The following is an 81876-nucleotide window of genomic DNA, read 5'->3' as shown; positions in this document are numbered from 1 at the left end:
CGATTGATTCTCCCCATTATACCTTTCCGTCCGCCCAATAAAAAACACCCCCAGCCGTTAGGTTGGGGGTGTTCTAGATTTAAAAGCTGGCGATGACTTACTCTCACATGGCAAGTGCCACACTACCATCAGCGCTAAGAGGTTTCACTTCTGAGTTCGGGAAGGGATCAGGTGGTTCACACTTGCTATTGTCGCCAGCAAACTGTTGTGGTGCTTTCGGGTCTTAATCACGATGTATTCATCGTATGCCTTACTTACGGTCCAAAGAGTTATTAACGGATTAGATTATTGAGTCGGTATTGTAACTAGTTTATTCACTAAATCAAGTTATGTATTGAATTTATCTTGAATACAACAACTGTTTGGGTGTTGTATAGTCAAGCCTCACGAGCAATTAGTATTGGTCAGCTTCACACGTCACCGTGCTTCCACACCCAACCTATCAACGTCCTAGTCTCGAACGGCTCTTTAGAGGAATAAATTCCTAGGGAAATCTTATCTTGAGGTAGGCTTCCCGCTTAGATGCTTTCAGCGGTTATCCCTTCCGAACATAGCTACCCGGCGATGCGACTGGCGTCACAACCGGTACACCAGAGGTTCGTCCACTCTGGTCCTCTCGTACTAGGAGCAGATCCTCTCAAATTTCCAGCGCCCACGGTAGATAGGGACCGAACTGTCTCACGACGTTCTAAACCCAGCTCGCGTACCTCTTTAAATGGCGAACAGCCATACCCTTGGGACCTGCTTCAGCCCCAGGATGAGATGAGCCGACATCGAGGTGCCAAACACCGCCGTCGATATGAACTCTTGGGCGGTATCAGCCTGTTATCCCCAGAGTACCTTTTATCCGTTGAGCGATGGCCCTTCCATACAGAACCACCGGATCACTAAGACCTACTTTCGTACCTGCTCGACTTGTGGGTCTCGCAGTTAAGCGCGCTTTTGCCTTTATACTCTACGCGTGATTTCCGACCACGCTGAGCGCACCTTCGTACTCCTCCGTTACTCTTTAGGAGGAGACCGCCCCAGTCAAACTACCCACCAGACATGGTCCTCGTCCCGGATAACGGGACAGAGTTAGAACCTCAACATTACCAGGGTGGTATTTCAAGGACGGCTCCATTGGAACTGGCGTTCCAACTTCAAAGCCTCCCACCTATCCTACACAAGTAAGGTCAAAGTTCAATGTCAAGCTGCAGTAAAGGTTCACGGGGTCTTTCCGTCTAGCCGCGGGTACACTGCATCTTCACAGCGATTTCGATTTCACTGAGCCTCTGCTGGAGACAGCGCCGCCATCATTATGCCATTCGTGCAGGTCGGAACTTACCCGACAAGGAATTTCGCTACCTTAGGACCGTTATAGTTACGGCCGCCGTTTACTGGGGCTTCGATCAAGAGCTTCGCTTACGCTAACCCCATCAATTAACCTTCCAGCACCGGGCAGGCATCACACCCTATACGTCCACTTTCGTGTTTGCAGAGTGCTATGTTTTTAATAAACAGTTGCAGCGGCCTGGTTTCTGTGGCTGCCAATAGCTCAGGGAGCAAGTCCCATCACCGTCAGCAGCGTACCTTCTCCCGAAGTTACGGTACCATTTTGCCTAGTTCCTTCAGCAGAGTTCTCTCAAGCGCTTTGGTCTACTCGACCTGACCACCTGTGTCGGTTTCGGGTACGATTCCTGTGTAACTGAAGCTTAGAGACTTTTCCTGGAAGCATGGTATCAGCCACTTCACTGTACAAGTACAGCTTGCTATCAGTTCTCAGCATAGAGTACCCCGGATTTGCCTAAGATACATGCCTACAACCTTCCACCTGGACAACCAACGCCAGGCTGACTTAACCTTCTCCGTCCTCTCATCGCATTACACAGAAGTATTGGAATATTAACCAATTTCCCATCGACTACGCCTCTCGGCCTCGCCTTAGGGGTCGACTCACCCAGCCCCGATTAACGTTGGACTGGAACCCTTGGTCTTTCAGCGAACGGGTTTTTCACCCGTTTTGTCGTTACTCACGTCAGCATTCGCACTTCTGATACCTCCAGCATACTTCTCAATACACCTTCATCGGCTTACAGAACGCTCCCCTACCACTTGACTAATGTCAAATCCGCAGCTTCGGCACATAGTTTTAGCCCCGTTACATCTTCCGCGCAGGCCGACTCGACTAGTGAGCTATTACGCTTTCTTTAAAGGGTGGCTGCTTCTAAGCCAACCTCCTAGCTGTCTATGCCTTCCCACATCGTTTCCCACTTAACTATGATTTTGGGGCCTTAGCTGGCGGTCTGGATTGTTTTCCTCTTGACTACGGACGTTAGCACCCGCAGTCTGTCTCCCGGATAGTACTCATTGGTATTCGGAGTTTGCATCGGTTTGGTAAGTCGGGATGACCCCCTAGCCGAAACAGTGCTCTACCCCCAATGGTATTCGTCCGAGGCGCTACCTAAATAGCTTTCGGGGAGAACCAGCTATCACCAGGCTTGATTAGCCTTTCCCCCCTATCCACAAGTCATCCCCTGGCTTTTCAACGACAGTGGGTTCGGTCCTCCAGTTAGTGTTACCCAACCTTCAACCTGCTCATGGATAGATCGCCTGGTTTCGGGTCTATACCCAGCAACTAAACGCCCTATTAAGACTCGATTTCTCTACGGCTCCCCTATTCGGTTAACCTTGCTACTGAATATAAGTCGCTGACCCATTATACAAAAGGTACGCAGTCACCGAACAAGTCGGCTCCCACTGCTTGTATGCATGCGGTTTCAGGATCTATTTCACTCCCCTCACAGGGGTTCTTTTCGCCTTTCCCTCACGGTACTGGTTCACTATCGGTCAGTCAGGAGTATTTAGCCTTGGAGGATGGTCCCCCCATATTCAGACAAGGTTTCACGTGCCTCGCCCTACTCGTCATCATTGTGTGTGCCCTTTCGTGTACGGGAATATCACCCTCTACGTTCGCACTTCCCAGAGCGTTCCACTAGAACACACACAACTTAATGGGCTGCTCCCCGTTCGCTCGCCGCTACTAAGGGAATCTCAATTGATTTCTTTTCCTAAGGGTACTGAGATGTTTCACTTCCCCTCGTTCGCTTCATAAGCCTATGTATTCAGCTTATGATACCCGCCTTATAGCGGGTGGGTTCCCCCATTCAGAAATCTCCGGATCAAAGGATATTTGCCGCCTCCCCGGAGCTTTTCGCAGGCTATCACGTCTTTCATCGCCTCTGACTGCCAAGGCATCCACCACATGCACTTAATTACTTGACTATACAACCCCAAACAGTCGTTAACACATACAAGTGAGTGTTATCGTTGCAAACTTAATTGCTACTATTCGTTGTCTGTGAACTTAATCACCATACAGCTTCAATCTAAATTCATATACCAAAACGCTTGATTCAGTGTTTTTGCTAGTTCTCAATCTCATTCTTTCGAATGAATTGAGTGAACAATTTATTTCAGACTCAATTTTCTAATCTGTTAATGATTAACTACCACCTCGTCGGTGAGTAGTAAACTGTGATAAATCACAGAAGTTAATAAGCTAACTGCTTACTAAATTCTGTAATCTTTAGCTCGTACTCCGTAAAGTACATGGTGGAGACTAGGAGAGTCGAACTCCTGACCTCCTGCGTGCAAAGCAGGCGCTCTACCAACTAAGCTAAGTCCCCAGCTTATCACTTAATGAACGACATATCTTTCAATCCAAGCTACTGCAATCAGATTTGGTGGGTCTGACAAGACTTGAACTTGTGACCCCACGCTTATCAAGCGTGTGCTCTAACCAACTGAGCTACAGACCCTCAGATACATCTTCGAAGAACAACTTGTTGTGGATTCTTACCAGTCACCAATCTTTCGTTAAGGAGGTGATCCAGCCGCAGGTTCCCCTACGGCTACCTTGTTACGACTTCACCCCAGTCATCGGCCACACCGTGGTAAGCGTCCTCCTTGCGGTTAGACTACCTACTTCTGGTGCAACAAACTCCCATGGTGTGACGGGCGGTGTGTACAAGGCCCGGGAACGTATTCACCGCGGCATTCTGATCCGCGATTACTAGCGATTCCGACTTCATGGAGTCGAGTTGCAGACTCCAATCCGGACTACGATCGGCTTTTTGAGATTAGCATCCTATCGCTAGGTAGCAACCCTTTGTACCGACCATTGTAGCACGTGTGTAGCCCTGGTCGTAAGGGCCATGATGACTTGACGTCGTCCCCGCCTTCCTCCAGTTTGTCACTGGCAGTATCCTTAAAGTTCCCGGCTTAACCCGCTGGCAAATAAGGAAAAGGGTTGCGCTCGTTGCGGGACTTAACCCAACATCTCACGACACGAGCTGACGACAGCCATGCAGCACCTGTATGTAAGTTCCCGAAGGCACCAATCCATCTCTGGAAAGTTCTTACTATGTCAAGACCAGGTAAGGTTCTTCGCGTTGCATCGAATTAAACCACATGCTCCACCGCTTGTGCGGGCCCCCGTCAATTCATTTGAGTTTTAGTCTTGCGACCGTACTCCCCAGGCGGTCTACTTATCGCGTTAGCTGCGCCACTAAAGCCTCAAAGGCCCCAACGGCTAGTAGACATCGTTTACGGCATGGACTACCAGGGTATCTAATCCTGTTTGCTCCCCATGCTTTCGTACCTCAGCGTCAGTATTAGGCCAGATGGCTGCCTTCGCCATCGGTATTCCTCCAGATCTCTACGCATTTCACCGCTACACCTGGAATTCTACCATCCTCTCCCATACTCTAGCTGACCAGTATCGAATGCAATTCCTAAGTTAAGCTCAGGGATTTCACATCCGACTTAATCAGCCGCCTACGCACGCTTTACGCCCAGTAAATCCGATTAACGCTCGCACCCTCTGTATTACCGCGGCTGCTGGCACAGAGTTAGCCGGTGCTTATTCTGCGAGTAACGTCCACTATCCAGTAGTATTAGTACTAGTAGCCTCCTCCTCGCTTAAAGTGCTTTACAACCAAAAGGCCTTCTTCACACACGCGGCATGGCTGGATCAGGCTTTCGCCCATTGTCCAATATTCCCCACTGCTGCCTCCCGTAGGAGTCTGGGCCGTGTCTCAGTCCCAGTGTGGCGGATCATCCTCTCAGACCCGCTACAGATCGTCGCCTTGGTAGGCCTTTACCCCACCAACTAGCTAATCCGACTTAGGCTCATCATTTAGCGCAAGGTCCGAAGATCCCCTGCTTTCTCCCGTAGGACGTATGCGGTATTAGCATTCCTTTCGGAATGTTGTCCCCCACTAAATGGCAGATTCCTAAGCATTACTCACCCGTCCGCCGCTAAGTGATAGTGCAAGCACCATCACTCCGCTCGACTTGCATGTGTTAAGCCTGCCGCCAGCGTTCAATCTGAGCCATGATCAAACTCTTCAGTTTAAAATCATTAGTAGCTTATGGCTACAAATCTTGGCTCATCAATTTTCTGACTAAAAATTCGCTCAAATAAACTTCGAGAAATTTTTACCATTCAATCAATGAAATATTTTCGATCGATCAACCAGTAAAAATCCACACAAGTTGTTCTTCTATTCTCTTAATGATCTTCTCGATGATTCGTCATCATCAAGCTAGGTCGGCTATATTACTCTCAATTTCTTAAAAGTCAACAGGTAATTTAGATATTTAGCAAACTTATCAATCAACCCAAGAATCCAACCTTTTTAGCCAAATCCTTGTTTCTCAACAAGTTTTTATCTGCATCACCGCCGATGGATGTGCATTCTACAGCATTTCACATCCAACACAACCCCATTTTCATTCTTTTTTATTCAAGTGAACATTTTTAAACCAAAATCACAATTTTTCTTATATTTTTCGATCGAATTTGTTTTAATAATAGGAGAACAACTAAACTATATGCTCATCTTTATGTTGCGCGTTCTATGACGCAATCATTTTAATGGCTGTATTATTTCGCTCTAACAGCGATTAAGGACTTATATGCATTACTCAAATTTTATCTTGCTTGGGTTGTTAACTGCTGGAGCATGTTCATCAGTAGTCGCACAAGACACTCCCAGCGATTCAGCCAATCAAGCTAATGCTGTAACAAGCCAAGTCACTGCTGAGCAAAAAACCTCTACAATTCAAGCCATCAAAGATTTAAAACATCTGACCAAAGATGACTTAAAAGTAAATGCGAATGCAGCACAACCTGATTCTGTTAAAGACCCTTTACAACCATTGAATCGCCAAGTCTATGCATTCAATGACATGTTAGACCGTAACTTATTAAAGCCTATTGCAATTCAATATGTTGCTAAAGTGCCAGAACCTGTGCGTAGTCCCTATCGCCAATTTCGCAAAAACCTAGGTGAACCTTGGAATGCAGTTAACCAGTTAATGCAAGGTCGCCCAACGCGCGCCGCAAAAACTTTAGGCCGTTTTACAGTGAATACTTTAACGACTTTGGGTTTTGCTGATCCAGCACGTCGTTTGGGTTTAAGCACTGAAGAGGAAAGTTTTGGTGTGACTCTAGGCTATTATGGTGTTCCATCTGGTCCTTATGTGATGTTGCCTTTCTTTGGCCCAAGTACATTCCGTGATGGTTTTGGTTTAGCCGCCGATAGCTATGGTCGTCCACAAAAATACTTACTAGATGATCATGAAGGTATTTATTGGTCAACCAATGTATTACAGGCAGTTGATGCACGTTCTCAAATTCTTGATATTGAAGAAAGTCTAAAAGGTGACAAGTACGCAATGATTCGTGATTTCTATTTACAACGTAAAGCTTTCCAGATCGCAGAAAAGCGTGGCGACTCAAATGATGTTTCTTTTATTAGCGATGAAGATGACATTGATGACAGCTCTTCCCATGAAAAATGATTAATTTAAAATAATGTTTTACAAACTTATGTATTGCCAGAGAATTTAAACTCTGGCAATACTATATCCAAGGTCATCTTTCATCTATGATGAATTTTAAATGATCATACAAAGGATTGGCTATTCATCTATGTATTTCATACAACCCACGCGTTCCGTACCTTGTTTAGATCAAGCTTTAACTGAGTTACCGAGTTTGCAGATCATTCAAATTGATGACTTGGATTTGTATGATCAAACCATCATTGCAATTGCCGATGTACAAGACTTTTTAAAATATCAGTGGAAACTCCCAACAATTGTACTTGCATTTGAACATGAAGGCACAGCGTTAGCACAAGCTTGGGAACAAGGTGCATTAGCAGGTTGGATTTGGGATAGTTTGCCAAAAAATCCGATTCATTCTTTGTTTAAAATAGATGCTCAATACAAACGTAATCAAGATAGTCGAGATTTGCCCTCTGCTGCCGAATTACAAAAACGTCTTTTACCGAATCCAATCGAATTACCAAACTATCAGTTTGAATCCCTTTTTCAACCATCTGCTTATTTATCTGGGGATTGGTATGATTATTGGCGTTTAAATGATGAAGAAGTATTGTTCTATCTGGCTGATGTTTCAGGACATGGCGTCACCAGTAGCTTATTAACCTCGTGGATGGCAGCCTTTCATGGCCGTTCAAAAACACCAAGTCAATTGATTCAAAAGCTGAATGCAATGTTGGTACAAGAGAATATTGAAAAACACATTACCATGGTTGCTGGGATCTTAAATTTAGTCACCCATGAAGTGCGTTGGTCAAGTGCAGGACATTACCCTCCCCCCATTATTTTTGAACCGAATCAACCTCCTCAGATTCTAACGACCAGCAGCTTTCCACTTGGCCTGACTGAAGAGCTTGAAGTCGAAGAACACCACTGTAAATTAAGTCGTCATGCGCGGTTCATTTTATGCTCTGATGGTGCCTTGGAACCATTTGATGGTGGTCTGAACGATCAGTTTAATCAATTGGTCGAACATCTTCAAAATGACTCATTCAAAGCCCCTGAACATGTAGCAGATGACATTGCAATTTTGAGCATATGCCGAATGAATTAACATTAAAATCAATATCTTAATTAAATCACACCCTCCAACCACTTGTGTCTCCAATATCACTATGGGATAATTTCATATCCTTTCTCTGAAAATGGCATTTATATGTCAACAGGTCATGTTGAATATGCAAGTTTGAACGGAACGCATATTTTCAAGCTTATTGGCGAAGTGCGTGCTCACTCTTGTATAAGTCTAGACAAACTACTCAATCGAATTGAACAACAGCAAAATGTTGTTGGTGCAATCGTTGACTTAACCGAAACCACGTTTATTGACAGTACTGTTTTAGGTATATTGGCAAAACTAGGTTTAAAGCTTAAGCAAGTTCATCACATACAAGCCGTTATGCTCTCGACAAATCCAGATATTACGACCTTGGCCAATAGCATGGGGCTTGGGCAAGTATTTGTGATTTTAAACTACTGTGGCGATCCAAGTGTATGTACATTGGAGCTTACAGAAGAGCAAGTAACGCACAGCGCAATGCTCAACACTGTGCTCGATGCACACAAAACACTGATGCACTTGAACGAAAACAACCAAAATATGTTTGAACCATTGGTTAAGCAATTGCAAAAAGAGCAAGATTGCTTAAATCTCGACGTACAAAAACAAAACGCTTGATCGTTAAACTCAGTATCGTGATCTCCCTATGACCTTACTTTCTGTTGCACAGATGAATTCTCAAAATGACATTGAAGCAAACTTCGATGTCATCGAATCATTACTTCAACAAAGTAAGGCTCAAGGTGCTGAGCTGATTGTTTTCCCCGAGAATTTTGTTTGCTTTGCTGCGGGTAAGCAACGCGAAACCGCAGCACAATTCGAAGCAATTCAAGCACGTCTAGAACAATTAGCACATCGTTATCAAATCTGGATTGTTGCAGGTACACTCCCATGCCCTTTCCGTCCAGATGGCTCAGTCATTCAAGATGGTCGTGTTCGCACGGTCAGCTTATGTATTAGTCCTGAAGGAACTGAAGCACGTTATGACAAAATCCACTTGTTTGATGTACAAGTCGGTGATGCTGTAGGCGGTTATCAGGAATCCAAATTCTTTGAACCTGGCGATCAAGTGGTTGTCGCAAAAACACCTTTTGGCAATATCGGCCTGATGGTTTGCTATGACTTACGCTTCCCTGAACTTGCCTTAAGCTTACGTCAACAAGGTGCAGACATTCTTACTGCCCCAGCTGCATTTACCTATACGACAGGCCAGCTCCATTGGCAATTATTGCTACAAGCACGCGCCATGGACAGCCAGTGTTATGTCTTAGGTGCTGCACAACAAGGTTGGCATGGTGAACAACGTCAAACTTGGGGACATGCAGGTATTGCAGATAGCCGCGGCCAATTGCTGCAAAGCATTGAAACTGAAGGACACGGCCTAATCACTAGTGAATTTGATCTTGAGACACAAAACAAACTTCGTCTTGCAATGCCATTAATGCAGCATCGTAAGATTATTGCCTATTAACTCCCTCTTCATCTTTACACCACTTTCAACACACTGCTGTACAAAATACAAGCACACAAGATCAATCTGACTGCAATGATCAACTTTTATAAATGCCTGATCTATAGAATCATGATTTAATACAAATTATTGATCATAGTAGAACAAAGTCAGCCAATTTTGGTCTAGCTATGATGTAACATCATCCGTTAATTCTTATTAAGCTTTATTCATGTTTAGATTTATTGTGATTTTCTTTTTTTTGGGGACCGCTGTACAACTTCACGCGACATCTGTGGATGTAGATGGTGATGAATCAACTCAATCATCTCGGGTTTTGTCTACGCCACAAAACTTATCGCTGAATGCTTTTGGGCAATGGATCATTGGCTGGGGAACAGGTGCTGAAGGTGCAAGGCAGAGATTAGACAATATTCAACGTGAAGACGTTATGGTCATTAAACAAAAAGGCACAACCTTAGAAATGATCAAAGCATGGCAGCAACATTTTGAACTTGAAGCTCAGAATAATCTCAATAACCCCACCGCACGCTACCGAGCAAGATTGATGAAAAAAATTGCTGAGCTTTGGTAATTGGCAATTTAAGTAAGCGATAGAAAGCATAAGTTTTTACAGCTTGTGCTTTTTTCATTTGAATTGATACTGAAACTACTTAGGTAATCGATTAGACCAAGATATACTGCATCTATTCAATTATTATTTGAGGGCTGCATGGGCGAAGAGCATCCGCAACTGTTATTAGACAATCAGTTATGTTTTATGATTTATTCGACCAATCTCGCATTGAATCAGGTTTATCGCCAATTACTCGCACCACTTGGCTTAACCTATCCACAATATCTGGTGATGCTAGTGTTATGGGAAAAAGATCAACTGACAGTTTCAGATATCGGTGAGCGGTTATTTCTAGAATCATCTACACTTACGCCATTACTAAAAAAACTTGAAGCAGCTGATTTAATTACTCGTCAACGCTCAAGTAAAGATGAACGACAAGTGATTATTACCCTGACCCCACAAGGGCAAGCTTTACAATTACAAGCGATTGATATTCCAAATCAATTAGCTCAAGCCGCATCCTGTTCACCAACAGCATTATTGGCACTAAAAGATCAGCTTTCAGAACTTCGCACACATCTAAACAAATAAGTTTAAAATTTACACAACAGCAACTTGTTTTTTAATTTATATCGTGTACGATTTAATTGTATTCAATATTATTTAGGAATAATAATCATGTCTTTAGAAAAAGTGGTTTATCGTGCGAAAGCAAAAGCAACAGGTGGTCGTGATGGTCGTGCAACGTCCTCTGACGGTGTTTTAGATGTGCAATTAGGGGTGCCAAAAGAAATGGGCGGTGCAGGTGGCGCAGTCACTAATCCAGAACAATTGTTTGCTGCTGGCTATTCTGCATGTTTCTTAGGTGCAATGAAGTTTGTAGCGAATCGCGATAAATTTAAAATTAGCAAAGATGCCTATGTTGAAGGTGAAGTCGGCATTGGTCCGATTCCAAATGGTTTTGGTATTGAAGTGACCTTGAATGTGTATTTAATTGGAATGGAACAAGCAGAAGCAGAGCAATTGGTTGCGGCTGCACATATCGTTTGCCCTTATTCAAATGCAACACGTAACAATATCGACGTTACTTTCAATATCGTGACGACTGCATAATCCGAATACTCAAACAAAAACAGCATGGTTAGACCATGCTGTTTTTTATTCGTGAATCGATTTATTCTTCCGCAGCTTCATTGGTGACACGAAGTACTTCTTCTAATGTGGTTTTTCCAGCCAATACTTTAAGTAAACCATCATCACGAATCGATGCAGCATGACGACGTGCATAATTTTCCAATTCATACTCAGCGGCATTGCCATGAATCAAACGGCGCATCGATTCATCGACTGGTACAATTTCATAAATTGCGGTTCGCCCACTAAACCCAACGTGTGAACATTTTTCACAACCATGTGGTTCCGGCAATTCCATATGTTCATCAACTTTGAGATGCTGAAATACTTGTCGCTCGAAATCATCAGCCTTACGCCAAGTCACACAATGCGGACATAAAGTACGAACCAGACGCTGCGCAATCACCCCAATCAGTGAACTAGCAAGTAAGAATGGTTCAATTCCCATATCTTTAAGACGCGTTACCGCACCAATTGCCGTATTAGTATGCAGTGTGGATAACACCAAGTGACCCGTTAAAGAGGCTTGTACTGCAATTTCCGCAGTTTCCAAATCACGAATCTCTCCGACCATCACCACATCTGGATCTTGACGCAACATCGCTTTTAACGCACGCGCAAAGGTCATATCCACTTTGGTATTGACCTGTGTTTGGCCAATACCTTCCAATTGATATTCAATCGGATCTTCGGCAGTCAAAATATTACGCGTATGGTCATTCAAATCTGACAATGCTGCATACAAGGTGGTGGTTTTACCTGAACCCGTTGGACCTGTCACCAAGATAATGCCATGTGGTCGATGAACAAGTTGCGTTAAACGATCATAGTCATTTTGCATCAAGCCTAAATGCGTCATGTTCAAGCGTCCGGCTTGCTTGTCCAGCAAACGCATAACCACACGTTCGCCATGCGAAGACGGTAAAGTTGAGACACGCACATCCACTTCACGCCCTGCGAGACGCAATGAAATACGACCATCTTGTGGAACACGCTTTTCCGCAATATCCAGTTTCGCCATGACTTTGATACGCGACACCAATAGTGGTGCTAATTCACGGCGTGGCTGGACAATTTCACGTAGTTGACCATCGACGCGTAATCGTACAGAAAGCTTTTTCTCAAAAGCTTCGATATGAATATCAGAGGCACTGACACGAATCGCTTCAGACAGTAAGGCATTGATTAGACGCACGATCGGTGCATCATCCTCCTGATCCATCAAGTCTTCAGCTTCAGGTACTTGATCCGCCAAACTCAATAAATCTGGATGGTCTTCTAGGCCTGCCGCAACTTGTTGCGACTCGCCAGTATCCCCTGCATAGCTAGAACTCAGTAAGGCATGAAACTCTTGATCGGTACACAATTGATCGTGAGCTGTTTTCCCCAAAATTCGACGAGCTTCCTGTAAAGCAATACGCGCGGTGTCCTTGCGTCGTACAATAAAAACTTGATCGCCTTCATAACGTAACAAAACGCCATGTCGTTTAGCGAAACTATAAGGAATTTGTATTTGTTTAAGTATTTGCATCACACAAATAATGATAAAAGAAAGCAGTGAGTGTACTCTAAGCAGATTACAGCGTGAAGTCTGTTTAGCATACTCACACAGGAATTTTGCATCTTGTCTCAAAATAATCAATATCAAGCTCCCCATTCTGACGCTCTGAAATGGTGGGGCGAACAACAATTCGAAATTCAACAGGCCAAAGCGTGGCAATTCGGTTCATTGCTCTTTCGTCTCACCCGCGGCATCAAAGAATGGCGTTTGGAATATCATCGCCCTCAATTTCAGTATGACTATGAGCAGCAGTGGCGAATATTGAATGATATTGAATTTGCCATGCCGCCTCCGGCAAAAATCGAACGCTATATGTTCCACAAGACCAATGGCAGCTTTCATTTGATGCCTCGGTTGGCGGATCGCTCAGTGGTGATTCGACCTGTTGACCCGATTTATATTCCTGCGGGTCAGCGTGGCACCCTGTATATCAGTACCCCCTTGTGGATTGCGGGTTTGGTTGACGGTCTTTCTGAACCTCTATTTGATATTCCCGTGATTCAACCGAAAGATACTTGGTTTGGTAAAGACCCACAAAATGGTGAGATTTGCTACGCGACCTCTGTAGATGGTCGTATTGATTTGAATCTCCTCAAACCGCGTGCTTTCCGTGCGGTGACCCCGATTGAATTCCACAACACCAGTCACCATCAACTGCGTTTTGATCGCATGAATGTACCCGTCCCTGCACTGCCATTATTTTATAGCGAAAGTACAGGCCGTTTATGGACCTCACAAATCAAAGTCTATTATGAGGGTACTGATCATCCAGCGCGTATTCGTATTGAAAATAAGACCCCAACCCAAGCGGGTGAAGTCACCTATGTGCATCCCCCTCGTGCACCAGGCAGTACTTTATTCAATATGTTTGATTCATTTTTTTAAGGGGTCGCGATGCCAAATTCGAATATTCCCAAAGATGTTGCCGGCAGCCTAACCAGTGTTTTCACCAACATTAACTTTGAGCGACTCAGTGAAATCGTGGTCGCCATTATTTTATGTTTTATCGGCTTCCTGATTGCACGTTTGGTTTCAAATGCCTTTATTCGCACGGTAGGTAGCCGCTTTAATGCGCATCAACGCCTGTTATGGCGCCGAGGCATCTTTTATTTCATCTTCTTGCTGTTCATTATGACCAGCCTGAGAGAAGCAGGCTTTAAGCTCAGTGTGTTTTTGGGTGCAGCCGGGATCTTAACCGTTGCCTTAGGTTTTGCCTCACAAACCTCTGCCAGCAACTTGATCAGTGGTTTATTCTTGATTGGTGAAGGCTCATTTGAAGTCGGTGATACCATTCAAATTACCTTAATTCGAGGTCAAACCATCGAAGGTGAAGTGATTTCAATTGATTTACTCTCGGTGAAACTGCTCACACTGGACAATGTTTATATTCGTTTGCCGAATGAACAACTGATCCGAACCCCCGTGATGAACTTATCCAAATATCCGATACGGCGTATTCCAATCACTTTGGCGATTAACTTCCACGAAGACATTATTAAAGTGCGACATGTTCTATTAGACGTGGCAGCCAAATATCCGTTGGTGATGGATGACCCTAAAGCCACGGTCACAGTGACGGCGTTTAGAGAATCATCCATTGAGCTTCTATTCGCGGTATGGTGTCGTCAGGAAAACTCACTCAAAGTACGCGATGAAATGCAGGAACGCATTCGTAATGGCTTCTTGGAAAATGAGATTGAGATTCCTGTACCGAAGATGGGCCTGATTGACCGACCTCTCCCCTTAGAGAATGACGAAGTCGATCAATATGCCAATCAGAAAGAACTCAAAAAAGAACAGAAAGAGAGTTAACTCTCTTTCTGATTTTCTTCTATCGCAGGGGGTAACGGCGCTAGATAAGCAATCACCAGCATGATCGCACCAGAACCAATAAATGAAATCACACGAGTTAAAGTGCCACTTTGTGATAGATCCAATAACAACAGTTTCGCTACCACAATGGCTAACAAGGCCGCACCAACAAACCAGATTTGTCGGATATGACGGCGACTGGAAAAGGTCATCAGAATAAAGGCCAAAATCACCCACAATAGTGTCAAACTGAGTTGTACATCGCCATTCGACCAGATTGCTGTCCCCCAGAATGGTGTGCCCAGATAATGATGCATAGCACGTACCACCACACTACTCAGCACCAATAGGCCAATCAAAATGGTGGTGACTTTAAAGCCCCACTCCATTGATCGCTCTACACTAAAGTCATGCTGATATATCATCCAGATCAATCCCGCAAACACCAACAAAGACAAAAGATCGGTAGGATTGAATAGCGGTAAAGCATAATACTGTTCAGCCGAATACGGATCTAGACTAATCAGCAATAACCAGAACAGGCTTAAGCCCCATACAGGTAATTGATGTAATAACTGTGTTTTATGCAATCGTAATAACCAAACAGCATACATCACAGGGATCAACGCAAGCGCTGCAATCGGCATGATTGGGAAAATGGCCAAACCGATACTGGCAAGACTCAACCACAGCAAGGTCGCCCAAATCACCGTATAGACGCTAGACTTGCTCAAATTCAAGCTGATCAGCAGTAAGGACAATAAGCTCGCAGCGACAGCAAAGCCAACCTGATTTAAGGTGCTCGGCCAATGTCCTGTCGAGTAAACCTCTACAGCAAAAGTTTCCCCGTACAGTAGGAATAACAACACCGCCACCAAAATCAGCTGTAGATTGCCCCACTGCAAACGTGATTTAACATGCACAGCCAGATTAAACAATGCCAATAATATTGTAGCAACGGCGAGATAAGGACTCAGTCCATGCTGCTGCCATTGCATCAACTCAGCTCCTGCAATCGCACCTGAATACAACCCAAGTGCCAGAAAAACCCCACTCAACATGCGTGCACTGAAATACTTCTCGACCTCTTGATAATGCAATAAGTAAAAAGCAGAAATAAATTGAGCAAGCGCAAAAATCGCGGTACTCAAAATTGGGAAATGATCATTTGACCAAACTTGGAAGAGTAATGCCACTGAACTTAATAATACCAGTGCCACGCCAACATAACGGCTTAAACGATATCGTTCAGTAACGCCCCAGACAATCAAGGCAGTTCCCTGAATCACCCAACCTGTTGAGGTCCAATGTGCCCCTTTGGCCAATGGGAAAATCAAGGCAACAAACACAACGGCAAGAATAAAGAAACTTTTTGCCAAAATTGATAATTGTGGATGCTGGCGTTTAATCCAAATATTTAAACTGATATAGACAATCGCGAGTGCAACCGCTCCCCAAGTGAGTGCTGAGGTCGAGTTATGCATTAAATAGGCATGTAGCGAAAAGCCCAGTACAGGCACACTAAAAATTAGGCCTACATCTAAAATAGGTTGTAAACGCTCAGATGTCTGAGCTGTTTGTTGCTGCTCATTCTGAGCTCGCAACATCAATTGGCTATAACGAATACTGAGCCAGATAAATAAAGCAATATGCAACCATAGGATCATATCCAAGGTATCAAACTGTGTAGTTTTTGCATAAATCCCGATAGTCGAACCACCGATGAACATGGTGGCAAAGAAGGCAATTTGATGCAGAATTTTCCAGGGTTGAATAAAATTCAACGCTGCCACGGCTAAGTTAATGACAAAATAATAACTAAATAAGAAAATCACATCAGGATGATTTTGTGGAATCACCAAGGGCGCTAGATAAGCCATGGTTAAAGCCAACATCGCCAAATACAAGGCTTGTTGCTTTAGACTCAGATAGACTGTCGCCAGTAATAGCATCACAAATAAAATACTGGCGGTACTTAAGCTGGCAATAACGGCGAAATGATGCGAGAAGATCAGGGTTAAAAAAACCACCGCTAAACCGACACCTTGTAAGGCCACTGCAAATAGCTGATTTTTCTTTTGCAGCACATAACCTGTAACCGTAATGATCACGCCTGCACTGGCAATAAAACTCAATTTCACGCCTAGACTGAGTTGCCAATGTTCACTAGCAAAACGCAATAACAACACCACCCCAACCATAAGTACCGCGACGGCGACACGTAAAATTGGATTGCCATGTATCATCCAATCCAATGCTGGCTGCCACCAAGCAGGTTGTTTGGATTCAGAAGAATGAACAGCGGAAGTAGCGTTCTGAAGTATTGGACTTTGAACTGATTCAGGTCGAGCCTGCATCCAAGCTGGCTGCTGCTGTTCCACAATTGCAGAGTTTGAAGCTGTCGTTTCATCCCATTCAGCAGATTGAGCAATATTTGGCGTCTGTTGTTGTGGCTGAATTAAAATATCTGGATTGAGTGATTGTGTTGCAACCTGCTCTAAATGCAGCAATCGGGTTTGAAAAGCACTGATGGTTTGGATCAAACACAACAACAATACCAATAAAGCGCCACCTGCGAGCCAGATCCAAGTATTGGCATAGGCAAATAAGGCGACGAGTGCCGCGGCATATATCACAATTTTTTGTACGCCAATACCAGCCCCTAATGCAGAATAGCTCGGTGCAGCTTGCTCTAGTTGCAGCAAACGCTGATGAATTTCAGACAGAACGTGCACAATAACAACGGTCAATCCAATCCCAGCAGCAACAATTGTCCCTTGCCACTTCAATACAATTGCAGCCGCAAGCAATACAGCCAAGGCAATTAATACAACGATGAGTCCCTGTTTGTCTTTTTTATACATAGACTTATATCAATTATGACAGCTTCATTGCGGCTATCTTACTTGATCACTAGATAGGCAGGTATTGTTACATACAAAATACTGCAAATTTTAAACGACATAAGCAGCCGCTCTCCGTCCAGTTCAGATAAGACAGCCACCACTTTTTCACGTAAAATACCGAGTAATTTATAATTAGGATTTGCGCAATGCCACCTTTTGTCTTGGTAGACGGGTCTTATTTCTTATTTCGTGCTTTTCACGCCTTACCCCCATTAACCACGTCGACTGGCTTACATACCAATGCCATTCGAGGTGCAATATCAGCGATCCAAAAACTGATGCGCCGCACTCAACCGACGCATATGGCTGTGATTTTTGATACGCCAGAGCCGACTTTCCGTCATAAATTATCGCCAATCTACAAAGGCGACCGTCCAAGCATGCCTGAGGAATTATCTCAACAGATTCCTTATTTACATGCGTTGATCAAAGCGCAAGGCATTCCTCTGTATTTTCTCGCAGGTGCGGAAGCGGATGACATTATTGGTACGCTAACTAAACGTGCCTTGGCAGAAGGTCATCATGTCCTCATCTCGACGGGCGACAAAGACATGGCGCAGTTGGTCAATGAACATGTCAAACTGGAAGACAGTTTTAAAGAACGTGTTTTAGATGAAGCCGGTGTGTTTGAAAAGTTCGGGGTACATCCACATCAAATTATTGATTATCTTACCCTAATGGGTGATGCATCTGACGGTATCATGGGCGTTCCGGGTGTTGGCGCAAAAACAGCGGCAAAGCTGCTGAATGAATACGGCACATTAAACAATATTATTGCCAATGCTGATCAGCTTAAAGGCAAACTCAGCCAGAATATTAAAGATAATGTAGACAACATCAAAGTTGACCATCAACTTGCCAGCATTGTCTGTGATCTTGATCTTGCCTTAGATTGGCATGACCTCAAACTCGCCAATCCTAATGTGGATCAACTCCGTGAGCTCTATACTGAATTAGAATTTCGTAACCAATTACAATCCTTAGACCATCCCAACAATCCCAATAGTTCTGCTTATCAACAAACCTCGCAAAGTATTGCCAAAGCTGAACTAAAAGCAGAACCCGTGGTGGCTGAAGATCATGCCAATCTATCAAGTCAAGATGATCAACTCGGTAATGCGACTTATCATACGGTATTGAGCCAACAAGATTGGGATGCCTTATTGCAGCGTATGCAGCAAGCCAATCATTTTGCGATTGATACTGAAACGACTAATCTGGATTATCGCTTTGCCGAACTGGTCGGTTTCTCGGTCGCGTTTGATGCCAAAGATGCCTATTACGTTCCTGTGGCACATGATTATGAAGGTGCCCCTGAACAACTGAATCGTGAACTGGTTCTGGCTCAGATCAAACCGATCCTTGAAAATGAACAAGTCAAGAAAATTGGTCATCATTTAAAATATGATGCGCATATCTTTGCCAATCATGGTATCACCATTCAAGGTTGGTATTTCGATACCATGCTTGCTTCATATGTATTGAATGCCGCGGCAACGCGACATGGTATGGATGATGTTGCTCGTCTTTATCTCAGCCATTTGACCACGACGTTTGAACAAATCGCAGGTAAAGGCGCAAAGCAAAAAACCTTTAATCAGATTGAGCTTGAAGTCGCAGCGCATTATGCCGCCGAAGATGCGCATGTTACCTATCGTTTATATGAAGTACTCGCAGCAAAACTGAAAGCCCATCCAGAACTGGTCAATATTCTACATAATATTGAAATGCCTGTTGCTCGTGTCCTCACGGGAATGGAAGAAGATGGCATTAAACTCGACCATCAATTCCTCGATCAACTCAGTGTCGAGTTTTCAGAAACCATTCAAACGCTCGAAGCTCAAGCAGCAGAACTGGCAGGTGAAGCCTTTAATGTTGCCTCACCAAAGCAAGTCGGTGAAGTCCTGTTTGAAAAGCTAGGACTAAAAGGTGGTAAGAAAACTGCAACAGGTCAATACAGTACCAGTGAAAGTATTTTAGAGAAAATCGAACATCCATTGGCTGAAGTCATTTTGGAACATCGTGGCTTGGCAAAACTCAAAAATACCTACACCGATCGCCTGATTGAACAATCACATGACACAACCCATCGTGTACATACCAGCTATCATCAAGCCTTAACTGCAACAGGCCGTTTGTCTTCAACTGATCCAAACCTGCAAAACATTCCAATTCGTACTCCGATTGGGCGTCAAATTCGTAAAGCTTTTATTGCACCTGAGGGTCGTGTGTTACTCGCTGCCGATTATTCGCAAATCGAACTGCGTTTGATGGCACATTTCTCTCAAGATGATGCATTAGTCCATGCCTTCCAACAAGGTCAGGACGTGCATCGCCGTACCGCATCTGAAGTGCTTGGCATTGCCATTGAAGATGTCACTAATGACCAACGCCGCCAAGCCAAAGCAGTTAACTTTGGTCTGCTCTATGGTATGTCTGAATTTGGTCTCACCCGTCAGCTTGGCTTTAGCCGTGAAGAGTCACGTAGCTATATCGCACGTTACTTCCAACGATATCCGGGCGTATTAGATTATATGGAACGTACGCGTCAGATTGCGCGTGAACAAGGCTTTGTTGAAACCATTTTAGGCCGTCGTCTATATACGCCAGACATTATGGCAAGCAATAAAATGATCAAACAAGCTGCTGAACGTGCGGCAATCAATGCGCCACTACAAGGCAGTGCGGCTGATATTATTAAACTTGCCATGATTGCAGTCGATAAAATGCTACCTAAAGATCAAGCTAAGCTATTATTACAAGTGCACGATGAACTTGTGTTTGAAGCGGATGCTGCGATTGCGGATGAACTGTCCAAGCAAATTGCTGAAGTGATGCAATCGGTATTGGAAATTTCAGTGCCGTTTGTGGTTGAAGTTGGACAAGGTCCAAACTGGGATGCTGCCCACTAAGCCATCTACATACCCGAAAAACAAAATGTTTCTTGCAGACAGGGGATAAACTCCCCTGCGCTACAAGAAAACTGAAAATAAAGAATATCTGATAAAAATTAATTCGTATAGGAGAAAGGAATGCAATATGTCCTTTAATCAAGTCCAATTTAAGCGCTTTCACTCTATTGATTCATTACGCTGTATTTCAATCTTTTTGGTTTTACTGCATCACTTCAATATCCCTTATAAGCTGTTTGACACCTCGATCAATTTTCAGGTTTTGGGTGAAAACATCACCACACTTTTAGCCCGCAATGGTAATTATGGTGTCACCATGTTCTTTGTGATCTCGGGCTATCTCATCACCTCACATACCATCAAACGCTGGGGTGCATTACATCAGATCAATACGCGCGACTTTTATATTTCACGATTCGCTCGCATCATACCGACCTTGATTCTGCTGATCTGTCTGGTCAATCTCTTCGGTGCATTTGAGCTTAAACCTTTTATGACTCAGGCCCCAAACGGCATTGTTGTCGCTCAGTCAACAGTTAACCTAGCAGCATTGACCTTTTGGATGAACATCCTGATTATTGAAAATGGTTGGGTCAACTATGCGCTTGGCGTGTTATGGTCTTTATCTGTGGAAGAAGTGTTTTATCTACTATTCCCACTAACAGCACTGCTATTTAAGAAGAAGCCCTACTTTCTATTTATCTGTGTTGCCATAATTCTATTTGCACCCTATTTTAGATATTTACATTATGGTGAGGAAAGTGGTGCGTACCTCTACCATTACTTCTCTAGTTTTGATGGAATTGCCTTTGGCTGTATTGCAGCGCTGATCGCACCGCAACTGAAACTGCAAGCCCAAACCTGGTTAGGGTTGAAATACCTTGCCATTGCGACCATGTTCATCATCTATTTTTCTGCACCGATTAAACAAAACTGTATTTGGGGCGTTAGCCTGTTTGCACTTGCGACAGCGATCGTGATTGTTGCGAATGCGGCAAATGAACACACTACGACGCAGACACAGCGGTTTAAGTGGTTACAAGAGATTGGCAAGAACAGTTATGAAATTTATTTATTCCACCTGATTATTTTAGGTTTTTTTAAACTGTTTTATACGCCAGCAGTCACAGAAGGCAACATTAAACTGGTCTTATTATTGGTCTATTTTGTCCTTGCGATTGGGTTAGGTGCTTTCATTGCACGCTATTTCTCCAATCCATTAAATCGAGCCATACGGCAACGTTTGATCAAGAAATAAAAAATGGGCATAACGCCCATTTTTTATTGAATCAGATTTGCTTAAAGACCAGTTAATAGCACTTTAGCTGCTTCATTCATCAGAATCTCAGCGACGTACAAAGCCAAGAAAGCCAAAATTGGAGACAGGTCGATCATCCCCATATTCGGTAATAAACGGCGGAATGGTGCAAGCAATGGTTCAGCCAATTCTTGAATCACTTCAATATAAGGTGAGCGTGTCTGCGTAAACATCACCACCCAACTTAAAATGATCGTTGCAAAAATCAAGTAACGACAGAAACGAATCAAATCCTGAATCATGGTCACAAATGTCGTGATCACCAGATATACCGCACTATGTGGCATCTGCCCAGACAAATACATCAGACCAAACATTTTCAATAAATACAGCACCACCAACAAAGCAACTGCCGCTAAATTGACACGGCCTTTACCAATCGTCGGGAAAATGCGGCTAAACACATCCACAATCTTGGTGGCTTTCACGGTTGAAAGCACCACAGGATTGTATGGACTGACTGCTGCCAATTGCATTAAAAAACGGAAAAAGACCAATAAAATTGCAACATTGATCAAAACACCAAAAATTAGCGCAGAACTTGCACCCATAATTGTCTTATCCTACTTAAACCGATTTAGTCTTGTCACTCAACTCTTGCGCTAGCTCTTGGCTACGCTTCTGAGCTGCTGCAAGCGCTGCTTGAATATTTTGTGAAATCTGCGCACGATCAAACACCTCTAAAGCTGCTTGCGTTGTACCATTTGGAGAGGTCACATTTTTACGTAATTCTGCTGGAGAATTTGAGCTGGTAATCGCCATTTGTGCCGCACCCAAAGCTGTTTGCAAGGTCAATGCCGTCGCCACTTTTTCATCGAGTCCCAAGTTTTTGCCAGCACGAATCATACTTTCCATTAAATAGAAGAAGTATGCTGGGCCAGAACCAGAGACTGCGGTTACTGCATCAATTTGAGCTTCAGTTTCCACCCAAATGGTTAAACCTGTCGCCGCTAAAATTTGACTGGTTAACTCACGATCTTGAGCATTTACCGCTTCAGATGCATAAATGCCATGTGCACCTGTTTGTACCAATGCTGGCGTATTCGGCATGACACGAACAATACGTTGACTACCACCAATTAAATCTGAAATCGTTTGAATTTCAGCACCCGCAATAATTGAGATCACGAGTTTATCTGACAATAAACCTTTTAATGGTTGTAATACCGTTGCCAAAACTTGGGGTTTGACCGCCAATACCACAACGTCCGCATTTTTAATTGCGTCCACATTGTCTGTTGTGGTTTGAATATTTTTTTCTTCTAAGATGTGACGAATTTGTTCTACAGGATCAGAAACTGTAATGCGCGTTGTGGGTAAACCACGAGATAGCAACCCACCAATCAAGGCCTGTGCCATGTTACCGCCGCCAATAAAACAAATATTTTGGTTCAATGTTGTCGCCATGTCCTACTCATCATACGAAAAAGACTGCTGAAAAACGTCATTACAGTCAGAAATTAAACTTGGTTGCCAACCGCCCTGCTCTAAATAATCAGATTGCGCCAACCAAAAACCCTTTGGGCTAAAAACCCCAAGCATAACATTATCTACGACTAATATTTGAATTGTATGACGTAACCAAGGCAAAATCTGTAGCTCTTGGATGGCTTTTTTCAGAGGCCAATGTCCAACACGACCATAAAGATGAATTTTTTCACCCCCCTGTCGTTTAAGCAACCTTAACTCTCGCCCTAAAAGCCGAGATGAAAGACCAATTTTTTGAGTTTTAATCTTAAATTGTCCAGCCGCAACATTGATGGTTTCACCTATATCAAACTGTTGTGACAACGTATCAGGAAAGGAAAATAATTTTTCTGCGTACAGCTCATCGTGGGTTAAACGATATAACGTTTTCTGATAGCGAACGAAATAATGTTGATTGATATGTAAAGTTGCCTGCGCATCTGGCTTTGCAAGAATGACCTCATGCTGCAATCGCTGCACCATATCATAACTTGGTCGATATTGATCCACCCCCTTCATCCAAGTCGATAACAATTGACGTTGCCGTGCAGCCGAGAGTTGCTGCAACTTGATCAGATCAAGTACACGATCGGTCGCACAGTGTTGCCAATCCGTCTGCAACACGTCATCCAGTATTTCCGCAGCATCCTGCATCAAAGAACTAGTCCGTGCTACAGCTGCCTGCATTTTGGGGAAGCGTTTTTGTAAGACATCCCATAATTCTTCTCGACACCACGCCCGATCGTAGTGCGTATCATGATTAGTTGGGTCTGTCACATAGGCAAAACCAAGTTGCTGCGACCATTGTTCAATTTGCTCGCGACTCACATCTAAAAATGGTCGCCAAATGGTCATGTCTTGACGAATATCAAGTTGCTGCATCGCAGCTAATCCATGCACGCCTGCTCCAGAAAACAAGCGTAATAATAGCGTCTCAGCCTGATCCTGCTGATGATGGGCCAAAACTAAAATTTCATTGGATTGTAAATGCTGTTGATAGGCTTGATAACGCGCTTGACGCGCTTGCTGTTCCAAATTGCCTGTCGCAACGTCTACTTGCTGGATAATACACGGGATATTTAAGGCATCTGACTGCTGCTTTACAACACGACCCCATTCGGCACTCATTGCTTGTAGTTGATGATCAACATAAATCGCACGGGTTTGAGTCGGAAAAAGTTCAGACATTAGAAACAGCAACAGCATGGAATCCATGCCGCCGCTACACCCAATCAAGAATTGAGTTTGTTCAGAAAAATGCTGTGTTTGTGCTAAGACGCGATGCCTAAATTGCTGCTGCCAAACTTCATTAAACGTTGATAACGTGCGTCGCATCGTTCTTGTGCATCCATCGGTTGCAATTCATCTAAAGCTTGTTTTAACACATCTTTCAAATCATGCATGACTTTTTCAGGCTGCAAGTGTGCACCATCACCTTCATCCACAACATATTCAACAATGCCTAAAGCTTGAAGTTTATCTGCAGTTAAAGAAAGTGCTTCACTCGCTTGTGCTGCTTTATCTGCGGTTTTCCATAGAATAGACGCACAACCTTCAGGTGAAATCACCGAATAAATACTGTGTGACAGCATAATCACACGATCGGCTACACCAATACCGAGAGCACCACCTGAACCGCCTTCACCAAGAATCGTCGCAATCACAGGCACTTTTAAACTTGAAAGTTGTGCCAAGCTGGTTGCAATCGCTTCTGCTTGACCACGTTCTTCAGCCCCTACACCAGGATATGCACCCATGGTATCGACGAAGGTAAACACAGGTAAATTAAAACGCTCAGCCATATCGAGTAAACGTTGTGATTTACGATATCCTTCTGGATTACACATCCCAAAGTTATGCTGTAGTTTTTCACGTGTGCTGCGACCACGATGTTGACCAACCACCATCACAGGTTGTCCGTCAAAACGTGCCAAACCACCGATCATGGCACCATCATCACCAAATAAACGGTCGCCGTGAAGTGCATCAAATTCAGTAAAAATTTCACTGACATAATCTAGAAATTGCGGACGCTCAGGGTGTCGTGCAATTTGAACCGTAGCCCAAGCCTTGGACTGAGTCGCTTTATTTTTCATAAGTCAAGAATGGTCCATAATAATATGGTTAATCAACAAATTTGTCTGACTGAATATTTAACTCAATGTCCCAGTGCTTAAATTGCACCTGCTCATCATGCAGGTCTGCAACCAATAAAGGCCATTGTTTAGCATCGCCAGAAACGCTGAGTTGCCATTGTTGATCATTTACAACACTCAGTTCAATGGCAGGAAGCATCTGATCACTACGACTATGGTTCAGTAAAACTGCAAGACGAAGTAATAAGCAAAGGTAGATTAAATGACTACCACCGACCTTTAAAACGTCATTTTTTGCATCTGCACGTAACTTACGACGATGGTGTGAAACCAAGTGTGAAAGATGATTTTGATCAATTTGTGAGAAACCCGGAATATCCGAATGTTGCAATAAATATGCCCCATGACGGTGATAACCACCATGGCTAATCGCTAAACCGATTTCATGCAGATAAGCTGCACGACGTAGTAAGTCACTGTCTTCAGTCGTTAAATTTAACGCATCGGCAACACCATCAAACAACTCTTGTGCCGTATTGACCACCCGTTCAGCTTGTTTGGGATCTGCGTTATAACGTCCCATAAGTGCTTGCACACTGCGGTCACGAATATCTTCATGCTTAAAACGACCGAGCAAGTCATACATCACGCCTTCACGTAATGCACCGTCAGAATATGCCAATTTGTCGATATCTAAGACTTCAAAAATGGCATACAAAATCGCAAGGCCGGCTGGCAAAACTGCTCGACGGTCTTCACGTAGACCTTCAAAATCAATTTCAGAAATATGTTTAAATTTGAGCAAACGATCTTTTAATTTATATAAACCATCACGGGTCAAGTTTTCTTGCTCATCACTTAAACCGAGATTAACCGCGATCTGACGGCAGGCTTTAATGGTTCCGCTTGATCCGACGACAGTATCCCAACCCACAGATTTATAAGTATTGGCTATGGCGGACATTTCTTTGCGTGCAGCAACCACGGCTTTATCAAATGCTTTGCTGGTAATTTCACCATCAGGGAAATAGGTTTTACTATAGGCCACACAGCCCATTTGTAAGGATTCGGTATGCAGCGGCTCAAATTCCTCACCGATGATAAACTCGGTTGAACCACCACCAATATCCACGACTAAACGTCGACCACCATTGGCCATGGTATGTGAAACGCCCAGATAAATCAGACGTGCTTCTTCACGACCCGCAATAATTTCAATCGGTTTCGGTAAAATTTCGGCTGCTTTTTGGATAAATTCGTGACCATTTTTTGCTTGTCTTAACGCATTGGTTGCCACGATACGTAAACGATTCGGTTGTACTGAGCTCAAACGCCCAACAAAACGGGCTAAACATGCCAGTCCACGCTGTTGCGCAGCTTCGGTTAAATTCTTATTTTCATCAAGCCCAGCTGCTAACTGTACTTTTTCTGACATTGAAGCAACTTTCTTAACTTCACCGTGATCAACACGAGCGATTGCCAGATGGAAACTATTCGATCCCATATCAATCGCAGCAAGTAATTCTTCATCAATCAGAAAATCAGACATTATTCATATAAACCCATGCTCAATTCACGCATTAGAGTAATTCACATGCTTACAATTTTAAAGTCATTTTAAGCAATAAAAGTACTGTATTTGCGCTTTTACTTAATAAATGATTGTAGAAGTCGATGATCAACATCGTGAGCATCCATTAGACTTTTCGGTTTCAAACTTGAATAATCAGAACAAACCCTTACATTGAGTAAAGTAGCAATGTAATATTCATCGTGATGATGATTAAATTCGCACTTTATTTCTTAAATTTGGAGCAACCTCATGTCTGCGACTATTGTTAATACAACTGATGCAAACTTCCAAGCAGATGTTTTAGATGCTGAAACTCCTGTACTTGTTGATTTCTGGGCTGGCTGGTGTGCACCTTGTAAAGCAATTGCACCTGTTCTTGAAGATCTATCAACTGAATATGCAGGAAAAGTAAAAATCGTTAAAGTTGACGTGACTGCATGTGAAGATACTGCTGTAAAATATAACATTCGTAATATCCCAGCATTATTGATGTTTAAAAATGGCGAAGTTGTTGCTCAACAAGTTGGCGCAGCGCCGCGTTCAAAACTTGCAGCATTCATTGACCAAAACATCTAATTCGATTGTCACACGGTCAATACAAGAAATACGCGATTGATTGAATCGCGTATTTCTTAGTAAAAATTGACAATTTACTTGATTTCCTCTATATTTCTGGATCAAGAAGCTTTGAATGGAATCTACTTCATTGCGCTTCTTACAAGACAAAACATAAGATCGCCGCTCGGCAATAACAATTGTTTTCACATTTCTCTCTGAAACAATGAACCAGACTACTGAATCGTGGTTGTGTAAATACAATTACCTCAGCATGTATGTATGCGGTCGATTTTTTATTCTTTCCCTAACGTAGTCCTCCACTTATTCCATTCTGTCTGACCACTTATGAACTTAACTGAACTCAAGAAAAAACCCATTGGCGAACTCATTAAAATTGCGGAGTTTATGGGCCTTGAAGGCATGGCACGTAACCGTAAACAAGATATTATTTTTGCCATTTTAAAACGCCACGCCATGAACGGCGAAGAAATCTTTGGTGATGGTGTTCTCGAAATTCTTTCTGATGGTTTTGGCTTCTTACGCTCTGCTGCTGGCTCATATCTAGCAGGACCAGATGACATTTATGTCAGCCCATCACAAATTCGCCGCTTTAATTTACGTACCGGTGATACGATTACTGGCACAATTCGTCCACCGAAAGAAGGTGAACGTTATTTTGCTTTATTAAAAGTAAACCAAATTAACTACGATACGCCTGAAAACTCACGTAATAAAATTCTATTTGAAAACCTTACCCCATTATTCCCAACTGAACAGTTGGTGATGGAATTGGGTAACGGTACAACAGAAGACTTAACCTCTCGTGTTGTCGATCTTGTCGCGCCAATTGGTAAAGGTCAACGTTCTATTATTGTTGCGCCGCCAAAAGCGGGTAAAACAATGTTATTACAAACCATTGCGCAATCGATTGTCCGTAATAATCCAGAAGTTTTCTTAATTGTACTTCTAATTGACGAACGTCCTGAAGAAGTCACCGAAATGGAACGTACTGTTCGTGGTGAAGTGATTGCATCTACATTTGATGAAGCACCTGCCCGTCACGTTCAAGTTGCTGAAATGGTGATCGAGAAAGCGAAACGTCTAGTTGAACACAAAAAAGATGTTGTGATTCTCCTTGACTCGATTACCCGTCTTGCACGTGCTTACAACACTGTAGTGCCTTCATCAGGCAAGGTATTGACTGGTGGTGTAGACGCACATGCTCTAGAACGTCCAAAACGTTTCTTCGGTGCTGCACGTAATATTGAAGAAGGTGGTTCACTCACCATTATTTCTACTGCTTTGATTGAAACTGGCAGTAAAATGGATGATGTGATCTATGAAGAGTTTAAAGGTACAGGTAACCAAGAAATTACCCTTGATCGTCGTATTGCAGAGAAACGTGTATTCCCTGCAATGAATATCAAAAAATCTGGTACTCGTCGTGAAGAACGCCTCATGAGCGAAGAGAATCTTCGTAAAGTTTGGATTCTACGCAAGTTATTACATCCGATGGATGAGCTTGCGGCGATGGAATTCTTATTAGATCGTATGAAAGAAACCAAAACCAATGATGACTTCTTCGATCAAATGAAACGAAAGGCATCGACTTAAAGTCCAAAGAAAAAGCTACCTTAATGGTAGCTTTTTTTATTTGGTTGACACGCTTACAGAATATTTACACATTCTTCTAAAAATCATGAAAATAACCAATCTATTGATTTATAAGTTTATATTTTAAAATTGATATTATTTTTTTTCAATTTACCGATTCAAATCATATAACTCATAGTTATTTTCTATCAAAAAATAGCCAAATTCTGCCCATTTTTGTCGTTTTGTTGGACAGAACAGTAGTAATTCATGAATTGCTTTGATAGGATAGCTACAGACCAGTTAGGCTGCTCCCTGCGTTGTTACCTAAAGCGTTTAGGAATAATAAAAGCACAAACAGACTAGCTCAGGTTTTTTTTAATCTCACAATTTTATGAGAGTGATGCCATGTTATTCAAAAAATTCGCTGTTGTTGCTGCTATTGCTACTACTTTAGCTTTCGTTGGTTGCTCTAAGAAAGAAGAAGCGCCAGCTACTGACGCTACTGCTGCTGCATCTGAAGCTGTAGAAGCTGCTTCTGAAGCTGTAGAAGCTGTTGATGCTGCTGCTTCTGAAGCTGTTGCTACTACTGAAGCTGCTGCTTCTGACGTTGCTGCTGCTGCTTCTGACGTTGCTGCTACTGAAGCTGCTCCTGCTGAAGCTTCTGCTGCTCAATAATCTAGTTTTAGATTATCGAAAAAAAGAGAACCTTACGGTTCTCTTTTTTTATGCCTAACATTTCTATAAATAAAAGATTGGCATAAAAAAAGCAGATCAATCGATCTGCTCATTCCCAACGCGCTGTCTAAATTTCTGACCCGCTCTGAACGTGACCACTCGACGTGCAGAAATTGGAATTTCCTCACCTGTCTTTGGATTACGTCCTGGACGTTCACGCTTATCACGTAACTCGAAATTACCGAAGCCAGAAAGTTTGACTTGTTCGCCAGCAATTAATGCTTGGCTAATTTCGTCAAAAAATAACTCGACCATTTGTTTTGCTTCGCGGCGATTTAAGCTAGTAAGCTCACTTAAATGGTCCGCCATATCTGCTTTTGTTAATGCTGTCATGAGGCCCTCAATGTCGCTTGGTAAGTGTCTTCCAACACTTGAATAATGTTATCCATACCAGATTTAATTTCAGCATCTTCAAGCGTACGAGTTGGATGTTGCCATAACACTGCAAAAGCTAAAGAGCGCTTGCCTTGTTCAACCCCTTGGCCCGTATACACATCGAACAACCATGCTGAGTCGAGTAACTCACCACCAGTCTGCTCAATTAACCGCTGAATATCTCTTACCTCAATATTATCAGAGATTAAAAGCGCAATATCACGTCTAACCGATGGAAAACGTGATAATTCTGTAAAATTAGATACATAAGATTGCAAAACTGCCTGTTGATCCAGCTCTGCGACCCAAGTTATACCCAAATCGAGTTCATTTTCCAATGATGGATGTAGACGACCTAAATAACCAATCGATTGTCCATCCACCAAAATTTCTGCCGATTGGCCAGGATGCAACCATGCACGCTCTGTACGAACAAAGTCAGCACCAATACGACCAGCAGCTAAAATCTCTTCAATCTCACCTTTGAAATCAAAGAAATCCATTGATTGAGGTTTTGCATGCCACGATTCTGGTACACGAGCACCAACCGCAATCAATGCTAAAGTTGGGATCTGTTTTAGATCATGAATATTTTGCGCATCCTGATAATCAAAACGTAGGCCCAACTCAAAGAAACGTACACGCTGCTGTTGACGGTTTAAGTTGTACTGTACACACGGAATTAAGCTAGACAACAAAGTACTACGCATTGCAGCCAAATCACTTGAAATAGGATTGGCAAGCATCAGTGGCTGTACATCTGGATTTAATTGCTTCTCAAGTTTTGCATCGGCAAAGCTAAAGCTAATTGCTTCTTGATAGCCCAATGTCACCGCAGTTTGACGTAATTGTGCAATTTCAAAACGGTCTTGGTACTTTTCCAGTTTTACATCAATTTTTGGCAAACTGATTTGAATATTGTCATAACCGTGAATACGGGCAACTTCTTCAATTAAATCTTGATAGATTGCCATATCATAGCGATGCGATGGTGGAACAACACGCCACTCACCTTCAGCTTTACTTTCAACCACACAGCCCAAACGCGTCAAAGCATCGGCAATAAAATCACCAGCCACAGCATAACCGAGTAATTGATCAACTTGTGCTTGCTTCAATACAATTGCTTCGCGCTTTGGAAGCAGTTCTGCCTGTTCAGCAACAGTCACTGGACCAAACTCACCACCAGCAAAGGCTTGAATAAGCTCAGAAGCACGGTGCATAGCAATCATTGGCAATTCAAAATCCACACCGCGTTCATAACGTTGTGATGAATCCGTATGTAAACCAAAACGACGCGCACGACCTGCAATCGCTAAAGGTGCAAAGAATGCACTTTCAAGGAAGATGTCTTGGGTATCATCAGTTACCGATGAATCTAGCCCCCCCATAATTCCCGCAATCGCTAAAACTTTTTGATCATCTGCAATGACCATCATGTCATCTTGCAATTCAACTTCTTGATCATTGAGTAACGTCAACTTTTCTTGTGACTGCGCTTGGCGGACTTGAATCGAACCTTCAATTTTTGCCAAGTCAAAGGCATGCATGGGTTGACCCAATTCAAGCAACACATAGTTAGTAATATCCACCAAAATGCTATGGGTACGAATACCTGAACGTGCAAGAGCTTGCTCCATCCACTCAGGAGTTGCCGCTTTGACATTCACATTTTTGATAATACGCCCTAAATAACGTGGTGTACCTTCAGTGCTAATCGTTACTGCTTTCTCATCAGTAATTGATGCAGGAACAGCCTGAATCTTTGGTTCATTTACTTCAAGCTGGTTAATCACCGCGATTTCACGGGCAATACCACGAATACTAAAGCAGTCACCACGGTTGGGTGTGATACTAATATCAATGACATTGTCATCAAGCTTTAAATATTCACGAATATTCATACCCACTGGTGCATCAGCCGGTAATTCCAACAAACCATCAATTTTGTCTTCTAAATCAATTTCAGAGGCACCACACAGCATGCCTTGTGATTCCACACCACGCAGCTTGCCTTTTTTAATTTTGAAATCGCCTGGCAATACCGCACCGATCGTTGCAACAGGTGCTTTCATGCCCACACGAACATTTGGCGCACCACAGACAATCTGTAAGGCGTCACCTGAACCAATATTAATCGTGGTCACACGTAAACGATCTGCATCTGGATGTTGTTCAACCGTAAGGACTTCACCAATAACCACACCAGTAAACGGTTTTGCAACAGGTGCTAACTCATCGACTTCCAAACCCAACATGGTCAATTGATCAGACAATGTATCGCTATCAATCGCTGGATTTACCCAGCTGCGTAACCAATTTTCACTAATTTTCATTTGTATAAACCTTCTTTAATCCTGAAAAAATGTTTAGGCAAACTGGCGTAAAAAACGCACATCATTTTGGTAGAACATACGCAAATCATTGATGCCATAACGCAACATTGCAAAACGCTCTACCCCTAAACCAAAAGCAAAGCCTTTGTATTTATCAGGATCAATCCCTGCAGCACGCAGTACATTTGGGTGCACCATGCCACAACCTAAAACTTCTAACCAACGACCACGCTCATCCATAATATCTACTTCAGCGCTTGGCTCAGTAAATGGGAAATAAGATGGACGGAAACGTACTTTCAAATCTTTTTCAAAGAATTCATTTAACAGGTTAATCAATAAACCTTTTAATTCAGCAAAGCTGGTATTTTCTGCAACGTATAAGCCTTCGATCTGATGGAACATTGGCGAATGCGTTTGATCCGAGTCACAACGATATACACGACCTGGACACACGATGCGAATTGGCGGCTGACTGGTTTCCATGGTACGAATTTGTACACCCGAGGTATGGGTACGAAGCAAATGCGTTGCATCAAAATAGAAGGTGTCATGCATAGCACGAGCTGGATGATGACCCGGAATGTTTAAGGCTTCAAAGTTATGATAATCATCTTCAACTTCAGGACCATACGCAATTTGGAAACCAGCTTTGGTAAAGAACTGGCAAATACGCTCTTGTACCTGAGTTACAGGATGAATACTTCCCATACGCTGACCGCGACCAGGTAAAGTAATATCAATGGTTTCACTTGCCAATTTTTTTGCAAGCTCAGCTTGTTGTAATGTTTGTTGACGCTCAGTCAAAGCTGTATTGATTGCTTCACGAACAGCATGAATCGCAGCACCTTGTACTTTGCGTTCTTCAGGATCCATTTTTCCAAGTGCTTTCGACTGCTCTGCAAGCTGGCTTTTTTTCCCTGTAAATTGCACACGGACTTGATCGAGTGCAGCAAGGTCTTGAGCCGCTGCAATGGCAGCAAGCGCTTCAGTGGTCAGGGCTTCCAGTGACATAGTAACTCTCAAAGCAACAAAATATAGAAATATAATAAAACGCTATAGTTTATCAGCTTTTTACCTATTTAATGAAGATAAACGACTGTTTAAATAGAGTACTTTTTCAGTTTTAATTTAAAGATAAAACAACAAGAATATGAAGCAGATGGCTTAAATTTTCGTAAAAATTAATCAATAATTAAATAAAATGTATAAGATACTAGGGTCTATTGACATTTCAACCATGCATTGCGTTATCAGCTAAAACGACATAAACAAGGCATGAAACGCAGACAATCGCAAACCCCTTGTCAAGTTTCATAACACAGTTTAGGGAGGTTTTAGCCATAACCTGAGTAAGATCAAAGCACTGCTTTGATCGCAGCGCAAGGACAGATGCGTTATCTCTTATTTATTTAGAATGGCTAAATTACATAAGACATGCCTTGTAGCATCAAAAAAATGTCCGCTGTCGCAATGAGAGCTTTAGCTCGCAAGGTGAAATATCAATAAACCCTAATTCGTCAATGAGAAAGAATAACGATGGCGCTTGATCAAATCTGGAAACAACAGCTTACACTTGTGACTTATGGCAATGAGTTTCTTGCAGGTGAACTCAATTTTAGTCGTTGGATTGAACATCCGATTTTCAATCAAAATCGACTGATCTTTAGGGATTTACTCTCCCAGCACCTGTTGGCACAACATTTCCAGATTTGGCTTGAAGGCTTAAAAAAACAAGGGGTTAAAAAACTCAGCCTACATTTATCCAGCGTACTCAATGATGAGCAAAATCCAAATGCCAATGTAGAGCTGCTTCCCTTCGCACATTTTATTGTGAGCCACCAAGGCAATAAAAAAACCGCATGGATTTGTGGACATGAACTGGCTGAATGGGATAACAGTGATCAAGCCTTTGATATACCGATACCCCAACAAACAACACTCCGCCAAGAAGTGTTTTGGCGTTATGAGTTGAATGATAAATTCGCTAAAAAAATTGATACTGACTTACAAAAAGTGAATTGGAATCAGGTGGCCATTTTCTTGGAAAAAGAACTGTTCGATAGTAAATATGCAGAACATTTTTCTGAGCCAGAACAACAGGACCTCCCTTTCTATGGCTATGAATTTGATTCGATCAGTACACCAAACCAGCAACTCGCATTGATTCCAACTGATTATCCCGCTGATTGTGCACATCGCCTGTTATATCGTACTCAAGCTTTGGCTGATTATTTGGAGCAACAAAGACAACATCCTTATCATGCGACAGGTGAATTGATCAGTCCTGAAGAACAAATCAATTTGCGTAATTTCGCCCAGAAGACCGATGATTTATTTGCAAAATTAATTGTGAAAACAGCAAATCATTACCAAACGGCCCAATTCACAGCAGAAGAGCCTGAAATTATTGATCGAACGATGGAAATCCCACATCAACTAGATAAAGCCCAACAGCATAAAGTTGGCACATCAGGTGTTATCAAACTGATTATCCTAACTGTAATTATCTGTCTGCTTGCTTATTATTTTGGTCTGTAACAACACCATGCATAAAAAAACCTAGATCACACCATCTAGGTTTTTCTTTTATCGTTTTAGAAGGTGGGGCGAATTCTGATAATCACTTTATGCCCGCCATCATGCTGATTAACAATGTGATGCACATTTTCAATTTCACCTTCAACTTCAGCATCTGGCCCATAAAAAATTCGGATGGTTTCACCCTTTCTAGGCACAATACTCAGTTCTGTTTCAAATGCACCTTGCTGTAACCCTTCTACACTCACTAACATATTTTTATCCTGATGCTGTTTTCTTTACTGTAAAAAGATTTCAGCGTAAAAGTCTAATCGAACATGTTTGGGTTATGTAATCATTAAATAAATCAATAGATTATCTTACTCATCATAATCTAAATCATCTTCATCCATATTGAGGAAATCAGGTTCAGGGGTTTGTTCAAATTGCACGGCGAGAATATCTGTGTATTGAAGTAAACTGGCTTTAGCGACGCGATGCATTCCATCCATCACACGCCCTTGTGCACATAAGATAATTGGATAACTCAGATCAGCATCTTGAATCAGTTGAAAGTGCTCAATGATTTGTTGTGTTGTTGGATATTGATCTGGAAACCAATAGGCTTCGTTTAGCTCTTGAATATCAGCCAGTAAAATTTTCTTAGGCATCAAGTTTTTCGTCAACTCAAGTAAATGATGAACATCCCAGATATAGAGATCTTGTCCAATATTGCGAAAATGGTATTGTTTTCTCATTACTTTTTGATCACTCTATCTCTAATTCAAAATGATTATAATAGGAAGAAGAGTGTATCTCCATTTACCAAGAATTTACCGTCAAATCGCATTAGTCAGTTATGGAAATGAATTTTTAACTGGCGGCGTAGATTCCGAGCTTTTAGACCGCCACCCTTTACTCTTCACCCACTTTCCTATTTTACGAAATATTGAGCAAGGTAATTTACTGGCAGGCTCTGCTTCACATTTTTTAAGTTTTCTGAAATCACAAGGTCTAGAAAAAATCAGTTTACATTCGGCATCCAATCTCTCAAATTATTTGAACGAATCGAAACTTTTTAATTTCACCCAAAGTGATAGTGACTTTTGTATTGTCTGCCATTTTCCTCAACAACAGTTAAAAGCACTGATCCATTGTGAAGAAAAATCACTTTGGCAAAGCTATGATAACGATGGATACCCATTATACTCAGACTATAACAATTACCATGACAGCGTTGAAAACTATGTGTTGATCGATCTTCCTGTCGTGGCTATTTCCAGTATTGCTGAAGATTTAAAACCTATCTCTTGGCAAAGCTTTTTCAATGAATACCAAGAAAAAATCTATCATTTTGCAGTGGCTCGACGCTTTGGAAGTTACCCTATTCCGTTGACTGATAATAATTGCTATGAAGGCGATATGTATCAAATTGAAGAACAGTTCCCTGTACTCCCCTATAATCTGAAAAAGAATTATGCCAGTATTTTAATGCTCAATGCTGCTCGCTTAAAAAGTCAGTTTGATAATGAATCTCATATCAAAAATGACAATGGTGATTACTGGCACATGTCTGAAACTGAAAAACTAGAATTTGATACTGCACGTAATACACTCGAAGAATTCCACGTCCTTATCTTTAAATATACGGCCAACCAATATCAGAACTCAAATATCAGTGACTACCATGATCAACACAATGCTTTTAAATTTCATCCTAAATCTATAGATTCTATCGATTTTTCAAAAAACACTCTCCCATTAGCAGAGCATGAAACTTTTTCATTCACAGAACCTCAACCCCACTTTCATTGGTCAGGAATCATAAAATTTCTATGGTCCATGCTATGGTGTTATTGCGCGTTATGGACCTTAGCTTATTTCGCAGTTGATTGGGGTAATCTTTTTATTCTGGTTCTTGCTTTTATCTATGCCATATATAAAGTACTTAAAAAATTAGCCAATGAAAAAGACCACTAAAAAGCGGTCTTTTTCATTTTGTGCCTATAGCAACTGAGCACGCACCTGCATAAGTGCAAAACCAAGTAAATTTAATCCCTGCCATTGGCTCGGGTCTTGGATATGCTGGTGATCTTGTGCCATACCAATCCCCCAAATCTTATCAACCGGCGATGCTTCAACCAAAATACGATCATGCGTGGCAATCAAGAAATCTCTTAATTCAGGATGCTGTGAAAATTTGGCAAAGTTTGCCTGTACCACAATATCAAAACGTTTTTCTTGCCAAATCTGCTCGTCATAGTTGTGCACTTTGCGTCCTAACTGCTTTGCATCATTGGGATGCTTAACTTTTAAGATTTGTGCAAAAACATCTTCATCGTTAAAGAGTTTTGCTTTTTGCGCCATCATATAATGTTCCGCTGTGAGATATTCAACACCCTCCTGTTTGAATGGCGATGGAAACCACTGGCTAAAACAGCTTTTGTCTACATGGTTGGTTTGCTTTGGGGTATGTCCCCAGAAATATAAATATTTAAATGGGCAACCTTGTTGGACTTGTTGAATTAAATCATTTAAAAATTGTTCATCTCGCATTATCTATCTCTGATTATTATCTATTATTGAAAATCCAATTCACTAAAAATAAAAAAGACCGCTAAAAAGCGGCCTTCTTTGAATCTCTAAGCTTATGCAGCTAATGCGCCTTTAGCTTTTTCAGCTAAAGCAGCAAATGCAACTGCATCATGCATAGCGATGTCAGCTAATACGCGACGGTCGATGATCACTTGAGCTTTTTTCAAGCCATCGATCATACGGCTGTATGACAAACCGTTAAGACGAGCACCAGCATTGATACGCGCAATCCATAAAGCACGGAATTGACGTTTCTTTTGACGGCGGTCACGGTAAGCGTATTGACCAGCTTTGATTACCGCTTGGAACGCTACGCGATAAACGCGTGAACGAGCACCATAGTAACCTTTAGCGCGAGCAAGAATTTTTTTGTGACGACGATGAGCCACTACACCACGTTTTACACGAGCCATTTATAATCTCCTTAGATGTATGGGCACATAGCACGAACTGATGCAACGTCACTTACGTGAACCATTACACAGCCGCGCAATTGACGGATACGCTTAGCAGATTTTTTGGTCAAAATGTGGCGTTTGAACGCTTGTTTACGCTTAAAGCCGTTTGCAGTCGCTTTGAAGCGTTTAGCTGCACCACGGCGAGTTTTCATCTTAGGCATAACAACCTCTTTTGAACACCTGTTCGGAACGTTTGCACCATTGCAAAAACGACCTGCAGGTAAGGGAGCCAGTATTCTAAAGCATAGCAAGCTAAAACGAAAGTAAAATGCTCATTTTTTGATAGTAAATCGTCTCTTTTCTATAAACGTTATTTTCTATAACCAATTCTCAAATTACGAGAAACATCCATAAAATTAACACCTATAATAAATACAAGCTCTTAAATTCAAAAGAATATGACTATACAAAATGATGCTTTCGCTGCATTACGGTACCGAGATTTCTCTATTGTGACCGTTAATCAATTCTGCTTAACACTGGCAATTTTGATTCAGGAAATTATCGTCGCCTATTCACTTTATCAAATCACCCGTGATCCACTCACCTTGGGTTTCATTGGTCTGGCAGAAGCGATTCCATTTATCACGCTGTCTTTATGGGGCGGTTATTTCGCCGACAAATTGAATAAACAGACCATTATGAAAATCTGCTTATTCTTTTCGATTCCATTACCTTTAATTCTCTGGACACTGTTTCATTTACACGGCTTAGAAAAAATTGGTATCAGCACGCTGTCTTGGGGTATCTATGCCGTGATTTTTGCTTTAGGGACCATTCGAGGTTTTTATAATCCATCGGCAACCTCACTTAAACCTTTTCTAATTCCGCGTGAACTGTATGCCAATGGTGCAACATGGACCACAATTGGATGGCAAAGTGGTGTGATCATCGGTCCTATGCTCGGTGGTTTTATGCTGGCATTTCTGGGACGTGAAACCAGCTTATTTGCTGTTACGGCTTTATTGGCCACCTGCTTCATCTTAATTACGCGTTTACAAAATCGTACTTTCCCTAAAATGGAAACGGAGAATGTACTACAAAGCCTGACTGATGGTTTCCGCTTTATCTGGAAAACTAAAATCGTTTTATGGGCAATCTCACTTGATCTAGTATCGGTTCTATTTGGTGGTGTGATTGCGTTATTGCCAATTTTCGCTGAGGAAATCCTAAAAGTCGGCCCTGAAGGTCTTGGCTATTTACGTGCCGCTCCATCTATTGGTGCTCTCATCACCATGATTGCACTCACCAAATTTCCTCCGATGCAACATGCATGGCGAAATATGTTATTAGCGGTAGCAGGTTTTGGTATTTTTACCATTCTGTTCGCCTTCTCAAATCATATGTGGCTTTCATTATTTGCCTTAGCCATGACCGGTGCTTGTGACAGTGTTTCAGTCGTGGTTCGTCAAACCATCTTGCAAATTTTCCCGCCTGAAAATATGCGCGGTCGTGTCGCGGCAGTGAATGGGATGTTTGTTTCTTCAAGTAATGAACTGGGGGCTTTTGAATCAGGTCTCGCAGCCAAATACCTCGGCACAATCACGGCAACTATTCTTGGCGGTTGTATGACCCTTGCTGTAGTAAGTTACTGCTGGTTTAAAACCAATGACTTATTCAAAGTCGATATTACGAAAGGTTCGGATCACTAAATAAAAGGGAAAGAGCCCATCTTTCCCTTCCTCATTAAAAGAGCCCGATATATAAAGCATATAACGTTAAATAACGCCCACCTTTGGCGATGGTGACAATCAATAAAAATCGCCAAAAGTTCTCTTTCATCAACCCAGCAATCAAGGTAATGGGATCACCAATCACAGGAGTCCAACTTAGTAGTAAGGAATAAAAGCCATATTTATGATAAATCTGCTGTGCTTGTAACAACCGTTGTTCTGAAACAGGAAACCATTTCTTATCTTTAAAATGCTCAATTTTTAATCCAAGCCACCAATTCACACAGGAACCCAAGACATTGCCAATGGTCGCAACCAAGATGAGATAAAAAGGATTGGATAAACCTTGTATCAGCAAGGTCATTAATACCGCTTCAGACTGTAAAGGCAATAAGGTGGCAGCACCAAAGGCTGAGAGAAACAATAACAAATAAGACATCAAAACAAGGTTCTCTTAAACTCGGAGCCACACATCATCAAGAGCAGACCATATAACGTGAACGCTATGGATTCAAGGTTAATTTTGCCCAAGTCGCTTCAAGCATCTCCTGCGAAATATCAATCCGAAAGACTGTTTTAATCACATCCTCAAATTCATCCAAGGTGTTTAACTCTTTCTTGTCAGAGCTTTCTTTGCCATGTGTTCTTAAAACACGATCTTTTAAGGTTATTCGCATTTCTGCATTGGCAGTAGATAACATTAAATACTGGGTAAATAAGGATTCAGGCGAAGTCGAAATGTACCAGTTTGCAACTACAGCATCTGCATCTGCAATTTGTTGGTTGGGGTTAATCGAATAGACATTGATCCATTGATTATGAATACAGACTTGCAACATATAAGTCATTTCTGTCAGTACAGTCGTATCCAAACCACTCTGGGCAACTTCAACAAATCTAAACGGTTCGAGTGGTGTTTGCTGTGTTTCACCGATCTTATCAAAAGATAAAACCGTGGTCGGCGTCATCCCTCCAAATCCAGGATCATACAAAAATAATTGCTGATCAATACGTACCAGTGTGACCAAATGAGTTCTCACCGGAGTACTGACAGGCGAACTTTGATAATACACTCGACCGAGTACGTTATATGCTTCATAACCCAGTTCAGTTAAAACAATTCTGGTTAGGGTACTGTGTTCTAGACAATAGCCTTCACGATTTTCAATCAATAATTTTTGCGCAAGTGGGTCTGACGCTAATGCAACCTCTTCTCCTAAAAAAGAGGATAAGTTACCAAAAGGAATAGCTTGCACATGAAGACTTAATAGGCTTTTTAAATTGGCCAAAGTTGGAGAGAAATCTCCTTTAAAACCAAGCTTTTTTAAATAAAGGGCTGATATTTTTGCTTGCATGAGGCTTTATCTTTGATGAACTTAAATCATCGTAGCTTGAACATGTATCGACTAGATGAAAAATTACACAATTATAAAATAGTCAGGCTTACATGCCCGAAATCATGGCTTTTGCAAAGATTAATTTTTAGTTTTCGCTTTTTTAGATCGAATAAAAAAATACATAACTGAAAAAATGAATGGAAAAACAAATAACAGCCAAAATGTAAGATCAGATCTAATAATTTTTTGGTACAGGCTAAGTTGCATTTCCCCCGCAGAAACCGCAGCCCAATCAATAGAGACCGTATGATCAAGATAGCTACATAACACTAAGGATAAACTTAAAAAGCCAGCAAAAAACCAGCTACTCCAATATGAATTTTTGGTTTCTAGCTGTAGCCAAGCAAAGAGTGTAGAAAATAAGAGCCCTAAAACAGTAATAAAAGCAAATACCAAAACCGCTAAATGACTCTCTGAATAGAGCTTTTGCAACTGAGCACAAAGGATTGCTGTAAGCAACAACAATCCCATCGCAATCGCCCAATGCTTTAAGTAGCAGTGTCGTCCAATACCTTGATTCATCCAACTTTGATCGACAAGGCTTTTTGTATTGCAGGGCGAGCTGTTAAGCGTTCAATATAATCTTGCACATACGGATAGTCTTTAAGTTGAATGCCCTGCCATTCGTAACGCAATGCCCAAGGTAAGATCGCCATATCCGCAATCGAGTATTCGCCTGCTACAAACTTTTGACCAATCAACTGTTTGTTTAAGACACTATACAAACGCTTGGTTTCATTGACATAACGATCAATCGCATAAGGAATACGTTCAGAGGCAAACTTATTGAAGTGGTGATTTTGCCCAAGCATTGGACCAAATCCCCCCATTTGCCACATCAACCATTGTTCAACCTCGACTCGCTCTTGCTCATCGGTCGGATAGAACAAACCTGTTTTTCGACCTAAATATTGTAGGATCGCACCCGACTCAAATACTGAAATCGGTTCACCTCTTGGACCATTTTGATCGACAATTGCTGGAATTTTATTATTGGGAGAGATTTTTAAAAAATCAGGCTGGAACTGATCATTTTCCAAAATATTGATTGGAAAAATCTGATATTCGAGCCCCATTTCTTCTAAGGCGATTGTTATTTTATGGCCATTGGGTGTACCCCAATAATATAAGTCAATCATTTTATATTGTCCTATTCATCGTTATCTTGACTGTTGTTGCGTTATAGCACACTTCCTACTTATTGATCAGTAGACAAGCACGAAAAGAAACAATAAAGCGGTGTTTTCAAAGACAATGTTGCAAAGATTTAAGCTTGATTATCCAAGAATTCTTTGGCTTTCTCTCCAACGAATTTACGACCAGCATTACTGCCATTGATCCACTCTTCCACAGAGAACAAATCAAACATCCCGACTTTAAATAAGGTGGGCACCGCTAAAATGAGCTCCTCTTCAACCGTACCTCGAACGCCTGCATTATATAAATTAATATTGTGCAGCATGGTCGCGACGGTACCGGTTTGTACTCGACTACCATCTTTCAATGTGACTTGTGGTAAAACCTCGCCTTCTTGCACCACTTTTTGATTAATTTCAGAGAGTTGTTGAGTACCAGTAATTGTAGACATATCTTATTCCTATTTTTAAATAGTGTAATTATCAACAAACCCTATCATAGCTTGTTTTCATCTGTTCCAATGATGCTGAGAATTTTTTTAACAGATTTATCTCGAATTAGGTTATACATTTTTAGGCATAAAAAAGCACCGCTGAGAGCGGTGCTTTTTTATAAGAAAAATTACTTTTTCTTTTTCGGACCAATTAACATGCCCATTTGACGACCTTCCATCTTCGGCGCTTGTTCAATCACGCCAAATTCAGCAACGTCTGCTTCAATTTTTTGCAATTGAGCCAAACCAAGCTGTTGATGTGCCATCTCACGACCACGGAATCGCAAAGTGATTTTTACCTTATTTCCTTCTTCAAGGAAACGTAAAATTGCACGCAATTTAATTTGGTAATCACCTACATCCGTTGCAGGACGTAATTTGATTTCTTTCACTTGCACTTGATGCTGTTTTTTCTTCGCATCTTTTTGCTTTTGCTTTAAGTCAAATAAGTGCTTGTTGTAGTCCATGATTTTACAAACAGGTGGTTCTGCATTCGCCACAATCTCAACAAGGTCAAGATTAGCTTCTTCTGCAGCACGCAATGCTTCATTTAATGAAACAACACCTTTTTGTTCTCCATCTGCAGCGACGAGGCGTACTTCTTTCGCACGGATCTCATCGTTAATTGCAGGACGGTTACTTTTAGCACCTTGTTGTTGGTTACGGTCAGGCTGTTTAATCTTTATTACTCCACGATATACCGGCCACGTTCGGCAACGGCAGATTTCACTAAGTCAATAAATGCATCTACTGACATAGTACCTAAATTTTTTCCTGAGCGAGTACGCACATTGACTGTACCTTCTTCAACTTCTCGATCACCGAGAACAAGAAGGTAAGGAATACGCTCTAGGGTACGCTCACGAATCTTAAATCCGATCTTTTCATTTCTCAAGTCAGAAATAGCACGAAGACCATTTTCTTTGAGTTTTGCGACCACTTGCTCACTTGCTTCCGCTTGTGAATCCGTAATATTCATGACACAAGCTTGGATTGGTGTAAGCCATGGTGGCATGAAGCCCGCATAGTGTTCAATTAGTATACCAATAAAACGCTCGAAACTGCCAAGAATTGCACGATGAAGCATGACTGGTTGATCACGATCATTATCTTCAGTGACATAAGATGCATCTAAACGGATTGGTAAGTTGAAGTCACACTGGATTGTACCGCATTGCCAGATACGGCCTAAGCAGTCTTTCAATGAGAATTCAATTTTCGGACCGTAGAATGCGCCTTCACCTGGTTGCAAGTCCCAAGCCAAGCCAGCATCATCCAAAGCATCTGCCAAAGATTTTTCAGCCAAGTCCCAAAGTGCATCATCACCCACACGCTTTTCTGGACGTGTAGACAATTTCATTTGCACGTCTTCAAAACCGAAGTCTTTATATACATCCAAAGTCAGCTTAATAAAGTCTGCAACTTCTTTACCAATCTGTTCTTTGGTACAGAAGATATGTGCATCATCTTGAGTAAAACCACGAACACGCATAATGCCGTGCAAAGAACCTGATGGCTCATTACGATGACAAGAACCAAATTCAGCTAGGCGAATTGGTAAATCACGATAAGATTTTAAACCTTGGTTAAAGACCTGTACGTGACATGGGCAGTTCATTGGCTTAACTGCATAGTTACGACTTTCAGAATGCGTCGTAAACATATTTTCAGCATAGTTTGCCGCATGCCCAGACTTTTCCCAAAGCGTAAAGTCTACGATTTGCGGTGTCTTAATTTCTTGGTAACCATTGTCTTGCTGAACTTTACGCATGTATTGTTCAAGCACTTGGTAAATCGTCCAGCCGTTCGGATGCCAGAACACCATGCCCGGTGCTTCTTCTTGCATATGGAACAAGTCTAATGCCTTACCAATTTTACGATGGTCACGCTTTTCAGCTTCTTCAATACGTTTGATATAAGCAGCTAACTGTTTTTTATCAGCCCAAGCAGTACCATAAATACGTTGTAGCTGTTCATTCTTCGCATCACCACGCCAGTAAGCACCAGAGATTTTAGTGAGTTTGAATGATTTTAAGAATTTAGTATTAGGTACGTGTGGACCACGGCACATATCTAAATAATCTTGATGGTAGTACAAGCCCATTTGAGTTTCATTCGGCATGTCTGCAATCAAGCGTAACTTGTATTCTTCACCGCGTGCTGTGAATTCGGCGATCACTTCTTCACGTGGTGTCATCTTTTTGATGACGTCATAGTCTTGGTCGATGAGCTTTTTCATGCGCTCTTCAACTGCAGCCATATCATCCAAAGTAAATGGACGTGGCATCCAGATGTCGTAGTAGAAACCTTCTTCGATCACAGGACCGATCACCATTTTCGCTTCTGGAAACAATTGCTTAACAGCATGTCCTACCAAGTGCGCACATGAGTGACGAATGATTTCTAAACCTTCTTCATCTTTAGGGGTAATAATCTGAACTGTCGCATCTTCTGTGATTAAATCACAAGCATCCACCAAGCGATCATTGATACGGCCAGCAACAGTATTCTTTGCAAGACCTGGACCAATGCTCTGAGCAAGTTCCATCACAGAAATCGGATGATCAAACTGTTTCTGATCACCATTTGGTAAAGTAATGATTGGCATAATAAAATCCTTAAGGAGTGATGCCCTATACGAAGGAGCATATCACCGCGAGATTATGTATTGAGGCAAGCCTCAAAAAATAAAAAACGGCGGATAAAAAAGTATCGAAGATTTTACACGGGTTTAGCTATGGATGAAACCTCTGAACCAGAAAAACCCGAGATCAGTTCAGATTGATCTCCGACTAAAGCCTAAATGATTTAGACTTAATGACAGTCTAGGTTAATACCAATAAATGAAAAGAACGGAAATGGAGCAAGACACATGGTAAGTGCATATGACGAACTACCCAGAAATCCAGCAAATTTTGTTGCTTTATCACCCTTACGCTACTTGGAACGGGCTGCTTATATTTATCCCAATCAAGCTGCAATTATCCATGGCCAACGCCAAATCACATGGCAGCAGACTTATCAGCGCTGCCGTCAGTTTGCACATCAGCTCCGTCATTTAGGTATCCAAAAGAACGATACTGTTTCAGTGCTATTGCCCAATATCCCTGCCATGATTGAAGCACATTTTGCCGTGCCGATGGCTGGCGCAGTTCTGAATACCTTGAATACCCGTCTCGATGCCAAGACCATTGCCTTTATGCTGGAACATGCTGAAGCTAAAGTGCTATTGGTCGATCCTGAATTTCGTCAGGTTGCTGAAGAAGCACTTCAGCTTGTTCCACAGGACATTATTGTTATTGATGTCTTTGATACTGAGTTTGATGGTGAACACATTGCAATTGGTCAATTTGAATATGAAGCATGGATAGCACAAGGTGATCCTGCCTTTGAATGGTTACTGCCTCAAGATGAATGGGATGCAATTAGTCTGAGTTATACCTCAGGTACCACAGGCAATCCTAAAGGTGTGGTCTATCATCATCGTGGTGCTTATCTGAATGCCGCAAGTAATATTTTGGCCTGCGGTATGAAACCTCGTGCAGTATACCTTTGGACCTTACCTCTGTTTCATTGCAATGGCTGGTGCTTTGCTTGGTCAATTGCAGCCAGTGGCGGTACTAATATTTGTCTGCGTCGTGTCGATCCGGCATTAATTTTCAAATACATTGCAGCATACAAAGTAGATTATTTCTGTGGCGCACCAATTGTATTGTCCATGCTCATCAACACGCCAAGCGAACAGAAAACGGCTTTTGAGCATGATGTTGAAGTTATGGTGGCAGGTGCTGCTCCACCTGTAGCAATCATTGAGGGGATGCGCAATATTGGTATTAACGTCAATCATGTCTATGGTTTGACTGAAACCTACGGTCCTTCTGCCTTATGTGCTTCACAGGCTGGCTGGAGCGATTTATCCATTCAGGAGCAAGCGCAACTCCACTCTCGTCAAGGCGTCCCTTATCCTTTGCAAGACAGCATGCGTGTGCTTGATCCAGACACCATGCAACCGGTGCCCAATGATGGACAAACCATGGGTGAAATCATGTTCCGTGGCAATATCGTGATGAAAGGTTATTTGAAAAATGCCCAAGCCACAGAAGACGCATTTAAAGGTGGCTGGTTTCACACAGGTGATTTAGCTGTGAGTCATCCTGATGGTTATGCCAAAATTACGGATCGCTCGAAAGATATTATTATTTCAGGTGGAGAAAACATTTCCTCGCTCGAAGTTGAAGATGTGCTTTATCGCCACCCTGCTGTGCTTACTGCCGCAGTGGTAGCCAAACCTGATCAACGCTGGCAAGAAGTGCCATGTGCTTTTATTGAACTCAAACAAGGAGCATCCGCATCGGCTGAGGAGATCATTGCCCATTGTCAAAAAGAACTCGCTCGATTTAAAGTCCCAAAAGATGTGGTGATTACTGAGATCCCCAAAACTTCGACAGGGAAATTACAGAAATTTATTTTAAGAGAATGGGCAAAGGAGCGCGCGGCAGATAGCTCAGCAAACTCATAATCAAAAAAAGAAGTTTCCTTGGAAACTTCTTTTTTAGTTTTAACCTTGTTCAGATAACAAGGCAACTTGTTGTACGTAATTCACAAATTTAAGCTTAGAAGCAGCAAGGTCTTCTTCACTCACCTGTTGTTTCATATCACGGTGAATGCGCAATACATGCTGGCGTAAGGTATGGCGTTCAGATGCATTAAACACCTTACTAAACTCATTGATCACTGGATCACCTTGGTCAATCATACGATCAACCCAACGCATTAATTGCATTTGTTTTTTAGCACCTTGCTGCGGTGTTAAATAAGATAAAATGATGGTTTCATCTTCATTTCGCAATAATTTACCGATACGTAAAAATTGACGACGGCGTGCTTCATGCGCACTAATATTTTGTATTTCAAGTAAAGCATCAATGAGACGCTCATCAACTGGAAGTTTCTGAATCTGTTTTTTATTCAGTTGAGCCAATTGCTCACCCAAAGCTGCCATTCGCTGCACAGCTTTTTTTTGCTCAGTTCTACTCGCACGTCCTTCTAATGACTCAAAATCTTCATCGGTATAACGTTGGGTACCACGTGCCACTATTACTCTGCCTCGTAAAATTTTGCTGCGAACAGCGTTTGAATTTCTTCCAGTGCCTTATCTTCATCAGCACCTTCAATCACCAATCTTAATGTGGTGCCTTTACCCGCACCTAACATCAACAATGACATAATATTTTTTGCATCAACTAATTTATCGCCTTTACCAATTTGGATAGAAGAACGAAACTTGGTCGTCACTTCAATTAGTTTACCAGATGCGCGAGCATGTAAGCCGAGTTTATTAATTACATCAATTGTTGTGTCTATCATGACCAGTGCTTCATTTCTCTATGTAAGATTTGGACAGCCCATTTTGCCTCAAGGGCTTGTTTGAGTCTATCTACGATATAAACCGAACGATGTTGCCCGCCTGTACATCCCACAGAAATGGTCATGTAATGGCGATGCCCTTCTGCAAAAGCAGGCAACCACTTGTCTAGAAAAGTATAAATATCTTCAAACATCTCATTGGTTTGTTGACTACCTTCTAAAAAGCGGCGTACAGGCTCATCTAAACCTGAAAAACGGCGTAATTCTAAATCCCAATGCGGATTTGGTAAATGTCGTACGTCAAAAACATAATCTGCGTCTAACGGAATACCATGCTTATAACCAAAGGACTGTAAAATGACGATTAAATTATCTGACTGTCCAAGCTTAGACAATAAAATATGTTTTAAATCATGAACACTTTTATCCGTTGTATCAATATGCACCGTGGAACGGAATTGTATCGGAATGAGCAATTGCTTCTCTTCCTGAATACATTGCAACAGACTATTAAAGCGACTGGCCAGAGGATGTGGTCGACGTGATGCACTAAAGCGCGCAATCAAGTCCTGATCCTGTGTGGTTAGATAAATAATATCAACCGTGCCGTGCCGTTGTAACTGCTGAAACACATGATCAAACTCTTGCATATCCGCACGGGTACTTCGGATATCGACGCCTAATGCGAGTTGCTCCAGATTATTTTCATGATCAAGTTTTGCCACAATTTCAGGCAATAACGCCAAAGGTAAATTATCTATACAATAATAGCCCAAGTCTTCAAGCACTTGCAGTGCAGATGATTTTCCTGAACCGGATTGACCTGTAACGATAAGAATACGCTTCATGGCGTTTTGCCCTTCATTTTTTATGTTTTAAAGTCGATTTGTAGGTTATCAATCAACCGTGTTGAACCAAGCTTGGCTGCAATAAATAACACCAAGTTTTGGTCAAATTGTTGAATAGGTTGCAAGTTGGTTTGTCGAGCTTCCACATAATCCACAACAAAACCCACTTGTGTCAATTGAGCAGAGATATTTTCTAACACTTGTGACAAAGCTTGTCCTTCATGCAATTGCTGTTCGGCTTGTTTGAGCAATTGGTAAATCGTCGGTGCAACAACACGTTGCTGTTCAGTCAAATACCCATTACGCGAGCTTAAAGCCAAACCATCTTCAGCACGGACAATCGGCACACCAATGACTTCTAATGGCATATTCAGGTCTTGTACCAACTGGCGAATCACCGCCAATTGCTGATAGTCCTTTTGACCAAAGAAAGCAAAATCAGGTTGGACGATATTGAACAGTTTGGTGACCACAACTGCAACGCCGTCAAAGTGACCTGGACGTGATTTCCCACACAGGTCATCGGTAATTTGACCCACAGTAATATTGGTCAAACGTGGTTGAGTGCCATACATTTGCTCAACCGTTGGGGCAAAAATAATATCGCAACCAACATCTGCCAATAAACGGCTATCTTGCTCTAAAGTACGTGGATAGCTATCAAAATCCTCGCCTGCACCAAATTGAATTGGATTGACGAAAATACTCACCACCACCACATCACACAGTTTTTTTGCTTCACGCACCAAGGTCAAATGACCTTCGTGCAAGTTCCCCATAGTTGGCACAAAACCAATCAATTTTTTTGAACTGCGCGCAGGCGCAAGTGATGCAGTTAAGCCTTGTATTGTTGTTTCAGTTTTCATGAATTAAAGCTCAACTTGGAAAGTATGTTCCTTGGCTGGAAACGACTGGTCTTGCACTGCGGCATGGTACGATTTAAACGCATCAACAATCGCGGTTTCACCCGCTTGTTCTTTCATAAAGTTGCGCACAAAACGTGCTACGCGACCAAAGGTCAAACCGAGCATATCTTGTACCACCAAAACCTGACCATCAGTTTCATTGCCCGCGCCAATTCCGATCACTGGCGTATTCGGGAATAATTCAGCAATTTCTTTACCGAGTTGAGCTGGGACACATTCAAGCAATAAAACCGCCGCGCCCGCATCAACCACCGCTTGGCAATCAGCAATCAATTGATCCGCGGCTTCGCGTGTTCTTGCTTGAAGCTTATAGCCGCCAAACACGTGCACAGATTGTGGTGTTAGACCTAAATGGACACAGACAGGGATACCATTACGGGTTAATACCGTCACCAACTCGCTAAGCCAAGCCCCACCTTCAATCTTGACCATTTGTGCACCGACTTGCATTACAGTCTTGGCATTTTTCAAGCCATCTTCAAGCGTTGCATAGCTCATAAATGGTAGATCAGTCATGATTAAGGCATGCGCATTACCACGACGTACAGCTGCGGTATGGTAAGCCATATCTTCGACAGTGACAGGAAGTGTAGAGTCTCTGCCTTGAATCGCCATTCCTAGAGAGTCACCGATTAAAATCGTATCAATTTCAGCCAATTCCATAGCTTTAGCCATACTTGCATCATAGCAAGTAAGACATGAGAACTTGCGTCCTTCGGCTTTAAACTTTCTTAAGTCACTTAGACTAATCATGATGATGTCCTCTACAGGCGTTTCCAGAACGAAACAGTCTTAAGCAGTTGCCCAAGACTGGTCTGCTATTACAGTCAAGTTTGCTTGCTGCACCAGTTCTAAATCTTTTAATGAATGTCCATTTAATTGTAAATGAGCATCTAAATCTAATAAGGGAATAATCACAAAATCACGTTGCAAGAGCCCCATGTGCGGCACGGTCAAACGGTCATTTTGGATCTGCGCTTGACCGTAGATTAATAAATCCAGATCAAGGGTCCGCTCTCCCCAACGTCGTAACCGGACACGTCCCGACTCTTGCTCAAATTGTTGTAATTGATCAAGTAAAGCAAGTGGTGCTAGCGTGGTGTCCAGTTGAACAACGGCATTCAAATAGTGGGGTTGATCTTGTGGTCCCATCGGCGGACTTTGATACAGTCGCGATACCTGTACAGCTCCCAAGGTCGCGAGCTTCGCAACAGCTTCACGCAAAATCTGCTGCGAATCGCCTAAGTTACTGCCTAGACCAATATAAGTACGAATGGTCATTGCGTTGGCCCAAAAACCACTTGGCTAAGATCACGTTGTACACGTTTACGCTTGAGGATCGGGTGATCGGCATTGATTTGACCTGAAGTCGAAGATGCTTTCTCAATAAAACGACTGGCCGATTCATCAGCTCTAACACGCTCTTTTTTGCCTCGACGACTTCTCGGCTCAGGTACATTGACCAAAGGCTCAATTTCAGTAGTCTTCGGCTCATCCACCTCAGCTGCTTTACGACGTGTCTTACTACGTTGACGGTTGTATTGACGAATCACAGCTTCTTTTTGGTCTGTGGTCATTTCTTGGTAGGCTTCCCACCAAACGCCCATACCTTCAGTACTGCTATCACCTGATTTTTCCCGCAACAGTAGGAAGTCAAAGCCTGCACGGAAACGCGCATGTCCAGCCAGTGCTTCGATTTGTTGTGGTTTTGGATTGAGCAAACGGGTTTGCATTTCCCAAACTTCACGAATAAAGGTTTCAGCAAAACGCGGAATGATGGTGCGCGTCGCTTGGCGCTTCAACACATCCAAACCAGCTTGTGCACGCGCTTCCGCAGGCACAACCCCTTTACTTAGATAGGCATCACAACGCTCTAGAAAGGGTTTCCACAACAATACAGCATAGAAAAATGCTGGATTAATGGTTTTACCAACTTGAATTCGCTGATCGGTATTCCGTGCTGCACGCTCAATAAAAGCGGTAAGATTCGGTGGAATTTCAGCAAACAGCTGTTTCCAAACACCAAACTCAATCAACATCGGTAGAACACGGGTCAGATGTCCCATAGTGAATAGTTTTTGAGACTCATCATATAAACGATGTGGCGAGACATCACGCAACAATTGCGTCATCTCAGCATCAAAAACATCAAGAATGGATTGATCAATTTTAAAATTCAATTTTGCGGCAAAGCGCAAAGCACGCAACATACGCACAGGATCTTCTTCAAAACGCTGTGCAGGTTCACCAAGAAAACGTAAGGTCCGCGTATTGATATCATCTACTGCATGGCAGAAATCAAGTACAACCCCTTTTCGTGGCTGGTAGTACAAGGTATTGATCGAAAAGTCTCGACGAGCAAAGTCTTGCTCAATCGTCCCCCAGTTATTATCACGAAGAATCATCCCAGATGCACTGGTGACTGCTTTTTTCGGCGGAGCACGGAATGTCGCGACTTCAATCAGCTCGCGACCAGAATAGACATGTGCTAACTCAAAACGTCGTCCGATAATCCGGCAACGTCGACCAAAAACCTCTTTGACTTGGGCTGGTGTAGCATTAGTAACCGCGTCAAAATCCTTTGGATTAAGACCTAACATCATGTCTCGAACACCACCACCCACAATATATGCCTCGTAGCCTGCTTTTGTCAGGCTATCAATCACATCTAGAATTGAGGAAGGGAGTTGAGTTGTGGACAAACCACATTTTGACGCACGCAAAGTTTGCAAAAGACACTGTCTCCTACGTCAGGACGTAAATAACAATTTGTCGCTAATCATAGCTCTAACACACACAAAGGGCAATTTATTCTGTTGGAAGTTTCAACAGTTCAGTCTGCCTAATCAATCCGATTTCGACAGTTCTAAGTTCATAACATGAGCCTTGCTCTGTTTTTTTCAAGTAATTTTGGCCCAATACCTTTGATATTCATTAACTCATCAACTTGTTTAAAGCCACCATTTTTTTGCCGATACTCCATAATGGCTTGCGCCTTTTTCTCGCCAACACCATTTAACAGCTGTAATTGCTGTAAACTTGCTTGGTTCAAGCTGATTTTATCGCGCTGCAGATTTATAGATGATGGAATTTGCTTTGAAGTGTGCTGCTGTGTTGGTCGAGATAAATAATAATTATTGTCTGACTGCTTCGCCAATTGCTGATCACGCGCTTGCTGCTGTGCTTTCCATTGCTGATAAGATTGGTCAAACTGCTGTGCGTGGAGGTGTGAAGCACCTCCCAAGCAAAGAATAAAACCTATAAAAAAATTAAGTTTGCTGCGGAGATGCGGCAACTTCATTGTCTTTCTCCTGAGATTTTAACTGTTGTTTAGCTTGCTCCCAGAGTTCGTCCATTTCAGCCAAACTCATTGCTTGCAAGTCTTTCTGTTGTTGTTGAGCTTGTTGTTCAATAAAAGCAAAACGGCTTCTAAATTTATGGATTGTTGCCAGTAGTGCGGTCTCACTCGACACCCCCAACTTTCGCCCCACATTGATTAAAGAAAATAAACAATCACCGAACTCTTCTTGAATATGATCAACATCTTGGCTTGTTATCGCCTGTTGTAACTCTTCTAACTCTTCATCTAATTTGGCATAGGCATCATCCACACTTTCAAAATCAAAGCCTAACTGAGCGGCTTTACTCTGAATTTCATGTGACTGAACCAAGGCTGGCGCATGTTTAATCTCATCTAACCTTGACTGTATTTTACCTTGTTTTTCTTGTTGTTTGATTTGTTTCCACAACTTGCCGACCTGCTCGGAATCCAAATTTTGATATTTTTCAGCCTGAAATACATGCGGATGGCGACGAATTAATTTCTCACTAATGGCCTCCACCACATCTTGAAAGTTAAATAATCCTTTTTCATCAAACATTTGAGATTGAAACACCACTTGCAATAATAAATCACCGAGTTCATTGCGGATTTCATCCACTTCACCAGAGCGAATTGCAGCCTCAACTTCATATGCCTCCTCAATGGCATATCGTGTCAAACTTTCTGGGGTTTGTTGTTGATCCCACGGGCATTTTTGTCTTAACTCTTGCATGATTGCCAATAATTTTTCCATGATGATCTCCACACCCAAATAAGCAAATTGTTGCAGCACCAAGCTGCATATGCGTAATATACACGCACGCAAAAATTATCAATATAAAGCAAGGGAAAGTCATGCCATATAGTGTTTTTATTAGTGGGGCCGCACAAGGAATTGGTGCTGAAATCGCACGTTTATTTCACAAAAAAGGTTTCAAAGTTGGCATCTATGATATCAACGAAGAACAAGCTCAAGTCTTAGCTGAACAACTTGGAGAGAATGCCAAGGCAGGTTATCTCGATGTCAGTAATCATCGTCAATGGCAGATCGCACTACAAGAATTTAAAAGCTGGGCCGGTGAACTGAATATCTTGATCAATAATGCAGGAATTCTCTATTCAGGTGCGTTTGAAAACACCTCCATTCAATCACATCACCGCACCATTGATATTAATGTCAAAGGCGTTTTGAATGGTTGTCATGCAGCCTTGCCCCATCTGCAACAAGCCCACTATGCACGTGTGATTAACCTTTCTTCAGCATCCGCGATTTATGGTCAAGCTGATTTAGCATCTTACTCTGCCAGCAAATTTGCAGTTCGCGGTTTAACGGAAGCCTTGGATGTCGAATGGCAAAAGTATAATATTCGCGTCTTAGACGTTATGCCGCTATTTGTACAAACCAATATGGTGAAAGACATGGATGCGGGCAGTATTCAAAATATTGGTGTGGATTTAACCCCTGCTGATGTGGCGAAACAGGTATTGCATTTAGCACAACAAAAAGACCATGCCCTAATCCCAACCCACACACCTGTTGGGATAAAAACCAAATTGATGTATCAGCTCTCCAGTATTAGCCCACAGTTTTTAAACCGACTCACCAATATCTTTTTAGCGAAACGTTAGATATAAAAAAGCTGCATCGAAATGCAGCTTTTTTATTTTATTGTCTAGCTTCCTTGAACCAAACGTCTGGCACTGATAATCCCTGGTTGCTGCTCTAAACGAGCCAACAAACGTGACAGTTGTGCCAAACCTTTCACTTCAATCAACAACTTCATATTGGCGATACCATCCGCCTCAGAAATGGTATTAACCTGACGAATATTGATTTGGTCTGAGAAAATCACTTGTGTCAGATCTTTCAGTAAACCACGGCGATCATAAGCTTCCACCACGATCTGAACGCTCTGACCACGGGTCGGCTGCATTTCCCAATCGGCTTCAACAGCACGTTCAGGTTCTTGGGTGGTCATACGTAAGTAGTCTGGACACGCAATCTTGTGAATACTGACCCCACGATTCAAGGTGATATAGCCGCCAATCGACTCGCCATGTACCGGCTGACAACATTGTGCAATATGCAATTCAACATTATCCAAACCATCAATTAGAATCCCATGTGCCGATAATGTATGACTAGCACGTGGGTTTAATGCAGGTTTTAACACCAGTTCTGGCTCGTCTTGATCCAAGTGCATCTGGCGATTCACTTGATTCATCAAGGCATGCAAACTGATATCACCACTAACCAATGCCACCAGAATATCATCACCAGATTTCAGGTTGAAATGTGATGAATAATCTTTGAGATCAATACTTTTCGGGTGAATCGCTAAACGGGCCAACTCTTTATTGAGTAACTCACGCCCAACTTCAACATTCTTACTGCGATCTTGTTGTCTAAACCAATGACGTAGCTTGTCACGTGCACGTGCGGTTTTGATATAACCCAGCGAGTTCACCAACCAATCACGGTTCGGTTCACGATCTTTCTTGGTTAAAATCTCAACCTGCTCACCGGTCTTTAAGGTGTAGGTTAAAGGCACATAACGCTGGTTCACACGGGCGGCATAGCACTTATTGCCGACTTCGGTATGCACATGGTACGCAAAGTCTAGAACAGTTGAACCACGTGGTAACTCTTTAATGTCCCCATCACGGCTAAACACATAGATCTTTTCAAAATTCTCAAAATCTTGAATTTGATCAATGCCATTCGACTCGTCATCTTCACCATGTGGGGTGGTTTCAGTACGCTCTTGATAATGCTCAAGCACAGCACGTAATGAATGCAAACGATCATTAAAGGAATGATCGGTATTCTTGGCACCTTCTTTATAGTTAAAGTGCGAGCACACCCCAAGCTCTGCTTCGTTATGCATCTCAAAGGTACGGATTTGTACTTCTAAAGACTTATTCTCAGCAATCACCGCGGTATGCAATGAGCGATAACCATTGGCTTTCGGATTGGTGACATAGTCATCAAACTGGTTGGGAATATGACGCCATATCTGATGTACGATACCCAAAGCGTGATAACAATCTGGGACACTTTTCACCAATACACGCACTGCACGGATATCATAAAGCTGATCGAAGCTCAGATTTTTGCTTTTCATTTTTCGATAAATCGAATAAATGTGCTTCACACGCCCTGTGATTTCGGCCTGAATATCATAAGCCGCCAATTCAGTTTTGAGTTTATCAATCACGAACTGAATATATTGCTCACGCTCCAAACGCTTTTCATTCAATAAAGATGCAATTTCTTTATAACGTTCTGGCGCTAAATAACGAAAGGCAAGATCTTCCAATTCCCACTTGAGCTGGGCAATCCCTAAACGGTGTGCCAATGGAGAATAAATGGTGAGAATTTCGCGTGCCACACGCTCTTGACGCTCTTTGCTTGCTGTCGCCAGCTCACGTAAAGCATAGGTCCGCTCTGCCAGTTTGATCAGGACAACACGAACATCTTCCGTCACTGAAATCAGCATTTTATAAATGCCATTTAAATGTTCGCGCTGGTTATTATTAAAATGATCTTCTAGACGTTTATTCTTTTCAATCAACTCAGACAGTTTACCCATTGCAAGTGTGCCTTGGACCAAAGCCAAAACTTGCTCGCCAAACTGTTGTTGAATATCCTCTAAGGTAATCAACCCTTCACGTACACTACGATACAACACCGCCGCTGAAAGCGTGTCTTCATCGACATGTAAATGGGCCAGAATATCCGCCATGCCAATACCAGTACTAAAGGTATTGATCCGATGATTTCCCGTTGCTTGTAACTCTTTTGCTAAGGTCAGCTCCGCAACCTGTTGAAGTTGCTTCAGCTCTGCCCCATCCAAAATACCACGCACTCGATCTAGCCAAGAGACTAGACTACTTTGCGCTTCAGCGGCATGTTCTACAGTCGCTTCCTCAGACAGCTCTTGGAGCCGTCCAGGTAACTGCTCACGTACTGTGACCATACCTTTCTCCTCTGGATATGTAACTCATTTTTTAATCGTTTATCTCTTCGATTTTTTCAAGCCGTTCAATTTTTTCAAACAGGGCAATCGATTCAACATGTTCAGTATGCGTAAACATGTCCATGACTGCTGCTTTCTTCAATTGATAGCCATATTGTGCCAGTACACCTGCATCCCTTGCCAGTGTTGATGGGTTACATGAAACATAAACGATTCTTTTCGCTCCAAAATTAGGTACATATTGCATAACTTCAAATGCGCCCGATCGTGGAGGATCAATTAATAATGCATCAAATCCCTGTTTCGCCCAAGAATGATGCGAAAAGTCTTTTGTTAAATCTTGTGAAAAGAACGCCGCCTGAGACAAATGATTTGCTTGCGCATTCTCAGTTGCTCTGTTGACCATCTCATCACTCGCCTCAACGCCGACCACTTGACCTGCCTCACCCACACAACGTGCAATCGGTAGAGAAAAATTACCTAACCCACAGAATAGGTCCAGTACTCTTTCCCCTTTCTGTAATTGAAGCAATTCACATGCCAACTGAATCATTTGTGCATTTACACCACTGTTGACCTGCGTAAAATCTAACGGTGAAAATGCAAATTTGACTGCAAAATCATCCAAACTGTAATGCAAACGCATTTCTGCCTGTGAATCATCTACGCGATGTAAACTATCCGCCCCTTTTGGCTGCAAATACAACTGCCATCCTTTGAGTAACGTAAATTGACGTAATTGGTTGACATCCGACACATTTAATTCATCTAAGTGGCGAATTAATAATGCAACCTCAGAGTCTCCCATCGCCAATTCTATATGACCAATATGCGCTTTGCCTGTAAGACTTTCGAGTAGTTTCTTAAGTTCTGGTAAACATTCAGATAAGGTTTGATCAAGTACCTTACACTGCTGAATTTCAGTTAAATGATTACTATGATGCTCACGAAAACCCATCACCAAACGATTTTGCTTGGCAATATAGCGCACCCCGATTCGGGCACGGCGACGATAATCTGCTTTAACCGAACGAATCGGGTCTAACCATTGTTCAGGCTGTAAGCCTGCAAAATGTTGTAAGTGAGATTTTAAAACATTCTGCTTTAACAAAATCTGTTCATCAGGATGAATGTGCTGCAAGCTGCAGCCGCCACACACCCCAAAATGTGGACACATTGGATCGACTCGACTTTCAGCCGCGTCACTTTCCAATATGATCATGTCCGCCTCTTCTAGACGCGAAGTTTGATTGGTAATTTTTGCCTGCACCGTTTCCCCGACAAGGGCATAACGGATAAAAACTTTCTTGCCGTGTTTTTCTTTAGGATGATCTGGATGTGTCCCATAATGCGCAATACCACGCCCCTCATGAGAAAAAGCTTCAATCTGAAAGGTGTGTGTTGGATATTGAGCTGGACGTTGTTTAGCTTTGTGTTTCAAAAGATGAACCTAATTTTTTGGCGCAAAAGTATCTGCGGTGAATACAGTATATTGCGATGTTTGCTGCCATACCTGTAAAAATTCTGTTTGTTGCGTTTGCGTTTGTAAATAAGCAATCGTTGATTGCAGTAACTGCTGGTGATCTGGTTGATTCAATTGGCCTTTTAACAATAACCAACGAATATAAAGCAACCATGTATTCAATACATCGCCTTCACAATAACTGGTCAATTCTAACCATTGTTTATTACGTACATATTCAGGCACGTGATAGCCAGTTTCACCGCGTTTCCCAGGGAAACCGAGTAAACAAGCCATATCATCCAATTTTTGGAAATTACGGCCATTAAACATTGCCATCACATCCATCAGGTCAACATGACGATGGTGGTAACGGTTCTGATAATTATTAAAGCGCTTTTGATGATCAATTTCACCTTGATCAAACAGGCTCGGTGCAGACAAGCCATGGTACATAGCGCGAAATAGAATCACAGGCAAATCAAATTGCGAACCATTCCAACTAACTAATGTGGGTTGTTTCTTGTCAAAGATCGATAAGAATTTTGCCAACATTTCAGCTTCGCTATGCTGCTCCTGACTAAATGAAAACAGGCGAAAGCCTTTTTCATCGATCCACAACCCTGAAATACAAACGATTTCATGTAATGGTAAGCGTTGAAAATCCATCCCCGACTCTTGACGACGAATTTTGGTCAGTGCCTGTTCAACATCTGCTTCGGGTAAATCAAGATGATAAAGATGTGCACCTGCCTTTAAATCGGTCAGTGTCTCAATATCAAAAACTAAAATCGGAAAACGTAAATTCATCTTAGAATTCCCTTACAGAACTGCATTACAGCTCTCTTCAATAAAGGGGGAGCTGTAATTATAACAGTGTAAGGCCAGATGTTAATCTTCATCTTGTACTGAGAATAATCCCGTTGATAAATAACGATCACCGCGGTCACAGATAATACAGACAATCACCGCATCAGGATATTCTTCAGCAATCTTGATCGAAGCCCAAACTGCACCACCAGAAGATGTTCCTGCACTGATGCCTTCAGTACGTGCCAGCTTACGCATGGTTTTTTCCGCTTCAATCTGTGGAATATCAATGATGCGATCAACACGACTGCGATCAAAGATGGTTGGCAAATATTCTTCCGGCCAACGGCGAATCCCTGCAATGCTTGAACCGTCTGATGGTTGTAAACCCACAATTTGAATATCAGGGTTCTGCTCTTTGAGATATTTAGAGACACCCATGATGGTTCCCGTTGTCCCCATTGAGCTAACAAAATGGGTAATCTTCCCATCCGTTTGCTTCCAGATTTCTGGACCTGTGGTCAGGTAATGCGCTTCGACGTTATCTGGATTACCAAACTGGTTTAGCACAAAGCCTTTGCCCTCTGCCTGCATTTGCAAAGCAAGGTCGCGTGCACCTTCCATGCCTTGCTGCTGCGTGACTTCAATTAGCTCTGCCCCGTAAGCCAACATCGCATCTTTACGCTCTTGGCTCATATTGTTCGGCATGATCAGCTTCATTTTATAGCCGCGCATAGCCGCAACCATCGCCAAAGCAATCCCAGTGTTGCCACTGGTTGCTTCGATCAGGGTATCCCCTGGCTGAATCTGTCCACGTTTTTCCGCTTGAACAATCATGTTATAAGCAGGGCGATCTTTGACTGAACCTGCTGGATTATTACCTTCTAATTTTGCTAATACCGTGGCTTGGGTATGACACGCTAAACGTTGCAAACGTACTAAAGGGGTTTTACCGACATAATCGTCCAGTAAAAATTCATCTGCTAAAAAATCAGTTTGCGTATTCGTCATGATCGACACCGATATCAAGGTGGCGCCTATTGTATGAAAAAAATAGAGATACTGCACCTTTTCACTATGCTTTTTATTGGCAAGCAGATGTCCTTGATTTTCACAAAGCGTGCTAAGATGTTGCGCAGAATGATAAATCTGACCGTACTATGTCAAATTTCAATAAGACCATATCGAAACGCTTACGCCTCAATCATGCTTATGGGCAATTGATTGCACTGATTTTGGTGCCGATTGCCATTTTGACAGGTGTTGGTATTCTTTGGGTTTTATCCGAAACGACCAGCTCCGCAAAATCACAACAACGCTCTGATGCTTCAGCCATTTTGGCGCGCTACCATCAAACCGCGAATGATTTATTAAAATTGGTTCAAGAACAACCCGATCAGTATGATCGTGCTCAAAACATCATGCAGAAGATGTTTGATGAAAAAAACCTACAGCGCGCAGTACTGATTGATAATCGTGGTCAGACTTATTTAAGCGTTGGCTATCAAAACAATCGCTTTTGGCCGAACTTTCCAGAAAACAGCAACTTCTTTGGTCCAATTGCACATAATCACAACAGCATTTATGGTTCGAAGCTCGACAGTGGCGACCCTAATTCTGTTTGGCTCATGATTGAATTAGACAACCAACCCCTCGAATTGGCTCGCTATAAAATTCTACTGTCCTTGGTCGTGACTGGGCTGATCACCATACTGATTCTACTGTTCTGTTTAAACGTGTTCTCTCGTCGTTGGCTCGCACCACTGTATGAAATTCGCATGCAAATGCAACGCCTCAACGCCGACACTCTTGATCAGCATATTGTGGTGAACAGTACTGGTGAACTGCGTTTGCTACAGCGTGATATTGCCAATGTAGTGAAACGCCTGCACTTTAGTTTCTTAGAATTAAAAGAACATACCGAACAAACCGAAGAAGATTTACGTCGAACACTGGACACCTTAGAAGTCCAGAACATTACTTACCGCCAAGCACGTGACCAAGCGATTTCATCGAATCAATCCAAGTCGGTGTTTTTGGCCAATATCAGCCATGAACTCAGAACACCGCTGAACAGTATTGATGGTTTTATTCACTTATTACTACGTCAGCAAAACCTGAGCAATGAACAAAATCTCTATCTGCAAACCATCCGAAAATCATCGGCACATCTATTGGCACTGATCAATGACGTGTTGGATTTCTCTAAAATTGATGCAGGTAAACTCGAACTCGAAACCGCACCCTTTGACCTTGAAGAAGCTATTTTTGATGTGATGGATATGCTCTCGCCATTGGCTGCGCAAAAGCATATCAATATGGCCTTCTACTATGCTGAGAATATTCCAAAGCATGTGGTCGGTGATGCGCTACGCTTTAAGCAGATCCTGACCAATCTGATTTCCAATGCGATCAAGTTCACCCCTGACGGTGAAATCATTGTCCGTGTGCGTATGGAAGATGATGAAATCGGACAATGCCTACTGCATTTTAGTGTACAAGACAGCGGTATTGGCTTGAGCGGTACAGATCGTAAAAAGTTATTTGAATCATTCTCTCAGGGCGATGCCTCGGTAACACGTCAATTCGGTGGCACAGGGCTTGGTCTGGCCATTTCCAAACAGCTGGTGCATTTGATGCATGGTCAGATTGGCTTTGAGGACAACCAAGAACGTGCCCCAACCGAAAAAGGCTCAACCTTCTGGTTCACGGCTTCATTTAAAGTTGAAGAGCAAGATGAGTTTGTCGAACATCCACGTTTCGACCATTTGCAAGTGGTGTCTTATCTCGCCCACCCTGCAACGGCCAGCGTACTGCGCTCATACCTCGAAAACTATCATGTTTCACATATTGAGACCCAATCGATTCTGGATCTATTCAGCCGCTTAAATCATCTGAATCAACAAGAAAATACGTGGCTGATTGTCGATCATAGCGGTGATACTGAAGCCTTACTCAAAGAAATTCGTCAGCGTTATCACGGTAACTTGGCTGTTTATGGTTATCAGATGAGCCTTGAGCCAAATATGCTCAATGAATACCGTGCACGACCACTGTATCAACCGCTGAGTCGTCGTGAGTTGGTACAACTCCTCGGCAATCAACCTGTTTTCGAGCAAGAGCCTGAAGACTTTAACGGTCAGGGTTTGCATGTGTTGGCGGTGGATGATCACTTGCCTAATTTGATTGTACTTGAAGCCTTACTCGGTGAGCTCAATGTCACCACCACCAAAGCATTGAGTGGACAAAAGGCCATCGACATTATTCAAGAGCGCATCGAACAAAAATCGCCGCCGTTTGATTTAGTATTTATGGACATTCAAATGCCGGTGATGTCGGGGATTGATACCACTCGCGCCATTCGCTCATTGGAATCAACACTTGATAATGGCATGCAACTGCCAATTATTGCACTTACAGCACATGCACTGGCCGATGAAAAGCAGAAACTGCTCAAAGTTGGTATGAATGATTATGTAACCAAGCCGATTCAGATGGAGCAAATCATTCAGATTCTGACCCATTGGACCAAAAATAACTTCAGTGCCCAACCTGCGAGCATTGAACCCAAGCGGCCAATTGAATCAATTGATCCTCAAATCCTGAATTGGCAACAAAGCGTGCAGCTTGCAGCCAACAAAGAAGATCTGGCGCAAGATTTATTAAATATGCTGGTAGATAGTTTCGATACCGAACTGGCGGAAATGCAGCAATTGATTGAGATGGAAGATTTTCCACAACTGGAACATGTCCTACATCGCCTCTATGGCGCGACCCGCTATGTCGGTACGCCAAACTTACAGCAAGTCTCAGGTGAATTTGAACAATTTGTATCGACCTTACGTAAAGAACGCCGTAAAGCAGATGATGTGTTTATTCGTGAAACCACGCATCGTTTCAATGAACTCAGTACAGCGATTGAACAAGTGAGACAAGCCGCCAACTTAATCCTACATGCCCATGACTCATAAGACTGTACGTTGGAATATTGGATAATCAATGATTAAAATACAGGCAGTCCTTTTTGTGACTGCCCTGTCATGTTTCAACCTAAAGACTCGTGCTATGCTGCCTCATCAAACACAATAAGAGTAAGGCAGATGGCACTTTTACGCGTTGAAAAGAACAATGGAATCGCAACAGTTTCCCTAAACCGACCTGACAAACGTAATGCAATGAGCTTTGCCTTACTCAAAGAGCTGGTGGCAACTGCTAAAAAAATTGAAAAAGATCGTTCAATCCGCTGTGTCATTCTCACGGGTGAAGCACAAGTCTTTAGTGCAGGCATCGACCTTTCTGATTTAAACAATCCTAAAAATACCGCATTTGCCGCATGGGAACTGATCAAACCAGGGCAAAGTCTGTTTCAAAAAGCGTTCCTGATCTGGCAGAACCTGCCGATCCCTGTGATTGCCGCAATCGAAGGCTATTGCTTTGGTGCAGGCATGCAACTCGCACTTGCAGCGGATATTCGTATTGCGACGCCAAGCACGCAAATGTCAATTATGGAAAGTCGTTGGGGCCTTGTACCCGATATGGGACTCACTCGTTCACTGAAAGGACTGATTGGCGTTGATTTAGCGAAAGAGTTGACCTTAACTGCACGTATCTTTGATGCGGAATACGCCAAACAAATTGGTCTAGTCACCCATTTAGACAATGATCCATTAGTGAAAGCAAATCTCATTGCCGAAGAAATTTTACAACGCTCACCAGATGCCATTATGGCAGCGAAGCGTGTGTTAGATGCAATGGAGCACCAACCTGAAAAAGCATTACGTTTGGAAAAACTTTGGCAGCTCAAACTACTTTTAGGTAAAAACAGTAGTTTGGCACGCAAAAAAGACAAGAACCCAGAAGTTCAATTTCTGCCGCGCCAATACAAATAATCCCGACTGGAGAATATTCACATGCATGCGAATCAAAAAACACCAATCGCTTTCTTGGGGATGGGTTTAATGGGCACACGTATGGCCAGTCGACTCTTACAAGCAGGTTATCCTGTCGCGGTCTGGAACCGTAGCCCACTTGCATGTGAACCTCTACAGCAGCAAGGTGCATTACACTTAAAGCTAAATGACATCGGAAGCTATCCTGTTATTTTGACCTGTTTAGCCGATGATCAAGCGGTGCAAAATGTTTTCGCCCAAATTCAACCCTATTTAAAAGCTGAGCAGATCATCGTTGATTTCTCCAGCTTATCGGTCTCTGCGACTCAAAAATTGGCTCAGTCTGCTCAACAACAACAGGTCACATGGATTGACTCTCCTGTATCAGGTGGCACCATGGGAGCTGAACAAGGTACATTGGTTATTTTTGCAGGTGGTGATGCGAAGACGATCGAACAGCTCACCCCAATTTACAATGTACTCTCACAGCGTGTCACCCGTATGGGAACATCGGGTACAGGACAAGCGACTAAAATTTGTAATCAATTAATTGTTGCCGCCAATAGTACCCTGATTGCCGAAGCAGTCGCCCTTGCCGATCAAGCAGGTGTCGACACGGCATTACTTGCACCTGCACTCGCTGGCGGCTTTGCCGACTCAAAACCCTTTCAAATCCTTGCGCCGCGTATGGCAACACATACTTTTGAGCCAGTACAATGGAAGGTGCAAACCCTATCAAAAGATTTAAACAATGCGTTACTTCTGGCGCAAAGTTTTAACTTAAAGATACCTGTGGCACAAAAAGCTCTATTACAGTTACAAGCTCACCAAGAAAATGGCTTTGCTGATAAGGATTTAGCGACTATCATCAAAATTACAGAACAATAATTATTGATTCAGGGAGTCTGAAAATGAGCCATCTTGCAGTCAATTTATCCATGATTTTTACTGAAGTCCCTTTAATTGAGCGCTTTGCTTTAGCGCACGCCCATGGTTTTCAGCATGTAGAAATTCAATTTCCCTATGAACTCGACGTGATTGATATTCGAACTCAACTTGAACAACACAATCTTTCCCTCTGCCTGATTAATGTCCCTGCGGGTGACTTGATGCAAGGCGGCAATGGGCTTGCAGGTGTGCCGGGACGAGAAATTGAATTCCATCAAGCGCTTGAGCTGGCAATTCGTTACGCCACTGCACTGGATGTGCCACGTGTGAATATTCTCGCTGGTAAACAACCGCTGGATGCCGATCTGCTGCCTTGTCTCAACACGCTTGCAAGTAATTTAAAACTAGCGTGTCACATGCTCACGGAACAAGGTATTGAACCCGTTTTTGAAATGATCAATGGCACTGATATGCCACGCTTCTTGGTTCAGAATATTGCCCAAGCTCAAGAAATGCTGGAAGCCATCAACCATCCCGCCCTAAAAATGCAATATGACTGTTATCACATGGCGATGATGGGTGAAGATGTATTAACAGGATTACAGGAAAATATCGATCAGATTGGGCACATCCAATTTGCCGATTGCCCAGATCGCCATGAACCCGATACGGGAAATATCCCCTATAAACAGATCTTTGACTGGTTGCTACAAAGTGACTACCGAGGTCTAATTGCAGCAGAATACAGACCAAAAACACAATCAGATCAATCTTTTGCATGGAAAAACAAGTATTTTTCCAATGATGTGAATACATAAACTGTTACTGCTAAAATTTGAACTTTTTAGAGAAAAACGGTATATTTGACAATGAGCAATTGTCAGGAAAATATACCCTCTATGAATTTAGAACCATCGCCCAGCGCTTCTAATTCTCACGACCTAAAAATCAAAACAGCGAACAAAGATGTACAAGCGTGCCTAAACGTTGTACATGAAGCTCTCACTGATGTAAAAGCCAAAGATATTCTTGAACTTGACGTAAGTACGATCAGTAATGTTGCCGATGCAATTGTGATTGCAAGCGGTACATCGACTCGTCATGTTAAAGCCCTTGCAGACAATGTTGCTGATGAAGCACGTAAAGCAGGTTTCCGCCCAATCGGTGTCGAAGGTGAACGCGATGCTGAGTGGATCTTAATCGACCTCGGTTTTGTTGTGGTACATGTGATGTTACCAACCGCGCGTAAGTTCTATGACTTAGAAAGCTTATGGCGTGCACCCGAATCTGTAGCGTAAAGCTCTCAAAAAAAGCGACCGAATCGGTCGCTTTTTTTATACGACATACATCAATCAAAAGAGATCTAAACACAAGCAAGCATAAGCCGACTCAATCCTTACCCCTGTTGCTCGTTGTAAAATTTAATAGCAATGCTAGTATTAAATCCTCTGCTTAATCACAGCTAAAATAAGATGAAAGATTCAAGTGAATGGATTGAAACACTCAATAAGATTACAGGACTCGCGCAATCAGGTTTGTACTACAGCAAAGATGTGTACGATAAAGAGCGTTATGAACAACTACTTGATCACGTCCGTACCCTGATTGAATTAAAAGAAATTGATACCTCTCATTTTATCCCAAACGTACTACAAGATATTGGCTATGCAACACCCAAAATCGATGTGCGCGCTATTGTCTTTAAGGACAATAAACTGCTATTAGCCAAAGAGACACAGGACGGCTTATGGTCTATTCCAGGAGGCTGGGCAGACGTTGGATATTCCGCTGCCGAAAATGCTGAAAAAGAAGTCCTTGAAGAAACTGGGTTAGAGGTGAAGGCAGTTAGACTCCTCGCACTCACAGATCGTAGAAAGCACCCTCACCCCGCCATGTTCTTGCACGTATATAAAGCCTTTTTTTGGTGTGAACTGATTGGTGGCGAACTCAAACCAAGCATCGAAACCTCTGAGGTGGGTTTCTTTGCTAAGGATGAATTACCACCGATTTCGACAGCACGTGTCACAGAAGCACAAATCCATCATTTTTTTGAGTTACTACAAGAATTACCCGAAAATACTTATTTCGACTAACGTTCAATTCTGAAACCCATCAAAAAACATAATCCCCAAAAACAACATCTTTGCTATCTAAGGACTAGCAAATACCAATCATCTCCCACCTTTAAATTTGACATGACAAATTGTCAAAATTGAAGCACTATACAAATTCTTGCAATCCCACCAATAAATAGCATAACTGGAGTACAGGAAGTGAAAATACTGATTACAGGTGCCAATACAGGCATTGGTTTTGCCACAGCAGAACAGCTGGTTAAACAAGGGCAACACGTGATTCTGGCCTGCCGAAACCCGCAGAAAGCACAACAAGCACAAAACAAATTACGGGCACTCGATCAAGGGCAAGTCGATCTCATCTCCCTCGACCTCAACAGCCTTGAACTCACTCGAAAAGCAGCTGATGACATCGCAGATCGCTATGGCAATCTGGATGTGCTGATCAACAATGCGGGATTATTTGCTAAAACCAAACAACTGACTGTTGATGGTTTTGAGCAACAATTTGGTGTCAATTATCTGGGTCATTTTTTATTGACTCAAAAATTGCTTCCCGTTTTAAAACAATCCCCACAAGCACGTATTGTCCATTTGGCTTCAATTGCACATTGGGTAGGCTCAATCAAACCCAACAAATTCCGCGCAGAGGGTTTTTATAATCCGCTATTTTATTATGGACAATCCAAGCTCGCAAATTTACTGTTCAGCAATGCATTAGCAGAACAACTAGCAGATAGCTCAATTACCAATAATGCGTTACACCCAGGGGGCGTCGCTTCGGATATTTATCGAGACTTGCCTAAACCCGTCTATGCGGCGATGAAACTAGGTTTAGTACCAACCTCTGTTCCTGCAAATTTGATTAGCAGAATGGCGATTGGCGATGACTGGAAAAATCGTAATGGAGAATATGTCAGCGCACACATGCCTGACTGGAAATCTTCACATGCCAAAAATCAGCAATTGGCACGTAACCTCTATCAACAATCCATGCAACTGGTCGAAAAGTTTCTTTAAAAAATAAGCCAAATAAAAAGCCACCCGAGGGTGGCTTTTACAATCCTGATTGAGGCAGATTAGTGACCGCCACCATTGATTGCTTTAGAATTTTAATCATTAATTCTATATTTTTCAATTACAGCCTGTTCTAACTCACGAGTTACACTACCTGTAGTTCTATAAATATCTTCATGCTCCATAAAATGCAAATTCCAATATCCCAACTCTTTATCGTCTTTGTCGTACTCTTTATGGGATTCAGGAGGAGGTAGATCAAAATTAGCAATTCGATAAAAATACAAGTTTCCATTTCTGTCGAAATGATTGGTTCTACCGCCCTTTAGATCATATTCATCTACATCTCTAGCCATCAATACAAATTGATTATTGATTAAAATATAATAATCCACGGTGAAACCAACGCTATTCTTTACTTCTTGACCCGAATACTGCTCAGTATAAGCCACTAAGTTATATTTTTCTCCAGCGTAGAGAGAGGTGGTGATAACTCGATTTAAACGATTAATTATGCTTATTTCTTCATAGATAAAATTATTATCTTTATCTAAGCAGGTAATTTTGGAAGACACCCAAATAGATCGTTCCATACCAACATCTAAATCATTCAATATAATCTTTTTTATTGGATAATCTTCGTGTGCTTCTTGAACTGTGACTTCAATCATGATGCAAAGATATGCATGAATGCATTATTATCAGTATTTTTAGTCTATAAGATATTTTTATTTTTTCAAGCAATAAAAATCTTACCCCTATTAATCTAAATCAATTCAGAGTAATCGCATCACTTTATTCTTAGATAAATTCAACATTACGACAACATAATATCTTTATAAAAAAGCCACCCGAGGGTGGCTTTTACAATCTTGATTGAGGTCAGATTAGTGACCACCACCATTGATTGCTTTGGTCATGTCTTCTACAACTTTCTTGGCATCACCAAAGATCATCATGGTTTTTTCATTGTAGAACAAGTCATTGTCTAAGCCAGCATAACCCGTCGCCATAGAGCGCTTGATCACCATAATGGTACGTGCTTTATGCGCTTCAAGAATCGGCATACCATAAATCGGTGAAGTCGGATCGTCTTTCGCCGCAGGGTTCACAACGTCGTTTGCACCAATGACAAGTACTACATCTGTTGCAGGGAAATCTGAGTTGATCTCATCCATTTCCAAGATGTCTTCATAAGCAACATCTGCTTCAGCGAGTAAGACGTTCATGTGACCAGGCATACGACCAGCAACTGGGTGAATCGCGAAGCGAACTTTTACGCCCTGCTCTTTCAAGATTTCACACAATTCTTTCACTGCATTCTGTGCACGACCTTGCGCCATACCATAACCCGGTACAATCACAACGCTGTCTGCATTTGACATCAGGAAGCCGGCGTCATCTGCTGAACCAGAACGGTGGTTACGTTGAACTTGCTCGCCTTTATCTGCTGATGCGACTGCTGCACCGCCCATTGCACCACCAAACAAAACATTGATGATTGAACGGTTCATCGCCTTACACATGATGTAAGAAAGAATCGCACCAGATGAACCTACAAGCGAACCAGCAACGATCAACATATTGTTTTCAAGTGTGAAACCAATACCTGCTGCAGCCCAACCAGAGAATGAGTTCAAAAGTGACACCACAACTGGCATATCACCACCACCGACTGGTGCAATCCATACCCAGCCAAATGCAAGTGCAAGTGCTGTCATTGCCCAGAATGCAGTCATGTTACCCGTAGTGAAGAAGTAGAAACCACATGCAAGCATCGCAATAAAGATGGTTGCTTGAACTGGTTTAACCCATGCACCAGAAATTGTTTTTGCCCATTTCTTCGCAGCCAATTTACCGTAAGCAAATACAGATGCAGTAAATGTGATCGCACCAACGAAGCAGCCAACAAACAATTCAAATAAATGAACTGAACTCATATGTGCATGTTGAACACCAGCAGCCGTCAATGCCGCCTCGTTTTGTTCAAATAATGCAGTAAGTTGGTTGTTGTGCAGAATCGCCGCAATTGCAATCAATACCGCAGCCAAACCGACAAGAGAGTGCATCAACGCAACCGTCTCAGGCATTTGTGTCATTGGCACTGTTTTCGCACGTGCGATACCAACTACAGCACCCAATACCATTGCACCACCGATCATCCAAACAACAGGATGTTCAGCAACAAAGAAGGTCGTTACTACTGCAATCGCCATTGCGATCATACCGTAGCGATTACCTGCAATTGCAGTCTTAGGACCAGACAAGCCACGTAAAGTTAAGATAAAGAGGACAGCACCAATCAGGTAGAACCAATCCGCATAGTCTCGAATGAATTCCATTGCTTAGCCCTCTTTTTTCTTTTGCTTCGGCTTGAACATTTCAAGCATACGAGCAGTTACAGCAAAGCCACCGAAGATGTTGATACTTGCCAAGAACACAGCAATCGCACCAAGGATACTCACCACGTTTACACTTTGGAATGCAACGTTAGCATCTACACCAATCGCAGGCATACCCACTGTTTGGATCATCGCGCCAACCACAATAATGGAAGACAACGCATTGGTTACCGCCATTAATGGTGTATGTAACGCAGGCGTTACCCCCCACACCACGTAATAACCAACGAAGATGGCAAGGACGAAAATTGTAATCGTTTCAACCATGAGAACTCTCCTTAACCGCGCTTGAGCAGTACTTGACCGCCATGAGTCACGAGTAACGCTTTTTGGATTTCATCTTCTTGATTGATCGCAAAGGCTTTGTCTTTGTCGAATAATGTCTCAAGGAAGTTAAAAACGTTACGTGCATACAGTGCAGATGCTTCAGTCGCAACTGTGCCTGGAATATTTGGAATACCCAAAATCTTCACACCATTTTCAGTTGTGACTGTTTCGCCTTCTTTAGAACCTTCCACGTTGCCGCCAGTTTCAACAGCCATATCTAAAATGACAGAACCTGGTTTCATTTTGGCAACGGTTTCAGCTTTAATTAAACGCGGAGCATTACGACCTGGAATCAATGCAGTGGTGATTACGATGTCAGCATTTGATACAGCTTTATCTACAATCGCAGCTTGATCTTTGATGTATTGCTCACCCGGCTGCCAACCATAACCGCTTTTCGCAGCTTCAGCAGCACGTTGTTTTTCTTCATCGGACATTGGCACATCTAGCCATTTGCCGCCTAGAGATTCAACTTGCTCTTTTGCGGTCGGACGTAAGTCTGTTGCTTCCACAACCGCACCTAAACGTTTCGCAGTCGCAATCGCCTGAAGACCAGCAACACCAACACCCATAATCACAACACGTGCAGGTTTTACAGTACCTGCAGCTGTCATTAACATTGGGAACATACGTTGATATTCAGCCGCAGCTAACAATACAGACTTATAACCCGCCAAGTTTGCTTGAGAAGAAAGTACGTCCATGTTTTGTGCGCGTGATAGCGTACGTGGCAGTAATTCCAATGCAAAAGCAGACACTTGCTGAGTTGCAAACTGGTCTAATTCTGGATTGCGGTAAGGGTCAAACATTGCAATTACAGTCGTATTCGCCGCAAGCTTTTGAATTTCGTCACCTTTAGGGGCACGTACCTTCAAAATAATTTGGCTGCCTGTATATGCATCGTCCGTAATGGTTGCGCCAACTTGTTCATAAGCACTGTCAATATACGCTGCTTTAACTCCAGCACCACGTTGAATGACAATACTATGACCTGCGTTAATCAACTTCTTCACTGTTTCTGGTGTTGCCGCTACACGACTTTCACCTGCAACAGTTTCGGTTGGGATTCCGATCTGCATGAGCGTTCCTCAAGCTAGTTTTTCTTAAGTAAACATCGCCAAGAGCAATGTTTCCCCCAGGAGTATTCTTTGTAGAAATTTGGATTCTAATGGAACTTTTTTAAATTTCCACCCAATATTTATTTAATAAATACCTATATTTTGAACTGATGATTCACATTTATATTTAGAGCTTGTATGATCCGCAGGTTTGCCTTTTGATCGAACAACGCAGATCGTCCATCTCTTCTTCACATACAAATCTGACCGCTTACGCACTGAATCGGTTCATTTCTATACTGTGCCCTTCCTGATTTGGACGATCACAGCGGTATCTATTCAACATCTCTACCTCTCATCCTGATCATCAGGAGCGTTTAACCAAATCCATTTTCATCGACATTGGTTATTTCTTTGACGCTCTACCGATGTATTGGCTGAATCGGCATCATAATCATGCAGTTGTGGCGAGGGATTGGCTTGTCTGAACTTTTATTGGTCTTTTCGGCGAGTTTGAACTAACAATTTATAACAAGCCATCAAAGAGTGAGAATGAAAGACGATTTTTGCTTATCAGTAAATCTGAATTAGATGAAGTTAGTTGCTCAGAAAAATTTAAAAGAATGGAAAAAACTTAAATAGGCATTTTTTCAAGTGATATTTGTATGGTTTTGTCTAGCAAAAGCTGCTTTATTGCACAATATTGGTGCAAATATTAAACACCCACTCAATCCGTCTCTTCAATTTAATTTTTTAAAAACCAAAATACTGAGAAATCACTCATTTATTCGGACTTTTGCTGGCTTTAGGCTCAAAATATTCTTGACCTCAAGTTAGATTGAGCTTTGATACTGAGTCATCTCCATCTTCCATATGATGTGTCACGATGAAATCGACATTTAAAATGATCAATCCCAGTGAACTTTATGATCCACGCAGTAATGGCTATAGTCATGTGAGCATTGTTCCACCCAATATGCGTACTATTCATATTGCAGGTCAGGGTGGTGAAAATAAAAATGGTGAGCTCTCTAAAGATTTTGACCAACAGGTACAACAAGTCTTCTATAATATCCAACACGCTTTAACTTCAGCACAAGCACAACTATCAGATATTGCCGTTTTACGTATGCTCGTGGTTGATCACAATGCGGAGAAACTTCAAATCTTGGCTAAAACCATACAACACTTATGGCCGCAGCATGCCTTTCCTGTCTGCACCCTTATTCCTGTATCACACTTGGCATTAACAGAGATGCAAATTGAAGTTGAAGCAACCGCTTATACCGCATAAACCAGTAATAGAGAAAATTATGTCTGCCCCTCAAGATATTAGTCAAAATAAAACCTTACTTTGGTTTATGGCTGCAGCATGTGGTTTGTGTGCGGGTGCCAACTATTATAGTCAGCCTTTAATTCACTCGATTCAGCAGTATTTTGCAGTGACCGAAGGTCAAGCAGCGCTCACGGTAACCTTTGCTCAAGTCTCTTATGCATTGGGCCTGCTGTTTATTGTCCCAATGGGCGATGTGGTGAACAAAACCAAATTCATTCCTTTACTCATGGTATTTTGTGCTGTGGGCTTATTCATCAGTGCTTTCTCGGTCAACTTACCGATGCTTTGGCTCGGTACGGTCATGGCTGGACTATTCTCAGTTGCTGCACAGGTATTGATTCCGCTTGCAACCATGACCGTAAAACCAGAAAAAACAGGTGAAGTGATTGGCTTCTTGATGAGTGGATTGCTAGTCGGTATTTTACTTTCAACCAGTCTGGCAGGTTTATTTTCGAATTTATTCCACTGGAAAGTGATTTATGTGGTCAGTGGCATACTGATGCTGATCTTGGCCTATGCACTGAAAAGCCGCTTACCTTATGCCATGCGCATGAAAATGAATTATGGGCAAGTCTTTGTTTCCATGGCGCAATTACTCAAGCAAGAGAAACGCTTAGTCTTACGTGCGCTTGCAGGCGGTTTTGCTTTCGCTGCAGTCAGTATTCTATATTCAACCATTGCACTACTGTTGACCTCGGCACACCATCTGCAAGATCTGTTGATTGGTATGGTGCCTTTGGTCGGGATCTTTGGTGCGCTCTCTACGCAATATATCGGTAAATATGCAGATCAAGGCTATACCAGCCAATTAACTTGGATGGGTTGTGCTTTATTTATCTTGAGTTGGATCTGCTTCTATTTTGGGCAAACCGTGTTACTCAGTTATATCCTCGGCTTTGCATTGATTCAGTTGGCATTGGCCTTAGTGCATACCAGCAATCAGAGTGTGATTTTCCGATTACGTCCTGATGCAAAATCCCGTATCAATGCCATTTATATGACTGCCTACTTTACTGGTGGAGCCTGTGGTTCGGCACTCGGCATTTTTGCATGGAATCACGGCGGCTGGAGCATGACCTGTTTGGCTGGAATCAGTCTGGTCTTTGCCTGTATGTTGTTTAGTTTCTTCGACCATCTTTTGACGAAGAAAAACAATATGCTCACCTCCTAGATATTCATCCGCATAGTGAAAATTGAAGTGACGGGGATCAGCATTGGTGAATTGATCACAAAACTCGTATAATGCTGCCCTTTCTTTGCTTGTCCACATCCGAGAACCGTTTATGCAACCACTTGAATCATTAAAGCCACGTATTTCCGTCGCCCCGATGATGGATTGGACATATTAAAAAAATAAAACGATACTAATCAAAAAGATAAATCAAAAAACAGAAACCGTGGTGTATATTTGGAGTAATTTTTTATTTTATGTATCCAAACATAACCACTACTGCATACCCGTTGCTGATACTACCTATATCATGCCTCTCCTATCGAAAGATTTAAAAGTTAAGCTTTGAGCCAGATGTTGCTTCCATTCAATTGAGCCTACTCTGTCACTTTCTCAGCCTGATGAACAGGTAGTTTCAGCGTACCAAGCAAGGTGATAAAAACTAAAGCAGTTAAAATTATTAATAAGATATTGATTCCCCACTTTTCAAGAATAAACGCAGAGATGAGAGGTCCGAAAGCCAAAGCAATCATGATAGGCCGCCCCAATAAACCCATTCTAATTGCATACCCCTCCTGCCCAAATAGTGCTAGAGGTAATGTGCCTCGAATAATTGTAAGAATACCATTCCCTGCGCCGTATAAAGCTGCACCAAGCAAAGCTAAGACATATCCATCCGCGAACAAAAAAAAGAGACCAAAGAAGCTAATCAATACACCCAAACGACTCGACCAACTAGGATGTAAGTTTCTAAACAAAGAAAACTCCAGCAATCTCGCTATGATCTGCGCGGGACCAATCATCATCCCAATCGCAAGGGCTGTTGATACACTAAAGCCAATTGTTTTTAGCATCGATAATAGATGGACTGAAATTGTCGCCACTACAAAAGATTGTACCGTCAAAATAGCGGCCACCAACATAAATAGTCGATTATCTTCTTTGTGTACCGTGGTTTGGTTATTGAGCTCTTTACCATGAGTTTCCGTGCCTTGCTCTTCTCTAGGAAGTAAAAAGTAATGCAACGGTAGACCTAGAAGTAGATGAAACAATGCCAGAATAAAACAACTGATTCTCCAACCGTATAAGCCTTCTAAAAATACAATTAGCGCCCAACCGATGGTACTGGCTAAACCGCCTAATAATGTCACACCAACAATCGCCGTTTTTGCATCGTTACCAAGTAATCGACCCAATGTTGAAAATGCGGCATCATACAGGCCAAATGCCATACCAATACCGAGCATTGTCCACGCAAAATAATAAATAAGTAGATGAGTAGAAAGCCCTAAACATATCAGCCCGACAGCAAAGAATATTGAACCAATAGACAGTGCTTTTCTTCCACCAAATTGCTCGATAAACCGCCCAACTTTTGGAGAACAAATACCTGTAACTATAAATCCCCAAGACAACCCAGCAATCACTAAAGTTAGAGACCATCCTGTGTCTTTGGCAATAAGATTAGCTAGTACTGCGGGTAAATAAAAAGTGGAACTCCACGCAAGAATCTGCGTGAAGCCCATGACAGCAATGAGTTTGTATTTTTTTGAATGAAGTAGCATCACAATAAAGAAATATCCATAAAGTATTGAGGGGCAATGCAAACCTTTCTATACACTGCCTTAAAATGCATAGCTCTTAAACATTAGCCAAATAAGCATCTATTTCATCTACCGTTGCTCTTGCTGTTCTAGAAACCCCAATTAATGTTGCAGATGCCATGCCTGTCCATTCCCCATAGCCAACCAACCAAAGGTTATTTACTTTTATTGAGCGTCCATCATTCACAGCAACTGTCTGATCAGGTTCTACTACATCAAGACTTCTTAAGTGATTCAATGAAGCTTTAAACCCTGTACACCAAATCACAGCATCTACAGCTTGTGTTGAACCATCAGCCCATATAACTGAATTCTCTTCAAATGCAGTAAAAGGTTCTCGGCTATGCAATACGCCACGTTCGCGTGCCTCTTTTACACTGTCAATCATGACAATATCACCTAGACCACCAACGGGCTGATCAATCACACGACCTTCCTGTTGGGCTTTTAAACGTTCAGTTGCCCGAAGAAATAAAACACGCCCATCAACATCATCAGATAAAAATTGAGGTGCTGTTACTGTGACCCAAGTGGTATCTGCAACTTTTGAGACTTCGGCAAGAATTTGTGCCCCTGAGTTACCACCACCAACTACGATCACTTTTTTATTAATAAAAGGCTCTGCATTTACATAGTGTGCTGAATGCGTTTGTAATCCTTCAAATCGTTCATGTCCTTCATAATGCGGAATATAAGGCTGACTCCATGTCCCAGTAGCACTGATCACCGCTTTTGCTCGCCAATATTGATCACCAGCATAAACATCTAAGTAACCAGCTTTTTGTTCGATATGATCGACATGAACTGGTCGAATAATCGTAAATTGATAGCGTTGCTCATATGCCGACAAGTAGTCAATCACTTCATTTCGCGTTGGGTAGGTTTGTTCAGTTGTTGGCATCATCCAACCTGACAACGAGCTCCAAGTATTTGGAGAAAAAAGACGAAGCGATTCCCAAGCATGTGACCACGCACCGCCCGCCTGAGATTGATCATCTAAAATAATAAATGGAATTTTCTTACGTTTGAGGAAATAAGCTGTAGCAAGTGCTGCCTGACCACCACCAATAATGACTACATCGACTTCAGCTTGTAATTGAGTCAAAGCATCTCTCCTATTATTTATTGTCATAATCAAAATTGAACGCCCAGTCTGCAACAGACTGGGCGTATTTCATACAATTTTCAAACATTTAAATGAGTCTTTCAATTACTCAATTGATCAAGATACTTTTCAGCATCCAAAGCAGCCATACAGCCTGAGCCTGCCGAGGTAATTGCTTGACGATAAATGCTATCAGCAACGTCACCCGCAGCAAATACACCTGCCACAGAGGTTGCTGTTGCATTTCCTGAAGTGCCACTTTGTACTTGAATGTAGCCATCACGTAGGTTAAGTTGACCGTCAAACATGCCTGTATTCGGTTTGTGACCAATAGCAACAAATAAGCCCTGAACTTCAACATCTTGTGTGCTTCCGTCCGAAGTTGACTTCAAGCGAACTGAAGTAACACCAGTGTTGTCACCTAAAACCTCATCAACTTGATTGTTCCAAAGAATACTAATTTTGCCTTCTTTTTCTTTGGCAAAAAGATGATCTTGTAGAATTTTCTCTGAACGTAAACTGTCTCTACGATGAACTAAGGTGACATGTTCAGCAATATTAGAAAGATAAAGCGCTTCTTCAACTGCGGTGTTACCACCACCCACGACCATAACTTTTTGGTTCTTATAGAAAAAACCATCACAAGTCGCACAAGCACTGACACCTTGACCCATGAATTTAGCTTCTGATTCAAGCCCCAAGTATTGTGCTGTCGCACCTGTAGCAATAATCAGTGCATCACAAGTGAATTCTTCCATGTCGCCTTTAAGCACAAATGGACGGACACTTAAATCAACTTCATTGATGTGGTCATACACAATCTCTGTGCCAAAGCGTTCAGCATGGGCTTGCATTCGCTCCATAAGTACAGGACCAGTTAAACCTTCTGAGTCACCCGGCCAGTTATCTACCTCAGTGGTCGTTGTTAATTGACCACCAAGTTGTATACCCGCAATCAATGTGGGTTTTAAGTTTGCGCGTGCTGCATATACAGCAGCACTATAACCCGCAGGTCCTGAACCTAAGATCACTAATTTAGAATGTCTCTTTTGCATTTCTAATCACCTAAAGTTTATAAGCTACGTTGATTGACACGCTTAGATAATTCTTCTGCCGACTCTTTTCGCTCTGAATAACGATCTGTGAGGTACTGACTTTGTCCACGAGTGAGCAAGGTGAACTTATATAGTTCTTCCATTACATCGACAATTCGATCATAGAAGGATGAAGGTTTCATCCTTCCATCTTCTTCAAACTCTAAAAAAGCTTTTGGAATAGATGATTGGTTAGGAATGGTGATCATGCGCATCCAACGGCCTAAAATACGCATCTGGTTTAAGCTGTTGAAGGACTGCGAACCGCCACTAACCTGCATCAATGCCAAAGTTTTTCCTTGCGTTGCTCGAATTGCACCGCCTGCTAATGGTATCCAGTCAATTTGTGATTTAAAAATCGAACTCATTGAGCCATGACGTTCAGGTGAGCACCACACCATCCCTTCTGCCCAAGCGAGTAAATCATGTAACTCTTTCACCTTTGGATGCTCAGTGTCCGCATCTTCAGGTAAGGGCAAACCTTTCGGATGAAAAATTTTTACTTCAGCACCAAACTGCTCCAAGATACGCCCTGCTTCCATCACCGCCAATCGGCTGTATGAACGTTCGCGGTTAGAGCCATACAGCAGCAAAATACGTGGTGGATGATCCAGCTCTTTAGCTTGCACTTTTTCTAAAGTAGGTTGATCCAAAAGATTCATATCTACATTCGGGAGAGTCATAGAAATTACACCTCTTCTTTAAAAAACTTTTTTCTGAGCCATAAAGACACGCTAACTAAAGCAATCAATACTGGCACTTCAACCAACGGACCAATCACTGTGGTAAATGCCACAGGTGAAGCTAAACCAAAGGTTGCAATCGCTACAGCCAGCGCTAACTCAAAGTTATTTCCAGCAGCAGTAAACGAAATTGCTGTTGTTTTAGGGTAGTCATTCCCCATCCATTTGCTCATAAAGAAGCTAATGAAGAACATCACGATAAAGTAAATCGTCAATGGAATGGCAATACGCAAGACATCTAGTGGCAAGCTCACTACATCGTTCCCTTTGAGGCTAAACATCGCCACAATCGTGAATAATAAAGCCAACAAACTCAGTGGACTGATCTTAGGTAAAAAGACATTTTGATACCAATCAAGACCTTTAGCTTTCACTAGAGTGAATCGTGTAATAAAGCCAAGGAAAAATGGAATTCCCAAATACACTAATACCGCATGGGTAATCGTCCAGAAATCGACATTGATCACTTGCCCTGCAACACCAAAATATGGCGGTAAGAAAGTCAGAAATAACCAAGCATAGGTACTAAAAAACAAAATCTGGAAAATACTATTGAATGCCACCAATGCAGCTACATATTGGTTATCACCACAGGCTAAACCATTCCACACCAAAACCATCGCAATACAGCGAGCTAAACCGATCAAGATCAAGCCTGTCATGTACTCTGGATAGCTATGCAAAAAAATAATGGCTAATGCAAACATCAGTACTGGTGCAATCACCCAGTTCTGTACCAAAGACAAAGTTAAAGTTTTTTTATCTTTAAACACTTGTGGTAGCGCTGCATAATCCACTTTGGCTAACGGTGGATACATCATCAGAATCAAACCAATCGCTATTGGAATATTGACAGAATCAATACTCATTTTATCCAAAGCGACGGAGGCTTGCGGAAAGAACACACCTATCGCAATCCCCAATGCCATGGCGATAAAAATCCATAGAGTGAGGTTACGATCTAGAAAGGATAATCTTTGTTGAGCCATGATGTTCTCATTCAATATGCGAAATTTGATTGATTGCTGCAATCAAATCTGGGCGAGACATATGAGTTGTATCTATTGCCAATAAAGCGTCTAAGCGGCGGTTGATATGATCAACAGTAACTTGGAATGCTTTTAATTTTTCTTCTTTCGGCAAATCTAAATGTGAAGGATCAGCCAAGCCCCAATGGGCCTTAATCGCTCCACCTAAATAAAGTGGACACGCTTCTTGAGCTGCTGAATCGCAAACAGTAATCACCACGTCAGGTTGATATTGTTCACAATCATCAATGGTTTTGCTCCACAAACCATCTGTTGAAAGACCAAGATTCTCTAAAGTTTCTATGGTCAATGGATGTACTTGCCCTGATGGCTTACTACCTGCACTGTAAGCTATCCACCCTTCAGGCGCGCGGCTGTTAAAAAGAACTTCTGACAGGATGCTACGGCAACTATTTCCAGTACACAAAAAAAGAAATTTCATACTCTGTTACTCACAATAACTATTTATTTGGATATTTTGGGAAGCTTTATTCGCTATGGTTTGACTGCTTACCAAAAGATTCAGAACGTCATGGCACCACATTGGTAATTGCGGATTAATGCTGTAATACACCCATTGGCTTTGTCTTCTGTCCTGTAAGAGACCAGAAGAACGCAATAACGCTAAATGCCTAGAAATCTTTGGCTGACTCAGTTGCAACTTTTCAGTCAAATCACAAACACATAATTCTTTATTCTCAGCGACTAAAGTCACGATATTTAGTCGAGTTTCATCTGATAAGCATTTAAAAAAATTAACTTGGTCCATTCTTAACTCCCATTCACTTATTTGGATATGCGGATAATCACATACAAAAAGTAAAATTTTTAATTCACTCGTTGACCATTTTCATCAATCACTTTTTCACCATCCTCTTTCGTAAAGGCACCCTTCTGAGGTAATGGTAGAATATCTAAGACAACTTCAGAAGGACGGCTTAAGCGAGTGCCTAATTCAGTAACAACAAATGGTCGATTAATCAATATTGGATGATCAAGCATAAAACTAAGTAACTGCTCATCACTCAAATCACTACGATCAAGGTCTAAATCCCGATAAGGATCTACATTCTGGCGAATGGCCTCTCTTACTGTTAATTTTGCATCCTGAATCAATTTAACTAATTCGTCATGACTAGGTGGTGTAATGAGATATTCAATCACAGTTGGCTCAATCCCTGTATTACGGATCAAAGCCAAAGCGTTGCGAGATGTCCCACAAGCTGGGTTGTGATAAATCGTCACAGTTGATGAAGTTGTCATCGAATTGAGCTCTTTTGATAATTTATAATATCTTTATATTCGAATTACCATATATATGCAATACCATATATTAATTTTTTAATAATGTCTTAGAAAATAAATAAACACCATCAAAAAATGCTTATCACTATCAATTGAATGGCAATCATACAACTAAATTAAAAGCCTCTTTAGAAGGAGGCTATTGATTTATGTCAATAGCCTCCTTCTAAATTAAAATCGACTTATGACTTGATAAGTTATAAAAGAGAATAGGTAAGCCAACGAAAATAGATAAACAGCCATTACGACTGGTTGTTTCCAACTCCCTGTTTCTCTTCGAATAGTTGCTAGTGTTGCTAAACAATGCGGGGCAAAGATAAACCAAACCAACAATGACATACCTGTCGCTAGCCCCCATCCATCTGGTCCAGATATTTGAGATAATAAGGTCTGGGTAACTGCATCTTCATCACCAGACATTGCATAAATCACTCCTAATGCAGCAATAATCACTTCACGAGCTGCCATTGCAGGAATCAAAGC

75 protein-coding genes, 2 tRNA genes, 3 rRNA genes and 1 pseudogene are annotated in these 81876 nt (G+C 42.1%); 28 read left to right on the top strand and 53 right to left on the bottom strand.

Going from position 1 to position 81876, the window contains the following annotated elements; all coding sequences use genetic code 11:
* Window positions 1-84: 84 nt before the first annotated feature.
* From rrf to F902_RS21580, 5 genes are all read right to left on the bottom strand, one after another.
* A 5S ribosomal RNA gene (rrf, locus tag F902_RS21600) occupies window positions 85-199 on the bottom strand.
* Window positions 200-373: 174 nt separating this feature from the next.
* Window positions 374-3264 (bottom strand): 23S ribosomal RNA (locus F902_RS21595).
* Window positions 3265-3592: 328 nt separating this feature from the next.
* A tRNA-Ala gene (locus F902_RS21590) sits at window positions 3593-3668 on the bottom strand.
* Window positions 3669-3723: 55 nt separating this feature from the next.
* Window positions 3724-3800: transfer RNA gene (locus F902_RS21585), tRNA-Ile, on the bottom strand.
* A 59-nt stretch (window positions 3801-3859) separates the two neighbouring features.
* Window positions 3860-5397 (bottom strand): 16S ribosomal RNA (locus tag F902_RS21580).
* Together the 16S, 23S and 5S rRNA genes with 2 tRNA genes alongside form the textbook arrangement of a ribosomal RNA operon.
* Window positions 5398-5961: 564 nt before the next feature.
* Here F902_RS21580 and F902_RS21575 point away from each other — a divergent pair.
* From F902_RS21575 to F902_RS21545, 7 genes are all read left to right on the top strand, one after another.
* Window positions 5962-6849, top strand: coding sequence for an MlaA family lipoprotein (locus F902_RS21575; RefSeq protein WP_004804518.1), 888 nt, complete (start codon window positions 5962-5964; stop codon window positions 6847-6849).
* Between the two features lie 130 nt (window positions 6850-6979).
* Window positions 6980-7948, top strand: coding sequence for an RsbU family protein phosphatase GigA (gigA, locus tag F902_RS21570; protein ID WP_005207100.1), 969 nt, complete (start codon window positions 6980-6982; stop codon window positions 7946-7948).
* Window positions 7949-8050: 102 nt separating this feature from the next.
* Window positions 8051-8572 carry an anti-anti-sigma factor GigB gene (gigB, locus tag F902_RS21565; RefSeq protein ID WP_005207099.1) on the top strand — a complete coding sequence of 174 codons (522 nt, stop codon included), beginning with the start codon at window positions 8051-8053 and terminating at the stop codon, window positions 8570-8572.
* Between the two features lie 28 nt (window positions 8573-8600).
* Entirely contained in the window at window positions 8601-9425 is an 825-nt protein-coding gene (locus F902_RS21560) for a carbon-nitrogen hydrolase family protein (protein WP_005207098.1), read from the top strand.
* Between the two features lie 211 nt (window positions 9426-9636).
* Window positions 9637-9999 carry a DUF4951 domain-containing protein gene (locus tag F902_RS21555; RefSeq protein ID WP_005207097.1) on the top strand — a complete coding sequence of 121 codons (363 nt, stop codon included), beginning with the start codon at window positions 9637-9639 and terminating at the stop codon, window positions 9997-9999.
* Window positions 10000-10137: 138 nt separating this feature from the next.
* Complete coding sequence (locus F902_RS21550) at window positions 10138-10575, top strand: MarR family winged helix-turn-helix transcriptional regulator (RefSeq protein ID WP_005207096.1); 438 nt, start codon at window positions 10138-10140, stop codon at window positions 10573-10575.
* A gap of 87 nt (window positions 10576-10662) precedes the next feature.
* Window positions 10663-11097, top strand: a complete 435-nt coding sequence (locus F902_RS21545; protein WP_005207095.1) for an organic hydroperoxide resistance protein — start codon at window positions 10663-10665, stop codon at window positions 11095-11097.
* 61 nt (window positions 11098-11158) lie between these two features.
* Here F902_RS21545 and gspE read toward each other — a convergent pair whose 3' ends face one another.
* The gene (gene gspE, locus F902_RS21540; protein ID WP_005207094.1) at window positions 11159-12649 is read right to left on the bottom strand and encodes a type II secretion system ATPase GspE; all 1491 of its coding nucleotides are present in this window, start codon (window positions 12647-12649) and stop codon (window positions 11159-11161) included.
* 93 nt (window positions 12650-12742) lie between these two features.
* On the opposite strand from gspE, the gene F902_RS21535 reads away from it, so the two are divergent.
* Together F902_RS21535 and F902_RS21530 are read left to right on the top strand one after the other, a co-directional pair.
* A complete protein-coding gene (locus F902_RS21535; protein WP_005207093.1) occupies window positions 12743-13564 on the top strand; it encodes a hypothetical protein in 822 nt (273 codons plus the stop codon).
* Between the two features lie 9 nt (window positions 13565-13573).
* Window positions 13574-14491, top strand: coding sequence for a mechanosensitive ion channel family protein (locus tag F902_RS21530; protein ID WP_004804508.1), 918 nt, complete (start codon window positions 13574-13576; stop codon window positions 14489-14491).
* On the opposite strand, the gene F902_RS21525 is transcribed toward F902_RS21530, so the two are convergent.
* Window positions 14488-17355 (bottom strand): DUF2339 domain-containing protein, encoded by a 2868-nt coding sequence (locus F902_RS21525; protein WP_005207091.1) that lies wholly within the window; start codon window positions 17353-17355, stop codon window positions 14488-14490. The genes F902_RS21530 and F902_RS21525 overlap by 4 nt on opposite strands.
* 188 nt (window positions 17356-17543) lie before the next feature.
* Between F902_RS21525 and polA the strand changes: the two genes are divergently transcribed.
* Window positions 17544-20309 (top strand): DNA polymerase I, encoded by a 2766-nt coding sequence (gene polA, locus F902_RS21520; RefSeq protein ID WP_005207089.1) that lies wholly within the window; start codon window positions 17544-17546, stop codon window positions 20307-20309.
* Between the two features lie 127 nt (window positions 20310-20436).
* Entirely contained in the window at window positions 20437-21567 is a 1131-nt protein-coding gene (locus F902_RS21515; protein ID WP_005207088.1) for an acyltransferase family protein, read from the top strand.
* Window positions 21568-21608: 41 nt separating this feature from the next.
* On the opposite strand, the gene F902_RS21510 is transcribed toward F902_RS21515, so the two are convergent.
* The 5 genes from F902_RS21510 to ppx are packed head-to-tail and all read right to left on the bottom strand — an operon-like array spanning window position 21609 to window position 26739.
* Entirely contained in the window at window positions 21609-22178 is a 570-nt protein-coding gene (locus F902_RS21510) for a YggT family protein (RefSeq protein ID WP_004804504.1), read from the bottom strand.
* 16 nt (window positions 22179-22194) lie between these two features.
* Window positions 22195-23034, bottom strand: coding sequence for a pyrroline-5-carboxylate reductase (gene proC / locus F902_RS21505; RefSeq protein ID WP_005207087.1), 840 nt, complete (start codon window positions 23032-23034; stop codon window positions 22195-22197).
* A gap of 3 nt (window positions 23035-23037) precedes the next feature.
* Complete coding sequence (gene tilS, locus F902_RS21500) at window positions 23038-24429, bottom strand: tRNA lysidine(34) synthetase TilS (RefSeq protein ID WP_081400804.1); 1392 nt, start codon at window positions 24427-24429, stop codon at window positions 23038-23040.
* Window positions 24366-25190, bottom strand: coding sequence for an acetyl-CoA carboxylase carboxyltransferase subunit alpha (locus tag F902_RS21495; protein ID WP_005146510.1), 825 nt, complete (start codon window positions 25188-25190; stop codon window positions 24366-24368). The genes tilS and F902_RS21495 overlap by 64 nt, the downstream gene beginning before the upstream one ends.
* A gap of 28 nt (window positions 25191-25218) precedes the next feature.
* Window positions 25219-26739 (bottom strand): exopolyphosphatase, encoded by a 1521-nt coding sequence (gene ppx, locus F902_RS21490; RefSeq protein ID WP_004804500.1) that lies wholly within the window; start codon window positions 26737-26739, stop codon window positions 25219-25221.
* Window positions 26740-27012: 273 nt separating this feature from the next.
* Between ppx and trxA the strand changes: the two genes are divergently transcribed.
* The 3 genes from trxA to F902_RS21475 all read left to right on the top strand — a co-directional run bounded on the left by trxA (window position 27013) and on the right by F902_RS21475 (window position 29592).
* Window positions 27013-27339, top strand: a complete 327-nt coding sequence (trxA, locus tag F902_RS21485) for a thioredoxin (RefSeq protein WP_004804498.1) — start codon at window positions 27013-27015, stop codon at window positions 27337-27339.
* 327 nt (window positions 27340-27666) lie between these two features.
* On the top strand, window positions 27667-28935 hold the full coding sequence (gene rho / locus F902_RS21480) for a transcription termination factor Rho (protein ID WP_004804496.1): 1269 nt from the start codon (window positions 27667-27669) through the stop codon (window positions 28933-28935).
* 387 nt (window positions 28936-29322) lie between these two features.
* Window positions 29323-29592 carry a hypothetical protein gene (locus tag F902_RS21475; RefSeq protein ID WP_005207085.1) on the top strand — a complete coding sequence of 90 codons (270 nt, stop codon included), beginning with the start codon at window positions 29323-29325 and terminating at the stop codon, window positions 29590-29592.
* 96 nt (window positions 29593-29688) lie between these two features.
* Here F902_RS21475 and F902_RS21470 read toward each other — a convergent pair whose 3' ends face one another.
* Genes F902_RS21470 through pheS form a run of 3 tightly spaced genes read right to left on the bottom strand, consistent with a single transcriptional unit; the run spans window position 29689 to window position 33377 of the window.
* Window positions 29689-29985: an integration host factor subunit alpha gene (locus F902_RS21470; RefSeq protein WP_000126166.1), complete on the bottom strand. Its 297-nt coding sequence runs from the start codon at window positions 29983-29985 to the stop codon at window positions 29689-29691.
* A complete protein-coding gene (gene pheT / locus F902_RS21465) occupies window positions 29982-32363 on the bottom strand; it encodes a phenylalanine--tRNA ligase subunit beta (RefSeq protein ID WP_005207084.1) in 2382 nt (793 codons plus the stop codon). Before pheT ends, F902_RS21470 begins: the two co-directional genes overlap by 4 nt.
* A gap of 33 nt (window positions 32364-32396) precedes the next feature.
* Complete coding sequence (gene pheS / locus F902_RS21460) at window positions 32397-33377, bottom strand: phenylalanine--tRNA ligase subunit alpha (protein ID WP_005146537.1); 981 nt, start codon at window positions 33375-33377, stop codon at window positions 32397-32399.
* Between the two features lie 525 nt (window positions 33378-33902).
* Between pheS and F902_RS21455 the strand changes: the two genes are divergently transcribed.
* The gene (locus tag F902_RS21455; protein WP_005207083.1) at window positions 33903-34904 is read left to right on the top strand and encodes a hypothetical protein; all 1002 of its coding nucleotides are present in this window, start codon (window positions 33903-33905) and stop codon (window positions 34902-34904) included.
* 56 nt (window positions 34905-34960) lie between these two features.
* Here the strand turns inward: F902_RS21455 and F902_RS21450 are convergent, their stop codons facing one another.
* Both F902_RS21450 and F902_RS21445 read right to left on the bottom strand, forming a co-directional pair.
* Window positions 34961-35158, bottom strand: coding sequence for a hypothetical protein (locus tag F902_RS21450; protein WP_004655648.1), 198 nt, complete (start codon window positions 35156-35158; stop codon window positions 34961-34963).
* Between the two features lie 105 nt (window positions 35159-35263).
* On the bottom strand, window positions 35264-35641 hold the full coding sequence (locus F902_RS21445; RefSeq protein WP_005207082.1) for a hypothetical protein: 378 nt from the start codon (window positions 35639-35641) through the stop codon (window positions 35264-35266).
* Between the two features lie 52 nt (window positions 35642-35693).
* Between F902_RS21445 and F902_RS21440 the strand changes: the two genes are divergently transcribed.
* On the top strand, window positions 35694-36863 hold the full coding sequence (locus F902_RS21440; protein WP_005207080.1) for a hypothetical protein: 1170 nt from the start codon (window positions 35694-35696) through the stop codon (window positions 36861-36863).
* A gap of 24 nt (window positions 36864-36887) precedes the next feature.
* Here the strand turns inward: F902_RS21440 and F902_RS21435 are convergent, their stop codons facing one another.
* The 3 genes from F902_RS21435 to rpmI form a co-directional block, all read right to left on the bottom strand.
* The gene (locus F902_RS21435) at window positions 36888-37439 is read right to left on the bottom strand and encodes an NADAR family protein (protein ID WP_005207078.1); all 552 of its coding nucleotides are present in this window, start codon (window positions 37437-37439) and stop codon (window positions 36888-36890) included.
* A gap of 92 nt (window positions 37440-37531) precedes the next feature.
* Window positions 37532-37891 (bottom strand): 50S ribosomal protein L20, encoded by a 360-nt coding sequence (gene rplT / locus F902_RS21430; RefSeq protein ID WP_004664213.1) that lies wholly within the window; start codon window positions 37889-37891, stop codon window positions 37532-37534.
* A gap of 11 nt (window positions 37892-37902) precedes the next feature.
* Window positions 37903-38097 carry a 50S ribosomal protein L35 gene (rpmI, locus tag F902_RS21425; protein WP_004804484.1) on the bottom strand — a complete coding sequence of 65 codons (195 nt, stop codon included), beginning with the start codon at window positions 38095-38097 and terminating at the stop codon, window positions 37903-37905.
* Between the two features lie 237 nt (window positions 38098-38334).
* Here rpmI and F902_RS21420 point away from each other — a divergent pair, with 237 nt between their 5' ends.
* The gene (locus F902_RS21420) at window positions 38335-39588 is read left to right on the top strand and encodes an MFS transporter (RefSeq protein ID WP_005207075.1); all 1254 of its coding nucleotides are present in this window, start codon (window positions 38335-38337) and stop codon (window positions 39586-39588) included.
* Between the two features lie 34 nt (window positions 39589-39622).
* Here the strand turns inward: F902_RS21420 and F902_RS21415 are convergent, their stop codons facing one another.
* From F902_RS21415 to thrS, 7 genes are all read right to left on the bottom strand, one after another.
* Window positions 39623-40048 carry a YqaA family protein gene (locus F902_RS21415; RefSeq protein ID WP_005207073.1) on the bottom strand — a complete coding sequence of 142 codons (426 nt, stop codon included), beginning with the start codon at window positions 40046-40048 and terminating at the stop codon, window positions 39623-39625.
* A gap of 64 nt (window positions 40049-40112) precedes the next feature.
* Window positions 40113-40964, bottom strand: coding sequence for an arylamine N-acetyltransferase family protein (locus F902_RS21410; RefSeq protein WP_005207071.1), 852 nt, complete (start codon window positions 40962-40964; stop codon window positions 40113-40115).
* Between the two features lie 120 nt (window positions 40965-41084).
* Window positions 41085-41528, bottom strand: coding sequence for a hypothetical protein (locus tag F902_RS21405; protein ID WP_005207069.1), 444 nt, complete (start codon window positions 41526-41528; stop codon window positions 41085-41087).
* The gene (locus F902_RS21400) at window positions 41525-42145 is read right to left on the bottom strand and encodes a glutathione S-transferase N-terminal domain-containing protein (RefSeq protein ID WP_005207067.1); all 621 of its coding nucleotides are present in this window, start codon (window positions 42143-42145) and stop codon (window positions 41525-41527) included. The genes F902_RS21405 and F902_RS21400 overlap by 4 nt, the downstream gene beginning before the upstream one ends.
* 128 nt (window positions 42146-42273) lie before the next feature.
* Window positions 42274-42594 (bottom strand): DUF7709 family protein, encoded by a 321-nt coding sequence (locus F902_RS21395; RefSeq protein WP_005207065.1) that lies wholly within the window; start codon window positions 42592-42594, stop codon window positions 42274-42276.
* 170 nt (window positions 42595-42764) lie between these two features.
* Complete coding sequence (gene infC, locus F902_RS21390; RefSeq protein WP_081400781.1) at window positions 42765-43316, bottom strand: translation initiation factor IF-3; 552 nt, start codon at window positions 43314-43316, stop codon at window positions 42765-42767.
* A gap of 5 nt (window positions 43317-43321) precedes the next feature.
* Window positions 43322-45244, bottom strand: coding sequence for a threonine--tRNA ligase (thrS, locus tag F902_RS21385; RefSeq protein WP_004804472.1), 1923 nt, complete (start codon window positions 45242-45244; stop codon window positions 43322-43324).
* Between the two features lie 264 nt (window positions 45245-45508).
* On the opposite strand from thrS, the gene F902_RS21380 reads away from it, so the two are divergent.
* Window positions 45509-47155 (top strand): acyl-CoA synthetase, encoded by a 1647-nt coding sequence (locus tag F902_RS21380; protein WP_005207063.1) that lies wholly within the window; start codon window positions 45509-45511, stop codon window positions 47153-47155.
* 39 nt (window positions 47156-47194) lie between these two features.
* On the opposite strand, the gene yjgA is transcribed toward F902_RS21380, so the two are convergent.
* The 9 genes from yjgA to mazG form a co-directional block, all read right to left on the bottom strand.
* Window positions 47195-47731, bottom strand: coding sequence for a ribosome biogenesis factor YjgA (gene yjgA / locus F902_RS21375; RefSeq protein WP_005207061.1), 537 nt, complete (start codon window positions 47729-47731; stop codon window positions 47195-47197).
* A 2-nt stretch (window positions 47732-47733) separates the two neighbouring features.
* On the bottom strand, window positions 47734-48003 hold the full coding sequence (locus F902_RS21370; protein ID WP_004804467.1) for an HPr family phosphocarrier protein: 270 nt from the start codon (window positions 48001-48003) through the stop codon (window positions 47734-47736).
* Window positions 48000-48851: an RNase adapter RapZ gene (gene rapZ, locus F902_RS21365; protein ID WP_004804464.1), complete on the bottom strand. Its 852-nt coding sequence runs from the start codon at window positions 48849-48851 to the stop codon at window positions 48000-48002. Before rapZ ends, F902_RS21370 begins: the two co-directional genes overlap by 4 nt.
* Window positions 48852-48871: 20 nt before the next feature.
* Window positions 48872-49717: a pantoate--beta-alanine ligase gene (gene panC, locus F902_RS21360; RefSeq protein ID WP_005207059.1), complete on the bottom strand. Its 846-nt coding sequence runs from the start codon at window positions 49715-49717 to the stop codon at window positions 48872-48874.
* Between the two features lie 3 nt (window positions 49718-49720).
* Window positions 49721-50530, bottom strand: a complete 810-nt coding sequence (panB, locus tag F902_RS21355) for a 3-methyl-2-oxobutanoate hydroxymethyltransferase (protein WP_004655682.1) — start codon at window positions 50528-50530, stop codon at window positions 49721-49723.
* A gap of 39 nt (window positions 50531-50569) precedes the next feature.
* The gene (gene folK / locus F902_RS21350; protein ID WP_005207056.1) at window positions 50570-51058 is read right to left on the bottom strand and encodes a 2-amino-4-hydroxy-6-hydroxymethyldihydropteridine diphosphokinase; all 489 of its coding nucleotides are present in this window, start codon (window positions 51056-51058) and stop codon (window positions 50570-50572) included.
* The gene (pcnB, locus tag F902_RS21345; RefSeq protein WP_005207055.1) at window positions 51055-52509 is read right to left on the bottom strand and encodes a polynucleotide adenylyltransferase PcnB; all 1455 of its coding nucleotides are present in this window, start codon (window positions 52507-52509) and stop codon (window positions 51055-51057) included. Before pcnB ends, folK begins: the two co-directional genes overlap by 4 nt.
* Before the next feature lie 140 nt (window positions 52510-52649).
* Window positions 52650-53078: a ComEA family DNA-binding protein gene (locus F902_RS21340; protein WP_005207054.1), complete on the bottom strand. Its 429-nt coding sequence runs from the start codon at window positions 53076-53078 to the stop codon at window positions 52650-52652.
* On the bottom strand, window positions 53047-53853 hold the full coding sequence (mazG, locus tag F902_RS21335; RefSeq protein WP_005207052.1) for a nucleoside triphosphate pyrophosphohydrolase: 807 nt from the start codon (window positions 53851-53853) through the stop codon (window positions 53047-53049). The genes F902_RS21340 and mazG overlap by 32 nt, the downstream gene beginning before the upstream one ends.
* A 101-nt stretch (window positions 53854-53954) precedes the next feature.
* On the opposite strand from mazG, the gene F902_RS21330 reads away from it, so the two are divergent.
* Window positions 53955-54728 carry an SDR family oxidoreductase gene (locus tag F902_RS21330; RefSeq protein WP_005207049.1) on the top strand — a complete coding sequence of 258 codons (774 nt, stop codon included), beginning with the start codon at window positions 53955-53957 and terminating at the stop codon, window positions 54726-54728.
* Between the two features lie 44 nt (window positions 54729-54772).
* Here F902_RS21330 and F902_RS21325 read toward each other — a convergent pair whose 3' ends face one another.
* The 4 genes from F902_RS21325 to cysM all read right to left on the bottom strand — a co-directional run bounded on the left by F902_RS21325 (window position 54773) and on the right by cysM (window position 60362).
* Window positions 54773-57079 (bottom strand): RelA/SpoT family protein, encoded by a 2307-nt coding sequence (locus F902_RS21325; protein ID WP_004804453.1) that lies wholly within the window; start codon window positions 57077-57079, stop codon window positions 54773-54775.
* 31 nt (window positions 57080-57110) lie between these two features.
* On the bottom strand, window positions 57111-58520 hold the full coding sequence (gene rlmD / locus F902_RS21320; protein WP_005207048.1) for a 23S rRNA (uracil(1939)-C(5))-methyltransferase RlmD: 1410 nt from the start codon (window positions 58518-58520) through the stop codon (window positions 57111-57113).
* Between the two features lie 9 nt (window positions 58521-58529).
* Window positions 58530-59351, bottom strand: coding sequence for a 3'-5' exonuclease (locus F902_RS21315; RefSeq protein WP_005207046.1), 822 nt, complete (start codon window positions 59349-59351; stop codon window positions 58530-58532).
* A gap of 81 nt (window positions 59352-59432) precedes the next feature.
* Window positions 59433-60362, bottom strand: coding sequence for a cysteine synthase CysM (gene cysM, locus F902_RS21310; protein ID WP_005207044.1), 930 nt, complete (start codon window positions 60360-60362; stop codon window positions 59433-59435).
* 149 nt (window positions 60363-60511) lie between these two features.
* Between cysM and F902_RS21305 the strand changes: the two genes are divergently transcribed.
* The 7 genes from F902_RS21305 to F902_RS21275 all read left to right on the top strand — a co-directional run bounded on the left by F902_RS21305 (window position 60512) and on the right by F902_RS21275 (window position 68223).
* Window positions 60512-63322, top strand: a complete 2811-nt coding sequence (locus F902_RS21305) for a GacS-like sensor histidine kinase (protein ID WP_005207029.1) — start codon at window positions 60512-60514, stop codon at window positions 63320-63322.
* A gap of 129 nt (window positions 63323-63451) precedes the next feature.
* Window positions 63452-64240, top strand: a complete 789-nt coding sequence (locus F902_RS21300; protein WP_005207027.1) for a crotonase/enoyl-CoA hydratase family protein — start codon at window positions 63452-63454, stop codon at window positions 64238-64240.
* A 21-nt stretch (window positions 64241-64261) separates the two neighbouring features.
* Window positions 64262-65128: an NAD(P)-dependent oxidoreductase gene (locus tag F902_RS21295; RefSeq protein WP_005207026.1), complete on the top strand. Its 867-nt coding sequence runs from the start codon at window positions 64262-64264 to the stop codon at window positions 65126-65128.
* Window positions 65129-65151: 23 nt separating this feature from the next.
* Window positions 65152-65946, top strand: coding sequence for a hydroxypyruvate isomerase family protein (locus tag F902_RS21290; RefSeq protein WP_005207024.1), 795 nt, complete (start codon window positions 65152-65154; stop codon window positions 65944-65946).
* Window positions 65947-66027: 81 nt separating this feature from the next.
* Window positions 66028-66426 (top strand): ribosome silencing factor, encoded by a 399-nt coding sequence (rsfS, locus tag F902_RS21285; protein WP_004655709.1) that lies wholly within the window; start codon window positions 66028-66030, stop codon window positions 66424-66426.
* A 174-nt stretch (window positions 66427-66600) separates the two neighbouring features.
* Window positions 66601-67221, top strand: a complete 621-nt coding sequence (locus F902_RS21280; protein WP_005207019.1) for an NUDIX hydrolase — start codon at window positions 66601-66603, stop codon at window positions 67219-67221.
* Between the two features lie 180 nt (window positions 67222-67401).
* A complete protein-coding gene (locus F902_RS21275) occupies window positions 67402-68223 on the top strand; it encodes an SDR family NAD(P)-dependent oxidoreductase (RefSeq protein WP_005207017.1) in 822 nt (273 codons plus the stop codon).
* A 92-nt stretch (window positions 68224-68315) separates the two neighbouring features.
* On the opposite strand, the gene F902_RS21270 is transcribed toward F902_RS21275, so the two are convergent.
* The 4 genes from F902_RS21270 to F902_RS21255 all read right to left on the bottom strand — a co-directional run bounded on the left by F902_RS21270 (window position 68316) and on the right by F902_RS21255 (window position 72028).
* Entirely contained in the window at window positions 68316-68891 is a 576-nt protein-coding gene (locus tag F902_RS21270) for a hypothetical protein (RefSeq protein WP_005207015.1), read from the bottom strand.
* Between the two features lie 216 nt (window positions 68892-69107).
* Window positions 69108-70562 carry an NAD(P)(+) transhydrogenase (Re/Si-specific) subunit beta gene (locus F902_RS21265; protein WP_004655715.1) on the bottom strand — a complete coding sequence of 485 codons (1455 nt, stop codon included), beginning with the start codon at window positions 70560-70562 and terminating at the stop codon, window positions 69108-69110.
* A gap of 3 nt (window positions 70563-70565) precedes the next feature.
* Complete coding sequence (locus tag F902_RS21260) at window positions 70566-70889, bottom strand: proton-translocating transhydrogenase family protein (protein ID WP_004655717.1); 324 nt, start codon at window positions 70887-70889, stop codon at window positions 70566-70568.
* 11 nt (window positions 70890-70900) lie between these two features.
* Window positions 70901-72028: a Re/Si-specific NAD(P)(+) transhydrogenase subunit alpha gene (locus F902_RS21255; protein ID WP_004655720.1), complete on the bottom strand. Its 1128-nt coding sequence runs from the start codon at window positions 72026-72028 to the stop codon at window positions 70901-70903.
* A gap of 865 nt (window positions 72029-72893) precedes the next feature.
* Between F902_RS21255 and F902_RS21250 the strand changes: the two genes are divergently transcribed.
* Both F902_RS21250 and F902_RS21245 read left to right on the top strand, forming a co-directional pair.
* Entirely contained in the window at window positions 72894-73301 is a 408-nt protein-coding gene (locus F902_RS21250; protein WP_005207014.1) for a RidA family protein, read from the top strand.
* Between the two features lie 19 nt (window positions 73302-73320).
* The gene (locus F902_RS21245) at window positions 73321-74514 is read left to right on the top strand and encodes an MFS transporter (protein WP_005207013.1); all 1194 of its coding nucleotides are present in this window, start codon (window positions 73321-73323) and stop codon (window positions 74512-74514) included.
* 377 nt (window positions 74515-74891) lie between these two features.
* Here F902_RS21245 and F902_RS21240 read toward each other — a convergent pair whose 3' ends face one another.
* The 9 genes and pseudogenes from F902_RS21240 to F902_RS21200 form a co-directional block, all read right to left on the bottom strand.
* On the bottom strand, window positions 74892-76079 hold the full coding sequence (locus F902_RS21240; protein ID WP_017401913.1) for an MFS transporter: 1188 nt from the start codon (window positions 76077-76079) through the stop codon (window positions 74892-74894).
* 76 nt (window positions 76080-76155) lie between these two features.
* Entirely contained in the window at window positions 76156-77223 is a 1068-nt protein-coding gene (locus F902_RS21235) for an ArsO family NAD(P)H-dependent flavin-containing monooxygenase (protein WP_005207010.1), read from the bottom strand.
* 101 nt (window positions 77224-77324) lie between these two features.
* Window positions 77325-78278: a thioredoxin-disulfide reductase gene (trxB, locus tag F902_RS21230; protein WP_005206995.1), complete on the bottom strand. Its 954-nt coding sequence runs from the start codon at window positions 78276-78278 to the stop codon at window positions 77325-77327.
* A gap of 17 nt (window positions 78279-78295) precedes the next feature.
* Entirely contained in the window at window positions 78296-79000 is a 705-nt protein-coding gene (gene arsH, locus F902_RS21225) for an arsenical resistance protein ArsH (RefSeq protein ID WP_000174605.1), read from the bottom strand.
* Between the two features lie 5 nt (window positions 79001-79005).
* Window positions 79006-80049, bottom strand: coding sequence for an ACR3 family arsenite efflux transporter (arsB, locus tag F902_RS21220; protein WP_005206994.1), 1044 nt, complete (start codon window positions 80047-80049; stop codon window positions 79006-79008).
* Between the two features lie 7 nt (window positions 80050-80056).
* Window positions 80057-80530, bottom strand: coding sequence for an arsenate reductase ArsC (locus F902_RS21215; RefSeq protein WP_005206993.1), 474 nt, complete (start codon window positions 80528-80530; stop codon window positions 80057-80059).
* A 6-nt stretch (window positions 80531-80536) separates the two neighbouring features.
* Entirely contained in the window at window positions 80537-80857 is a 321-nt protein-coding gene (locus F902_RS21210) for a metalloregulator ArsR/SmtB family transcription factor (protein WP_005206992.1), read from the bottom strand.
* 59 nt (window positions 80858-80916) lie between these two features.
* Window positions 80917-81351 (bottom strand): arsenate reductase (glutaredoxin), encoded by a 435-nt coding sequence (arsC, locus tag F902_RS21205; protein ID WP_005206991.1) that lies wholly within the window; start codon window positions 81349-81351, stop codon window positions 80917-80919.
* Window positions 81352-81564: 213 nt separating this feature from the next.
* Window positions 81565-81876: pseudogene (locus F902_RS21200) on the bottom strand (nucleoside recognition domain-containing protein); the annotation flags it as partial.

This window comes from Acinetobacter higginsii (assembly GCF_000369525.1).
Taxonomy (GTDB): domain Bacteria; phylum Pseudomonadota; class Gammaproteobacteria; order Pseudomonadales; family Moraxellaceae; genus Acinetobacter; species Acinetobacter higginsii.
The sequence above is the reverse complement of the archived record's forward strand: the minus strand, read 5'-3'. Positions and strand labels throughout refer to the sequence as shown.

Bases quoted from the DNA above. Each gene is read 5' to 3' on its own strand.
- F902_RS21575 (WP_004804518.1), top strand. From the start codon at position 5,962: ATGCATTACTCAAATTTTATCTTGCTTGGGTTGTTAACTGCTGGAGCA.
- gigA (WP_005207100.1), top strand. From the start codon at position 6,980: ATGTATTTCATACAACCCACGCGTTCCGTACCTTGTTTAGATCAAGCT.
- gigB (WP_005207099.1), top strand. From the start codon at position 8,051: ATGTCAACAGGTCATGTTGAATATGCAAGTTTGAACGGAACGCATATT.
- F902_RS21560 (WP_005207098.1), top strand. From the start codon at position 8,601: ATGACCTTACTTTCTGTTGCACAGATGAATTCTCAAAATGACATTGAA.
- F902_RS21555 (WP_005207097.1), top strand. From the start codon at position 9,637: ATGTTTAGATTTATTGTGATTTTCTTTTTTTTGGGGACCGCTGTACAA.
- F902_RS21550 (WP_005207096.1), top strand. From the start codon at position 10,138: ATGGGCGAAGAGCATCCGCAACTGTTATTAGACAATCAGTTATGTTTT.
- F902_RS21545 (WP_005207095.1), top strand. From the start codon at position 10,663: ATGTCTTTAGAAAAAGTGGTTTATCGTGCGAAAGCAAAAGCAACAGGT.
- gspE (WP_005207094.1), bottom strand. From the start codon at position 12,649: ATGCAAATACTTAAACAAATACAAATTCCTTATAGTTTCGCTAAACGA.
- F902_RS21530 (WP_004804508.1), top strand. From the start codon at position 13,574: ATGCCAAATTCGAATATTCCCAAAGATGTTGCCGGCAGCCTAACCAGT.
- F902_RS21525 (WP_005207091.1), bottom strand. From the start codon at position 17,355: ATGTATAAAAAAGACAAACAGGGACTCATCGTTGTATTAATTGCCTTG.
- polA (WP_005207089.1), top strand. From the start codon at position 17,544: ATGCCACCTTTTGTCTTGGTAGACGGGTCTTATTTCTTATTTCGTGCT.
- F902_RS21515 (WP_005207088.1), top strand. From the start codon at position 20,437: ATGTCCTTTAATCAAGTCCAATTTAAGCGCTTTCACTCTATTGATTCA.
- F902_RS21510 (WP_004804504.1), bottom strand. From the start codon at position 22,178: ATGGGTGCAAGTTCTGCGCTAATTTTTGGTGTTTTGATCAATGTTGCA.
- proC (WP_005207087.1), bottom strand. From the start codon at position 23,034: ATGGCGACAACATTGAACCAAAATATTTGTTTTATTGGCGGCGGTAAC.
- tilS (WP_081400804.1), bottom strand. From the start codon at position 24,429: ATGCGACGCACGTTATCAACGTTTAATGAAGTTTGGCAGCAGCAATTT.
- F902_RS21495 (WP_005146510.1), bottom strand. From the start codon at position 25,190: ATGAAAAATAAAGCGACTCAGTCCAAGGCTTGGGCTACGGTTCAAATT.
- ppx (WP_004804500.1), bottom strand. From the start codon at position 26,739: ATGTCTGATTTTCTGATTGATGAAGAATTACTTGCTGCGATTGATATG.
- trxA (WP_004804498.1), top strand. From the start codon at position 27,013: ATGTCTGCGACTATTGTTAATACAACTGATGCAAACTTCCAAGCAGAT.
- rho (WP_004804496.1), top strand. From the start codon at position 27,667: ATGAACTTAACTGAACTCAAGAAAAAACCCATTGGCGAACTCATTAAA.
- F902_RS21475 (WP_005207085.1), top strand. From the start codon at position 29,323: ATGTTATTCAAAAAATTCGCTGTTGTTGCTGCTATTGCTACTACTTTA.
- F902_RS21470 (WP_000126166.1), bottom strand. From the start codon at position 29,985: ATGACAGCATTAACAAAAGCAGATATGGCGGACCATTTAAGTGAGCTT.
- pheT (WP_005207084.1), bottom strand. From the start codon at position 32,363: ATGAAAATTAGTGAAAATTGGTTACGCAGCTGGGTAAATCCAGCGATT.
- pheS (WP_005146537.1), bottom strand. From the start codon at position 33,377: ATGTCACTGGAAGCCCTGACCACTGAAGCGCTTGCTGCCATTGCAGCG.
- F902_RS21455 (WP_005207083.1), top strand. From the start codon at position 33,903: ATGGCGCTTGATCAAATCTGGAAACAACAGCTTACACTTGTGACTTAT.
- F902_RS21450 (WP_004655648.1), bottom strand. From the start codon at position 35,158: ATGTTAGTGAGTGTAGAAGGGTTACAGCAAGGTGCATTTGAAACAGAA.
- F902_RS21445 (WP_005207082.1), bottom strand. From the start codon at position 35,641: ATGAGAAAACAATACCATTTTCGCAATATTGGACAAGATCTCTATATC.
- F902_RS21435 (WP_005207078.1), bottom strand. From the start codon at position 37,439: ATGCGAGATGAACAATTTTTAAATGATTTAATTCAACAAGTCCAACAA.
- rplT (WP_004664213.1), bottom strand. From the start codon at position 37,891: ATGGCTCGTGTAAAACGTGGTGTAGTGGCTCATCGTCGTCACAAAAAA.
- rpmI (WP_004804484.1), bottom strand. From the start codon at position 38,097: ATGCCTAAGATGAAAACTCGCCGTGGTGCAGCTAAACGCTTCAAAGCG.
- F902_RS21420 (WP_005207075.1), top strand. From the start codon at position 38,335: ATGACTATACAAAATGATGCTTTCGCTGCATTACGGTACCGAGATTTC.
- F902_RS21415 (WP_005207073.1), bottom strand. From the start codon at position 40,048: ATGTCTTATTTGTTATTGTTTCTCTCAGCCTTTGGTGCTGCCACCTTA.
- F902_RS21410 (WP_005207071.1), bottom strand. From the start codon at position 40,964: ATGCAAGCAAAAATATCAGCCCTTTATTTAAAAAAGCTTGGTTTTAAA.
- F902_RS21405 (WP_005207069.1), bottom strand. From the start codon at position 41,528: ATGAATCAAGGTATTGGACGACACTGCTACTTAAAGCATTGGGCGATT.
- F902_RS21400 (WP_005207067.1), bottom strand. From the start codon at position 42,145: ATGATTGACTTATATTATTGGGGTACACCCAATGGCCATAAAATAACA.
- F902_RS21395 (WP_005207065.1), bottom strand. From the start codon at position 42,594: ATGTCTACAATTACTGGTACTCAACAACTCTCTGAAATTAATCAAAAA.
- thrS (WP_004804472.1), bottom strand. From the start codon at position 45,244: ATGCCAATCATTACTTTACCAAATGGTGATCAGAAACAGTTTGATCAT.
- F902_RS21380 (WP_005207063.1), top strand. From the start codon at position 45,509: ATGGTAAGTGCATATGACGAACTACCCAGAAATCCAGCAAATTTTGTT.
- F902_RS21370 (WP_004804467.1), bottom strand. From the start codon at position 48,003: ATGATAGACACAACAATTGATGTAATTAATAAACTCGGCTTACATGCT.
- rapZ (WP_004804464.1), bottom strand. From the start codon at position 48,851: ATGAAGCGTATTCTTATCGTTACAGGTCAATCCGGTTCAGGAAAATCA.
- panC (WP_005207059.1), bottom strand. From the start codon at position 49,717: ATGAAAACTGAAACAACAATACAAGGCTTAACTGCATCACTTGCGCCT.
- panB (WP_004655682.1), bottom strand. From the start codon at position 50,530: ATGATTAGTCTAAGTGACTTAAGAAAGTTTAAAGCCGAAGGACGCAAG.
- folK (WP_005207056.1), bottom strand. From the start codon at position 51,058: ATGACCATTCGTACTTATATTGGTCTAGGCAGTAACTTAGGCGATTCG.
- F902_RS21340 (WP_005207054.1), bottom strand. From the start codon at position 53,078: ATGAAGTTGCCGCATCTCCGCAGCAAACTTAATTTTTTTATAGGTTTT.
- mazG (WP_005207052.1), bottom strand. From the start codon at position 53,853: ATGGAAAAATTATTGGCAATCATGCAAGAGTTAAGACAAAAATGCCCG.
- F902_RS21330 (WP_005207049.1), top strand. From the start codon at position 53,955: ATGCCATATAGTGTTTTTATTAGTGGGGCCGCACAAGGAATTGGTGCT.
- F902_RS21325 (WP_004804453.1), bottom strand. From the start codon at position 57,079: ATGGTCACAGTACGTGAGCAGTTACCTGGACGGCTCCAAGAGCTGTCT.
- F902_RS21315 (WP_005207046.1), bottom strand. From the start codon at position 59,351: ATGAATTTACGTTTTCCGATTTTAGTTTTTGATATTGAGACACTGACC.
- cysM (WP_005207044.1), bottom strand. From the start codon at position 60,362: ATGACGAATACGCAAACTGATTTTTTAGCAGATGAATTTTTACTGGAC.
- F902_RS21305 (WP_005207029.1), top strand. From the start codon at position 60,512: ATGTCAAATTTCAATAAGACCATATCGAAACGCTTACGCCTCAATCAT.
- F902_RS21300 (WP_005207027.1), top strand. From the start codon at position 63,452: ATGGCACTTTTACGCGTTGAAAAGAACAATGGAATCGCAACAGTTTCC.
- F902_RS21295 (WP_005207026.1), top strand. From the start codon at position 64,262: ATGCATGCGAATCAAAAAACACCAATCGCTTTCTTGGGGATGGGTTTA.
- F902_RS21290 (WP_005207024.1), top strand. From the start codon at position 65,152: ATGAGCCATCTTGCAGTCAATTTATCCATGATTTTTACTGAAGTCCCT.
- rsfS (WP_004655709.1), top strand. From the start codon at position 66,028: ATGAATTTAGAACCATCGCCCAGCGCTTCTAATTCTCACGACCTAAAA.
- F902_RS21280 (WP_005207019.1), top strand. From the start codon at position 66,601: ATGAAAGATTCAAGTGAATGGATTGAAACACTCAATAAGATTACAGGA.
- F902_RS21270 (WP_005207015.1), bottom strand. From the start codon at position 68,891: ATGATTGAAGTCACAGTTCAAGAAGCACACGAAGATTATCCAATAAAA.
- F902_RS21265 (WP_004655715.1), bottom strand. From the start codon at position 70,562: ATGGAATTCATTCGAGACTATGCGGATTGGTTCTACCTGATTGGTGCT.
- F902_RS21260 (WP_004655717.1), bottom strand. From the start codon at position 70,889: ATGGTTGAAACGATTACAATTTTCGTCCTTGCCATCTTCGTTGGTTAT.
- F902_RS21255 (WP_004655720.1), bottom strand. From the start codon at position 72,028: ATGCAGATCGGAATCCCAACCGAAACTGTTGCAGGTGAAAGTCGTGTA.
- F902_RS21250 (WP_005207014.1), top strand. From the start codon at position 72,894: ATGAAATCGACATTTAAAATGATCAATCCCAGTGAACTTTATGATCCA.
- F902_RS21245 (WP_005207013.1), top strand. From the start codon at position 73,321: ATGTCTGCCCCTCAAGATATTAGTCAAAATAAAACCTTACTTTGGTTT.
- F902_RS21240 (WP_017401913.1), bottom strand. From the start codon at position 76,079: ATGCTACTTCATTCAAAAAAATACAAACTCATTGCTGTCATGGGCTTC.
- trxB (WP_005206995.1), bottom strand. From the start codon at position 78,278: ATGCAAAAGAGACATTCTAAATTAGTGATCTTAGGTTCAGGACCTGCG.
- arsH (WP_000174605.1), bottom strand. From the start codon at position 79,000: ATGACTCTCCCGAATGTAGATATGAATCTTTTGGATCAACCTACTTTA.
- arsB (WP_005206994.1), bottom strand. From the start codon at position 80,049: ATGGCTCAACAAAGATTATCCTTTCTAGATCGTAACCTCACTCTATGG.
- F902_RS21215 (WP_005206993.1), bottom strand. From the start codon at position 80,530: ATGAAATTTCTTTTTTTGTGTACTGGAAATAGTTGCCGTAGCATCCTG.
- F902_RS21210 (WP_005206992.1), bottom strand. From the start codon at position 80,857: ATGGACCAAGTTAATTTTTTTAAATGCTTATCAGATGAAACTCGACTA.
- arsC (WP_005206991.1), bottom strand. From the start codon at position 81,351: ATGACAACTTCATCAACTGTGACGATTTATCACAACCCAGCTTGTGGG.